This window comes from Microbacterium sp. AC035, from assembly GCF_979258485.1.
Genome location: NZ_OZ409858.1, coordinates 2654936 through 2764179, shown reverse-complemented (window position 1 = coordinate 2764179; position 109244 = coordinate 2654936). Strand labels below are relative to the sequence as shown.

At 68.3% G+C, this 109244-nt stretch carries 112 protein-coding genes and 1 pseudogene (2 of these 113 running past the window's edge); 53 read left to right on the top strand and 60 right to left on the bottom strand.

Annotation, left to right across the window (positions count from 1 at the left end):
• Both rpsR and rplI read left to right on the top strand, forming a co-directional pair.
• On the top strand, positions 1-4 hold the final stretch of the coding sequence (gene rpsR, locus ACZ0AA_RS13345) for a 30S ribosomal protein S18 (protein WP_042541518.1). Its footprint begins 251 nt before the window's first position; 4 of the gene's 255 nt are visible here — the last part of the coding sequence; its start codon lies off the left edge, out of view; the stop codon is at positions 2-4.
• An 11-nt stretch (positions 5-15) separates the two neighbouring features.
• Positions 16-468 carry a 50S ribosomal protein L9 gene (gene rplI, locus ACZ0AA_RS13340; RefSeq protein ID WP_400863496.1) on the top strand — a complete coding sequence of 151 codons (453 nt, stop codon included), beginning with the start codon at positions 16-18 and terminating at the stop codon, positions 466-468.
• 87 nt (positions 469-555) lie between these two features.
• Here the strand turns inward: rplI and ACZ0AA_RS13335 are convergent, their stop codons facing one another.
• From ACZ0AA_RS13335 to ACZ0AA_RS13310, 6 genes are all read right to left on the bottom strand, one after another.
• Positions 556-1047, bottom strand: coding sequence for a hypothetical protein (locus ACZ0AA_RS13335; RefSeq protein ID WP_400863502.1), 492 nt, complete (start codon positions 1045-1047; stop codon positions 556-558).
• Complete coding sequence (locus ACZ0AA_RS13330; protein WP_400863504.1) at positions 1044-1334, bottom strand: WXG100 family type VII secretion target; 291 nt, start codon at positions 1332-1334, stop codon at positions 1044-1046. Before ACZ0AA_RS13330 ends, ACZ0AA_RS13335 begins: the two co-directional genes overlap by 4 nt.
• Positions 1334-1750, bottom strand: coding sequence for a hypothetical protein (locus ACZ0AA_RS13325; RefSeq protein WP_400863506.1), 417 nt, complete (start codon positions 1748-1750; stop codon positions 1334-1336). Before ACZ0AA_RS13325 ends, ACZ0AA_RS13330 begins: the two co-directional genes overlap by 1 nt.
• Positions 1747-2952, bottom strand: coding sequence for a hypothetical protein (locus tag ACZ0AA_RS13320; protein ID WP_400863509.1), 1206 nt, complete (start codon positions 2950-2952; stop codon positions 1747-1749). The genes ACZ0AA_RS13325 and ACZ0AA_RS13320 overlap by 4 nt, the downstream gene beginning before the upstream one ends.
• A 233-nt stretch (positions 2953-3185) precedes the next feature.
• Complete coding sequence (locus ACZ0AA_RS13315) at positions 3186-4652, bottom strand: chaplin family protein (RefSeq protein WP_400863512.1); 1467 nt, start codon at positions 4650-4652, stop codon at positions 3186-3188.
• Positions 4653-4761: 109 nt separating this feature from the next.
• The gene (locus ACZ0AA_RS13310) at positions 4762-5907 is read right to left on the bottom strand and encodes a hypothetical protein (protein ID WP_400863514.1); all 1146 of its coding nucleotides are present in this window, start codon (positions 5905-5907) and stop codon (positions 4762-4764) included.
• A gap of 554 nt (positions 5908-6461) precedes the next feature.
• Between ACZ0AA_RS13310 and dnaB the strand changes: the two genes are divergently transcribed.
• From dnaB to ACZ0AA_RS13295, 3 genes and pseudogenes are all read left to right on the top strand, one after another.
• Positions 6462-7835 (top strand): replicative DNA helicase, encoded by a 1374-nt coding sequence (gene dnaB, locus ACZ0AA_RS13305; RefSeq protein WP_042541564.1) that lies wholly within the window; start codon positions 6462-6464, stop codon positions 7833-7835.
• Between the two features lie 58 nt (positions 7836-7893).
• A complete protein-coding gene (locus ACZ0AA_RS13300) occupies positions 7894-8088 on the top strand; it encodes a three-helix bundle dimerization domain-containing protein (RefSeq protein ID WP_400863517.1) in 195 nt (64 codons plus the stop codon).
• A gap of 41 nt (positions 8089-8129) precedes the next feature.
• Positions 8130-8468, top strand: a pseudogene (locus ACZ0AA_RS13295) (DnaB-like helicase C-terminal domain-containing protein); the annotation flags it as partial.
• Positions 8469-8609: 141 nt separating this feature from the next.
• Here ACZ0AA_RS13295 and ACZ0AA_RS13290 read toward each other — a convergent pair.
• The gene (locus tag ACZ0AA_RS13290; RefSeq protein WP_463513199.1) at positions 8610-11384 is read right to left on the bottom strand and encodes an NACHT domain-containing protein; all 2775 of its coding nucleotides are present in this window, start codon (positions 11382-11384) and stop codon (positions 8610-8612) included.
• Positions 11384-11509, bottom strand: coding sequence for a hypothetical protein (locus ACZ0AA_RS13285; protein WP_400863526.1), 126 nt, complete (start codon positions 11507-11509; stop codon positions 11384-11386). The genes ACZ0AA_RS13290 and ACZ0AA_RS13285 overlap by 1 nt, the downstream gene beginning before the upstream one ends.
• A gap of 272 nt (positions 11510-11781) precedes the next feature.
• On the opposite strand from ACZ0AA_RS13285, the gene ACZ0AA_RS13280 reads away from it, so the two are divergent.
• Entirely contained in the window at positions 11782-12333 is a 552-nt protein-coding gene (locus ACZ0AA_RS13280; protein WP_400863528.1) for a pyridoxamine 5'-phosphate oxidase family protein, read from the top strand.
• A gap of 193 nt (positions 12334-12526) precedes the next feature.
• On the opposite strand, the gene ACZ0AA_RS13275 is transcribed toward ACZ0AA_RS13280, so the two are convergent.
• From ACZ0AA_RS13275 to ACZ0AA_RS13265, 3 genes are all read right to left on the bottom strand, one after another.
• Positions 12527-15118, bottom strand: a complete 2592-nt coding sequence (locus ACZ0AA_RS13275; RefSeq protein ID WP_400863530.1) for a helix-turn-helix transcriptional regulator — start codon at positions 15116-15118, stop codon at positions 12527-12529.
• A 726-nt stretch (positions 15119-15844) separates the two neighbouring features.
• Positions 15845-16630: a DNA/RNA non-specific endonuclease gene (locus tag ACZ0AA_RS13270; RefSeq protein WP_400863532.1), complete on the bottom strand. Its 786-nt coding sequence runs from the start codon at positions 16628-16630 to the stop codon at positions 15845-15847.
• Between the two features lie 99 nt (positions 16631-16729).
• Positions 16730-17626 carry an SDR family oxidoreductase gene (locus ACZ0AA_RS13265; protein WP_400863538.1) on the bottom strand — a complete coding sequence of 299 codons (897 nt, stop codon included), beginning with the start codon at positions 17624-17626 and terminating at the stop codon, positions 16730-16732.
• A 254-nt stretch (positions 17627-17880) separates the two neighbouring features.
• Between ACZ0AA_RS13265 and ACZ0AA_RS13260 the strand changes: the two genes are divergently transcribed.
• Complete coding sequence (locus ACZ0AA_RS13260) at positions 17881-18438, top strand: dihydrofolate reductase family protein (RefSeq protein WP_400863541.1); 558 nt, start codon at positions 17881-17883, stop codon at positions 18436-18438.
• Positions 18439-18460: 22 nt separating this feature from the next.
• On the opposite strand, the gene ACZ0AA_RS13255 is transcribed toward ACZ0AA_RS13260, so the two are convergent.
• Positions 18461-18688 (bottom strand): RNA-binding S4 domain-containing protein, encoded by a 228-nt coding sequence (locus ACZ0AA_RS13255; protein WP_201470604.1) that lies wholly within the window; start codon positions 18686-18688, stop codon positions 18461-18463.
• A gap of 24 nt (positions 18689-18712) precedes the next feature.
• Entirely contained in the window at positions 18713-19864 is a 1152-nt protein-coding gene (locus ACZ0AA_RS13250) for an ROK family protein (RefSeq protein WP_400863544.1), read from the bottom strand.
• Between the two features lie 124 nt (positions 19865-19988).
• On the opposite strand from ACZ0AA_RS13250, the gene ACZ0AA_RS13245 reads away from it, so the two are divergent.
• The 7 genes from ACZ0AA_RS13245 to ACZ0AA_RS13215 are packed head-to-tail and all read left to right on the top strand — an operon-like array spanning position 19989 to position 28486.
• The gene (locus tag ACZ0AA_RS13245) at positions 19989-21377 is read left to right on the top strand and encodes an ABC transporter substrate-binding protein (protein ID WP_400863547.1); all 1389 of its coding nucleotides are present in this window, start codon (positions 19989-19991) and stop codon (positions 21375-21377) included.
• Positions 21374-22402: a carbohydrate ABC transporter permease gene (locus tag ACZ0AA_RS13240; protein WP_400863550.1), complete on the top strand. Its 1029-nt coding sequence runs from the start codon at positions 21374-21376 to the stop codon at positions 22400-22402. Before ACZ0AA_RS13245 ends, ACZ0AA_RS13240 begins: the two co-directional genes overlap by 4 nt.
• Positions 22399-23316 carry a carbohydrate ABC transporter permease gene (locus tag ACZ0AA_RS13235; protein ID WP_463513198.1) on the top strand — a complete coding sequence of 306 codons (918 nt, stop codon included), beginning with the start codon at positions 22399-22401 and terminating at the stop codon, positions 23314-23316. Before ACZ0AA_RS13240 ends, ACZ0AA_RS13235 begins: the two co-directional genes overlap by 4 nt.
• Before the next feature lie 25 nt (positions 23317-23341).
• Positions 23342-24400, top strand: a complete 1059-nt coding sequence (locus ACZ0AA_RS13230) for a zinc-dependent alcohol dehydrogenase (RefSeq protein ID WP_463513197.1) — start codon at positions 23342-23344, stop codon at positions 24398-24400.
• Entirely contained in the window at positions 24397-25494 is a 1098-nt protein-coding gene (locus ACZ0AA_RS13225) for a Gfo/Idh/MocA family protein (protein WP_463513196.1), read from the top strand. Before ACZ0AA_RS13230 ends, ACZ0AA_RS13225 begins: the two co-directional genes overlap by 4 nt.
• The gene (locus ACZ0AA_RS13220) at positions 25491-26792 is read left to right on the top strand and encodes a glycoside hydrolase family 36 protein (protein ID WP_400863561.1); all 1302 of its coding nucleotides are present in this window, start codon (positions 25491-25493) and stop codon (positions 26790-26792) included. Before ACZ0AA_RS13225 ends, ACZ0AA_RS13220 begins: the two co-directional genes overlap by 4 nt.
• Positions 26789-28486 (top strand): sugar phosphorylase, encoded by a 1698-nt coding sequence (locus ACZ0AA_RS13215; RefSeq protein WP_463513195.1) that lies wholly within the window; start codon positions 26789-26791, stop codon positions 28484-28486. Before ACZ0AA_RS13220 ends, ACZ0AA_RS13215 begins: the two co-directional genes overlap by 4 nt.
• Positions 28487-28523: 37 nt before the next feature.
• Here ACZ0AA_RS13215 and ACZ0AA_RS13210 read toward each other — a convergent pair whose 3' ends face one another.
• From ACZ0AA_RS13210 to ACZ0AA_RS13190, 5 genes are all read right to left on the bottom strand, one after another.
• On the bottom strand, positions 28524-28826 hold the full coding sequence (locus tag ACZ0AA_RS13210) for a hypothetical protein (RefSeq protein ID WP_463513194.1): 303 nt from the start codon (positions 28824-28826) through the stop codon (positions 28524-28526).
• Between the two features lie 162 nt (positions 28827-28988).
• A complete protein-coding gene (locus ACZ0AA_RS13205) occupies positions 28989-29828 on the bottom strand; it encodes a PepSY domain-containing protein (RefSeq protein WP_463513193.1) in 840 nt (279 codons plus the stop codon).
• A gap of 310 nt (positions 29829-30138) precedes the next feature.
• Positions 30139-31410 carry a glutaminase gene (locus ACZ0AA_RS13200; RefSeq protein WP_400863568.1) on the bottom strand — a complete coding sequence of 424 codons (1272 nt, stop codon included), beginning with the start codon at positions 31408-31410 and terminating at the stop codon, positions 30139-30141.
• Positions 31411-31475: 65 nt separating this feature from the next.
• Positions 31476-32807 carry a sensor histidine kinase gene (locus ACZ0AA_RS13195; protein ID WP_463513192.1) on the bottom strand — a complete coding sequence of 444 codons (1332 nt, stop codon included), beginning with the start codon at positions 32805-32807 and terminating at the stop codon, positions 31476-31478.
• Entirely contained in the window at positions 32800-33477 is a 678-nt protein-coding gene (locus ACZ0AA_RS13190) for a response regulator transcription factor (protein WP_400863574.1), read from the bottom strand. The genes ACZ0AA_RS13195 and ACZ0AA_RS13190 overlap by 8 nt, the downstream gene beginning before the upstream one ends.
• Before the next feature lie 197 nt (positions 33478-33674).
• Between ACZ0AA_RS13190 and ACZ0AA_RS13185 the strand changes: the two genes are divergently transcribed.
• Positions 33675-34172, top strand: coding sequence for a hypothetical protein (locus tag ACZ0AA_RS13185; RefSeq protein ID WP_463513191.1), 498 nt, complete (start codon positions 33675-33677; stop codon positions 34170-34172).
• A 95-nt stretch (positions 34173-34267) separates the two neighbouring features.
• Here ACZ0AA_RS13185 and ACZ0AA_RS13180 read toward each other — a convergent pair whose 3' ends face one another.
• The 3 genes from ACZ0AA_RS13180 to ACZ0AA_RS13170 form a co-directional block, all read right to left on the bottom strand.
• Positions 34268-34474, bottom strand: coding sequence for a CDGSH iron-sulfur domain-containing protein (locus tag ACZ0AA_RS13180; protein ID WP_463513190.1), 207 nt, complete (start codon positions 34472-34474; stop codon positions 34268-34270).
• Positions 34471-35511, bottom strand: a complete 1041-nt coding sequence (locus ACZ0AA_RS13175) for an iron-containing redox enzyme family protein (protein WP_463513189.1) — start codon at positions 35509-35511, stop codon at positions 34471-34473. The genes ACZ0AA_RS13180 and ACZ0AA_RS13175 overlap by 4 nt, the downstream gene beginning before the upstream one ends.
• Before the next feature lie 111 nt (positions 35512-35622).
• Entirely contained in the window at positions 35623-36072 is a 450-nt protein-coding gene (locus ACZ0AA_RS13170) for a carboxymuconolactone decarboxylase family protein (protein ID WP_400863584.1), read from the bottom strand.
• 96 nt (positions 36073-36168) lie between these two features.
• Here ACZ0AA_RS13170 and ACZ0AA_RS13165 point away from each other — a divergent pair, with 96 nt between their 5' ends.
• Positions 36169-36348 (top strand): hypothetical protein, encoded by a 180-nt coding sequence (locus ACZ0AA_RS13165; protein WP_140038472.1) that lies wholly within the window; start codon positions 36169-36171, stop codon positions 36346-36348.
• Between the two features lie 36 nt (positions 36349-36384).
• Here the strand turns inward: ACZ0AA_RS13165 and ACZ0AA_RS13160 are convergent, their stop codons facing one another.
• The 4 genes from ACZ0AA_RS13160 to ACZ0AA_RS13145 form a co-directional block, all read right to left on the bottom strand.
• Positions 36385-37770: an LLM class flavin-dependent oxidoreductase gene (locus tag ACZ0AA_RS13160; protein ID WP_463513188.1), complete on the bottom strand. Its 1386-nt coding sequence runs from the start codon at positions 37768-37770 to the stop codon at positions 36385-36387.
• Positions 37771-37861: 91 nt separating this feature from the next.
• Positions 37862-39313: an ArnT family glycosyltransferase gene (locus ACZ0AA_RS13155; protein WP_400863590.1), complete on the bottom strand. Its 1452-nt coding sequence runs from the start codon at positions 39311-39313 to the stop codon at positions 37862-37864.
• 65 nt (positions 39314-39378) lie between these two features.
• Positions 39379-40110, bottom strand: a complete 732-nt coding sequence (pnuC, locus tag ACZ0AA_RS13150; protein WP_400863593.1) for a nicotinamide riboside transporter PnuC — start codon at positions 40108-40110, stop codon at positions 39379-39381.
• Entirely contained in the window at positions 40107-40634 is a 528-nt protein-coding gene (locus ACZ0AA_RS13145; protein WP_400863596.1) for a GNAT family N-acetyltransferase, read from the bottom strand. Before ACZ0AA_RS13145 ends, pnuC begins: the two co-directional genes overlap by 4 nt.
• 82 nt (positions 40635-40716) lie before the next feature.
• Here ACZ0AA_RS13145 and ACZ0AA_RS13140 point away from each other — a divergent pair, with 82 nt between their 5' ends.
• Positions 40717-41682: a serine hydrolase domain-containing protein gene (locus ACZ0AA_RS13140; protein WP_463513187.1), complete on the top strand. Its 966-nt coding sequence runs from the start codon at positions 40717-40719 to the stop codon at positions 41680-41682.
• 17 nt (positions 41683-41699) lie between these two features.
• Here ACZ0AA_RS13140 and sigJ read toward each other — a convergent pair whose 3' ends face one another.
• Entirely contained in the window at positions 41700-42626 is a 927-nt protein-coding gene (gene sigJ / locus ACZ0AA_RS13135; RefSeq protein WP_463513186.1) for an RNA polymerase sigma factor SigJ, read from the bottom strand.
• 245 nt (positions 42627-42871) lie between these two features.
• On the opposite strand from sigJ, the gene ACZ0AA_RS13130 reads away from it, so the two are divergent.
• Both ACZ0AA_RS13130 and ACZ0AA_RS13125 read left to right on the top strand, forming a co-directional pair.
• The gene (locus ACZ0AA_RS13130; protein WP_400863605.1) at positions 42872-43633 is read left to right on the top strand and encodes an SDR family oxidoreductase; all 762 of its coding nucleotides are present in this window, start codon (positions 42872-42874) and stop codon (positions 43631-43633) included.
• Positions 43634-43692: 59 nt separating this feature from the next.
• Entirely contained in the window at positions 43693-45042 is a 1350-nt protein-coding gene (locus tag ACZ0AA_RS13125) for an HNH endonuclease (protein WP_400863608.1), read from the top strand.
• A 22-nt stretch (positions 45043-45064) separates the two neighbouring features.
• Here the strand turns inward: ACZ0AA_RS13125 and ACZ0AA_RS13120 are convergent, their stop codons facing one another.
• Positions 45065-45982 carry a DUF808 domain-containing protein gene (locus tag ACZ0AA_RS13120; RefSeq protein WP_400863611.1) on the bottom strand — a complete coding sequence of 306 codons (918 nt, stop codon included), beginning with the start codon at positions 45980-45982 and terminating at the stop codon, positions 45065-45067.
• Positions 45983-46133: 151 nt separating this feature from the next.
• Between ACZ0AA_RS13120 and msrB the strand changes: the two genes are divergently transcribed.
• Positions 46134-46604, top strand: coding sequence for a peptide-methionine (R)-S-oxide reductase MsrB (gene msrB, locus ACZ0AA_RS13115; protein WP_400863614.1), 471 nt, complete (start codon positions 46134-46136; stop codon positions 46602-46604).
• Positions 46601-47146 carry a peptide-methionine (S)-S-oxide reductase MsrA gene (msrA, locus tag ACZ0AA_RS13110; protein WP_400863616.1) on the top strand — a complete coding sequence of 182 codons (546 nt, stop codon included), beginning with the start codon at positions 46601-46603 and terminating at the stop codon, positions 47144-47146. The genes msrB and msrA overlap by 4 nt, the downstream gene beginning before the upstream one ends.
• Before the next feature lie 6 nt (positions 47147-47152).
• On the opposite strand, the gene ACZ0AA_RS13105 is transcribed toward msrA, so the two are convergent.
• From ACZ0AA_RS13105 to ACZ0AA_RS13095, 3 genes are all read right to left on the bottom strand, one after another.
• Complete coding sequence (locus tag ACZ0AA_RS13105; RefSeq protein WP_400863619.1) at positions 47153-47962, bottom strand: alpha/beta fold hydrolase; 810 nt, start codon at positions 47960-47962, stop codon at positions 47153-47155.
• Positions 47963-48045: 83 nt separating this feature from the next.
• Positions 48046-49497, bottom strand: a complete 1452-nt coding sequence (locus tag ACZ0AA_RS13100) for a catalase (RefSeq protein WP_400863621.1) — start codon at positions 49495-49497, stop codon at positions 48046-48048.
• A gap of 64 nt (positions 49498-49561) precedes the next feature.
• A complete protein-coding gene (locus tag ACZ0AA_RS13095) occupies positions 49562-49984 on the bottom strand; it encodes a Fur family transcriptional regulator (protein WP_341955827.1) in 423 nt (140 codons plus the stop codon).
• Between the two features lie 93 nt (positions 49985-50077).
• Between ACZ0AA_RS13095 and ACZ0AA_RS13090 the strand changes: the two genes are divergently transcribed.
• Entirely contained in the window at positions 50078-50608 is a 531-nt protein-coding gene (locus ACZ0AA_RS13090) for a hypothetical protein (RefSeq protein WP_400863624.1), read from the top strand.
• 30 nt (positions 50609-50638) lie between these two features.
• On the opposite strand, the gene ACZ0AA_RS13085 is transcribed toward ACZ0AA_RS13090, so the two are convergent.
• From ACZ0AA_RS13085 to cycA, 11 genes are all read right to left on the bottom strand, one after another.
• Positions 50639-51304: a histidine phosphatase family protein gene (locus ACZ0AA_RS13085; RefSeq protein WP_400863627.1), complete on the bottom strand. Its 666-nt coding sequence runs from the start codon at positions 51302-51304 to the stop codon at positions 50639-50641.
• A 32-nt stretch (positions 51305-51336) separates the two neighbouring features.
• Positions 51337-53397: a hypothetical protein gene (locus ACZ0AA_RS13080; RefSeq protein ID WP_463513185.1), complete on the bottom strand. Its 2061-nt coding sequence runs from the start codon at positions 53395-53397 to the stop codon at positions 51337-51339.
• 4 nt (positions 53398-53401) lie between these two features.
• On the bottom strand, positions 53402-54385 hold the full coding sequence (locus tag ACZ0AA_RS13075; RefSeq protein WP_463513184.1) for a glycoside hydrolase family 130 protein: 984 nt from the start codon (positions 54383-54385) through the stop codon (positions 53402-53404).
• Positions 54386-54418: 33 nt separating this feature from the next.
• The gene (locus ACZ0AA_RS13070; protein ID WP_463513183.1) at positions 54419-55264 is read right to left on the bottom strand and encodes a carbohydrate ABC transporter permease; all 846 of its coding nucleotides are present in this window, start codon (positions 55262-55264) and stop codon (positions 54419-54421) included.
• On the bottom strand, positions 55261-56226 hold the full coding sequence (locus ACZ0AA_RS13065; protein WP_082297923.1) for a carbohydrate ABC transporter permease: 966 nt from the start codon (positions 56224-56226) through the stop codon (positions 55261-55263). The genes ACZ0AA_RS13070 and ACZ0AA_RS13065 overlap by 4 nt, the downstream gene beginning before the upstream one ends.
• A 10-nt stretch (positions 56227-56236) precedes the next feature.
• A complete protein-coding gene (locus tag ACZ0AA_RS13060; protein WP_463513182.1) occupies positions 56237-57505 on the bottom strand; it encodes an extracellular solute-binding protein in 1269 nt (422 codons plus the stop codon).
• A 35-nt stretch (positions 57506-57540) separates the two neighbouring features.
• Positions 57541-58533: a LacI family DNA-binding transcriptional regulator gene (locus ACZ0AA_RS13055; RefSeq protein ID WP_463513181.1), complete on the bottom strand. Its 993-nt coding sequence runs from the start codon at positions 58531-58533 to the stop codon at positions 57541-57543.
• 157 nt (positions 58534-58690) lie between these two features.
• On the bottom strand, positions 58691-59620 hold the full coding sequence (locus ACZ0AA_RS13050) for a J domain-containing protein (RefSeq protein ID WP_463513180.1): 930 nt from the start codon (positions 59618-59620) through the stop codon (positions 58691-58693).
• 74 nt (positions 59621-59694) lie between these two features.
• Positions 59695-60348 carry a YigZ family protein gene (locus ACZ0AA_RS13045; protein ID WP_463513179.1) on the bottom strand — a complete coding sequence of 218 codons (654 nt, stop codon included), beginning with the start codon at positions 60346-60348 and terminating at the stop codon, positions 59695-59697.
• Between the two features lie 31 nt (positions 60349-60379).
• On the bottom strand, positions 60380-61366 hold the full coding sequence (locus ACZ0AA_RS13040) for an aldo/keto reductase (RefSeq protein ID WP_463513178.1): 987 nt from the start codon (positions 61364-61366) through the stop codon (positions 60380-60382).
• Between the two features lie 85 nt (positions 61367-61451).
• Entirely contained in the window at positions 61452-62912 is a 1461-nt protein-coding gene (gene cycA, locus ACZ0AA_RS13035; protein WP_463513177.1) for a D-serine/D-alanine/glycine transporter, read from the bottom strand.
• A 146-nt stretch (positions 62913-63058) separates the two neighbouring features.
• Between cycA and ACZ0AA_RS13030 the strand changes: the two genes are divergently transcribed.
• Both ACZ0AA_RS13030 and ACZ0AA_RS13025 read left to right on the top strand, forming a co-directional pair.
• Positions 63059-64537 carry an MATE family efflux transporter gene (locus tag ACZ0AA_RS13030; RefSeq protein ID WP_463513176.1) on the top strand — a complete coding sequence of 493 codons (1479 nt, stop codon included), beginning with the start codon at positions 63059-63061 and terminating at the stop codon, positions 64535-64537.
• A 119-nt stretch (positions 64538-64656) separates the two neighbouring features.
• Positions 64657-65049, top strand: a complete 393-nt coding sequence (locus ACZ0AA_RS13025; protein WP_400863653.1) for a hypothetical protein — start codon at positions 64657-64659, stop codon at positions 65047-65049.
• A 7-nt stretch (positions 65050-65056) separates the two neighbouring features.
• Here the strand turns inward: ACZ0AA_RS13025 and ACZ0AA_RS13020 are convergent, their stop codons facing one another.
• Both ACZ0AA_RS13020 and ACZ0AA_RS13015 read right to left on the bottom strand, forming a co-directional pair.
• The gene (locus ACZ0AA_RS13020; RefSeq protein ID WP_463513175.1) at positions 65057-66766 is read right to left on the bottom strand and encodes an AMP-binding protein; all 1710 of its coding nucleotides are present in this window, start codon (positions 66764-66766) and stop codon (positions 65057-65059) included.
• 49 nt (positions 66767-66815) lie between these two features.
• The gene (locus tag ACZ0AA_RS13015; RefSeq protein WP_463513174.1) at positions 66816-67292 is read right to left on the bottom strand and encodes an Lrp/AsnC family transcriptional regulator; all 477 of its coding nucleotides are present in this window, start codon (positions 67290-67292) and stop codon (positions 66816-66818) included.
• A gap of 105 nt (positions 67293-67397) precedes the next feature.
• Here ACZ0AA_RS13015 and ACZ0AA_RS13010 point away from each other — a divergent pair, with 105 nt between their 5' ends.
• On the top strand, positions 67398-68627 hold the full coding sequence (locus ACZ0AA_RS13010; RefSeq protein ID WP_463513173.1) for a trans-sulfuration enzyme family protein: 1230 nt from the start codon (positions 67398-67400) through the stop codon (positions 68625-68627).
• Here ACZ0AA_RS13010 and ACZ0AA_RS13005 read toward each other — a convergent pair.
• The gene (locus tag ACZ0AA_RS13005; protein WP_463513172.1) at positions 68624-69091 is read right to left on the bottom strand and encodes an acyl-CoA thioesterase; all 468 of its coding nucleotides are present in this window, start codon (positions 69089-69091) and stop codon (positions 68624-68626) included. The two genes, ACZ0AA_RS13010 and ACZ0AA_RS13005, sit on opposite strands and share 4 nt — an antisense overlap.
• A gap of 126 nt (positions 69092-69217) precedes the next feature.
• Between ACZ0AA_RS13005 and ACZ0AA_RS13000 the strand changes: the two genes are divergently transcribed.
• Together ACZ0AA_RS13000 and ACZ0AA_RS12995 are read left to right on the top strand one after the other, a co-directional pair.
• Positions 69218-69832 (top strand): ClpP family protease, encoded by a 615-nt coding sequence (locus ACZ0AA_RS13000; protein ID WP_463513171.1) that lies wholly within the window; start codon positions 69218-69220, stop codon positions 69830-69832.
• Positions 69829-70422 carry a ClpP family protease gene (locus ACZ0AA_RS12995; protein ID WP_400863669.1) on the top strand — a complete coding sequence of 198 codons (594 nt, stop codon included), beginning with the start codon at positions 69829-69831 and terminating at the stop codon, positions 70420-70422. Before ACZ0AA_RS13000 ends, ACZ0AA_RS12995 begins: the two co-directional genes overlap by 4 nt.
• A 132-nt stretch (positions 70423-70554) precedes the next feature.
• On the opposite strand, the gene ACZ0AA_RS12990 is transcribed toward ACZ0AA_RS12995, so the two are convergent.
• Both ACZ0AA_RS12990 and ACZ0AA_RS12985 read right to left on the bottom strand, forming a co-directional pair.
• Entirely contained in the window at positions 70555-70920 is a 366-nt protein-coding gene (locus tag ACZ0AA_RS12990) for a helix-turn-helix domain-containing protein (RefSeq protein ID WP_400863672.1), read from the bottom strand.
• Between the two features lie 65 nt (positions 70921-70985).
• Positions 70986-71876: a helix-turn-helix transcriptional regulator gene (locus tag ACZ0AA_RS12985; protein ID WP_463513170.1), complete on the bottom strand. Its 891-nt coding sequence runs from the start codon at positions 71874-71876 to the stop codon at positions 70986-70988.
• Between the two features lie 92 nt (positions 71877-71968).
• Between ACZ0AA_RS12985 and ACZ0AA_RS12980 the strand changes: the two genes are divergently transcribed.
• On the top strand, positions 71969-72841 hold the full coding sequence (locus tag ACZ0AA_RS12980) for an aldo/keto reductase (RefSeq protein WP_463513845.1): 873 nt from the start codon (positions 71969-71971) through the stop codon (positions 72839-72841).
• A 32-nt stretch (positions 72842-72873) separates the two neighbouring features.
• Here the strand turns inward: ACZ0AA_RS12980 and ACZ0AA_RS12975 are convergent, their stop codons facing one another.
• From ACZ0AA_RS12975 to ACZ0AA_RS12965, 3 genes are read right to left on the bottom strand one after another with little or no spacing between them, the layout of a single operon-like run.
• Positions 72874-73347 (bottom strand): MarR family winged helix-turn-helix transcriptional regulator, encoded by a 474-nt coding sequence (locus tag ACZ0AA_RS12975; RefSeq protein WP_463513844.1) that lies wholly within the window; start codon positions 73345-73347, stop codon positions 72874-72876.
• A 14-nt stretch (positions 73348-73361) separates the two neighbouring features.
• Complete coding sequence (locus ACZ0AA_RS12970) at positions 73362-74021, bottom strand: GTP cyclohydrolase II (RefSeq protein WP_400863678.1); 660 nt, start codon at positions 74019-74021, stop codon at positions 73362-73364.
• Between the two features lie 43 nt (positions 74022-74064).
• A complete protein-coding gene (locus ACZ0AA_RS12965; RefSeq protein ID WP_463513169.1) occupies positions 74065-74952 on the bottom strand; it encodes a DMT family transporter in 888 nt (295 codons plus the stop codon).
• Between the two features lie 135 nt (positions 74953-75087).
• Here ACZ0AA_RS12965 and ACZ0AA_RS12960 point away from each other — a divergent pair, with 135 nt between their 5' ends.
• The gene (locus ACZ0AA_RS12960; protein ID WP_463513168.1) at positions 75088-75924 is read left to right on the top strand and encodes a sulfurtransferase; all 837 of its coding nucleotides are present in this window, start codon (positions 75088-75090) and stop codon (positions 75922-75924) included.
• Between the two features lie 18 nt (positions 75925-75942).
• Here ACZ0AA_RS12960 and ACZ0AA_RS12955 read toward each other — a convergent pair whose 3' ends face one another.
• A complete protein-coding gene (locus ACZ0AA_RS12955; RefSeq protein WP_463513167.1) occupies positions 75943-76851 on the bottom strand; it encodes a hypothetical protein in 909 nt (302 codons plus the stop codon).
• A 304-nt stretch (positions 76852-77155) separates the two neighbouring features.
• Here ACZ0AA_RS12955 and ACZ0AA_RS12950 point away from each other — a divergent pair, with 304 nt between their 5' ends.
• The 3 genes from ACZ0AA_RS12950 (at position 77156) to ACZ0AA_RS12940 (ending at position 79653) form a co-directional block, all read left to right on the top strand.
• Positions 77156-77806 carry an acyl-CoA synthetase gene (locus ACZ0AA_RS12950; protein WP_400863690.1) on the top strand — a complete coding sequence of 217 codons (651 nt, stop codon included), beginning with the start codon at positions 77156-77158 and terminating at the stop codon, positions 77804-77806.
• Positions 77803-78156 carry a hypothetical protein gene (locus ACZ0AA_RS12945; RefSeq protein ID WP_463513166.1) on the top strand — a complete coding sequence of 118 codons (354 nt, stop codon included), beginning with the start codon at positions 77803-77805 and terminating at the stop codon, positions 78154-78156. Before ACZ0AA_RS12950 ends, ACZ0AA_RS12945 begins: the two co-directional genes overlap by 4 nt.
• Positions 78157-78219: 63 nt before the next feature.
• Positions 78220-79653, top strand: coding sequence for an MFS transporter (locus ACZ0AA_RS12940; protein ID WP_463513165.1), 1434 nt, complete (start codon positions 78220-78222; stop codon positions 79651-79653).
• Between the two features lie 34 nt (positions 79654-79687).
• Here ACZ0AA_RS12940 and ACZ0AA_RS12935 read toward each other — a convergent pair whose 3' ends face one another.
• From ACZ0AA_RS12935 to ACZ0AA_RS12925, 3 genes are read right to left on the bottom strand one after another with little or no spacing between them, the layout of a single operon-like run.
• Complete coding sequence (locus ACZ0AA_RS12935) at positions 79688-79978, bottom strand: DivIVA domain-containing protein (protein ID WP_463513164.1); 291 nt, start codon at positions 79976-79978, stop codon at positions 79688-79690.
• Positions 79975-81357 carry an adenylosuccinate lyase gene (purB, locus tag ACZ0AA_RS12930; protein ID WP_463513843.1) on the bottom strand — a complete coding sequence of 461 codons (1383 nt, stop codon included), beginning with the start codon at positions 81355-81357 and terminating at the stop codon, positions 79975-79977. Before purB ends, ACZ0AA_RS12935 begins: the two co-directional genes overlap by 4 nt.
• Positions 81354-81830: a low molecular weight protein-tyrosine-phosphatase gene (locus ACZ0AA_RS12925; RefSeq protein ID WP_400864736.1), complete on the bottom strand. Its 477-nt coding sequence runs from the start codon at positions 81828-81830 to the stop codon at positions 81354-81356. Before ACZ0AA_RS12925 ends, purB begins: the two co-directional genes overlap by 4 nt.
• Positions 81831-82060: 230 nt before the next feature.
• On the opposite strand from ACZ0AA_RS12925, the gene ACZ0AA_RS12920 reads away from it, so the two are divergent.
• Entirely contained in the window at positions 82061-82324 is a 264-nt protein-coding gene (locus tag ACZ0AA_RS12920; RefSeq protein ID WP_400863699.1) for a hypothetical protein, read from the top strand.
• Positions 82321-83598, top strand: a complete 1278-nt coding sequence (locus ACZ0AA_RS12915; protein ID WP_463513163.1) for a hypothetical protein — start codon at positions 82321-82323, stop codon at positions 83596-83598. Before ACZ0AA_RS12920 ends, ACZ0AA_RS12915 begins: the two co-directional genes overlap by 4 nt.
• A 31-nt stretch (positions 83599-83629) precedes the next feature.
• Here the strand turns inward: ACZ0AA_RS12915 and ACZ0AA_RS12910 are convergent, their stop codons facing one another.
• The 3 genes from ACZ0AA_RS12910 to ACZ0AA_RS12900 are packed head-to-tail and all read right to left on the bottom strand — an operon-like array spanning position 83630 to position 84663.
• Complete coding sequence (locus ACZ0AA_RS12910; protein ID WP_463513162.1) at positions 83630-84034, bottom strand: phage holin family protein; 405 nt, start codon at positions 84032-84034, stop codon at positions 83630-83632.
• 56 nt (positions 84035-84090) lie between these two features.
• Positions 84091-84453 carry a type II toxin-antitoxin system death-on-curing family toxin gene (locus ACZ0AA_RS12905; protein WP_463513161.1) on the bottom strand — a complete coding sequence of 121 codons (363 nt, stop codon included), beginning with the start codon at positions 84451-84453 and terminating at the stop codon, positions 84091-84093.
• Between the two features lie 3 nt (positions 84454-84456).
• A complete protein-coding gene (locus ACZ0AA_RS12900; protein ID WP_463513160.1) occupies positions 84457-84663 on the bottom strand; it encodes a ribbon-helix-helix protein, CopG family in 207 nt (68 codons plus the stop codon).
• Positions 84664-84727: 64 nt separating this feature from the next.
• Between ACZ0AA_RS12900 and ACZ0AA_RS12895 the strand changes: the two genes are divergently transcribed.
• The 4 genes from ACZ0AA_RS12895 (at position 84728) to ACZ0AA_RS12880 (ending at position 89387) form a co-directional block, all read left to right on the top strand.
• Complete coding sequence (locus ACZ0AA_RS12895) at positions 84728-85795, top strand: histidinol-phosphate transaminase (protein WP_463513159.1); 1068 nt, start codon at positions 84728-84730, stop codon at positions 85793-85795.
• A 96-nt stretch (positions 85796-85891) separates the two neighbouring features.
• Positions 85892-87019 carry a pyruvate dehydrogenase (acetyl-transferring) E1 component subunit alpha gene (pdhA, locus tag ACZ0AA_RS12890; protein WP_463513158.1) on the top strand — a complete coding sequence of 376 codons (1128 nt, stop codon included), beginning with the start codon at positions 85892-85894 and terminating at the stop codon, positions 87017-87019.
• 11 nt (positions 87020-87030) lie between these two features.
• Positions 87031-87996 carry an alpha-ketoacid dehydrogenase subunit beta gene (locus ACZ0AA_RS12885; protein ID WP_463513842.1) on the top strand — a complete coding sequence of 322 codons (966 nt, stop codon included), beginning with the start codon at positions 87031-87033 and terminating at the stop codon, positions 87994-87996.
• A gap of 35 nt (positions 87997-88031) precedes the next feature.
• Positions 88032-89387, top strand: coding sequence for a dihydrolipoamide acetyltransferase family protein (locus ACZ0AA_RS12880; protein WP_463513157.1), 1356 nt, complete (start codon positions 88032-88034; stop codon positions 89385-89387).
• Between the two features lie 98 nt (positions 89388-89485).
• Here ACZ0AA_RS12880 and ACZ0AA_RS12875 read toward each other — a convergent pair whose 3' ends face one another.
• A complete protein-coding gene (locus tag ACZ0AA_RS12875) occupies positions 89486-90625 on the bottom strand; it encodes a zinc-binding alcohol dehydrogenase family protein (RefSeq protein ID WP_463513156.1) in 1140 nt (379 codons plus the stop codon).
• A gap of 78 nt (positions 90626-90703) precedes the next feature.
• Here ACZ0AA_RS12875 and ACZ0AA_RS12870 point away from each other — a divergent pair, with 78 nt between their 5' ends.
• Positions 90704-91267 carry a TetR/AcrR family transcriptional regulator gene (locus tag ACZ0AA_RS12870; RefSeq protein ID WP_463513155.1) on the top strand — a complete coding sequence of 188 codons (564 nt, stop codon included), beginning with the start codon at positions 90704-90706 and terminating at the stop codon, positions 91265-91267.
• Positions 91268-91361: 94 nt separating this feature from the next.
• Here ACZ0AA_RS12870 and ACZ0AA_RS12865 read toward each other — a convergent pair whose 3' ends face one another.
• Positions 91362-91901 (bottom strand): 2'-5' RNA ligase family protein, encoded by a 540-nt coding sequence (locus tag ACZ0AA_RS12865; protein WP_463513154.1) that lies wholly within the window; start codon positions 91899-91901, stop codon positions 91362-91364.
• Between the two features lie 5 nt (positions 91902-91906).
• Positions 91907-93127 (bottom strand): ROK family protein, encoded by a 1221-nt coding sequence (locus ACZ0AA_RS12860; RefSeq protein WP_463513153.1) that lies wholly within the window; start codon positions 93125-93127, stop codon positions 91907-91909.
• Between the two features lie 101 nt (positions 93128-93228).
• Between ACZ0AA_RS12860 and ACZ0AA_RS12855 the strand changes: the two genes are divergently transcribed.
• The 12 genes from ACZ0AA_RS12855 to ACZ0AA_RS12800 all read left to right on the top strand — a co-directional run bounded on the left by ACZ0AA_RS12855 (position 93229) and on the right by ACZ0AA_RS12800 (position 105912).
• Positions 93229-94572 carry an ABC transporter substrate-binding protein gene (locus tag ACZ0AA_RS12855; RefSeq protein ID WP_400863735.1) on the top strand — a complete coding sequence of 448 codons (1344 nt, stop codon included), beginning with the start codon at positions 93229-93231 and terminating at the stop codon, positions 94570-94572.
• Positions 94569-95552 (top strand): carbohydrate ABC transporter permease, encoded by a 984-nt coding sequence (locus ACZ0AA_RS12850; protein WP_463513152.1) that lies wholly within the window; start codon positions 94569-94571, stop codon positions 95550-95552. Before ACZ0AA_RS12855 ends, ACZ0AA_RS12850 begins: the two co-directional genes overlap by 4 nt.
• On the top strand, positions 95552-96430 hold the full coding sequence (locus ACZ0AA_RS12845) for a carbohydrate ABC transporter permease (RefSeq protein WP_400863740.1): 879 nt from the start codon (positions 95552-95554) through the stop codon (positions 96428-96430). The genes ACZ0AA_RS12850 and ACZ0AA_RS12845 overlap by 1 nt, the downstream gene beginning before the upstream one ends.
• Positions 96431-96492: 62 nt before the next feature.
• On the top strand, positions 96493-98172 hold the full coding sequence (locus tag ACZ0AA_RS12840; RefSeq protein ID WP_463513151.1) for a glycoside hydrolase family 13 protein: 1680 nt from the start codon (positions 96493-96495) through the stop codon (positions 98170-98172).
• A 175-nt stretch (positions 98173-98347) separates the two neighbouring features.
• Positions 98348-99340, top strand: a complete 993-nt coding sequence (locus ACZ0AA_RS12835) for a metal ABC transporter solute-binding protein, Zn/Mn family (RefSeq protein ID WP_463513150.1) — start codon at positions 98348-98350, stop codon at positions 99338-99340.
• Complete coding sequence (locus ACZ0AA_RS12830; protein WP_463513149.1) at positions 99337-100185, top strand: metal ABC transporter ATP-binding protein; 849 nt, start codon at positions 99337-99339, stop codon at positions 100183-100185. Before ACZ0AA_RS12835 ends, ACZ0AA_RS12830 begins: the two co-directional genes overlap by 4 nt.
• Positions 100182-101060 carry a metal ABC transporter permease gene (locus tag ACZ0AA_RS12825; protein ID WP_463513148.1) on the top strand — a complete coding sequence of 293 codons (879 nt, stop codon included), beginning with the start codon at positions 100182-100184 and terminating at the stop codon, positions 101058-101060. The genes ACZ0AA_RS12830 and ACZ0AA_RS12825 overlap by 4 nt, the downstream gene beginning before the upstream one ends.
• Positions 101061-101104: 44 nt before the next feature.
• Entirely contained in the window at positions 101105-101521 is a 417-nt protein-coding gene (locus ACZ0AA_RS12820; RefSeq protein WP_042540517.1) for a Fur family transcriptional regulator, read from the top strand.
• The gene (locus ACZ0AA_RS12815) at positions 101518-102552 is read left to right on the top strand and encodes a permease (protein WP_463513147.1); all 1035 of its coding nucleotides are present in this window, start codon (positions 101518-101520) and stop codon (positions 102550-102552) included. The genes ACZ0AA_RS12820 and ACZ0AA_RS12815 overlap by 4 nt, the downstream gene beginning before the upstream one ends.
• Before the next feature lie 22 nt (positions 102553-102574).
• Positions 102575-103339: a TIGR03943 family putative permease subunit gene (locus ACZ0AA_RS12810; protein ID WP_463513146.1), complete on the top strand. Its 765-nt coding sequence runs from the start codon at positions 102575-102577 to the stop codon at positions 103337-103339.
• Entirely contained in the window at positions 103329-105212 is a 1884-nt protein-coding gene (locus ACZ0AA_RS12805; protein ID WP_463513145.1) for a hypothetical protein, read from the top strand. Before ACZ0AA_RS12810 ends, ACZ0AA_RS12805 begins: the two co-directional genes overlap by 11 nt.
• Before the next feature lie 4 nt (positions 105213-105216).
• Positions 105217-105912 (top strand): DNA-3-methyladenine glycosylase, encoded by a 696-nt coding sequence (locus tag ACZ0AA_RS12800; RefSeq protein WP_463513144.1) that lies wholly within the window; start codon positions 105217-105219, stop codon positions 105910-105912.
• Between the two features lie 7 nt (positions 105913-105919).
• On the opposite strand, the gene ACZ0AA_RS12795 is transcribed toward ACZ0AA_RS12800, so the two are convergent.
• Positions 105920-106930 (bottom strand): LacI family DNA-binding transcriptional regulator, encoded by a 1011-nt coding sequence (locus ACZ0AA_RS12795; RefSeq protein ID WP_463513143.1) that lies wholly within the window; start codon positions 106928-106930, stop codon positions 105920-105922.
• A 140-nt stretch (positions 106931-107070) separates the two neighbouring features.
• Here ACZ0AA_RS12795 and ACZ0AA_RS12790 point away from each other — a divergent pair, with 140 nt between their 5' ends.
• The gene (locus tag ACZ0AA_RS12790; RefSeq protein ID WP_463513142.1) at positions 107071-109080 is read left to right on the top strand and encodes a beta-galactosidase; all 2010 of its coding nucleotides are present in this window, start codon (positions 107071-107073) and stop codon (positions 109078-109080) included.
• A protein-coding gene (locus ACZ0AA_RS12785; RefSeq protein ID WP_042540527.1) for a carbohydrate ABC transporter permease crosses the window boundary here: on the top strand, positions 109077-109244 show its start. Its footprint extends 762 nt past the window's final position; the window shows 168 of its 930 coding nt (coding positions 1-168); its start codon is at positions 109077-109079; the stop codon falls past the right edge of the window. The genes ACZ0AA_RS12790 and ACZ0AA_RS12785 overlap by 4 nt, the downstream gene beginning before the upstream one ends.

Sequence of the window (109244 nt, the reverse complement as noted above, 5' to 3'; positions counted from 1 at the left end):
GTAAGGGGTAACGAGATGGCAAAGCTGATTCTCACGAACGAGGTCGCCGGGCTTGGTAGCGCTGGTGACGTGGTCGAGGTCAAGAACGGGTTCGCCCGCAACTACCTCATCCCCAAGGGCTTCGCTACGGCGTGGACCCGCGGTGGCGAAAAGCAGGTCGCTTCGATCCAGGCTGCTCGTCAGGCGCGCGCGATCCACGACCGCGACGAGGCCGTGGCACTGAAGAACTCCCTCGAGGCCACCAAGGTGCGCCTGGCCGTCAAGGCCGGCAACGAGGGTCGCCTCTTCGGTTCGGTCAAGACCGATCACATCGCGGATGCTGTTGCAGCCGCGGGTCTCGGCTCGATCGACAAGCGCAAGGTGCACATCCCGTCGGCGATCAAGACGACCGGTGAGCACGAGGCCACGGTTCGTCTTCACGACGACGTGACCGCAGTCATCACGCTGCAGGTCGTCGCCGCCAAGTAAGGCGCGACGCTCTCGAACGCCCCCTGTCCTTCGGGACAGGGGGCGTTCTGCGTGAGCGGCCGGCCGAGATCGTTCTGGTGACGTCGGCTAGCGGGTGAGTCCGAGCTCAGCGGCGCGTCGGGGATTCGCCGGCAGCGTCTGATCGACGTCGACGGACCGTGACCACCCTTCGTCCTCGACCGGGACGCCGCGGGAGACGAGAGCGCCCACGGCGTCGTCGACCCCGTCCACGAAATCTCCTCCGACGTGGGATCCGGCGACGAGCGAGACGATCACGCGGCTGAAGTGCGCGTCGACCGCGCCGATCCAGGTGACGGCCACGCCTCGGGCAGACAGCGGACCGAGCCTGGTCGTGAAGGTGGAGAGTCCGCTGCCGCCGATCAGGACATCACCGACAACCGATCCGCGTCTGTAGACCCGCTGCACTCCCGCCTCGGCACCCGGCGTCTCTGCACGGAAATGGGCGGCCTGCAGCGCGCGATCGACCTCGACCAGGGCGACATCGGCCGCATCAGCCGGAATGCGAAACGTCCGTGCGCCGTTGACCGCCCACCGCAGACGGCGCGGATCCTCAGTCACCGCGGCCACCCCTGAGCGAGCGACCGTTCGAGGTCGCGCAGCCCCGTCGACCATTCGTCCGCCAGCTCGCCGGCGGCCTTCGCGATGGCGGCGAGCTCGATCATCTGGCTCGTCCACCGGCGATGCGCTGCGGCATAGGCCGACTGGGCTTCACCACTCCAGCGGTGGGAGAGGTCGTCGGACATGGACTCCAACCGGGCGAGTGCCGCGCTGATCTGCGCGCTGCCCGAGGAGATCTCCGCCGCCAGGGCAGTGATCTGCGTGGGCTCGGCCTTGAGGACTGCCATCAGATCCGCCTCTCACGTGCCGCCATGTCGCGCAGCATCGCATCGATGCGTGCACCGCGTTCGGTCGTCTCCGCGTGCAGAGCACGCAGTTCTGCTCCGGGATCACGCGGATCGCCCGGTGCGGTGCGTCGCAGGGCTTCGACGAGCGCTTCCGACTGTCGGGCTCCGGTCTCCCTCACGAAGGCGGCCTCGACCGAGTCGTCTTCCCCCGAGAGCACGGCTTCGCGCGTCGTGAGGTTCAGATCGATCCGGCCCTGCAGCACCTGCCATTCGCGGCCCAGCGCTCCCGCGCGTGCCTGCGCGGCGAAGGCCTCGTCCGCGTCTTCCGCCTCCCCGGGAGGGAAGAGCGCATCGAGCTCCGATCGGACTGCGGCGAGTCGCTCCCGCCACGCAGCAGGGTCGTTCGCAGAGATCATGCGTACTTCCTCGTGGTGTGAAGGAGGACCTGAGCGAGATCCTCGAGTCGGAGAAGGTTCTCCGCCAACTGGGCGCGGGCCGACACGACGCTCTCGATCACGTCGTAGATGATGTTGATGATGGAGTAGATCAGGCGGATGACTCCGAAGATCTTGGTTGCGGCGAGAGCGCCCTCTGCGGCGGCGACGATCCACCCGGCGATGGGGACGGTCGCTTCCACCGCCATGCGAAGGAGCGTCTGCGAGAGCTGGTTGATCGCGAAGCCGATGGTCGCCGCCGCGGTCTTCGACGCCAGGACCAGCTGGCCGACGAGACCGGCGACGGTATCGGCCACGCTTCCCAGTCCGAAGGCCCCGAGTCCGATCGCCGTCATCCCGCCCTGATAGGCGGTCCCGGCATCGCCCTCCCAGAAGGTGGCCGTCTCGGCGAGGCCGGCGCCGTTGTCGGAGATCGCGCGCATCGCCTCCCCGACATGGGTCCACGCCTGCTGCACCTCCTCGATGCCCGTCCAGTCTCCGGCGAACGGCTTCATGATGACGTCCTCGAGCAGGCTCATGCCGATGAGCTGCTCGATGAGCCAGTCGACACCGCCCAGGATCGGCCCGGCGCCCCAGCGCATGTTCTCGATCTCGCTCTTCGTGGCGTTCGGGGCGACCAGCCACGACGACGCATCCGATCGCTCGCTCACCGAACCGGCTCCCGTCCATCCGTCGATGCGGGAGGTCGCGTTCTCGTAGAGGTCGGTGACGCCGTCCGACAGTGTTCCCGGTGTCTCGACGATCTCCACGAGGAGATTGGATTCCGGTGCGCCGTGGTCGGCATCCGCCGCAGAACCGGCTGCGCCGAGCGTGGGCGAGGACGACAGAGGGCTCTGATACGGAGGCAGGCTCAGGCCGATCTGCTGCATCAGCTGCTGCGCGGCCTGATGGGCCTGCTGTTCATGAGCTTCGTACGAGCGCGCGGCATCGTCGACCCGATCGGCCGCCAGCGCGCAGACCTGCCCGAATGTCTCCGCCGCCTGCACCCCGAGCATCGCGACCATCAGCGAGACACCGGTGAACGGAAGCATGACGATTCCTGTGTCCGATGGCGTGAGTATGCCGTAGCGCTGGATGTAGTCGGCGACCGCTCGAGTGTGCGTGTCCTGCTGCCTCCGCAGCACCTGCGACGCGAGCGCCATTTGACCGTAATCGACCTGCATGATGACCTCCCCCCAGAGATTCTAGGCGTATCGTGCCCGGCCGATCCGCAGCGCTTTCCCTCGGATTCCGGGCACGACGGATGCCCCGCGCTGGGGACGCGGAGCATCCGTGAGTTGTGCGGCATCGCAGACGCGGGCAGGGCTGGGGACCCTGCTCAAGGCATCACGGGATCCGCACACCGACGGTGACGCATCTCCTCCCCCGAGGATGACGTCACCGCCGGGGTCTGCGGCTAGGCCGTCGTGGGGCGACGGCGCAGCACCCCTGCTCCGAGAAGCAGCAGCAGCGCGGCGAGGACTGCGAAGCCGAGCGAGGTGGAGTCACCGGTGGCAGCGAGTCCCTCTGCCGGCGCGGATGCCGTCACGGCAGCGCCGCGTGCGACAGAGGCCGCGGGCTCGGTCGTGCCGGCGTCGGTGCCGGTTCCCGCCACTGCGCCGGGACTCGTGCCGGGATTGAATCCGGGGTCAGTTCCGGGGTCGATTCCAGGGTTCGTGCCCGGGTCGGTTCCGGGGTCGGTTCCCGGGTTCGTGCCCGGGTCGGTTCCAGGGTCCGTCCCGGGGTCGGTCCCAGGGTCCGTGCCGGGGTCGGCGCCGGGGTCGGTTCCCGGGTCCGTGCCCGGATCGGCCGCAGGCACCGTCGCCGTGCTCTCCCCGATCACGGAGATGGCGTTGCCGCCGACCGTGATCGGAAGGGTCACGGGCGCCGTGACCTGGGTGCCGCCGAGGATTCCGTCGTCACCGGTGGTGGTGCTGCCGGTGGTCGGGGTTCCCCCGGTGGTTCCGGTCGAGCCGGTTCCGCTCGTCGACTCGCTGTCTCCGATCACGGAGATCGCGTTGCCGGCGGCGGTGATCGGAGCGGTCACGGGCGCGGTGACCTGGGTGCCGCCGAGGATTCCGTCGTCACCGGTGGTGGTGCTGCCGGGGCTAGGGCTTCCCGTGGTGGGTGAGGTGGTGCCGGTGTCGCCGGCGCTCTCGCTGTCTCCGATGACGGAGATCGCGTTGCCGCCGATGGTGACCGGTGCGGTGACGGGTGCGGTGACCTGGGTGCCGCTTCCGATGCCGTCGTCGCCAGAGGTGGACGGCTCCGCGGATCCGGCTGCGCTGTCGCTCGCGGGCGCCGGTGCTGCGGCATCCTGTCCGAGGGTCTCGCTGTCGCCGAGTACTGCGACGGAGTTGCCCGACACGGTGACCGGAGCGTCGACCTGAATCAGAGCCTGGGTGCCCGACAGCAGACCGTCATCGCCGTTCGTCGTGATCGCCGGAGCGGGGGCGGGGGCCGGTGCCTGGGGAGCCTCGGCCGGCGCCGCCGACTCGCTGGACGAGTCGCCGAGCACGGTGATCGCGTTGCCGGTCACCGTGACGGGCACGACGACGTCCACGACGGCCTGGGTGCCGGACGCCGTGCCGGATTCGCCGCTCGTGGTGGGGGCCGGTGCGGGCGCTGGTGCCGGCGCGGGTGCCGGGGCCGGTGCGGGCGCTGATGCCGGTGCCGGTGCCTGCTGCGCGGAAGAATCTCCGAGCAGTGAGACGGCGTTGTCGACGATCGTGACGGGCGCCGTGATCGCGGTATCCGCCTGGGTGCCCGAGAGCAGACCGTCTTCTCCTGAGGTGTCTGCCGCGTTGGCGGCTGTTGCGCCGAGCAGGGTGATCCCGCCGGCGAGAAGCGTGCCCCACAGGGCCCGCTTGATGTATGTACGCATGATGTTCTTCTCCTGACTGGAGTTGGGTGTGTCTGGATGGGTGCACGCGAAGAGCATGTGCGCGCGCAGCACGGCATCTGTCGTTCACGAGGAACGACCGGACAACCCGTCAGTCAGGAGAGACGTCGGTGTCGGCGACCTGAGACGTCGGCAGGACGTCGTCGGGTGCACCGGGAGTGCGCTCCACAGCACGGAACGCAACAAGACCCGCGTCGCTGAGGTGCGCGGGAGAGAGTGAGGAGGCTCCGCTCGAACCGGCGGAGGAAGAGGGAGCCGCGGGAGCACCCGAGGGCGGTGACGAAGGTGAGTGCCGGTCATCGGATGCCGGCGCAGACGTGGCGGGCACAGCGATGGGTGCTGCCGGCTGGAGGCCGGATGCTGCCGGGTCGACGGGCTGAAGGCGCGCGACCGCAGGGGAGTGGAGGCCTGTTCGTGCATCGGCTGCCGCAGAGATCGCTCCTGCAGGGCTGAAGCCGAGCGGGATCGCTCCGACGGGATCGGAGTCCGGCTCGGATGCGGCAATGCCTGGCCGAGTGGGCGTGACGCCCGGAACAATCGGCGGCACGGTGTTGTCGATGACCCCGCCGACGATCGGTGTCGTCCTATCGACGACTCCGACGACCACGTCGATCACCGCGGGCACTCCGAGATCGTCGGTCACAGCTCCGACGATCGGCAGCCCTGCGATCAGGTCCGTCACGGGTGTCACGATCGGCGCCACCGGGGATCCGTCGACCAGATCGGTCACAGGAGTGGCGACGGCCTCGGTGGTGTCGGCGACGATGTCGACGATCGGCGACGTCGCCGGGCCGACGACCGGAACCTGCGCGATCGTCTCCGCGACGTGTTCCACGGTCGGCTGAGCCACCTGCTGCACCGGCTCGACGACCTGCGCGACGGCCGGCTCGACGACCTGCGCGACGACCGGCTCGACGACCTGCGCGACGGCGGGCTCGACGACGTGGGTGACGACCGGCTCGACCACCTGGGTGACTGCCGGGGCCACGACCTGGGTGACGACGGGTGCGACCGGCACCACGATCGGCGAGGTCGCTGCCGTCACGGTGTCTTCGACCGATTCGACCGTCTCGCTCACGACGGAGGAGACGCCGTCGAGCAGCGAATCGTTCGAGCCGTCGTCCGCGCTCGCAGACGCCCCTCCAGTCAAGATCGTGATCGCAGCCCACGCGACCGCGCCCAGGCCACCCCAGAGGGCGACAGCCGGTAGGCCGCGCCGGGTTTCCTGAGCGTTCACGTCGACTTCCCTCCCCCGAGAGCCATCGTTCGTCGTCGACGCACACCGCGTCGATTGCCGGTGACGATACTCCCGGTATATCGCGATGTCTAGAGGGTTCCGCTCGAAAACGATGACATCTCGCCCACATTTCGGAGGGTTGCGCAGTGTGACGCGCCCGGTTGAATCTCGGCTTGACTTTCCCCAGGTTGTACACATCCCGACTCGGATTCGATGAACCTTCAAGGCCCGGTTGAAGCACGTTCTCATCCACAGGGTGGGGAAACTCTAAATGCCAGTTCAGAAGCAAAAATAGAAGTCGGTATCCAGGTAGTCCACCGAGTTATCCACATGCGTTCTGCACAGACTCTCCGGACTTGTTCGCACTCTTTCCACAAAGTTATCCACAGGGCGTGTTGCGACCGAAAACCCCCGCTCGTAGCGTGGTGCAGCGACCCGATGTCGGAAGTGCCTGGTTTGCTGTGCGAACGGTCCTTCTCGAGCTGAATCGCATCGAGTGACCGACGCAGTCGGCACCGAGCACACCGGAAGAACGTCGCATCGAAGGGAGCAGCGTGTCGATCGCCGACATCTCAGAGGAGCGCCTCGGGGGCAAGCGCCCACCAGAGCGCACGCCCCCGCACGACACGCTCGCCGAACAGAGCGCGCTGGGCGGAATGCTCCTCTCGAAGGATGCTGTCGCCGATGTGATCGAGACGCTCAAGGGCGCCGACTTCTACATCCCCAAGCATGAGCTCATCTTCGAGGCGATCCTGTCGCTCTACTCGCACGGCGAGCCGACCGACGTCGTCGCCGTCACCGACGAGCTCATCAAGACGGGCGAGCTGAGCCGTGCCGGCGGAGCCGACTATCTGCACACGCTCACCTCGATCGTCCCCACTGCGGCGAACGCCGGCTATTACGCGGGCATCGTGTCGGAGCGTGCCATCCTGCGCCGTCTCGTGGACGCGGGGACCCGCATCGTGCAGCTCGGTTACGACGGGCAGGGCGACGCGACCGACATCGTCAACAACGCGCAGGCCGAGATCTACTCGATCACCGGCTCTGAGACCGCGGAAGACTATGTGCCGCTGCAGATCGCCGTCGACGCCGCGCTCGAGGAGATCGAGGCCGCCAGCGGCCGCGACGGATCGATGACCGGCGTTCCGACAGGCTTCAAAGAGCTCGACGAGCTGACCAACGGCCTTCACGGCGGGCAGATGATCGTCGTCGCCGCGCGTCCTGCGATGGGTAAGTCGACGCTCGCGCTCGACTTCGCCCGCTCGGCATCCATCGGTCACAACATCCCCTCCGTCTTCTTCTCGCTCGAGATGGGCAAGAGCGAGATCGCCATGCGTCTGCTGAGCGCCGAGGGGCAGATCCCGCTGCAGAACATGCGAAAGGGAAACCTCGACCCCCGGGACTGGACCACCGTCGCCGCCACACGAGGACGCATCAACGATGCTCCCCTCTACATCGATGACAGCCCGAACATGACGCTCGTCGAGATCCGCGCGAAGTGCCGTCGACTCAAGCAGCGCGAGGGGCTGCGGATGGTCATCATCGACTACCTGCAGCTGATGACGTCGGGCAAGCGCGTCGAGTCGCGTCAGCAGGAGGTCTCGGAGTTCTCCCGAAGCCTCAAGCTCATCGCCAAGGAGCTGCAGGTTCCCGTCATCGCACTGTCGCAACTGAACCGTGGTCCCGAGCAGCGCACCGACAAGAAGCCCGCGATCAGCGACCTGCGCGAGTCCGGTTCGATCGAGCAGGACGCCGACATGGTGATCCTGCTGCACCGCGACTCGGTCTACGACAAGGACGTGCGTCCGGGTGAGGCCGACCTGATCGTGGCCAAGCACCGTAACGGCCCGACGGCGACCATCACCGTGGCCTTCCAGGGTCACTACTCGCGCTTCATGGACATGGCCCCGGGCGGCGACTTCAACTGAGCATCGCAACCCACGCTCAGCTCTAGTGTGAGCAGGGCGTTCGTCATACGATGCTGCTGTGGCGACAAACATCGACCCTCAAGAGATCGTGAAGCAAGTCACCAACCGACTGGCCGAGCGCTATCCCGACGTCGAGAATGAGCACATCTCGTCGCTCGCCGTCGAGGAACTCGGGAAGATCTCGAACAGCAAAGTCACCGACTATCTCACCGTGCTCACCGAACGGGCCGTCCGTAGTCGACTAGCGAAGTAGTCCTGTCCGGCAACGGGCTCGCGCACCTGAGCCTTCGGTTTGCTCCGCTCTACATCGATGACAGCCCGAACATGACGCTCGTCGAGATCCGCGCGAAGTGCCGTCGACTCAAGCAGCGCGAGGGGCTGCGGATGGTCATCATCGACTACCTGCAGCTGATGACGTCGGGCAAGCGTGTCGAGTCGCGTCAGCAGGAGGTCTCGGAGTTCTCCCGAAGCCTCAAGCTCATCGCCAAGGAGCTGCAGGTTCCCGTCATCGCACTGTCGCAACTGAACCGTGGTCCCGAGCAGCGCACCGACAAGAAGCCCGCGATCAGCGACCTGCGCGAGTCCGGTTCGATCGAGCAGGACGCCGACATGGTGATCCTGCTGCACCGCGACTACGACTGAGGTGTAGGGACTAGTTGGAAATTTCCGTTTCGCAGATGAAATATCCACGGTGTTCCCACGTGGATATTTCGGTCGAGCGACCGGCGAGAACGCGAGTCGACTCTCGGTTCCGACAAACGATCCAGGACAGCGTCAACGGAGCATAGGGCGTGCGCCGTGTGCGAGCTTCACCCTCTGCAAGTCGTCCCAGATCCATTCAAGTGCGATCTCGGTCGCGGGGCGTGGATGGGATGTAAGATCCAGGACGCGATGGACGACCGATCGGTGTCCGAAGGGAGCGAGGTTCGATATCGAACCTCGCTCGGCAAGGCTCATGAAATAGTCGTGCTCAGCATCAGGGTCGTCGAGCGGTCCGAAACTTGACCGAGCAACAACCAGCGACCTCCGATTGCTTGAGAATCGGGCCGAGTCGCCGAATCGTGTCGATTCCGCTTCGACGACAGAGAGCGGCACCACGCTCATAGTTAGCGAGGGGGAACCGCTTAGGCCATCGGTATGATCCCCGGGGTCTACGGCGGCCACCACTCCGAATTGACCCGGCGTGGCCGTACCCATCGACCAGTCGAAGTCTAGGAAAGCCGCGCTGCGGGCTTCATCATATGCGGTGCACGCTTGCCCGTACGCTTCCGCTACGAAGCGCAGCAGCTGGGCGTCGGAGTACACGCTCCACACCCACCCTGTCTGGGGGTCCTGGTCGGGCGCAGGCACGGAGCGAAAGAGGAATGGGTCGGGGAGGCTCCTAAGCCATGAGGCGAGGTCCACCAAATCCGCTCCATCAAGAAGTTCCCGGTTTAGGGAAAATTGAGTATCGCGTGGATCATCCACTCCTGCGAGAAGGGCGTCTACAGCCGTCGCGATGGTCAGTCGATCGAGCGGTTTGAACATAAACGATTGATCGTTGGCGATGACCCGTGCGAGACGGTATCGAGACTCGTTGTGCCAGATACCGCCGACAGGTCCCAATCTGTAGGTTGATTCGAGCGCCTTCGCCATTCCTTTCGCAACGCGATCCTGTTGGCGCGCCCAGGGCCACTCATGGCCTTGAATCGCTCCGCCTTCCTCATACACGGTCCACGTGCCATCGTGAGGAACTTTCAAGTTACCGTCAAGGTACGTCACGGTGTCAGTCGTCGGCGCGATGCTGTCCCAGACAGTGCCGACAGTGCCACCATGAACCGATATGCGAAGAGAGATCGGCTGACCCGGGTGTCTAACTGGGAACAACTTGGCGGCTAAGACACCGGTGGCATTGATCCACATTCGCGTGGCGTGGAGGATCCGCGCACCGGCTGTGGAGGGGTCGACAAACTGATTTGCCTTCCTGTTAGGCCAGCCGCGGGCAGACGAGACTTGTTCGAGAACCCAGGCAGCGGCACCCGGGTTGGCTTGCAGGATGGTCTGAGCGAATGCGTCGAATGCATCTGCGGTGGGCGCCGACAGCCCAGCTATCGACATCGACCAGCGCCATCGGTCGAAAGAACTTGGACCGGATATTGCCTCGGTCAAGAGCCCATCCTGAGACAGCAAGGCTTGTGCAGCGAACCACTGCTGGAAGATGGGCAAGGTGAACTCAGCGCAACTGTCTGAACCCGTGATGAGGCGGGTCGTCCGAATCTTCTGACGCTCCTGAAACGTAAGACTGTCCGAGGTCCCACCGTTTGTGACGAGCGCTACTGCGGCCTGGACCAGGAGCTGATACAGCTCGGAGTCTTGTACTGATACCGAAGCAGACGAAGGCATCGCGAGGGCTAGTTCGACCAGCCGTCGAACGAGGTCAGCCTGGCTAGAGGGGCGTGCCCCCTCTGCGAGCAGAACTCCCGCCCCGATCGCGAAGAATGGCCGCCTCACCGATTCGATGAGCATCGGATTCCAGTCCCAGGTTGCATGGCTCGTGCCAGATACCGCCTCGATCAGTAGGCGAGCTTGATCCGCAGTCACTCCGTCCCACGGCTGCTGCTCATCTGATTTGGGAAGCACGCCATGCCGGGACGTAAGAAGCGCGACCGACTGGGCGTTTGTCTCGACGAACACTCCCACGCGTTCTACGATCCGAGCTGCGACCTGACCGTCAACCTCGTCGAGCCCGTCGACTACAATTGCGCAGGGTTCATCGAGCTTCGCGTGATGAGACAGGCTCTCATCAAGAGGTCGGTGGCCCAGATCGCTAGCGTGGAGCCACACGGGTACTGAGAGTGACGAACCGCCCTCATAGTCGCCGATGCGTTGGCGGATCCAAGCCTCCGCCAACTCTGACTTGCCAGCGCCGAACGAGCCGACGACAATCAAGAGATTTCCAGGCTTGATTACGGGGGTGTTCGAGTTGAGGAGGTCTAGTGCATTGGTGACGCGGTCCTCCGAGACGCCGAGCGCAGCCAGTCTGCGCCGACGCCGCGCCGATGACTCAGTCAAGAGCAATGCGCCACGATCTTCGCGGCTGAGAAGCGGTCGTCCTGAAGCCTTCTGAGCCACATGCCCAAGTAGCTCGTCATGACGAGCCTGCGCCCATGTTTCTTGCAATAGCGCCGCGTCTCCGGGCTCTGAAAGGGCCACGGCGGCAAGATACGTCGCCTGGACAAGCATGAGTGCAACCGAGTGCCGGTCGTCCCGCACGGACCAGGACTTGTCACCCGACAGTGCCTCATCGAGAGTGACGGTCAGCTCTGCACCCGCTTCGCCAATCGGTCTCCGGAGATCTCTTCCCGCCACGCCCTTCAGCCACGCTCGGTAGCGCTTGGCCGGAAATGTGGACCCAGTCTGTCGTCTTACGTCACGGGCAACTCGCCATCGCCATGTCCACGACTTCGCGAGCTTCAGCCCGATCGCGGCGGCGAGCCGTCCCACAGCCGCCGGGGCAGCCTTCCCAGCGGCGGTAAATCCGGAAGCGATGAGTGGTTCGAGCCCGCTCATCAGTAGTACTCCTTGCATGCCTTTTGCTGCGTCGCACCACAGAACGATGAGGCCAGGACGGTCTTGCCGCTGCCGCTCTCTCCGAAGACAGCGATCTGCTGTTCGCTCTTCCGGTTCTTCGCCATACGTGAAACCTACCGTGTCTGGCGTACCCTCCGAGCGAGCCTCGAGATGGACAAATCGCTTGCCGCCAACTGCCGCCGAACGTGGACATTTCATCTGATCGGGGCCAGGAACCGTCGCGTCCGCGCGGACATATCTGAGCGGTTCCTGCACCCGAGTCGGTCGGTCCCCGGTCTCCGCGTGCTCGATGAGTGTGCCGTCTGCGGCGGACCGGCGAAGCAGTCCCTCGCCGCCGGGGCGACGGACGCGGACGCCGCAGGGGTAGCCTTCGATCGTGGCCAAAGTCTTCGATTCCATCGACCAGAACCTGACGCAGTGGATCGAGAAGCAACCCCTGTGGTTCGTGGCGACAGCGCCCCTCGGGGCGGAGGGACACGTCAACATGTCGCCCCGCGGCCATGACTCGTTCTCGGTTCTCGACGAGCATCGGGTCGGCTGGGTCGACTACACCGGCAGCGGCATCGAGACGATCGCGCACATCCGGGAGAACGGCCGCGTGTGTCTCATGTTCACCTCGGTCGACATCCGTCCCCGCATCGTTCGGCTGCATGGTCGGGGCGAGGTCTTCCTGCCTGGACAGCCCGGCTTCGACGAGGTGGCCTCGCGGCATCCTGAGCACCCGAGCACCAGAGCCGTCATCACGGTGAACGTCACGCGCATCAGCGACTCGTGCGGATGGGGTGTGCCGGTCATGGAGGTGAAGGGCGAACGCGACCTGCTGCGCCTTCAGGCGGAGAAGAAGGGCGAGGACGGCATGGCCGAGTACCGCGCCTCCCGCAACGCACTGAGTATCGACGGCCTGCCGGGATTTCCCACAGAACTCTGAGCCGGGAGAGGACGGGACGCCCCCACCACGGGGGAGGCGGCAGAAAGGGCGCCCCATCCGATGCCGTCAATGGGCGGCACCCCAGCTGTCGCGTTACAGCGCGACAGAGCTGTGACGCAAGCGTGACACCACCGACCTCAGCGCACAAGCCCTATTGTCGACCGGTATGCCGCCGATCGGTGCCGGTCGCCGATCAGTTCAGCGCTTCGGCGTGACGGCGCAGCTCCCTGCGGTTCGAGACGTCGAGCTTGCGCATGATCCGGTGCATGTGGCTCTCGACCGTGCGCACACTCAGCACGAGCCGGGAGGCGATCTCGGCGTTGGCGAGCCCGCCCGCGGCGAGGCGCCCCACCTCCTTCTCGCGGTCAGTGAGGGTGACGGCCGTCGCTCCGAACCGTGCGAGGTCGTAGTGTTTCCCGGGGTGACGCGCACGGATCTGTTCCTCGCGTTCGACGGCATTCCGCTGTCCGGACTCGTCTCCGCTCTCTGCGAACCAGGCCCGCGCGAAGCGGCAGGCGGAGAGAGCCGTGCCGGCGAGCCCGCGAACGTCCAGTTCATCTGCGACGTCGAGCATCGCCTGAGGGTCGCGCTGCACCAGGGCGCTCACGAACACAGCGTGCGCGGCCAATCCCGCCGCCTCCGGGAGTTCCTTCGCATGTGCCATCGCGACGGCCAGTCGGGCCTGCGTCGGGTCGAGCTCGACTGCCGAGAGCTCGGCGGTGAGCCCCGCGACCCGTGCTCCACGATTCCAGAGAGCGTTGCCGGACCGTGCGAGCAGTTCCGCTGCCTTCTCGCTGCTCCCGTCGAACGCGAGCAGCTGCACTTGGGGCCACGCCCCGCTCTGCCCGGGCAGGGGGCCGTCTTCAGCGCCGAGCTGCTCCAGGTCGGCGGCCAGCCGCTCACCGGTCGCCACCTGCCCCCGCCGGATCGCGACCACGGCGGCCACCGCGAGCAGCGAGAGCTGCACTCCCGGAGGTAGAGGCGAGGGCTCTCCTGCAGAGAAGATCACCTCGAGCAGCTCGTCGACGGCGGCATGATCCCCTGCTGCCAGATGGCACACGGACGCGGCGGTGCCGAAGGCCCGAACCGCGTCGATGTCGAGGTATCCGTGGGCCTCATCGAATCCGCGTTGCAGCACGTCGAGAGCTGCGTCGGGGTCGCCCTGACCGAAGAGCGCCATTCCGAGGAGCACCCGGGGCGTGTGCCTCTGCTCTTCATTGTCGAGAGCCTCGATGAGACCGAAGACGCGCAACGCATCGGAGAAACGACCGAGGCTGACCAGCACGCTCATCTGAGTCTCGAACATGGCCAGCTTCACCGTCACCGGCAGCTCGTCGGAGACCTCGAGCCGATTGCCGAAGTCGGCGGGCACCGTGTCGAGGTTCCCGAGCAGCTGCACCTCTGCTGCCCTCAGCATCCCGGCATGGGTCCCCACGGTCGGAGCGGCTTCCTGCAACTGCACGACGGCCCCGTTCAGGTCGTCGTCGACGTAGGCGGTCCACTCGGCCTTGAGCGCGGCGAACTCGGCGCGACTGGCGTCGTCGCCTGTGCGGGCGGCAGGAGACGAGAGGACCTCGGCGATCACGTCTCGCACCTTCGCCGTGTGCGTGTGCATGAGTGCGCGGATGTAACGCACGGCGCTCGCGGCGGTCGGGTTGGCCTCCCACTCGGCGGCCGTGACGATGCGGCGTGCGCGGGCGCGCTCCTGCAGCAGCCTGACGAACAGGGCGTCCTGACCACCCGCCGCGGTCGGGGACGACTGCTGGTCGGTGAGAACCGACCACACCGACTCCGGGGTGCTCAGCTGACGGACGATCTGACTCGTGAGTCGGGTGCGTCGCGCTGTCAGCGGCTCATGCCGGAAGAACTCGACCAACAGGGGCGGCATCACGGCGACGAGCTGACGGTCGCCGCTGGGGATGAAGGTGATCATCCGTCGCTCCTCGAGCAGCTCGAGGGTGCTCCAGTCGACGAGCTGACTCGCCGTGTCGATATCGGCGACCCCGACGATCGCGATGATCTCGAGCGCGTCGCGAGTCGCATCGTCGAGGCTCTCGAGGTGGGCCTCCAGCACCGCTCGAAGCCCACTGCTCCACAGGTCGCGCGTCGCCGTCCACTCGCCGCCGCGCAGGACGAGCCGCTGCTCGCGGACGGTCGCGTCCACCAGGCTCAGGGCGAGGCCGATGTTTCCACCCGACTTCGCGAACACCCGGCTCATCGTGCTCGCTTCGATCGGGTGCGCGAGATACGTCTCGAGCGCCGTCTCGAGCTCTTCGAATCGCAGCGGAGTCATGTCGATCACATACGAGGGCTCGAGAGTCGACGCGGGGAGCCCGCTCGGAGTGTGCCTGGCACGAAGGCCCTGCAGGCGCGAGAGGACGATCGGAACCCCGTACTCGCGTCGCACCGACTCCGAGACGCCCCATGACGACTCGTCGAGGTCGTCCCAGTCGTCGAGGAACAGCACCGAGCGGGACGCGCGGAGCGCCTGGCGCAGCGAGTCGGCCGTCTCGTGGAGGTTCGGTCCCGGCCGCTGCCCCGGGGTGGCGCCGATCCCGGCGAGGTGCAGCGCGGCGAGAGGATGCTGGCGCAGTGAAGCGATCCCACGCACGGAGACGACCGTCCACTCGTCCTGCTCGACCCTGGCGCGCAGCGCTGTGAGGAATGCGCTGCGACCGGAACCGCGGCTGCCGACGACATCGACGCTGACACCCGCCTGAATGAGGTCCACTGCTGCAGCGAGACTCTCTTCGCGACCGACCACCATGAGATCCCGCTTCCTCACGCGCTGTTCCTCTGCAAAACGTACACTCCAGGACCCGAGACGGGATAGACACAATGGCGAGCCGACGCTGCTGCTCCTCACAGAGAGCCTTCCGCACGACCGAGCGGATGCTGCCTCGAATGCGGCATGGTACGCGGACCGACCGAGCAGCTTGCGTACCGCTCGGTGATGATCCGCGGGATGAGAGGCGCAGGGCAGTAGCGGGGTCGTGAGTACTGAGCATGATCGTCTCGGACCCTGCAGGCGCCCCCGTTCGGGCTACGCAACGGCGACGGGCGGCCACTGAGATCCGCGCGGACCACTGCTGAACCGCTGGGAGACAGCCATTGATTTCTCACGGCTGCAGGCAACCCCTGCGTGACCGCAAGTGCTGTATGCAGCGCCGTGCCGTCTTCCGCCACTCGAGCATGTGGTGCTGAAGAACGCGGCGTAGCATCCTCGTCAGCGAGTGCGCCGCACACGGCACTACTGCGTCGGTCGCTCCGCGCCACTGAAAGGTCAGGGATCGGCACCGAAGACCGCCGCTGCGGCTCGGAATCCGGCCCGATCTCCGGGCGCGGGCACGCGGTGCGAGAGATTGTTGGAGGGTTCGATCACCCAGTCGGATCACCGCGGATCATCCGCGCGAACGCCGCCACAGAGTCGCATTCCTCCCCGATCGCGACTTCTTCCTCCCCGGATCGTGGCGGCGTTCATCCATTCGCTCACGGCTCGACGGCTAGACGGCTAGAGCATGATGTCGGATGCGGAGGCGAGCGGCCGCCACTCCGTCGATCGGGCGCTGCGCTGGGCGAGCACGTCGGCGTCGAGCAACGGCCCCACGTCGAGCCCCGTGGCTCGAGCGATCTCGGCGATCGGCACCTGGAACGTGCGGAAGGCACCCAATGGCGGCGCGGCGAGCAGGCCGTCGGAGGTGTCGACGAGTTCGGACTGGTCGAGCACGAACGCGGTGGCGGACAGGCCCTCGTCCCCCTGCCACGCCGCGATCTTCCAGAACCGGACGGGGATGCGGATGCCGCGATACGGCGGGTCATCGTCGCCCAGCACAGGAGCGGTGAAGACCGAGAGGCGCTGATCGGTCGCCTCGGCATACTCGATCACGTGGTCTTCGAGCCCGAGCCAGAGTTCTTTCGACTGATTGAAGCCGGCTGCCTGCGGGGCGGCGTTCGTGTAGAAGAACGTCGCCTCGGTGGCCGATCTGGCATCGTCGACATCGCCCCAGCCGGGGTCGCGACGCCGCACGAGGTGGCCGCGGTCGAGGTCGTTGCGCGCGTACACCTCGGGCCCGGTCTGCAGGCCGGCGTCGACCCGGGGATCGAGCCGCCACTCGCCGGTGCGGGGCAGCTCGCGGAGCAGCGCTCCGTCGATGTTCACGCCGGTCACCGCAGCCAGCCGCCGGGCGGCGTCCAGCAGTACGGAGAAACGCGGATACGTCAGTTCTGTCGCATCCTGCGCCGGCCGGGGGAGGGGAACCCGTGTCGGGAGGAAGTCGGGGTCGTATCCGTCTGGCATACCGCCATATTGCCTCGTTCCACCGACATCTCCCAGGGCTGCCGAAAGCGGAACGCCCCCTCCCGATCGATTCGGGAGGGGGCGTTCGCGATCAGCGACTCACGGGGTGGGCATGCCGCCGTTGACGTTGAGCGTCTCGCCCGCGACGTAGCTCGACTCGGCCGAGGCGAGGAACACGTAGGCGGGTGCCAGTTCGGCGGGCTGTCCCATGCGGCCGAGAGGCGTGTCCTCCCCGAACTCCGGGAGCTTCTCCTGCGGCTGTCCGTCGCTCGGCTGCAGCGGCGTCCAGATCGGGCCCGGAGCCACGGCGTTCACGCGGATGCCCTTCGGTGCGAGCTGCTCGGCGAGGCCCTTGGTGAACGCGTTGATCGTGGCCTTGGTCGACGCGTAGTCGACGAGGATTCCCGACGGGGAGTACGCCTGGATCGACGTGGTGTTGATGATCGTCGAACCGGCCGGGAGGTGCGGCAGCGCCGCCTTCGTGATCCAGAACATCGCGTAGACGTTCGTCTTGAAGGTGTCGTCGAACTGCTCGTCCGTGATGTCGGTCAGAGACTCCTGGTAGACCTGCTTGCCGCCGTTGTTGACGAGGATGTCGAGACCGCCGAGAGCCCCGACCGCCTCTGCGACGAGAGTGCGGCAGTACTCGGGATCCCGCAGATCGCCGGGGATCTGCGCCACGGTCGCGCCTGCATCGCGAAGGATGCCGGCGATGCGCGCAGCATCCTCTTCCTCTTCTGGCAGGTACGAGAGCGCCACATCTGCGCCTTCGCGAGCGAAGGCGATCGCGGTCGCCGCACCGATGCCCGAGTCGCCGCCGGTGATGAGAGCCTTGCGACCGGTGAGACGGCCGGTGCCACGGTAGCTCTCCTCGCCCAGGTCGGCCTTCGGTGCGAGATCGGCGTCGAGTCCGGGTTCTGGCATGTGCTGCTTCTCGGGCTCGATGTCGGAATACAGCTCGGCCGGGTTGACGAAGGTGTACTGGTCGCGAGACATGATGTGTCCTCTCGGTCGTCGGTCTGGGGTATGTCCCCAGCCTGCGCCGAGGCGGAGATGTGGGCCAGCGCCTTGCGTCTCGGCAGTCAGGTCGCTAGTGCGAGTCTCGGGACTGACCGAGGTCGCGTGAGGAGGAGATCTCCGGGTAGGGAGGAGAGATGCGCGGAATTCCTCCTCCCGAACGGGTGATCTCCTCCCGAGAGGGCGAGGCGAAGGGGTCGACCAGCCCCGGGCGCCCGGAGTAGCCTCGCCGCATGGCCCGACTCGTCTACTCCATGATCACGTCACTCGACGGGTACGTCAGCGGGCCCCATGGAGGGTTCGACTGGGCGCTCGATGAAGAGCTGCACGACTTCATCAACCGGCAGTTCGCCGATGTCGGCACGTATCTGTACGGCCGACGCATGTACGAGACGATGGTCTATTGGGAGACTGCCCACCTCGAGCCCGATCAGCCGCAGGTCGGCATCGACTACGCACGGGTCTGGCAGGCGGCCGACAAGGTCGTCTTCTCGAAGACTCTCACCGAGGTGTCGAGCGAGCGCACGCGGCTCGAGCGGACCTTCGACCCTGAGACGATCGAACGGTGGAAGGCCGAGTCCGACAGAGACCTCACGGTCGACGGGCCGACGCTTGCGGCCGAGGCGATCCGCGCGGGCCTGGTCGACGAGTTCGGTCTGTTCATCGGCCCCGGGATCGTCGGCGGCGGCAAGCCGTTCTTCCCCGGCGATGTGCACGTCGATCTCGAACTGCTCGACGATCGGCGCTTCAGCAGCGGGGTGATGTTCCTCCGCTACGCGACGCGGCGATGACCGCGGCAGGCGGCGGGCGGCGTCAGGGGCGCACGCGGACGGTGCGGCCCTCGAAGGTGACCAGGTCGCCGTCGTGCAGCTGACGGCCTCGGCGACGATCGACCTCATCGTTGACCTTCACGAACCCGTCGATCACGACCTCCTTGGCGTTGCCGCCTGAGTCGAGCAGACCCGAGTACTTCAGGAACTGCCCGAGGCGGATCATCTCGCCGCCGATGGAGACATCGTCGATACGGCCGGAATTCGTCATGACTCCGATGGTATCCGGCTCCGCTCAGCCGCGAGCGAGCGCCGCGTTGACCGCCGACGCCGAGTACTCCCGCTCGACGACCATCGCGGCGAGGCCCACGGCCGTCGCCCTCTCGCCCAGTGTCGACTGGCTGATGCTCAGGTGCCGGGTGGCGCGGGGGAGCGAGCGGGGGTAGAGGGTCTCGCGCACGCCGGCCAGCAATGGCGGCGACGCCAGCATCCCGCCGAGCACGACTTCGGACGGATTGAGGAGCGAGACGACCGTCGCGACGACCTCGCCGATCACTCGACCGGCTGCCTGAGTGAGGCGTGCCGCATCGGGGTCGCCGTCGGCGAGGTAGGTGCCGACGTCGGATGCCGATGAGGCGGGCTTGCCGAGCTCGGAGAGAGCTCTGGCGACGGCGCGGCCGGATGCCGCTGCGGCGAGGCACCCGTGTGCGCCGCACTGGCACAGGAGGTCGTCGTGCCCGGCGATCTTCACATGACCGATGTCGCCCGCACCTCCATCGGCGCCGCGGTAGGCCCTGCCGCCCAGCACGATGCCCGTGCCGATTCCGGACGACACCTTGATGAAGCACAGCGACCGCGAGTCGGGATGTGCGGCGCGCTGCTCGCCGAGGGCGGCGGCATCGGCGTCATTCGAGACGAGCACCGGGACTCCGAGTGCGTCGTGCAGATGATCGGGGATCGGATAGGCGTCCCATCCGGGCATGATCGGGGGCTGGGAAGGGCGCTCGGTATCGGGATCGACCGGACCGGGGATGCTGAGCGCGATCGCCGCCACGTCCTCCCGCTTGATGCCGGCACGCGACAGGAGCCGCTTCGCATGCTCGGCGATCGCGTTGAGGGTGACGTCGGGCCCGTCGGCGACGGCGACCTCGATGCGGTCCTCCGCGGTCACGCGACCGGCCAGGTCGGTCAGGGCCACGGTGGTGTGCGTGGTGTCGACGTTGGCGGCGATGATGTGTGCGTGCGCGGTGTTGAACTCGAGGCGCCGCGATGGTCGACCAGATGTGACCTTCTCGGTTCCCGACTCGATGATGAGCCCTGCATCGAGCAACGCGTCGATGCGCGTGGCGACGGTCATCCGTGACATTCCGGTCACATCGAGCACGTCGCCGCGCGTGACCGCACGGCGCTCTCTGATGAGATCGAGGACTTCACCGGGACCGGACATCGAACCTCCTGACGACGAGTTCAGCTTAATGCTTGACAGCTAGGCGACTTATGTCTAGCGTTTAGTCTTAATGGGAGTCGCCCCGACGGCTCTGTCCTGCATTTCCAGCGCAAGGAGGCGCATAGTGAATACCCGTGCGACAGCAGCAGCAATGGCCGCGGTGTGCGTGACGGCGCTCGCCCTCACCGGATGCACGAGTTCCGGAGACGACGAGGGCGGCGATGCCGGCATCACCTTCTGGCTGCAGGAGGACCTCCCCGATCGGGTGGCGGCGACGCAGGAGATCGTCGACGCGTTCACCGAGGAGACCGGCATCGAGGTCGAGGTCGTCTCGGTCGCCGAAGACCAGTTCGCCCAGCTCATCACCTCGTCTGCCGCAGCAGGTGACCTGCCGGACGTGATCGGCGGCATCTCGCTGCCTCAGGTGCGCACGCTGTCTGCCAATGAGTTCGTCGACACGGATGCGGTGGCGGCGACGATCGACGCGCTCGACGCCACGACGTTCTCCGAGAACGCGCTCGCGCTGACCTCCGACGGCGACACCAGCCTGGCGATCCCGAGCGAATCGTGGACCCAGATGCTCTTCTACCGCACCGATCTCTTCGAGGCCGCGGGCCTGGACGCCCCCGACTCCTACGAGTCGATCCTCGAAGCGGCGAAGACCCTCGACTCGCCGGAGATCGCCGGCTTCGTCGGCGCCACTGCCCCGGGAGACGCCTTCACGGAGCAGACCTTCGAGCAGATCGCGCTCGGCAACGGATGCGAGCTCGTGAACGAAGACGGCGACGTCGAACTCGACTCCGACGCCTGCGTGGGCGCGTTCGAGTTCTACGGCGAGCTGACCGGAGACTATTCGGTGCCGGGTGCGCAGGACGTCGATACGACCCGCGCGACGTACTTCGCCGGAGACGCCGCCATGTTCATCTGGTCGAGCTTCGTGCTCGACGAGCTGGCGGGCCTGCGTGAGGATGCCAAGCCGTCGTGCCCCGAATGCCTCGCAGACCCGGCCTTCCTCGCAGCCAACACCGGCGTGGTCACCTCGATCGCCGGACCCGATGCCGACGCCGCGGCGCAGTTCGGCGAGATCACCTCGTGGACGATCACCGAGGGTGCGAACACCGACGCCTCGCAGTCGTTCGTCGAGTACATGATGAGCGACGGCTACGAGCCCTGGATCGCCATCGCCCCCGAGGGCAAGGTACCCGTCCGCACCGGGACACCCGAAGAGCCGACGCGCTTCTCCGACATGTGGGCCACGCTGCCCGCCGGTGTAGACACCAAGGCGCCGTTGTCCGACTTCTACACGCCTGAGGTTCTCGAGGCCGTCGCCTCCGGTCCCGAGGATCTCGCTCGCTGGGGCATCACCCAGGGACAGGGCTCGCTGCTCGGCGCGCTGCAGGGCGAGCTCCCCGTAGCGACGGCGGTGAGCGACGTCGCCCAGGGCGGGGACCCGACGGACGCCGCCTCGACCGCCGCGGAGACCGTGCGCTCGATCGCAGAGTCGCTGAAGTGAGCAGAGTCGTCGAGGGATCCGGGCTCGGGGCACCGAGCCCCGAGCCCGGCACCACCCCGCGCAGAACGAGCGTGGCCGCGAAGCCGCGGCGCGGCTCGAGGCACACCCGGGAGGAGAACCGCGCCGGGCTCCTGCTCATCTCGCCGACGTTCGTCATCATCCTGGTGGCCGTGGTCCTCCCGATCATCTGGGCGATCTCCCTCGCTTTCCAGGACGTCCGCCTGATCAACATCCGCGGCACCGGCATCATCGGCGACTACACCCTCGACAACTTCATCGACGTCTTGACGTCACCCGGGTTCTTCAGCGCGCTGTGGACCACGATCGTCTACGCCGTGTGCGGCACCGCGCTGGCGATCGGCATCGGCCTCGCCGCGGCTCTCGCCCTGCGCAAGCCGTTCCGCGGACGCGGTCTCGTGCGTGCGTCGCTGCTGCTGCCGTACGTCGCCCCTGTCGTCGCCGCCACGTTCGTATGGTCGACCATGCTCAATCCCCAGTTCGGCATCGTCAACTGGTTCGGCACCACTGTGCTCGGATGGGAGGAGCCGATCGCGTTCCTCTCAGACCGCGCCCTGCCCGTGAGCATCTTCGGCTGGCAGGTGGAGCTGCCCATGGCGCTCATCACCGTCATCCTGTTCGAGGCCTGGCGCTCGTTCCCGTTCGCCTTCCTGTTCCTCACTGCACGCCTCGAGGCGGTGCCCGGCGTGCTCGATGAGGCCGCCAGGGTCGATGGCGCGACGCCCACGCAGCGCTTCCGGCACATCCTCCTTCCCCAGCTGCTTCCGACGATCGCCGTTCTCTGCGTGCTGCGGTTCATCTGGACGTTCAACAACTTCGACGACATCTACCTGCTCACCGGTGGCGGAGCCGGCACCGAGGTCGTCTCGGTGCGGGTGTTCGACCTGCTCACGGCTCGCGGTGACATCGGCGCCGCGGCGGCTCAGGCCCTGGTTCTCGCGGCGATTCTGGCCGTGCTCGTCGGTGTCTATCTCAAGATCTTCGGCCGACAGGAGGAGCAGGCATGAGCGCTTCGACCGACGCCGCCACCGGAACCAGGCGCGCGAAGAGCGGATTCGACCGCGATCGATTCGAGAACGGGCTGTTCGGCATCCTGCGACCGATCGTGATCGTGCTGCTGGTGCTCGCTGCCGTCGTGCCGTTCTACTACATGGTGCTCCTGAGCTTCAGGTCACTCGACTCGCTGCTGCAGAACCCCGGCGCCCTGTGGATCACGATCGAGGAGCTCGACTTCTCGACCTACCTCGACGTCCTCGCACCCGTCGACGCCGGGGGGCAGGGCTTCATCGTCTTCATGCGCAACTCGCTGCTGGTCGCGCTCGCGACCGTGGTGCTGACGCTCCTGGTGTCGATCCCCGGCTCGTACGCCGTCAGCAGGCTGGCGTTCTTCGGACGCCGACAGGTCTCCGGACTGTTCCTGGCTGTGTACTTCTTCCCCGCGATCCTGCTGGCGGTGCCGCTGTTCGTGTTCTTCACCCAGATCGGCCTGCGCGGGTCCCTCGTCGGACTCCTGATCGTCTACGTGTCGCAGGTTGCGGCGGTGTCGATCTACACGCTGCGCAACTACTTCGCGACGATCCCTGTGTCGCTCGAGGAGGCTGCGGCGCTCGACGGCTGCACCCGGTTCCAGATCATGCGCAGAGTCAGCATCCCGCTCGCCATGCCCGCGATCGTCTCGAACGGCCTGTTCATCTTCATGATCGCGTGGAACGAGTTCCTCTTCGCGCTGCTGTTCCTCGTCGAGAAGCGCGATTCGTGGACGGTCTCGCTCGGCCTCTCGCAGCTCTCCGGGAGCATCGAGGTCCCCACCACGGTGCTCATGGCCGGATCCGTGATCCTCACCCTGCCCATCATCCTTCTCTTCTTCGCCTCCGAGCGGCTCCTCGTCGGAGGCCTCACCGCCGGTGCGGAGAAGGGCTGAGTCCCCGCTGGAAAGAAGGCCCCCCGTGCCCCACGTCGTGCAGTTCTCCGCCGTCCGAGAGGTCGAGCTGGTCGAGATCGCGCCGCAGCCGCTCACACCCGGAAGCGTGCGGATCTCCACCTGGTACTCGGGCATCTCGGCCGGCACCGAGCTCACCGCCTACCGCGGAACCAACCCGTATCTCACCTCCACGTGGGACTCCGACCGGCGGCTCTTCGTACCGGGCGAGCCCAGCTTCGGCTACCCGGTCTCGGGCTGGGGATACTCCGAGGTCGGCGAGGTGACCGAGGTCGCGGACGACGTGAGCGGAGTGCGGGCCGGAGACGTGGTGCACGGCATCTGGGGGCACCGCAGTGACGCCGTCGTCCCGGCGTCCACGGTCGCGGGACGCCTTGTTCCTGACGGGGCCGACCCTGTGCTCGGCACGTTCGCCCGCGTCGGGGCCATCGCGCTGAACGCCGTCCTCGCTGCCGACGTGCGGCTCGGCGAGCAGGTCGCTGTGTTCGGCCAGGGCGTGATCGGGCTTCTCGCGACACGCCTCGGCACCCTCGCGGGTGGTCGCGTCACCGCCGTGGACACACTCTCGACCCGCCTGGCCATGGCCGAGGTGTTCGGCGCGATCCACACGGTCGACGCACTGCGCCCCGGCGGCGCGGGCGCACTGATCCGAGAGCTCACGGGCGGCGGCGCCGACAGCGCGATCGAGCTGTCCGGCACCGATCGGGCCCTGCACGAGGCGATCAGGTGCGTGGTGACGGAGGGTCTCGTCGCGGCTTCCGGCTTCTACCAGGGCGGTGCAGCCCACCTCCGACTGGGGGAGGAGTTCCACCACAATCGGGTGCGGATCGTCGCCAGCCAGATCTCGGGAGTGCCCGTCGCACTCGGCGGCCGATGGGACCAGTCTCGCCTCGTGCGAACGGTCATGTCGCTCATCTTCGACGGATCGGTGGATGCGGCGGCCCTCGTCTCCGACATCGTGCCCGCGACCGACGTCGCCGGCGTCTTCGAGCGACTCGACGAGGGCGACCCCGCGATCCTGCAGGCCGTGCTCCGTTTCGACGCCGCGCCCGAGCGAGTCCTGTGAACGGCATCCCCGACCATCGTCCGCGCTTCCCGGAGCGGCGTCGCGCGATCGGCATCATCGGTGCAGGCGCCATCGCCCGCAGCGCGCACCTCCCGGCATACCGCACCTGGGGCCTTCCGGTCGTGGCCGTCGCCTCGCGCACGCGCGCCGCCGCGGAGGCGCTCGCCGCAGACTTCGAGGTCGGAACCGTGCACGCGTCGGTCGACGCTCTGCTCGCCGACCCGCGCGTCGAGGTGGTGGATCTGGCGACCGGGCCGACCGGTCGCGTCGAGCTGATCGCCGCCGCGGTGGCGGCGGGAAAGCACGTCCTCGCACAGAAGCCTCTGATCAGCGACCCCGCCGATCTGCCGCGCCTGCTCGAGGTGCTCGCCGACGCGCGCTCCCGCGGGATCCGCGTGGCGGTGAATCAGAACGCGCGGTGGGCTCCGGCGTGGCGTCTCGCCTCGCTGCTGATCCGCGAGGGTCGGATCGGAGACGTGGTCGGTGTGACGCATCTGCACGACAAACCTCTTCCTCCGCTGGTCGGCACGTCGTTCGACGATGTGCCGCACATGCTCCTGAATGACTACCTCGTGCACTGGCTCGACATCACCCGCTGCTGGCTCGAGGGCGCCCGAGTCGTCGAGATCGCCGCACGCGACCACCGCGTGCCCGATCAGCCGTCGGCCGCCAGGAATCCCTGGGGTGCCGACGTGCGGATGCAGACCTCAACGGGGGCGAGCGCGTCGATCCGCATCGTCGGCAGCGCCCGCACCGACGCCGGAGGATGCCCCTTCTGGATCCACGGCACGCGCGGAACCCTCCGCGGCAGCATCCTGCTCGGATCCGACCGGCTGGTGCTGGAGACCGACGGAGAGAGCACCGAGTTCGCCCTCGACGGTCAGTGGTTCACCGACGGCTTCGCCGGTGCGATGGGCGAGCTGCAGTGCGCGATCGATGAGGGGCGGGAGCCCGAGAACTCCGCCGACCACGTCGTGGCGACGGTGCGCGCCACCTTCGCCGCCGTCGAATCCGCCGAACTCGGCGGGGCACCCGTGCGCCCGCACGATCTCGAACTGACGACAGCCCTCACCGGGCGGAGTGGAGCACAGTGACCGTCCTCGATGAGATCCCTGTCGGGCCTGGTGCCCGGGTGTACGCGGAGGGCTGGCAGAGTTGGAGTCCGACCACCTGGCAGGCGCAGGGCGACACGATCCACCGGCCCCAAGAGCCGTGGCAGCACGCCATGCGCTTCCGTCCGGGGGTCGAAGTGGCGACGGATGCCGCGCAGGGCGAGGGTCTTCTCGTGGTCGATCCGGGCGACGGCGCTCCCGCTCGCGTCTTCGGCACGCTCGACGCCCGCTGCGAGGTTCCGACACTGCGCGCCCGCCGGCATGGCGACCGGGTGATCGTGGACGCGGTCGGCGATGTCGCCGATGTCTCGTCCTGGACTGCGGATGAGGGCGGTGACGGCGCGGGCCTCGCTGCGCTCGCCGCGTTCGGCGAGCGATTCGGCGCAGCCGCCGGTGCCAGGACCGCCGCTCGGTCACCTCGCGTGTGGTGCACCTGGTACGAGTACTTCGAAGAGGTGCAGGACGCAGACGTGTTCGAGAACCTCCGAGCGATCGACGATCGGGGGCTCGACGTCGACGTGGTGCAGATCGACGACGGCTGGAGCCTGGGCACCGGCGAGTGGACAGCGCCCCACCCGCGATTCGGGTCTCTCCCGGCCGCGGTCGACGCGATTCGCGAGAGCGGGCGCCGCGCGGGCATCTGGGCCGCGCCGTTCTCGGTCGGCGCCCGCTCGACCGTCGCCCGGGAGCACCCGGACTGGCTCGTGGGCGATGCGGGGCGCAACTGGGGCGACGATCTCCGTGGCCTCGACCTGACGCATCCGGGCGTGCGCGAGTACCTCGCGCGGGTGTTCGCCGACATCCGCGATCTCGGGATCGATTACGTCAAGCTCGACTTCCTCTACTCCGGCGCGATCCCGGGGGCGCGTTGGGATGCGGAGGCCACGCCGATCTCGGCGTACCGCTCCGGGCTCGAACTGATCCGAGACACGCTCGGCGACGACGCCTTCCTCCTGGGCTGCGGTGCACCGATCCTGCCGAGCGTCGGGCTCGTCGACGCGATGCGGGTGTCGGGCGACACCTTCCACGAGGGCGGAGAAGACGGCTCGCAGGGTCTCCGAGGGCGGATGTCGCTCGAAGCGAGGTCATGGCAGCACGGTCGTTTCTGGGTGAACGACCCCGACTGCCTGGTCGCGCGACCCGAATTCGTCCTCAGGGAGGAGTGGGCCGACGTGGTTCTCGATGCTCCGGGAATCCGCGGGTTCTCTGATCGCATAGAGGGTCTCGATGCCCGCGGCATGCAGATCGTCCGCGAGCTTCTGAAGGAGTCGGTGGCATGAGGACCATGGTTCAGCTCGAGCAGCGCCTGACTCCTCTCGTCGAGCAGCTCTACCCGGATGCCGCACCCGAGGTGGTCGCCGCCCTGCTCGATCTCGCCGAGACCTGGCGTGATCGACTGTCGCCGGCGGCGAAGGCGCGACCGGATGAGAGCACCGCCTACCTGATCACCTACGGCGACTCCTTCCGCAGGGCCGGCGAAGCGCCGCTCCGCACTCTCGCGGGAGTGCTGAGGGAGCACATCGGCGACGTCATCAGCGACGTGCACCTGCTGCCCATCTACCCGTGGACCTCGGATGACGGCTTCGGAGTGCTCGACCACCGGGAGGTGAACCCGGCGCTGGGCACGTGGCACGATGTCGCCGATCTGCGCGAGGAGTACGCCCTCGCCCTGGACTTCGTCGCCAACCACATCTCGAGCTCATCGCACTGGTTCCAGCGCTGGCTGGATCGGGACGAGCGATACGCCGGATACTTCCTCGACCCGGGCCCCGACTTCGATGTCTCGCACGTCGTGCGACCGCGGACCACCCCTCTCGTGCACGAGTACAGGCGACCGGACGGCTCGACGGCCCGGGCGTGGACGACCTTCGGGCCTGACCAGGTCGACGTCGATCCGAGCACTCCCGCGGTCTTGCTGGAGCTCACCGACATCCTCCTCGGATACCTCGCTCACGGAGCGACGACCGTGCGCCTCGACGCGATCGGCTACCTGTGGAAGCAGTCGGGCACCAGCTGCATCCATCTGACGCAGACCCACGTGATCATCCGCATCTGGCGTGCGCTCGTCGACGAACTGGCGCCGGGCACGATGCTGCTCACGGAGACCAACGTGCCCCATTCCGACAACATCACCTACTTCGGCGACGGAGGTGACGAGGCGAACATGGTCTACCAGTTCGCCTTGCCCCCGCTGGTGCTGCATGCGTTCGTGACAGGCCGGGCGACCGCTCTCGCAGAGTGGGCCAGCCGTGTGGGGCCGGTGAGCGGGACCGCGACCTGGTTCAACTTCTTGGCCAGCCATGACGGAATCGGGCTGCGCCCGACAGAGGGACTGCTCACCGACGGTGATCGCGCACTGCTCGTGGACCGCACGCTCGCCCGGGGCGGCCGGGTGTCGATGGCGCGTCGCCCTGACGGCACTGAAGGCGTCTACGAGCTCAACACCAACTACCTCGAGGCGCTGGTCGACCCTCAGGATGCCGACCCGGACGCCTCGGCTGTCGTGCGCGGCCTGGCCGCCCACGCAATCCTGCTGTCCGTGGTGGGGGTGCCTGCGATCTACCACCACTCGCTGTTCGGCTCCGAGCAGGATCACGCGGGGGTGCAGGAGAGCGACATAGCCAGACGCATCAACCGCGAGGTGCTCGACGCCGACCGCCTGCGCGACGAGCTGAAGGTTTCGGATCGCAGATCGGGCATGCTCGACGGGGTGCGGGCGATGCTCTCCGTGCGCCGGAGAACCCCCGCGTTCTCGCCGTTCGCGTCGCAGCAGGTCGAATCGCTGGATGATCGAGTGCTCGTGATCCACAGGGCGGCGGGCACACGCGACGAGGTGACCGCGGTGGTGAACGTCAGCGATTCGACGGTCGACCTGCCCTCGCTGAGTGGCATCGATCTGCTCACCGGGGCGCTTCACGAGGGACTTCGCATCGCACCGTTCGGCTACGTCTGGCTCGCCTCGACTCCGGATTGATCAGCGTCGATCCGCGCGACCGAGTGCGGCGACGCGGTCAGCCGAGCGCGCGCTGGATCCGTTCGCTGAGCCGATCTGCGGCCTTCGAGGTCGTCCGCCGACGTGTCGGCGACTGCAGAGCGATCCTCACGTCCGACCCGCCCGAGGTCATCGGGGTCGCGACGACCCTCACATCGGCCGGCCCCTCGAACAGCGTCCGTCGTGTGCTGAACGCCACGGAACGCTGATCGGAGACTCGCCACTCGACGTGCTTCAGCTCCGTCGTGAGCTGCTGCAGCACCCGCACGACGGAGTCCGCCCGCGCGGGGGTGTAGAAGTACGTGTGCACCGTGACCGGCATGGAATCCCCTGACGACAGCATCTTCGGTCTGCGATCGAGACCGTACCCACCTAGAGAGACCGCGCGGTGAACGGATCATGATGCGAAAGCACCGAACCCGTCTGAAATGCGTCGAGCCGCCGACCCCGTGGGGGCGGCGGCTCGAGGAACGACGCTGGTCGCTCAGTCGTCGATGTCGGTGCCGACGACGGCGTAGTCGGCGCTGAAGTCGATGTCGATCGAGCGGCGGTCGCTCGTGAGCACCGACGCGTCGTAGGGGCTGACGTCGTCGTTGTCGGCGTCGAGGTCGGTGATCATGCCGTCGGCCTCAGCCAGTGCCGCGTCGACGAGGGCGCGGATGGCCGCCTCGTCGAGGGTGTGCGTGGGGGCCGTGTCGTCGTCGTCCTGCTCGGTGGAGATCACGGCGGCGGTCAAGTCCGCATCCACCCGCACCTCGGTCTCGCTGCCGTTCGCCGCGGTCAGCTGCACCTCCCAGGTGCCGTCGCGCTTCGCGTCGATCGAGGTGACATCTCCGTCGGCTGCGCCGCGAGCGGCATCCGCGATCTCCACGAGCTCGTCGGCCGAGTCGGTGCCGATCCCGGCCACGGGGCCGCCGCCCTGAGGTGCGCTCTGCTGGTCGCCGTCATCGCTGTCGTCCCGGTCGTCGCCGGGCTGTCCGCCATTGTCGGTGTCGTCTCCGCGCGGGCCGTCCGAGACCGAGGGGCGGTCGTCGTCGTCACCGAGATCGTCGCCGATCGCAGCGCCGATGGCGACGCCACCGCCGGCGAGAACCAGCGCGGCCGCGATTCCGCCGCCGATCAGCAGTGCGCGCTTGCGTCCGGGCTTCGCCGGGGCTGCGGGAGCGGCTGCCGGAGCGCCCGGGTCAGCGGCGAGCGGTGCGACGGGCACGGTCTCGGCGTCATGGGCCGGCGTCGGCGCAGGGGGTGCGGGGGGCGCCGGCGGAGTCGAGTTCGCGGACGGGTTCTCGGGCGTCTGGTCGGGGGTCGGGTTCTTGTCGTTCATGTCTCGATGCTCTCGCGACAGTGCTGAAGCCACCCTGAAGCGTCCTGAAGGCCCCTTCAGGAAAGGACTGCGGTCGTCAGCCGCGCACCGCGCTCGCCACGTCGGCGTCCACCTACCGCCTGCAGGACCCGGGCACGGATGCAGGACGAAAACCCTTGTCTGGTCCTGCATCCGTGCTTCGGTCCTGCAGACGGCCGGGACAGGGGGAGTATCCGCGGGAATCGGTCCTGCAGACGGCCGGGACAGGGGGAGTATCCGCCGGAATCGGTCCTGCAAACAGGATCGGGGCAGGAAGACGGCGACCGCCGGGTCAGCCGCGCACCGCGCTCGCCACGTCGGAGAAGGATGCGGGCACATACCCGCCGTGCGCCTGCTCGCCGTGCACGAGCTCGCCCGACCCGGTCTCGGCACTGCCGAGCACACCCCACGGGTCGACGATCCGCACGTCGTGACCGTCGAGGTGCAGGCGACGGACGCCCTCGAGCAGCATCCGCTTGGCGATGTCGTTGGCCCGTTGCACGCGGTCGAGGTCGACGATCACAGGTTCCTCGCCGGCAGGTTCCTCGGCGAAGCCGCGCAGCACGCGCTCCGCCTCCATGAAGTGCAGGTCGCCCGCGATCTCGTGCACGGTCGCACCGTCATGCTCGACCCGCCGCGACACCGAGCGGGCGGTGTCGGTCGAGGTCATCAGGTGCAGGCCGAGGTCGTGGTTCATCCGCTCGAACATGCGCACGCCGCGCGTGCTGTTGCCGTGCGGGTCGAGGCGCGGCGAGAACACGGCGATGCCGACCTGCCCCGGCAGCACGCCCATCAGGCCTCCGGCCACGCCGCTCTTGGCGGGGATCCCGACCGAGGTCAGCCAGTCGCCCGCCGAGTCGTACATGCCGCAGGTCGTCATGACGCTGAGCACCTGCCGGTTGATGGCCGGGTCGATCACCTGGTCGCCGTCGGGCGTGCGGCCCCCGGCGGCGAGCACCGACCCCATGCGGGCGAGGTCGCGCACCGTGACCGACACCGAGCACTGCCGTGTGTATCCACGCACGACGTCGGCGGGGTCGGCGTCGAGGGTGCCGACCGTGCGCAGCATGTAGGCGAGGGCCATGTTGCGGTCGGCGGCCGACAGCTCGGACTCGAACACGTCCTCGGCGATCGAGAGTTCGCGTCCGGCGAGACGGCTGTAGAGGTCGAGGATGCGCTCGACGCGGTCATCGGCCTTCTCGCCCCGCACGAGAGCGTGCGAGGCGAGGGCGCCCGCGTTGATCATCGGGTTGCGCGGCCGACCGGTCTCGCGCTCGAGCGAGATCTCGTTGAAGGCGTCGCCGGACGGCTCGACGTCGATGTGCTCGAGCACCGTCTCGAGACCCTGATCGGCGATCGCGAGCGCGTAGGTGAACGGCTTCGAGATCGACTGGATCGTGAACTCCACGTCCGCATCCCCGGCGACATAGACCTCCCCGTCGAGCGTCGCGACGGCGATGGCGAGGCGGTCGGGATCGGCATGCGCGAGCTCGGGGATGTACGAGGCGACCTCACCCGCATCCTCTCCGCACGACTCGAGCAGCACGTCAAGGTAGTCGATCATGGGGGTCTGCATATCCACCATGCTCGCATGCGGCGATGCACTGCTCTCGCGGGATCGCGTCCGGGTCAGGCTGACAGGGGCAGAGTCACCACGAACCGCGCGCCGCCCCAGCGGGAGCTGTCGACCGACACGGTTCCGCCGGTGGCCGCCGCGATGCCCTGCACGATCGCGAGGCCGAGACCGCTGCCGCCGGCATCCCGACTGCGCGCCTCGTCGAGCCGCACGAAGCGCTCGAAGATGCGATCGCGCTCGTCGGCCGGCACGCCGGAGCCGTCGTCCTCGACGGTCACGAACACCCACGAGTCCTGCGGAATGACGCTGATCGCGACCCGTGCTGCACTGTGTCGCGCAGCGTTGTCGGCGAGATTGCGCAGCAGCTGACCCAGCAGGCGCGGATCGCCCTCGACGCGCGCTGCACGGATGCCGGAGCCGTCGACCTCGATGCCCCGCGAGCGCAGTCGACGCACCTCACCCAGGGCGAGGTCGTCGAGGTCGATCGCCTCGTCATGCGTGCCGCCGCCCTCGTCGAGCCGGGCGAGCAGAAGCAGCGACTCGACGATGCCCTGCAGCCGCAGACCCTCGTCCGAGACGACCTCTGCGAGCTCGCCGATGCTCGTCGTGGCCGGATGCGCCTGCGCGAGCTCGGCGTGCTGGCGGATCGTCGCGAGCGGTGACCGCAGCTCGTGCGACGCATCCGAGACGAAGCGGCGCTGAGCCGTGGCAGACGCGTCGAGGCGATCGAGCATCCGGTTCATGGTGGTCGCGAGCGCCGCGATCTCGTCGGACGACGGCGGCACCTCGACCCGCCTGTGCAGATGCTCGGCGGTGATGCCGTCGACCTCCTGACGGATGCGGGTCACCGGCCGGAGTGCACGCCCGACGACGAGCCAGGTGGTGATGGCGACGAGCAGCAGCAGCAGCGGCACGGCCACGGTCAGTAGCACGGCGACGGTCGACAGCGTCTCGACCCCGTCTTCGATCGACACCGCCAGCACGAGGGTCTCGTCGTCGTCGAGATCGTCCGAGACGACGAGCATGGGCTCGCCGCCGATCGTCATGGTGCCGGCGTGGTCGGAGAGAGGGAGTGCGGTGGAGCCGAGCTCGTCGCGGGCGTCCTCGCTGGCGGCCTTGACCGCGCCGTCCTCGCCGATGATCTGCACGATCTCGTCGTCGAGCGAGTCGACGCCGCGCTCGCCGCCGGGTCCGCCTCCGGGGCCGTCGAATCGCCCGGCGAGCTCGTCGAGCCTCTGCTCCGCCGCGCGCTCGGCGCCGGCGTGGATGCTGGAGCTCAGGATGCCGTAGAACGAGAACGCCCCGATGAGCAGCGCGACGGCCACGACGAGAGTCGCGCCGAGAGTCGTGCGGCCGCGTACCGACCGCCATCCGCGACTAGCCACCGTCTGCCGCCAATCGATAGCCGGCACCGCGGATCGTCTCGATCGCCTCGCGACCGAAGGGCTTGTCGAGCTTGCGGCGCAGGTGCCCGACGTACACCTCGACGATGTTCGGGTCGCCGTCGAAGTCGTCGTCCCAGACCCCCTCGATCAGGGCGCGCTTCGACAGCACCTGACCGCGGTGTCGCATCAGGTGCTCGAGCACGGCGAACTCGCGGGCCGTCAGCGTGATCTGGGTCTCGCCGCGCCAGACGTGGTGCGACGACGGATCGAGCTTCAGGTCTCCGGCTTCGAGGACCGCGGGGCGTGCGACCGCGCCACGACGCACCAGAGCGCGGATGCGGGCGACGAGGATCGCGAACGAGAACGGCTTCGTCACATAGTCGTCGGCCCCTGTCTCGAGGGCTTCGACCTGATCCCACTCGCCGTCCTTCGCGGTGAGCATGAGCACAGGCGTCCAGTTCTCCTCGGCGCGCAACGCCTCGCAGACCTTCCAGCCGCTCATCCCGGGCATCATCAGGTCGAGCACGATCGCGTCGTACCGGGTCTCGCGCGCACGCCAGAGCCCGTCGACGCCGTTGTTCGCCACGTCGACCGCGAAGCCCTCGGCCTCGAGTCCCCGGCGTACGGCGTCGGCCAATCGCACCTCGTCGTCAACCACCAGGATCCGCATTCCTCCAGTGTGGCGGGCGCACGCTGAATCCGCGCTGAAGCGGGGTCGTCGCGCCTCATCGCCGCATCCGGCCTGCACCCCGGGGCGTTGGCGCGGTGAGCGGAGGCGCACGCGGATTGATCATTGGCCGCTGAGCTCTCGTGTGGTTGCATGAGGGAATGACCGGAATCCGGGGGGACAGGTCGAGAGGTGCACGGGTGCTTCTCGTCGTTGCGACGACCATGATGCTCGCAGGGTGCGCGACGGCCACCGCCGGCCCGCCTGGCGCATCGCCGTCTGCATCCCCGAGTCCCACTCCCACCGCAGCGTGCCCGGTGATCGAAGGCGTCGATCTGCCTCCGGACTGCGCGCCCTACGACCCCGACCACGCGATGGCGCAGAACGAGCGCTACCGCGATCGCGTCGACCTCTCGGAGGAGAGCCGAGCCGCCGCCGAGACACCGGCAAACGATATCCGCACCGGGCTCGAGACGCTCCGCACCTCAGGAGACCTGTCTGTCGATGCGGTGGAGGAGGTGTTCGCCGACGCGGGCCTCACCGGCGTCCAGACGCTGGGCGACGAGCGCGCGGTGGCCTTCGGTGCAGCTGCTCCTGAAGGCGGATGCATCTTCGGCGAGGTCTCGGCCGACGTCCTCACGGTCGAGATCGGCGGCGTCATCATGGACGGCGGCTGCCTGCCGGCAGTCGGGCACTGACCGACCCGCACCGCCCACGGCGCCCGGCGCCGCCCACGACGCCCGGCACCGACCACGACGCCCGGCACCGACCACGACGCACCGACTCGCCGAGGTCAGGAATCCGTGCGGAAGCCTGCGGCCTTGTGCGTGCCGTCGCAGAACGGCTTGATCGTCGAGAGGCCGCAGCGGCAGAGCGCGACTGTGCGGCGCTTCACCTCGATCGGCTCGCCGTCGGAGGTCTCGAGCACCGCCGCGCCGCGCACCAGCAGCGGACCGTCGGGGTAGGCCGTGATCGTGACAGCATCCTCCGAGGCGCTCATCGGGCGTCCCGCTCTCGCAGCGAGGTCTCTCCGCGGGTCCAGGAGTCGAGCATGTGACCGGCCGCCCAGCCGTCGACCGTCAGGCACGCAGCGGCGCCGAACATGATGTCGGACAGCAGGTCGGGCCGGTCCTCGGCCAGCCCGCCTGCGAGGTCGCGCGCGGCGATCTGCTCGTGCACGGCATCCGCCTCGACGTGCTCGTCGAAGTAGTCGGTGACGTCCTCGGTGAAGCCGAGGCGTCGCAGGCCATCGGCGTACAGGCGGTTGGGGATCGACGAGGTCATCTCGAACGCGGCGAGGTGTCCGACGATCGCTCCGACGAGACGCCGGTTGAGGCCGAACATCGACATCATGTTGAGGGACGCGAGCGTGATCGCCGGCACGTCGTCGACGTAGGCGCCGTAGCTGTCGTCGAGGCCCGCGCCACGCATCGCCCTGGCGAAGATCGTCGCGTGCACGCGGTCGGGACGCCCTCCGCCGTATTCATCGGACTGGATCTCGACGAGCGCCGCCTTGGGACGACCGGTCAGACGGGGGATGGCCCACGAGTGCGGGTCTGCCTCGCGCAGCGTGTAGATCGAGCGCTGCATGAAGAACTCGTGCATCTGCTCGTCGGTCGCCTTCTTCGCGACGTAGCGCGACAGGCTCGGCCCCGTGTCGGCCTCGGCGAGGGCGAAGAGGGCTCGTCCGACGGCATCCACGGTCGGTTCCGGCAGCTCGGGGGTCGGCACGGTCGCCCGCAGTGCGCGCTCGAAGACCTGCTCGAGGAGCGCTCGGGTGGCGACCAGGCCCGGATCCCACTCGAGGGTCGGATCGAGCTCCGGCAGCGATCCGTACGACGAGGCGTACAGCACGAAGAGTGCGAGCTGGATGTCGTCGTCGCTCACGACGTCGTCACTGGTGGCGAGTGCGGCCTCGGCCCGGGCGCCGAGGTCGTCGATCTCGTCTCCGGTCAGTCGACGCATGATGCCGTCGCTGAGCGGGCCACGGGCGGCGATGCCGAGAAGGGCGGACGGAGTGATGGCCGGTGCAGACATGCTCGCAGTCTCGCCCCCGATCCGCCGCCCGAGAAGGGACTTGACGCCGACGCATCCGATGCGGAAGGGCGGATGCCGCGGCATCCGCCCTCTCCGTGTGATGCCGCCGGATCAGGCGTGCACGGGGTACTGACTGCTGATCGCGATGCGGTTCCAGCTGTTGATGACGACCGTGAGCCAGGTCACGGCCGCGATCTGCTTCTCGGTCAGCACCCCCTCGACGGCGACCCCTCGGTCGGCGAGGCGTCCGTGGTCGCCGATCATCGTCACGTTCTCCGCGATCTGCAGGGCCGCCTGCTCCTCGGCCGAGAAGTACTGCGATTCCCACCACCCGGCGAGCACCGCCAGCCGGTCGGCGGTCTCTCCGGCCTTGACCGCATCTGCGCAGTGCATCTTGAGGCAGAAGGCGCAGCCGTTGAGCTGCGATGCGCGCACCTTGACGAGTTCGACGAGCAGCGGCGAGAGTCCGGCATCCGCCCCTGCCTCTGCGGCTCTTCCGGCGAACTCCAGCATCGCCTGGTACGGGGCTGCGTAGATCTTGCCGATGTTCACGTGCGACACGTCGTCTCCTTCACTGATGGGCGCGGTTGCGCCTCCTCAGTACTGACGTCGCAGCCTCCGGATCTGTGACGTCGCCGCGCCGCCTAGGCTGGAACCATGAACAAGAACTCGCTCTGGACCATCGTCGGCGTCATCCTCGCCGTGGTGATCGCCTGGTGGATCGTCAGCGCGCTGTTCTCGATCCTGTGGTTCATCGCGAAGCTCGCGATCGTCGCCGTCGTCGCGGTCGTGGTGTTCCTCGTGCTGCGCGGGATGTTCAGCTCGAAGGCCGACTGAGGGGCCCGCCGCCGCTGATCACGCGCGCGCCGCTGATCAGGCGACCGGGGCGTTCGCTCCGATCCGGTATCGCGCGGCGCGATGCGTGTCCTGCACACGGTCGCCCTTGCCCTGCAGCTTGTTGCGCAGCGTGCCCGGCGTGTACTCGTTCGGATAGACGCCGCGCTCACGGAGCACCGGGATGACGTGCTCGATCACGTCCTGCCAGGTGCCGGGGGTGACCGCGTAGGCGAGGTTGAACCCGTCGATGTCGGTCTCCTCGACCCAGGACTGCAGCTCGTCGGCGATCTCGACGCCCGAGCCCACGATGGTGGGGCCGAGGCCGCCGATCGCGTTGTGGCGGCCGAAGTCGCCGACGGTCCACTCGCGCCCCAGATCGGCCTCCTCCTTCAGGTGCTGCAGCACTGACTGGATCGCGTTCGACTCGACGTTGCCGACCGGCTCGTCCTCGGCGTACTGCGACAGGTCGACGCCCATCCAGCCCGACATGAAGGTCAGCGCGCCCTCGGGGCTCGCATACGACAGGTACTCGGCGTGCTTCGCCGCGGCATCCGCGCTGGTGGCCCCCGTGATCACGGTGAGCAGCGTGTAGATCTTCGCGTCGTAGCGGTCGCGCCCGGCATCCTCGAGCGCATCGCGGATGCGCTTGACCGTGCCGGCGAGCACCTCTTTCGAGGGCGCGGCGACGAAGATCGCCTCGGCGTTCTCCGACGCGAAGCGCACGCCGCGCGGGCTGGCGCCGGCCTGGTAGATCACGGGCGTTCGCTGCGGCGAAGGCTCGGAGATGTGGATGCCGGGAACGCTGAAGTGCTTGCCCTCGTGGCCGATCGGGTGCACCTTCGACGGGTCGGTGAAGATGCCGCGCTCACGGTCCTCGACGACCGCGTCGTCTTCCCACGATCCCTCCCACAGCTTGTAGAGCACCTCGACGTACTCGTCGGCGTGGTCGTAGCGGTCGTCGTGCGCGAGCTGATCCTGCTGGCCCATGTTGCGCGCGGCGCTGGGGAGGTAGCCGGTCACGACGTTCCATCCGACGCGTCCGTTGGTCAGGTGGTCGAGGGTGCTCAGTCGACGGGCGAACGGGTACGGATGCTCGAACGCGGTGCCCGCGGTGATGCCGAATCCGAGGTGCTCGGTGACGGCGGCCATCGCACTCACGAGCAGGATCGGGTCGTTGACCGGCACCTGTGCGCCGTTGCGGATCGCCGCCTCGTTCGTGCCGCCGTAGACGTCATAGGTGCCGAGCACGTCGGCGATGAAGATGCCGTCGAAGGTCGCGCTCTCGAGCAGCTTCGCGAGGTCCGTCCAGTACGAGATGGTGTTGTACCGACGCGAGCGGTCGTCCGGATGCCGCCACAGACCGGACGACTGGTGGGCGACGCAGTTCATGTCGAAGGCGTTGAAGCGGATCTGGCGAGTCATGGGGACTAGCAAAACTCCTGGGCCGCGCTGAGGCCAGCCTCCGCGACACGTGCCGACACATTCGGGCAGCGAGTCGGCAGACGGATGCTGCTCAGTCGAGGTGTCGGAACTGCGGCCACAGCTCGACCCACGACGCCACCGGGTCCGTGCACACGCGGATCGGCACACCCTGCTCCTCGTTCTCGACCCCGACGCCGTTCTCGAGCACGCCGACGACGGTGCAGGTCTCGAAGTGCGCCTCGAGTGCGGGGCCGAAGTCGCCGACGACCACGACTGTCGTGGCATCCCGCGGAGGAGGGCCCGCGTCCCAGAGCGCGTTGTGTCCGCTCGTGATCGGTGGCAGATCGACCCCGAACCGGTCGAGCGCGCCCGCTTCGCCATAGTTCGCGGTGATGATCGCATCCGCCTCCGAGTCTCCGACCGCGGTCTCGATCTGCTCGACGTAGCGTTCCCACCCCACCTGATCGGCAGAGCTCGCGTTGACCGCCGCCAGGCCGCTCGCGCCGAAGGCCTCGACCGGGAGGAGGGGGAGCGACGTCAGCGCGCATCCGATGCTGTTGATGGCGATCGCCGCGAAGAGAAGCGCGCGCCGTCCGCGCGTGCGGGCCCAGTCGGCGACAGGGGCCGACCCGATCGCCACCAGCACCGAGAGCACGCCGAACGTGTAGTAGAACTGCGCCCCCGCAGCGAAGACGAAGACGACCATCACGGCGAAAGTGACCGAGATCCAGCGGATCGGCCGCCATTCGGGTCGACGGAAGAGCGAGATCAGTGCGACCACCCACCAGATCGCGAGCACCGGCCCGACCATGAGGATCAAGAACGGCCACATCATGATCCGCACCTCGTCGGCGTTGTTCTCGCCGAGGGCAGCTCCCATGGCGAGCTGTGGCCAGCCGTCGAGCGACTGGTAGAGGATGCTGGGCAGGGCGAGCATCGCGCACAGCGCCACGGCACCCCATAACCAGCCCGACCGGAACCACCGCCGAGGACCGAACACCGCGAGCCCGGTGGCGATGCCGATGAGCAACGCGACCACGAGCAGCTTGTTGAGAGCGCTGATGCCGACGATCGCGCCGACGGCGAGCCACCAGCGGCCGTCGTCGCGGAGCGTCGCTCGGAGTGCGAACAGCAGCGCAGCAGGCCAGATGACCAGGTCGAGGCTGGCGGTCAGGAGCACATGGCCGAAGGCGAGCGTCATCGAGGCCCCGGCCATGCCCCAGGCGGTCAGCGCCTGTGCGAGCCGTCCACCGCCCACCTCTCGCGTGATCAGTGTGAGGATCACGACGGATGCGATGGCGAAGAGGCCGCTCATGATGCGGCCGGCCACCACGGTGTCGCCGAAGATCGCCGCCGCCGCGGTGGCGATCAGGGGAGTCAGCGGAGGCTGATCGACATAGCCCCACGCGGGGTCGAGCATCCGGAAGTACAGCTCGTCGCGGTGGTAGCCGTATGCGGTCGCCGTGACGGCGAGCACGAGCGCCAGCGCGACCATCGCCGCCACCACCGGAGTGACAGCGAACCGCGACCGCTCGATCGGCATGCGCCCACCGTAGTCCCGTAGTGACCGGTGTGCCCGTCCGGTGTCCTCGTCGGTCGAGTCCCGGATCAGTCCCGCTCGCCGTCCACGGTCTTCATCGTGGAGGTGATGGGCCGCGGATCGGGCATGATCGTGTCGACCTGGGGTTTCTCGTTCGCCTGTGCTCGGCACCAGACCACGAACCCGACCGCGGTGAAGACGCCGTAGAACACGTACATGAATCCGGTGGCGTAGAAGCCCGAGCTGAACAGCAGCGGAACGCCCACCACGTCTACGGCGATCCAGATGAGCCAGAACTCGGTCCACCCCTTGGCCATGCCGTAGGTGGCGAGCAGCGATCCGACGAAGGTCCACGCGTCGGCCCACACCGGCTCCCACGAGCCGAGGGCTCGGAACAGCGGGGTCAGCGCGATCGTGCCGATCACCATCACCAGCACCAGGCCGATTCGGGCGCTGTTCGGCGCCCATCGCGGGGTCACCCGCCCGCCGTTCGAGGCCGCCTGACGCCACCGCACCCAGCCGTAGATCGCCACGATGATGAACATGACCTGACGGCCGGCCTGCCCGAGCAGATGCGGGAGCTCGTGGTCGGGGTTGAGGATGGACCCGAGGAAGACCGTGAGCAGCAGCAGGTTGCCGACGATGCCGACGGGCCACGCCCAGATCTTGCGCTGCATGCCGCCGAGAGCGCTGGCGAGGCCGAACGCGTTGCCCACCACTTCGCGGATCAGCAGCACCTGACCGCCTGGCAGCACCCACTGCGAGTTGAAGGCGTCTGCGAGCCAGAGAAGGGCGTTCATCGGATCTCGTCGGGGAACGGGCGCTCGTCGAGAACCAGCTGCAGGAAGGTGAGGTCGAGCCAGCGGTCGAACTTGGCGCCGACCTGCGGCATCCGCCCGACCTGCATGAAGTCGAGGCGCTTGTGCATGATGATCGACCCGGTGTTGCTGCTCTCGATCGCCGCGACCATGACGTGCTTGCCGAGGCTGCGGGCTCGGTGGATGAGCTCGATCATCAGGGCCTTGCCGATGCCTCGGCCGCGCTGACCGTCGCGCACATAGACCGAGTGCTCGACCGTGTGGCGGTAGCCGCTGTGCGGGCGCCAGTCGCCGAACGTCGCGTAACCCAGTACGCCGGTGTCATCGACCGCGACGAGCACCGGGTAGCCGCGGCCGGTGCGCTCCGCGAGCCAGCCGGCGCGATCCTCGACGGTGACCGCCTCTTCGTTCCAGATGGCGGTGGTGTTCAGCACCGCGTCGTTGTGGATCGCCGTGATCGCTTCGAGGTCGGCGGTCTCGGCATCCCGGATCTGGTGGTCGCTCATCGGGGTCTCCTGCATCTGCGCTCGGGTGCGCACTGGACGACGGTAGCAGGATGCCGGGGTGGGGATGCGGGAGACTGGCGTCATGTCTCTCGCTGAAGCGGTTCGCGACCGCATCGTCCGTGCGATCGACGACGAGCAGCTGGGTGCATACGGACTTCATGTGCTCGTCGGTCACGAATCAGCCCGGCATCGCTGGCGCAGCGACGATCGGGTGAACCTGTATTCGGTGTCCAAGGGGGTGAGCGCACTCGCGGCGGGGATCGCCATCGACGAGGGCGTCCTGTCGCTCGATACCCGAGCCGTCGATGTCCTGGCGGTGCCCGAGCGCGGCGCTGGTGTCGAACGGGTGACGCTCCGGCATCTCCTCACGATGACGAGCGGGATCGATTTCGAGTGGTTCGGCGACCAGGAGGTGCCTTGGCCCGACCTCGCCGTCGAGATGCTCTCTCGCCCGAGCCGAGGTGCGGGGGAGCGCTTTCAGTACTCGGATGCCAGCACCTACGTCGCCATGAGAAGGCTCGGGGCTGCCGTCGGCGATGTGCGGGAGTGGCTGATGCCCCGACTGTTCCAGCCGCTCGGCATCCACAATCCGCAATGGTTGAGATGTCCGCTCGGATGGATCGTGGGCGGAAGCGGGCTGGAGCTCCGCACCGAGGAACTGGCTCGGATCGGGCGCGTGCTTCGTGATGGGGGCCGGTTCGGGGAGCAGTCCATCGTGTCGGAGCGCTGGATCGATCGGATGCATTCCGAGTGGGTCTCGTCGGGGGCGGGCGGCCTCTACTCCTCCTATGGCCTCGCCGCCTGGCGTGGGCCGCACAACGGCTGGCGTCTGGACGGGCGGTATGGACAGTACGTCTTCATCGACGATGCTGCGGATGCGGTCGTCACGATCACGGCGCATGAGGAGAAGAGCGATCAGCGGCTCGTCGAGATCGCGGCTGACGCCGTCGCCGAAGCGCTGTCAGGCGACGGGTTGTCGGGCGATGGTGTGTCGGGCGATGGGTTGTCGGGCGATGGTGTGTCGGGCGACGCTGGCTCGAGCCGCTGACAGCTGAACCTCGGCGCTCACTCCGCCGGTCGCTGCGGCGTGGTATTCCAGTAGCTGAGCTTCGCGGGCGAGAGCACGATCCAGAGCTGGGTGATCGCACCCGCCTCGACATGCAGGTTCATGACCGAGTGCACCTTCTCTCCGTCGCGGAACACCAGGCCGAGACCGTCGCCGAGCTGCCACTCCTCGGCGGTGAAATGCGGGTTCTTGGCTGCGATCCCGAGCAGGAAGCGCGCGACGTTGTCGGCGCCGCTCACGACGTTGCGTGCTGCGCTGACCACGCCGCCTCCGTCGCTGCGCAGTTCGACCTCGGGTGCCAGGAACTTCAGCAGCGGGGCGACTTCGCCCGTGCGCGTCGCCTGCTGGAAGGCACGCACCACGCGGTCATGCTCGGCGCGGGGCACGGCGGTCGCCCGGTTCTCGCGCACGTGACGACGAGCGGATGCCGCGAGCTGCCGCACTGCGGCAGAGGAACGGCCCACGGCCTCGGCGATCTCGTCGAACGGCACGGCGAAGACGTCGTGCAGCACGAAGGCCACGCGCTCAGCCGGAGTCATCGCCTCGAGCACGACGAGCAGCGCGGTCGAGACATCGTCGTCGAGAGTGACGCGATCGAGGGGATCCTCGGGTGTGGATGCCGTGCGCGATCCGATCGCGCCCGAGAAGAGCTCGGCCGGAACGGGCTCCGGCAGCCACGGCCCGACGTACTGCTCTCTCCTGCGCCGAGCGGAACCCAGAAGATCGAGGGCGACGCGTCCTGCGACGGTGGTGAGCCAGCCTGGCGGGTTCGCGATCGCCTCGCGCTCGGCCTCGGTGAGCCGGTACCAGCGCAGGTACGTCTCCTGCACGACATCCTCAGCATCCGCCAGCGTGCCGGTCATCCGATAGCCGAGGGCGAGCAGGCGGCGACGCTCGCGGAAGACGTCGTCCAGGTCGTCATCCATGGGGATCTCCTCCGGGTGGTGCGTTCGCGAGGTCGGGCGCGAGGTGTTGCGCTGGTGATGTTGTGCTGGTGGTGGGCTCATGGTGTTGTGCTCGTGGTGTCGTGCCCTCGCAGGATATGACGACGCAGGGCTGCGAGGTGTGAGGCCTCACATTCCCGGGCGCCGTCTCGTCATCTCTTTCAGACGGTGGGCGGTGGGCGCACGCGGGGTGCGCATGCGCGCCGCCGGAGTGGAGAGGGAGTCGCATGAGGATCGCAGTCGCAGGGGGCACGGGAGTGGTGGGTCGGTATGCCGTCGAGGCGGCGCGGGATGCGGGCCACGACGTTGTCGTGCTCTCGCGTTCGGCCGGCGCTGACGTGATCACCGGTGCCGGACTCGCCGACGCGCTGCAGGGTGTGGATGCTGTCGTCGACGTCACGAACACGACCACCCTGTCGGCCGCGAAGGCGATCGGGTTCTTCGAGACGGCGACCAGGAACCTGCTCGCCGCAGAGCACGCCGCTGGTGTCGGGCATCATGTCGCGCTGTCGATCGTGGGGATCGACGGGATCGACTCCTCCTACTACGCGGGCAAGCTCGCGCAGGAGCGCGCGGTGGCTGCGGGCTCGGTGCCGTTCACCATCGCTCGGGCGGCGCAGTTCCACGAGTTCGCGGGACAGCTGCTGTCGGGGATGTCCGGGCCCGTGGCGGTCATGCCGAAGCTGCTGATGCGCCCCGTGGCGGCGCGCGAGGTCGGTGCGCATCTGGTGCGTGTCGCCTCGGGTGCGGCAGTGGGGCGTGCGCGCGATCTGGTCGGGCCGCGTGATGAGGTTCTCGTGGATGTGGCGAGGCGACAGCTGGCTTTCGACGGGGTGCGGCGGCGGGTGCTGGGGGTGCGGTTGCCCGGCGCGTACGGGAAAGGGCTCGCGTCGGGGTCGCTGCGCGGCGGGGCCGATGCTCTGCAGGGGGAGGTCACGTTCGACGAGTGGCTGGGCAGTGAGGATCACGCCCGTGGGGAGCAGGCATAGCCATCGATCGTATGGCGGCATACCGACCGAGATTCGAACATATCTTCTAAACTGGAGACATGCCGAATCCCCGTCTGTCTCCGATCCTCGCGGCCGTCGAGCGCCTCGGCGACGCATGGGCGGATGCCGAGAGAGGCTGCGATCTGTCTCGCCGCGAACTGCTCGATGCGCACCGTGCGGTGAGCCAGGCGCAGCGCTGCCTCGACGGGCTCCACGCAGAACTCGCCGCCGCGATCGCGCACGAATCACGACCGGAACTGGGCTCGGACGGGCTCGCGAAACAGCAGGGCTACCGGAGCGCGGCGACGATGATCGCAGCGACGACCGGCGGGGCGCCGGGAGACGCGAAGCGCCTCATCACGGTCGGTCAGGCTGCAGCGTCGCGCACCGACCTGCTGGGCGAGGTGCTGCCCGCGAAGTATCCCGTGTTGGCGGCAGCGCTCGCCGCGGGGGACATCTCTGTGGCTGCTGCGGCGCTCATCGTCAGCCTGCTCGAGCGTATCCGGCTCAAGGTGGGGTCGGCCCGGGTCGAAGAGGCCGAGCGTCTGCTCGTCGACCGGGCGGCAGGCATGTCCCTCGGCGACGTCGGCAAGCTGGTGTCCCGTGCCGAAGCCTGGCTCGACCCCGACGGCATCGCACCCAAAGAGCGCGAGGCTCGCGACCGTCGTTCCCTGACGATGTTCGAGCGCGATGGTTCGCTTCACCTCGTCCTGCAGACCGACATCGCATCGGGGGCGCCGATCAAGGCCGCGATCCAGGCATATGTGGCGGCTTCGTTTCAGTCGCGGATCACCGCGACAGACCCCGACGCGCCGGATGCCGATCGCCGTTCGGTCGCGATGATCCAGGCCGATGCGCTGACCGCCATCTGCGAGCACGCGATCGCCTGCGACAACGGCGGTATGCCTGCATCGGGTGCGACCGTGGTGGTGCGCGTGAACCTCGATCAGCTCACCTCAGGCGAGGGCAGCGCGACGATCGACGGCAGCGACCAGCCCGTAAGCGTCAGCACCTGCCGTCGGATGGCCGCGGGTGGCGGCATCATCCCCGTGGTCCTCGGATCAGTGGGGGAGATCCTGGACTGGGGCCGAGAGAAGCGGCTCTTCACTCGCGCACAGCGATTGGCGCTCGTCGAGCGAGACGGCGGATGCGTGATGTGCGGTCTCCCGCCGCAGATGACGAAGGCGCATCACATCAGGTGGTGGCAGCGAGACACCGGACCCACCGACCTGAACAACGGCGTGCTGCTGTGCGAGTCGTGTCACCACCGCATCCACGACAACGGGTGGGATATCCGCATCGACGGGGTCGGTCGCGCCGCGCGAGTGTGGCTCATCCCACCTCGGAGCATCGATCTCGAGAGGACGCCGCGCCTCGGAGGCAGGGCGCGCTATGACATCGCGGCCTGAGGCCGGTTCTGCAGCGCCCGTGTCAGACGTGCACGTCGGCGGGCGATTCCTCGCCCTCGTGGAAGTTCGGCTTCTTGCCGATCAGGCGACCGATTCCCAGGATGATCCCGACGATGATCAGGCCGGCGATCAGGCCGGCGATGGCCGAGAACAGGGTGTCGCCGATCCAGACGATGACCCCGCCGAGAGGCTCAAGAGCATGCTCGATGCCGTGCAGGATGTCGGCGCCGAAGTGCACCCCCACCTCACCGAGGTTCACGAGCAGCAGATGCCCACCGACCCACAACATCGCGACGGTGCCGAGGATGCTGATGAAGCGGAAGACCGCCGGCATCGATCGCACGATTCGCATGCCGGTGTGGCGCACGCGCTTCGAGGGGTTCTTCGCCATCTTCAGGCCGATGTCATCGATCTTCACGAGCAGCGCCACGGCGCCGTAGACGACGCCGGTCATGAGCAGCGCGATCACGGCGAGGATGGCGAGGGTGGTCCAGATGTCGAGACCGGCCTCGAGGTTCGCCAGCGAGATCAGCATGATCTCGGTCGACAGGATCAGGTCGGTCCGCACGGCACCCCAGACGAGCTTGTTCTCGTTGCGGTCGCTCTCGTCGGCGTGACCATGCTGCACACCGAACCACTCGAGCACCTTCTCGGCGCCCTCGAAGCAGAGGTACGCGCCACCCAGGATCAGCAGGTACGGCAGCACCCACGGCGCGAACGCTGTGAGAAGCAGTGCGATCGGAATGATGATCACGAACTTGTTGGCGAGAGATCCCAGAGCGATCTTCGCGACCACCGGCAGCTCGCGTGCGGGCGTGATGCCCTGAACGTACTGCGGGGTCACCGCGGCATCGTCGATCACGACGCCCGCGGCTTTCGCCGAGGCCTTCATCGCCGCGCTGAGGATGTCATCGACGACGGCGAGCAGTCCAACCGACATGTGCGTCTCCCTGTTGTGTATGTAGCGGAGCAACTCTATCGACTGCGCACAAACTCACAGCCCGCTCACAGTCCTGCGGGACCAAAACCGGCGTCCCCCTGGTTCTTCTCTATGACGCTGCAGCCAGCCGCGTCGGACAAGGAGTCAGATCATGTCGAACGAGTACAGCAAGACCCCCGGGGCCGTCAGCGACCTCACGCACCTGCAGTACGAGGTGACGCAGGAGGACGCCACCGAGCCGCCATTCCGCAACGCGTACTGGAACACCCACGACGACGGCATCTACGTCGACGTCGTCTCGGGCCAGCCGCTGTTCGCATCGACCGACAAGTTCGACAGCGGCACCGGATGGCCGAGCTTCACCAAGCCCATCGAAGCCGATGCCGTGACCACGCGCACCGACCGCAAGCTCTGGATGAAGCGCACCGAGGCGCGATCCACCGGCGCCGACAGCCACCTCGGGCACGTCTTCGACGACGGACCCCGCGACGCCGGCGGGCTCCGATACTGCATGAACTCGGCCGCCCTGCGGTTCATCCCGGCTGACAGCCTGGAAGATGAGGGGTACGGTCGCTACCGTCACCTCTTCCCCACCACCCCCACCTCTGAGGAGCAGTCATGACCGACAACGGAACCATCACCCGCACCCCCGGAGCTGAGACCGCCGTGCTCGCCGGCGGCTGCTTCTGGGGCATGGAAGACCTCATCCGCCGCCAGCCGGGCGTGCTCGACACGCGTGTCGGCTACACCGGTGGGCAGAACGACCACGCCACCTATCGCAATCACCCGGGTCACGCCGAGGCGGTCGAGATCGTCTTCGACCCCACCAAGACGACCTATCGCGACATCCTCGCGTTCTTCTTCCAGATCCACGACCCGTCGACCAAGGACCGTCAGGGCAACGACATCGGCTCGAGCTACCGCTCGGCGATCTTCCCGCTCAGCCCCGAACAGGAGGCCGTCGCGCGCGACACCATCGCCGACGTCGACGCCTCAGGCCTGTGGCCGGGCAAGGCCGTGACCACGATCGAGCCCGCGGGCCCCTTCTGGCAGGCCGAAGAGGAGCACCAGGATTACCTGATCAAGTACCCGAACGGCTACACCTGCCACTTCCCGCGCGCGGGATGGGTGCTGCCGAAGCGCGAGCAGAGCGCGACGGTCTGACCGGGTTCAGCTCTCCGACAGGAATGCCAACGCGGCTTCCTTGAAGGCGCGAGATCCCGGGGCGTTGAAGTGGTTGCGTTCCGGGATCTCGAAGAACCGCCCCTGTGGGGCAGCAGATGCCAGGGCCCGTGAGCCCTCGATGATCGCGTCCTTCGACCCTGTCGCGAACAGGATCGGGCTCGCCGGGGCGTTCGACGGATCGGGGTCGATCGTCCGTGACGACCGCATCCCCTCGGCCAGCGCCACCAGCGCGCCGAGGTCGTTGCCGGGCACGCGCTCGGTCAGTGTGATGTAGTTCTGCGTCGTCGGATCCGACACGGGCGTGCCGTCCGCCAGGTATGCGCGCACCTGATCGAGATCGAGCCGGGCGAGAGGGATGCCGTCGGGCACCCCGCCGAGCACGGCACGGCCGATCCGGTGCGGCAGGTCACGCACGACCTCCCAGCCGACCCGTGCTCCGAGCGAGTATCCGATGTACACGGCTTCGTCGACCAGGTACGTGTCCATGACCGTCTCGACATCGGTGGCCAGCGTGCGGATGCCATAGGCGTCGGCCTGATGCGGCTTCTCACTGAGGCCATGGCCGCGCTGGTCGAGCGCGAGCACCCGATACCCGGACTTGGTGAGCTCGCGGACCCACCCCGTGAGCACCCAGGTGTCACGGGCGCTCGACGCGAAACCGTGCACGATCACCGCCACCGGGGCGTCGAACTCGCCCCACGTGTACGTCGCGAGGCGAGTGCCATCGGCGGCATGCACCTGTTGCGGTTCGGGCATCTGGGTCAGGTCGGAGAGGGGAACAGCCACGGCATCCATTGTGCTCCCCTGATGAAGCCTGGATACGCCGAGACCCACCGGCCCCGAGGGGACGGTGGGTCTCGGTCGTCAGCGGATGCGACTCAGAAGCGAGCGCGCAGGGCGTCGCCGAGCGAGGCGTCGACGTTCGTCCAGTACTGGAAGAACCGCTCGCGGATCGCGTCGATCGTGATGCCCTGACCCTGGCCGGTCAGCGTCTCGAGGAAGCGCGCGCGCTGCTCGTCGTCGAAGACCGTGCGGTAGAGCGTGCCCGCCTGACCGAAGTCGTCGTCGTCGAGGTGCAGGGTCGCCGCGGCACGGATCAGCTCGCCATCCGACTCCCAGCTCGCCTCGATACCCGCGGCCGGGTCGGCCGTCGGGCCACCGGCAGGACCGTACGAGTTCGGCGTGTAGACGCGGTGCTCGGCCGGGTTGAACTTGTACTGCATCTGGCCCTCGTGCATGTAGTTGCGCACCTCGGCCGCGTGCGGCTGGTTGACCGGCAGCTGGTTGTAGTTCGCTCCGATGCGGTACCGCTGGGCGTCCGAGTAGGCGAACACGCGAGCCATGAGCATCTTGTCCGGCGAGATGCCGGTGCCGGGAACCTGGTTGCCGGGCGAGAAGGCGGCCTGCTCGATCTCGGCGAAGAAGTTCTGCGGGTTGCGGTCGAGCGTGAACGTGCCGACCTTGATGCGCGGGTAGTCCTTCTTCGACCAGGTCTTCGTCAGGTCGAACGGGTTGAAGCGGTAGGTCTTGCCCTCTTCGTAGGGCATGACCTGCACGTAGACATCCCACGAGGGGGCGTCGCCGCTCGCGATCGCGTCGAACAGGTCGCGACGGTAGTAGTCGGCATCCGACCCTGCGAGCTTCTCGGCCTCGTCGGCGCTCATCGCCTCGACGCCCTGCTTCGACAGGAAGTGATACTGCACCCAGAAGCGCTCGCCTGCGGCGTTGACCCACTGGTAGGTGTGCGAGCCGTAGCCGTTCATGTGGCGCCAGCTGCGCGGCAGGCCGCGGTCTCCCATCAGGTACGTGACCTGGTGGGCGGACTCGGGGGAGAGGGTCCAGAAGTCCCACTGCATGTCGGCGTCGCGCAGACCCGAGTCGCCGAGACGCTTCTGCGAGTGGATGAAGTCGGGGAACTTCATGGCGTCGCGCAGGAAGAAGGTCGGGGTGTTGTTGCCGACGATGTCGAGGTTGCCCTCGGGCGTGTAGAAGCGCAGCGCGAAGCCGCGCACGTCGCGCCAGGTGTCGGGCGAACCCTGCTCGCCGGCGACCGACGAGAAGCGCAGCAGCGTCTCGCTCTGAGCGCCGGGCTGGAAGGCCGCGGCGCGAGTGTACGCCGACACGTCCTCGGTGACGGTGAAGGTTCCGAAGGCCCCGCCGCCCTTGGCGTGGGGGTTGCGCTCCGGCACGCGCTCGCGGTTGAACGACGCGAGCTTCTCGACGAGGTAGCGGTCGTGCAGGACGGTGGGGCCGTCTGCTCCGACGGTGAGCGAGTGCGCGTCGCTCGCGACGGGAGTACCCGTCTGGGTGGTGGTCGATGGGTCGGTCATGTTCTTCTCCTTCTGCGCACAGGCACGACGATCACCCCGGGTGCCCGGGATCGGACGTCGGATGCTACTGCGCGGCGTTCTGGCAACTGGGGCACAGGCCCCAGAAGGTCACTTCGGCTGTCTGGACGGTGAATCCCCCCGCCGAAGACGGGGTGAGGCACGGCGCTTCGCCGACGACGCAGTCCACATCGCCGATGGCGCCGCACTGGGTGCACACGATGTGGTGATGGTTGTCGTCGATGCGCCGTTCGTAGAGCGCCGCGGAGCCTGCCGGTTCGATCCGACGGAGCAGGCCCGCCGTCGTCAGGTCCGCGAGGATGTTGTGCACCGACTGGATCGACGTCGTCGGCAGCACTTCGGACACGGCGCGGAAGACCCGCTCCGCATCCGTGTGGGCCATGGATTCCAGTGCCTCGAGAACGGCGACGCGGCCCGCGGTCGCGCGCAGCCCGGCACCGCGAAGTGCCGAGTCGAGTTCTGTCTCCATGCCTCGACTCTACCGTTTATTTTGAGTAACTCAAAAGAATTGCGTGTCGGCCGCGCGGGTTGCATCCTGCACACGCGCACGTAGCGTGAAGGGATGTCTACGAGAAGAGCGGTGACAGTGGGACTGATCCTGATGGCGGGCGTCGCGCTCGCCGGATGCAGTGACGAACCCTCAGGGTCGGGCAAGGGATCCCCGTCGCCCTCCGCCTCGGCGTCGAGCCCCGCGTCGACCGCGACTCCGGACGCCAGTTCCGATGAAGCGCTGCTCCCCGTGCCTGTCGACGAGATCGCCGACTGGGCGAAGACAGCTGTCCCTGGCCCGGACGCCGACGGGTACATCTTCGGCTTCTCCGGATGGATGAGCGAGAACAGCTCCGCCAACGACGTGACGACCTTCACGTCACTCGCGCCGGGGTCGTACCAGGCTCAGTTCGCCTGCAGGGGGGACGGCACCATCACGCTCACGACCAGCGAACTGGACGAGGAATCTCCGTCGGAGCCGATCGTGTGCGCCGACGAGACGATCGCCTTCGACGTCACGACCGCTCGCACCGGAGTGCGATTCGAGCTCGCTCTCGAGGGCGCGCCCACCGTCCACGCGCTGTCGCTCGTCGCGACGCCCTGAGCACGCGGCCGTCTGGAGCCACTGACGCGGTCAGGACTCCGAGGGCACGAGGGGCAGCTCGAGCCCGTAGTTCCACGTCAGGATCGCCGGCTGCTCGCGGTAGAAGCTCAGCACCGACACCGATCCGGCATCCAGCGTGATCTGCGCGCCGAAGCGCGGAGCGAGCCGCAGGTAGACCGCGGTGAGGATGCGGAGGAAGTGGCCGTGCGCGACCAGCGCCACATCGCCCTCGGCGAGTGCGGGCAGGACTCGGGTGAGCACGCGGGATGCGCGGGCCGCGACCTCCTCGACGGTCTCGCCCGGCGTCGCACCGCGGATCACTCCGTGGGTGAACGCGCTCCAGTCGTAGCCGAGCTCCTCGCGGATGTCCTTCGTCGTGCGACCCTCGTATCCGCCGTAGTCCCACTCGACGAGCAGCGGATCGACCTCGGCGTGGAGTCCGGCGAGCTCGGCCGTGCGCCGGGCGCGTTCGAGGGGCGAGCACAGCACGAGCGAGAAGTCGTAGTCCGCGACCAGCTGTCCGGCGCCGCGGGCGAGGTCCTCGCCCCGCGCCGTGAGCGGGATGTCCGTGAGACCCGTGTGCAGGCCGGCCCTCGACCACTCGGTCTCGCCGTGCCGCAGCAGCACGAGCTTTCCCGAGGGGTTGTCGGGCGCGGGGCGGTCGGGCAGCTGGTCGTACAGGGGGAGCGCAGGCACACCGCAACCGTAGTCCGACGTCGGGGGCCCGGTCACCGGGTGATCGTGAATCCTCCGCCGCGCACCCGCACCTTCCCGCTGCCCACGGCCTGGCCGCGCTGCGATCCGTCTGCCTCGTAGGCCCGTCCGGAGCCTGGTGCGAGCGCAGCGACCCACTGATCCCGGCGGGTCCCGTTCGCATAGAGCACCGCCGCGCCGGAGGTCGTCGAGTACACCGCGTTCGCGACGGCCGGCTGGATCACCAGAGCATCGAGCCGCAGGTCGCCGGTGCTCGTGCAGCGCACGGTCACGGTCTCGGCGGGCAGGTCGCCACCGAGCAGCTGCGGCACCAGCATCCCGTCAGCCTCGGTGAGGCCACGATCGCCGGTGCCACCCGCGGGCGTGCGAGTGCTCCACACACGCCGGCGGCCGCGGAACACCTCCCACACCGCTTCGCCCGCATCTGCCGCCTGTCTCCAGACGAGACCATGCAGGATGCCGGAGGCCTCGGTCACGTCGAACTCGACGGATTCGCCCGAGGGAACCCGCACGTACGCGCCACCCGAGAGGTTGCCCTCGCCGATCCACGCGCCGCCCTCGGGGCGCACGACCACGCAGCCCGCCGAGAGCCGAGCGTTCTCGGCATCGATCACCCGCAGCCCCGAGAACGACGACAGTCCGGTGATCGACGTCGCGATCCGGGCGATGTCCCGGTTCGCATCGAGCAGCAGCATCGTGAGGAGACCGTGGATCGTCGATTCCGCACCGGAGTTGCGATTCACCCGTCCGTCGGTCTCGACGCCGTCAAACGTCACGCCGGTGGCGGGGTCGTAGACCGGGATGCCTGCGGTGTTCGCGCCGAAGAACCACCCGGCGGCGAGGCCCGCGAGCACGCGCAGCCCTTCACCGCCGACGGATGCCGCCTGCACTGCCGCCGCGACGCGACCATGCGCGCCGTACGCGATCTGGGCCTCGGCCGGTAGCGGCGCCCACGCGTTGTGCGGTCCGCCTGAGGCGAGCACCTGCGGGGTGAAGGTGCCGGCATCCGCGATGGCCGCGGCCTTCCACTCTCGATGTCGCAGCAGCGCACCGGCGCGAGCGAGAGCCTCGGGTGCGGCTGCACCCCACGCGTGCCAGAACCCGAGCGAACCGGTCCACGGCAGCACGGCACCGAACGGCCAGCCCTTCGCGGGATCGGTGGCCATCGCCGCCACCCCTTCGCCATATGTCTGCAGGGCCGCGCGACTCCGTGCGTCTCCTGCTTCGGTCGCGGCGGCGAGTCCGAGCATGGCCTCGGCCGTGGCATCCGCGCCGCCGGCGATCAACCAGGCGGGCAGGTCGCGTCCGTCGCTGCGCACCCACTGCCCGGCGCGCGACAGCGACTCGCGACCGAGCGCATCGAGAGCCAGATGCAGCCGCGAGAGCAGGAAGGCCGCGAACTCCGCATCCTCCCGGCGGAACGCGGCATAGCCCTCGCCGAACGCCCACACCGTGCGCGCCAGCCAATACGACTCGGCGGAGTCCGACGGGTCAGGCAGCTCGACGGGGATCGCACTCGGGTTCAGCGTGCCGTCCTCCTGCTGCCACAGCACCACACGGCCGGCATTCGGACCGCTCGTCGTCTGCAAGAAGGCCAGCGACCGCAGCACATCCCGCGCCTCGTCACGGCTCTGCACGTCGCCCGTCGCCTTCCACGCGCGCAGGAACACGATCGCGGCTCGCGCGATGTCATCCGCGTTGTAGGCACCCTGCGTCCAGTACCCGGTCACGGCGTCGCGCGTGCCGCCACCCACCGGGCGGAATCCTCCCGCGCCGTCGGTGTCGGCATACGTCCACGGCGCGAGCACGCGCGGTGACGCCTCGATGCCGAACGTGGTGTGCGTGGCGCTCGCCACGACGGGCACCTCCGCGAGCAGAAAGCGCAGGTGTGCGAGGTTCGTGAGTCGCGCACCGGCACCCGCGCCCGCACCGACACCCAGGCCCGAGGGCAGAGACCCGAGAGGCAGACCGGCAGTGGATGCCGAGGCGTGAGCTCCGGCCGGATCGAGCGGGAGCAGTGCGAGTGCGGAGGTCGTAGCGGCAGCGGTCAGGAACGTGCGACGCGAGATGCCCATGTCATCACTCCTCGCCGGCATCTCGCAGTGCACGACCCCACGGCTGGGCGGGGTCGTGGATGGCGACGGCCAGCGTCGTGTCGGACTGCCCGTAGTACGCGAACCATCTGTCCTGGAACTTCACGAGTCCTTCGACGAAGGTCACGTTCGACACCAGACCGTGCATGTCCTCGAAGGTCTGAGGCCGCAGCCACGGCTCCTGCAGGCGCGCGATGACCTTCGTCGGCTCATCGGGGTCGATCGCGATCTGCCCGCAGCGGTAGTCGACGTCGACCGAGCCGTCGTCGTGCACGACCCGGGTCGCCCCGTTCGTGAGGAACACGAGAAGGCCGTTGTCGGCGAGCACGGGCGAGGTGCCGATCTCGACGAGCGCCTCATCCCAGGTGCCGGGAGTCGGCGAGTACATCGGCTCGGTGTCGGGGGTGCCCGGCGTCCAGTGGATGAGGTCGTCGCTGGTCGCCCAGTAGATCGCGCCCTCACCGAAGTACATCCACCATTTGCCGTGCATCATCGTGGGCACGATGACCCCGGCCTTCGACCAGTTGAATCCGCGTGGGTCCATGGTCTTGAACGTGTCGAAGTCGTCGAACAGCGGGCCGTGCTTGGTCCAGGTGCGCAGGTCGGTCGAGGTGGCGAGACACAGCTGGGCGCTCCGCCGATCCCACCCCGTGTAGGTGAGGTAGTAGGTGCCGTCGATCAGCGCGATGCGTGGATCCTCGCATCCGAACCGCTCGTAGTCCTCGGAGGGGGAGAGGATCGGAGCGTCCTCCCTGGTGAAGTTCAGGCCGTCGCTCGATCGAGCGATGCCGATGTGCGACACGATGTCGTCTGCGTGCGCGCGGTAGAGCAGCACGACCTCGTCGCCGTCGACGAGCGCGGCCGGGTTGTAGAGGTTGGCCGACTCCCAGCTGTCGCCTTTCGGGCGCAGGATGGGGTTGCCCTCGTAGGGGACGAACGGGCCGAGGGGGAAGGATGCTCCGGTGAACATGGGGGTCCTTTCGGGATTCTGGGGAGGGAGCGACTAGCCCTTGACGGCCGCGCCGAGGTCGGTGGCTCGGAAGAAGCGCTGGAAGACGATGAACAGGATCACCACGGGGAACGCCAGTGCCGTGGCACCCGCGAGGATCGCGCCGTTGGGGTTCGCCGTCGACTGCGCGACGTTCGAGATGTAGTTGGCGAGAGACACGGCGAGCGGCTGCAGCGACGCGTCCTTCGTGATGAGGAACGGCCAGAGGAACTCGTTCCACGGGCCGATGAAGGTGACCAGCACGACGGTCACGAGCACCGGCTTGATCAGCGGGATCGCGACGGAGGTCAGCAGTCGGATCTCGCCGGCGCCGTCGATGCGCGCGGCCTCGAAGATCTCCACAGGCAGCGCCTTGAAGAACTGCACGAAGATGAACACCGCCGTCGTGTTGATGAGGAACGGCAGGATCATGCCCATGTACGAGTCGCCGAGCCCGTAGTTGCGGGTGATCTGCACGTAGAGCGGGATCATCAGCAGCTGGAAGGGCACCATCTGCACGAGCAGCATGAGCACCCAGATGACGCCTCGGCCGCGGAAGTCGAGTCGCGCGATCGCATACCCGGCGAGCAGGCCGAACACCACGGTGCCCAGCAGCACTCCGGCTGTGAAGATCAGCGAATTGAGCAGGGAGCCCGCGAGGTCGATGCGGGAGTCGATCGCGACGAAGTTGTCGACCGTCCATCCGCTCGTCGGGAAGAGCTCGTTCGGCGAGTTCGTCGGGTTCTCCTGGAACGCGCCGACCAGCATGAAGTAGAACGGGAAGGCGAAGCCGATGGCCGCGACCGTGAGCAGGATCAGACTCAGGATGCGGGGCAGTGAACGCTGGCGTCTCATGGTCATCGCTCCCTGGTTGCGCGGTTGGCGGCGAGCGACAGCATGCCGACCAGGATCACGAGGATCATGCCGATCGCTGCCGCGGTGTCGGGATTCTGCTGCTGGATGCCCAGCTGATAGATCAGCAGCACGGGTGTCGAGGAGGCGCCGTCGGGGCCGCCGCCGTTCGTCAGCAGGTACGGCTCGGTGAAGAGGTTGGCACCGGTGATGATCGACAGGATCAGCACGAGCGTGGTGGCGCTGCGCACGCCGGGCACGGTGACGTTCCAGAAGCGCGAGAAGGCTCCGGCGCCGTCGGTCTCGGCCGATTCGTAGAGCTCTTTCGGAACGTTCTGCAGCGCTGCGAGGTACAGCAGGATGTAGAACCCCAGCTGCTTCCAGGTCACATACAGAGCGATCATCGGCATTGCGAGGCCGCTGTTCACCAGCCACGACGGATCGGGGGCGAGCGGCCCGAGGATGGTGTTGATCAGGCCGTTGCCGGAGAACAGCAGCATCCAGACTCCGACGAGCGAGACGCTGGCCGTCAGGTACGGCACGTAGAACGCCACCCGGTAGGCGGCGACCCAGCGGATGCCGGTGTTCAGCGCTGCCGCGAGCACGAGCGAGAGCACGGCGGTGAGCGGCACGTTGATGACGAGGAAGATCAGGGTGTTGCGGAACGAACCGAGCACTCTCGGGTCGGTGAGCACGGTCACGAAGTTGTCGAAGCCCACGAACGGTCGCTCGACCTCGACGTTGGGGGCGGTGAAGAAGTAGTCGTGGAAGGCGATGTAGACCGCGAATCCCAGCGGGAACGCGAAGATCGCCAGCACGAAGACCAGGTACGGCAGGGCGAACAGGCCGCCGATCGGTTGCGCACCCAGGAGTCGGGTGCGCAACCGCGCCCTCGGTGGCCGGCCCGCGGACGGGGCCGGGGCTGCAGTGCCCCCGGCCACGTCCGCGACGGCGTCGTCTCGGAGCGTCATGACGGGCTCATCACTCGGCGACGAGGTCGTCGATCTTCGTCGTGGCGTTCTTCAGGAAGTCGTCGACCGACTCCTTGCCGAAGATCACGGCGGCGGAGTACTCGTCGCGGAACGCCTGCCAGGCCTCCACGGAGTTCGGGATGCTGGGCACATCGGCCGTCGCCTCGGCCTGCTCGGCGAACGCCACGTAGTTCGGGTTCGCGTCGAAGTAGTCGGAGTAGGTCTCGGTGAGGTCGGTGCGCATCGGCATCTGGCCGGTCGCCTCGAGCAGCTGGCCGTCGCTCTCGACGCTCGTCGAGAACTTCAGGAACTCCCACGCGGTGCCCTGGTTCTCGCACGCGGTGAACATCGACACGCTCTTCGAGTCGGCGAAGGTGGTCGGGTTCTCGCGGCCGTCGCTCGTCGGCACGGGCATGAACCCGACGTCCACGGTCTCGGCGTACGACGGGATGGCCCACGGACCGGCGAGCTGCATCGCGGTCGTGCCGGCCGACATCGCGTCATCGGTCGAGGCCTCGTTGGGCGAGAGCTTCTCGTCGTAGAAGGTCTTCCAGAACTCGGCGACCTCGCGCCCGGCATCCGAGTCGACCGTCGCCTTGCCGTCTTCGACCAGCATCGTGCCGTCTGTCTCGGCGAGGTAGAGCGGGTAGAAGTCGAACCACGGCTGGTAGAACTCGCTCGTCGGCGCCGGCCAGATCGCGCTCTGCACCCCGGATTCGACGATCGCCCGCGAGCCGGCGAGGAAGTCGTCGTACGACGCCATCTGGGGGTCTTCGGGGTCGATGCCTGCGGCCTCGAAGAGCGCCTTGTTGTACATGACCATCACCGGGTTCGACTTCCACGGCAGCTGGTAGAAGCTGCCGTCGGTCGCATACGACTCGACGTCGCCGCCGCGCTCGCTGATGTAGTCGCTGCCGCCCTCCATCGTGTTGAGGTCGACGAGGCCACCCTGCTTGACCCAGCCCGACACGGCGGCCGGAGCCACGTTGTAGACGAGGCACGGGGCGGTGCCGGCGGTGATGGCCGCGGTGATCGCCTCTTCCGACGATGAGCCGGCGGGGATCTCCTGGGCGTTGACCTTCTCGTCGGGGTGCTCGGCGTTCCAGGCGTCGACGACGGCGGTGCCCCAGGCGACCTCCTGCTCGTTGTTCGACAGCCAGATGTCGATGGAGCCGGTGCCTTCGGCCGAGGCGTCGCCGCCTCCGCCTCCGCTCGAGCATCCGGTGGCGACGAGCGCGACGGCTCCCAAGAGCGCTGCTGCGCGGATCTTCTTCTTCATGTTGTCCTCCTTGACGCGATGGTTCGGGTGATCGTCTAGCGGGCTGTGCTCTCCCGGAAGTGCACGACGTTGCAGTCAACGACCTCTGTGCGCGGCTCGGCGCCGAGGATGTCGGCCTGCAGCAGGCGGGCGGCCGCGCGACCTCGCGCGGCCGGGCCCGACGAGACGCTCGTGAGTGCGGGGGAGAGGTGAGCCGACAGGTGGTCGTCATCGAAGCCGGCGATCGCGAGATCGCGGGGGATGCTGAGGCCGCTCGACCGTGCGAACGACAGCCCGGCGATCGCCATGGTGTCGTTCGAATACAGGATGGCCGTCGGGCGATCGGGCAGCGCGAGCAGCTCGGCGGTGCGCGCTCGTCCGCTGGCGGCGGTGAAGTCGCCCTCGCGCAGCAGGGTGTCGCCACCGACGGCGTCGATGTAGGCGTCAGCGCGCACTCGCGAGTGCACGTAGTCGAGCGGTCCTGAGACGTGGGCGATGCGTTCGTGCCCCTCGGCGCGCAGGCGGGCGATGATCTCGCGCACGGGTGCGTCGTCGTCGGTGCGCACGCACGAGAACCGAGTCGGCTGCTCGTAGGCGCCGACCAGGACCGACGGCAGGTCGAGTTCTTCGAGCAGCGGCACGCGCCAGTCCTCGTTGCGCAGATCGAGCAGCAGGGCGCCATCGGCCCGGCCGTGGCTGAGCGACCGATACGCCCGCTCTTCGGCCGCCCGATCGGGAACGACCTGCAGGATCAGGGCCGTCTCGGTCTCGGCAAGCACCGATTCGACGCCCGCGATGAACGCGGGGAAGAACGAGTCGTTGGCGATGACCTCGGGGTCGCGGGCCAGCACCACGGCGATCGCATTGGCCTTCTGCGTGGCCAGTGCGCGGGCGCTCTGGCTCGGCACCCAGTTCAGCTTCTCTGCGGCCGCGAGCACTTTGGCCCTGGTGTCGTCGGAGATGGGCCGCTTGCCGCTCATCGCATGCGAGACGGTGGCCTTGGTGACGCCGGCCTCGCGGGCGACGTCGGCGATCGTCGTGCGGCTCATGCCACCTCCTCGTGGAATGTCGATGGGTCTGCAGCCGCGTCAGGCGGTTTAACCGGTTTGACGACTGCGGGTGATGCGAGTGTAAACCGGTTTGACGATGCGGGTCAAGAGGTTCGGCTCGACGGCATCCGAGGTCGAGATGCCGCGCTGTCCCGAGTCAGACGAAGGTGACCGTCTGCTGCAGCCGTGTGCGCACGTCGAACAGCTCGTTGCCGCCGATCGCGCGTGCGCCGGGGACTCCCTGGCGCAGCACCATCGAGAGCGCGCTGCTCCGCACGACGACGACGGGAACGCCGCGGCTGCTGCCCAACGGCGTGACGGCCTGGGCCAGATCGTCGTCGGGGAGCACCAGGATGAGTCCGCCGAACTTCACGCGGGCGGCCTTGGCGACGGTGCGCATGCGCGCGAGAGCCGCGGTGACGGGTGCGCGGGTGCCGAGGCTCGGGCCGGTGATCTCGCCTCGCCGGAAGCCCACCACTCCGCCGAAGTCCTCCGACATGATGCCGTAGAGGCCGGACGGGCTGAGCACGACATGGTCGAGCTTGTCGTCGGCATCCGCTCCTGTGGCTACGTCGTGCCACACGGTGAAGCCCATGCCGAGCGCGCTCACCGTGCGGGCGGTCGCCTCTTCGGCGAGGGCATCGGCGAGCAGGCGTCGAAGGTCGCGCGGGGCCGAGCGCACGAGCGCGGGATCGTAGGGGTCGGGCACCTCGACGCCACGGCCCGCCCACTCGCGGATGAGCATCAGGTAGCGCTCGCGGCGCCACCCACCGGGATGCCCGTACGAGCGAGCGCGAGGGCGCGTATCCGTCCTCGTCGCGGTCTGCGGGCGCCAGCCGTTCCACTCCGGTTCGGCGGGGATGCCGGGGTGCGCACCGGAGCGGCGGTCATAGGCGGCGCGGCCCTCGGGCGTGCCGATCAGATCCCACGCGCGCTGCACCTGGATGAACACCGCGGAGTCTCCGCCGGTGTCCGGGTGGGTCTGGCGCAGCCGAAGGCGATACGCGCGCCGCAGCTCACCGTCGTCGACCGACGGGTCCACACCGAGGATCTCGTAGGCAGAAGCCGAGAGCGGGCTGTCGAACATCGCTCTCCTTCCGAGATCGCGGCATCCAGAATATCCGGATGCTGTTGTGGATCAGCCGGGGGTGCCTGCCGGGGTCAGGCCGGCACGTCGACGATGCGCTCGACGCCGATCACCGGCGCGACGGAACCGGCGGATGCAGCGGCGAGGTCATCGGCGAGGCGGGCGAGCTCATCCCCGGGCACCCACAGCTCGAGCGTCGCCACCGCGGCATAGCGGGGCTCGCCGAGAGTCGCGCCATGGTGGCCCGCCCAGTCGCGGAGGAGGTTGTCGAAACGACCGGCATCAGCGTGCGCGACGTCGATCGTCACCTGTGTGAGCGACTGCCGGTGCACGAGGGCGGCATGATCGAGAGCCTCGGACACCGCCGAGGAGTAAGCGCGCACGAGTCCGCCGGCGCCGAGCTTCACGCCGCCGAAGTAGCGGGTGACGACAGCCACGACGTCGGTCAGCTCCCGCCGACGCAGCACCTCGAGCATCGGCACTCCCGCGGTGCCCGAGGGTTCGCCGTCATCAGACGACCGCGCCTGATCGCCGAGCAGCCCGGTGACCATCGCGCTGCAGTTGTGTCGCGCATCCCACCACTTCTTGCGCAGGCGGGAGATCACGGCGTCCGCGTCGTCGACCGAGCCGACGGGTTCGACCGTCGCGATGAACCGCGACTTCTTGATGACGATCTCGTGCTCCACAGGGGCGGCGATCGTGGCCGGGTAGCTGCGGGGCGGAGTCATCCGCCTCAGACTACCCAGCGCCGACGCCTGCTCAACGGTCCACGAACGACATCTGCTGCGGGTTGTACCGGTCTCCCTGCACGCCGACACGCTGGGCGAGCTGATCGAGATCGGCGACCTCGTCGGCCGACAGTGCCACAGCGGTCGCACCTGCGTTCTCGGCGATGCGAGAGGTGCGGCGGGTTCCGGGGATCGGCACGATCCACGGTTCCCGGGCGAGCAGCCAGGCGAGGGCGATCTGACCGGGCGAGGCGTCCTTCGCTGCGGCGAGCGAGGCGACATGAGCGACCAGGGCCTCATTGGCGGCGCGGTTCTCTTCGCTGAAACGCGGGATCGTGCCGCGGATGTCGCCCTCCGCGAATGAGGTGCTGCGGTCGACGGTTCCGGTGAGGAAGCCTTTGCCGAGCGGGCTGAACGGCACGAACCCGATGCCGAGTTCGCCGAGCACCGGCAGCACCTCTGCCTCAGGGTCGCGGGTCCACAGCGAGTACTCGCTCTGCAGCGCCGTGACCGGCTGCACCGCGTGCGCGCGGCGGATGGTCGACGCCGAGGCTTCTGACAGCCCGAAGTGCCGCACCTTGCCCTCGGCGATGAGCTCTGCCACTGTGCCGGCGACGTCTTCGATCGGCACGTCCGGGTCGACACGGTGCGGGTAGAAGAGGTCGATCACGTCGGTGCGCAGGCGCCGGAGCGACTCCTCGGCGACGCGACGGATCTGCTCTGGCCGGCTGTCGAGTCCGACGCTCTTGCCGTCTTCGATGCGCCAGCCGAACTTCGTCGCGATGACGACCTGGTCGCGGATCGGCTCCAGAGCCTCGCCGACCAGCTCCTCGTTCACATAGGGGCCGTAGACCTCCGCGGTGTCGAAGAAGGTGACGCCGAGGTCGAGGGCCGACCTCAGCACGCCGATCATCTCGTCGCGGGTGCCCGGGTTCGGCCCGTAGCTCTGCGACATTCCCATGCAGCCGAGACCGACTGCCGAGACCTCGAGGCCCTGTCCGAGTGTGCGAGTGTGCATCAGATGTCCTTTCGTCAGGCCCGACGCTACGCGCGCCGGCGACGATGAGGGAGGGGCTGTCGGAACCCCTCTCAGTCGACTCGGGCTACTCGGCCGCCTCGTCTCGCAGGTACGCGATGTGCGCCGCGTGGCGGCTCAGGTGATTCTGCGACCTGCGCACGAACAGCCAGGCGACGAGCAGCAGCACGAACCAGATCGGCGTCACGAGCAGCGCGGTGAGGGTGTCGGGCTGCGTCGTGAGCGCCCAGAGGATGAACACGAAGAACGCGAGCACCACGTAGACCATGAAGATGCCGCCCGGCATCCGGAACTTCGACGCTGCCACCTTCTCCGGCCGCCGACGGCGGTAGACGAGGTAGCTGCACAGGAAGATCGTCCACACGAACATGAAGCACACGGCCGAGACCGTGGTCACCATGTCGAAGGCGGTGCCGATGTCCTTGCCCGCGTAGAGCAGCACGACGCCCGAGAGCAGCAGGATGCACGACAGGAACAGTGCGTTCTGCGGCACTCGGCGCTTCGACAGGCGGCCGAAGAGTCGGGGCGCATCGCCGTCCTGCGCGAGCCCGAACACCATACGCGAGGTGGAGTAGATGCCCGAGTTGGCGCTCGACATGGCCGAGGTCAGCACGACCAGGTTCACGACGGTCGCGGCGATGCCGAGACCCGCGAGGGCGAACATCGCGATGAACGGGCTCTCGCCCGCGACGTACTCGGTCCACGGGGTGACAGCCATCAGGATGATGAGCGCGCCCACGTAGAAGAGCAGGATGCGGATCGGGATCGCGTTGATGGCCTTGGGCAGGTTCTTCTCGGGGTCCTTGGTCTCGGCCGCGGCGGTGCCGACGAGCTCGACGCCGACGAACGCGAACACGGCGATCTGGAATCCGGCGACGAAGCCCATGAAGCCATGGGGGAACATGCCGCCGTGGTCCCACAGGTTGCTGAAGCTGGCGGTTCCCGCATCGTGCTGGAAGCCCGTGAAGATCATCACGAGACCCGTGACGATGAGCGCGACGATCGCGATGATCTTGATGAGCGCGAACCAGAACTCCATCTCGCCGAAGGCGGCGACGGTGGGCAGGTTGAGTGCGAGCAGGATGACGATCACGAGGACGCCCGGGATCCACAACGGGATGCCGGGGATCAGCGCATCCGAGTATCCGGCGATCGCGATCACGTCGGCGACACCGGTGACGACCCAGCAGAACCAGTAGGTCCACCCGGTGAAGAAGCCGGCCCACGGGCCGAGCAGGTCGCTCGCGAAGTCGCTGAACGACTTGTACTTGAGGTTCGAGAGCAGCAGCTCGCCCATCGCCCGCATGACGAAGAACAGCATGAAGCCGATGATCATGTAGACGAAGATGACCGAGGGGCCGGCGACCGAGATCGTCTTGCCGCTGCCCATGAACAGGCCTGTGCCGATCGCTCCGCCGATCGCGAGCAGCTGGATGTGGCGGTTGCTCAGAGCCCTCTTCAGGTGCTGGTCGTCGCCGTCGACGGTGCCGTCCTCTCCGACGGATCCCCGTGTTCTCTCTGTCGTCATCGCTCGAACCTCCGGTGTCGGGTGCCGCGTCCCGCTGCGGCATCCTTCCGACCGTAATGGCCGATCGGGGATGGCAGCTAACCGAATCGATTCGATATCCTGGTTCGACCCCCGATCATCCCCCAGTTCTGCGAGCCGCTCCCATCATGGCCACCTCTCTCACCACGGGCCGCCCGTGGCGTGTCATCCTGTCGTTCTCGATCCCCCTGCTGCTCGGCAACGTCGTGCAGCAGATGTACCAGTTCGCCGATGCCGTCGTCGTCGGCCGGCATCTCGGCGTCGAATCCCTCGCCGCGGTCGGCGCGACCGGCAGCCTGCTGTTCCTGCTGATCGGCTTCGCCTGGGGCCTGACCAGCGGTTTCGCGATTCCGATCGCGCAGGCGTTCGGCGCGGGCGACGGCGCGGCAGTGCGCCGTTCGGTCGCGACGGGCGTGATCCTGACCGGCATCACGAGCGTGGTGCTCACGATCGTCGCGCCGCTGATCGCCGCGCCCACGCTCGCCCTGCTGCAGACGCCGGCCGAGCTCATGCCGGAGGCGACGGTCTTCACGCAGATCAGCTTCATCGGCGCCAGCGCGACGATGTTCTTCAACTACCTCTCCGCGATCATCCGCGCGATCGGCGACTCGCGTACGCCGCTGATCTTCCTCACGGTGTCGTGTGCGCTCAATGTCGGCCTCGTGGTCCTCATGGTCGGACCGCTCGACTGGGGCGTGGGCGGCGCGGCGCTCGCGACCGTCGTGGCCCAGGCCGTATCGGTCGCGCTGTGCCTCGAGTTCGTGCGCCGCCGACTGCCGATGCTGCACCTGCGTCGTGCCGACTGGCGCATCACCCGCGACGACTTCAGGGAGCACCTGCGTCTCGGGCTGCCGATGGGGTTCCAGGCGTCGATCATCGCGATCGGCACGCTCGTCGTTCAGGTGGCGCTCAACACGCTCGGCTCCGAGGCCGTCGCCGCCTACACGACGGCGTCGCGCGTCGACGGTCTCGCCGTGGCGTTCCTCTCGTCGCTCGGCCTTGCCTCGTCGATGTACACGGCGCAGAACCTGGGAGGGCGTCGCCCCGACCGCATCCGCCGCGGTGTCGTCGAGGGCACCTGGATGGCGATCGCCGCCGGCATCGCGCTCGGTGTCGTCATCATCGCGTTCGGCGCGCCCCTGGTGCGGCTGTTCGTCGGCGACGGTGCCGCCGCGGATGACGTCGTCGAACTCGCGCACCTCATGCTGATCATCAACGGATGCGGCTACTGGGCGCTCGGCGTGCTGTTCGTGCTGCGCGGTGCGCTGCAGGGCCTCGGGTACACCCTCGTGCCGACGGTCACCGGTGTGATCGAGCTGGTGATGCGCGTGGGCGCCGCCATCGTGCTCGGCGCGATGATCGGCTTCGAGGGCGTCGCGCTCAGCAACCCTCTCGCCTGGCTCGGTGCGATCGTGCTGCTGGTGCCGGCCTATGTGCGCGCTCACCGGTCGCTCGCCCGCATGCCCATCGACCCGATCGAGGCCACCGAGACCTCGGCGATGGCGATCATCGGGCCTACCGACGGCTCGATGGTCGTCGATGCGGTCGTCACCCAGCCGGTGCGGGTGGTGAAGACGTCGCGTTTCGCGCGGTTGACGCGCCGCTGAACAGCTCGTCACGGTTGCAGAACATCATCCTTGAGATGGATGCCCGGCATGCCGACACTTCGTAATGTTGGTCATGCGGAGATTCCGCGGACCGGGGGGTCGTGATGACATCGTCAAGGGTGGCAAGCGAACTGGCATCGATTCTGGTGCCGATCGGAGTGGCGGGGGCCGTGCTCGCAGCGCTGTGCGCGCTGGTCGCAGGAGTCGCGATCATGCGCGGAGCGGCTGGTCTCGCCGGCGGAGCGGTGGGCCTGTGGATTCCGAGCGCGATGCTCAGCTCCACGGCGTCGTTCGCCAATCAGTGGACGCCGCTGCTGGTGTCCGGCATCGTGCTCGTCGCGATGCTGGTGATCGGAGGCGTCGTGCGAGGGATCGTCAACGCCGGTGAGCCGGCACGTGAATCCGCCCGAGCCGCACGCGTTCAGGCGCTCATCGATGCGCCGGAGCCTATTGCCGTGCCGCGCGGTGCGAAAGCGCCGAGCACGGGCAGCCAGCCCGCACTCGCAGGCTGAGGCCCGGTCACCGGTAGTCGCGGTCGCGGTGCTGTCCGGCCTCATCACCCGAGGTCACGCGGTCGGCCTCTCTGGCGCGCAGCTCGACGCGGCGGATCTTTCCCGAGATCGTCTTGGGCAGCTCGGGAACGAACTCGATGATCCGCACCCACAGGTGCGACGACAGCCGGTCGTGGGCGTACGCGAAGATCGATCGGGCGGCGTCTGCTTCGGCGTCGACCGCGTCAGGGCGCAGGCACACGTAGGCCTTCGGAACCGAGAGTCGGGTGGGGTCGGGACTCGGGATCACCGCCGCCTCGATCACGAGGTCGTGCTCCAGCAGCACCGACTCGAGCTCGAACGGCGAGATCTTGTAGTCGGAGGCTTTGAACACATCGTCTGCGCGCCCGATGTACGTGAGATACCCGTCGGCATCCCGCTGAGCGATGTCACCGGTGTGGTGATAGCCGCCGACGCGGGACTCGGCGGTCTTGACCGGGTCGTCGTAGTATCCGGCCATGAGTCCGACCGGAGGGTCGGCGAGGTCGAGCGCGATCTCGCCCTCGTGCTCGGCGATCTCTCCGGTGGCGGGGTCGAGCAGCACGACGGGATATCCCGGCAGCGGGCGCCCCATGGATCCGACCTTGACGACCTGACCGGGGGAGTTGCCGACGCAGGCCGTCATCTCGGTCTGGCCGAAGCCGTCGCGGATCGTGCCGCCCCAGGCCTCGCGGACCCGGTCGATGACCTCGGGGTTCAGTGGCTCGCCGGCTCCGACCAGTTCGCGCGGCGGGTGGGTGAGTCGCGCGAGGTCGGCCTGGATCAGCATCCGCCACACCGTGGGCGGCGCGCAGAACGTCGAGACGTGGTGCGTGTCCATGACCTGCATCAGGGTGTTCGCGTCGAACCGGTCGTAGTTGTAGACGAACACCGTGGCCTCGGCGAGGAACGGCGAGTAGAAGCTCGACCAGGCGTGCTTCGCCCACCCGGGAGACGAGATGTTGAGATGCACGTCATCGGGTCGCACACCCAGCCACCACATGGTCGACAGGTGTCCGATCGGATACGAGACGTGCGTGTGCTGCACGAGCTTCGGGCGATTGGTCGTGCCACTGGTGAAGTAGAGCAGGGCCGTGTCGTCGGCGGGTGTCGCGGCATCCGGCACGAATGTCGTCGGCGCGTCGGCCGAGTCGTCGAAGCGCGTCCACTCGGAGGGGATTCCGTCGCCCACCCCGATGCGCAGCACGTCGGCGTCGATGTCGGCGATGCGCTCGGAGAGGCTGCCGAGCGTGACGATCGCGCGGGCCCGACCGTGCTCGACGCGATAGGCCAGATCGGATGCCGAGAGCAGGGTCGAGGTCGGGATCGACACCGCGCCGACCTTGGTGATGGCGAGCATCACCTCCCACAGCTCGATGGTGTTGCCGAGCATCACGATGACGTGGTCGCCTCGTCGGATGCCGAGACCGGTCAGCCAGGCCGCGACCTGGTCCGAGCGGGCCGACAGCTGGCCGTACGTCCATGATTCGAGGCTGAGGTCGGCCGAGACGATCTGCACGGCCGGGCGGTCGGGCGTCTCGGCGGCGACGACGTCGAACCACTCGAGCGCGAAGTTGAACTCGGTCGGCGTCGGCCAGACGAACCCTTCGCGCGCCGCGGCGTAGTCCGTCGCATTCGCGAACAGGAAGTCGCGCATCTCTCTGATCGCGGTCGTGGCTGCGGTGGCGCTGCGGCTCATTCTGGGCTCCCTTGCTCGGCAGACGTGTCCATCCTCGCCCACGATCCGCTCAGCGCGCGAGCAGGCCCGCACCGTCGCGGAGCTCGAACACCAGCTGCGTCTCGGTGCCGCGCACGACGGGGTGGATCGTGATGTGCTCCAGCACGATGTCACGCAGGGCGGTGGCATCCTGGACGGCGACGTGGACGAGGAAGTCGTCGACGCCCGCGACGTGGAACACCTGCAGCACCCTCGGGATGCTCGCGAGCGCGTCGAAGAGCGCGGTGACCTTGGGGCCCGTGTGATTCGCGAGGCGCACCTTGATGATCGCCTGGAGAGGCAGACCGAGAGCCGCCCCGTCGACCCGGATGCGGGTGTCGCGGATGATCCCGCGCTCGCGCAGGGCGCGCACGCGATGGGCGCATGTCGACTCCGCGAGACCGAGTCCGTGCGCGAGCGCCTTGTTCGTGACCTCGGCGTCGCGGGTGAGCACGGCGAGGATCTCGAGATCGACCTCGTCGAGTGGTGCTTTCGCCAATGCCCGCACCTCCTCGCGGTCGTCCTGTTGCTCAGAATATCGAGAACGGCCCAGAATGCGACGGATGCTGTCGAACTTCTGCGCATCGATCGCGATTCGGGCAACGTGGCAGGCATGACTGCACCGTTGCATCCAGACACCGTCGCCGTGCACAGCGGGCGTTCCGACCTCGAGGCGCTCGGAGTCCACGCGCTGCCGATCGACCTGTCGACGACCAACCCGCTGCCTGACATCGAGCGCGGAGGCGACTCGTACGAGGCGATGGCGACGGGTGGCCGCCCGCCCGCAGACGGCAGCATGGTCTACGCGCGACTCTGGAACCCCACCGTGGCGCGGTTCGAAGATGCCCTCGCCGAGCTCGAGCACGCCGAGGCCGCGGTCGCCTTCGCATCGGGCATGGCGGCGATGACAGCGGTGATCCTCGCGCACGGCCCCGCGGCGGGCAAGAACCACGTGGTCGCGGTGCGACCGCTCTACGGCGGCACGGATCACCTGCTCGGCTCCGGTCTGCTGGGCGTGGAGACGACGTACTGCCACCCCGCCGAGGTCGCCGCGTCCATCCGCTCCGACACGGGACTCGTGGTGGTCGAGACCCCCGCCAACCCGACCCTCGACATCGCCGACATCGCTGCGGTGGTGGCGCAGGCGGGAGGCGTGCCGGTGGTCGTCGACAACACCTTCGCCACGCCCGTGCTGCAGAACCCCATCGACCACGGCGCGGTCATGTCGCTGCACAGTGCCACGAAGTACCTCGGCGGGCACGGCGATGTGATCGCGGGCGTGGTGGCCTGCGACGAGCAGACCGCAGAGGCGCTCCGCCGGGTGAGAGCCGTGACGGGCGGTCTGCTGCACCCGCTCGGCGCGTACCTGCTGCACCGTGGACTCACGACCCTTCCGGTGCGCATGCGGGCGCAGCAGGAGAGCGCTCGTCGTATCGTGCAGTGGCTGATCGACCGACCGGAGATCGCCGAGGTCTTCTACCCCGGGCTCGACGACGACCCCGAGGGCATCATCGAGCGTCAGATGCGGGGCACCGGCGCCATGATCGCGATGCGTATGCAGGGTGGGTATGCCGCGGCATCCGCTGTGACCTCGTCGACGACGCTGTTCACGCACGCCGTGTCGCTGGGCGGCGTCGATTCGCTGATCCAGCATCCGGCCGCGCTCACTCACCGACCCGTGCCCGCAGAGGCGCGCCCTGATGCAGATGTGCTGCGACTGTCGATCGGTCTCGAGAACGTCGACGACCTCATCGCCGACCTCGCGGAGGCGTTCGCTGCGCTGTCGCGGGCAGGAACGCCCGTCGCCGCGATGACGTCGGCTGAGCGACTGACCAGACCCTAGGGCAGCCGGATCGTGCCGGTGGCGATGCGCTCCGTCGGCATCCGATCGCGGTTGTAGGTGATCTCCTTGTACCCGTGCGGGGTGGGCAGGCCGTCTTCGTCGAGGCTCACGAACACGATCTTCTCGATCGTGAGGATGCGCTTGCGGGTGATCATGTTGCGGGCGACCGCCCGCATGGTCAGGGACGTGGTGCCGAAGTGGGGCGCCTGCAGGCCGATCTCGATCAGGTCGCCCTGCACGGCCGAGGCCTCGAAGTTGATCTCCGAGATGTGCTTGGTCACCGCGCGGTAGTTGCCCAGCTGCACGATCGCGTAGATCGCCGCCTCCTCGTCGATCCACTTCAGCAGGCTGCCGCCGAACAGCGATCCGTTCGCGTTGAGGTCTTCCGGCTTCACCCACTTGCGGGTGCGGAAGTTGATGCCGTCTTCGGACCACTGCCACTCGGGTGTCTGCTGTTTCGCCATGCTTCGAGGGTAGAAGCCCCGTGAGTCGGGGGTGTTACACGAGCGTGCCGGCTCGATCTGCTGTGGGCTGATCTGCCTCGAGCGGATACCCGCCCGCGGTGGATGGAGGCGGCGGATGCTGGGGCCATGAGTGAAGAGACCCCCATCCCGCGATTCGGAGCCGAGGCCAGACGGGCCCTGTTCCACGAGCGCGTCCTCGTGCTCGACGGTGCCCTCGACGACGACAACGGCACGCTGCTCATGACGCAGCTGCTGAGCCTGTCGGCGGAGGATCCGACGACCGACATCGCCCTCTGGATCCACTCGCCCGGCGGCTCCGTGCCGTCGATGCTCGCGATCCGCGACCTCATGACGCTGGTGCCGAACGACGTGTCGACCCTCGCGCTCGGACTCGCGTGCAGCGCCGGGCAGTTCCTGCTCTCTGCCGGTGCGAAGGGCAAGCGCAGAGCGCTGCCGCACGCCCGCATCCTCATGCATCAGGGCTCTGCCGGGATCGGCGGTTCCGCGGGCGAGCTCGAGACGCAGGCCGACGACCTCCGGCACATGCGCGACACGGTCCTCGGACTCATCGCCGCCGACACCGGTCAGCCCGTGGAGCGCATCTTCGAGGATTCGCTGCACGACCGCTGGTACACCGCCGAACAGGCGAAGGATTACGGGTTCATCGACGAGATCGTCGACTCGCTCGTCGATCTCATGCCCCGGCGACGTGCCCGCGTCGGACTGGGGGCGGGCGCATGAGCGGCTACACGATCCCGAACGTCATCGCGCAGCATCCGCGGGGAGAACGGGTGATGGACGTGTACTCGCATCTGCTCGCCGAGCGGGTCATCTATCTCGGCACCGGCATCGACGCGGGAGTCGCCAATGCGCTGATCGCTCAGCTGCTGCACCTCGACGCCGACAGCCAGGACGCGGGCGTGCAGTTCTACATCAACAGCGAAGGCGGCGACCCGGGGGCGGCGCTGGCGATCTACGACACGATGCAGCACATCCGCCCCGCCGTCGCTACGACGTGCGTCGGCCAGGCGATCGGGCCGGCGGCGCTGCTCGTCGCGGCCGGATCGCCGGGTCAGCGAGCCGCGCTCGCCCATGCCCGTATCGTGCTGCATCAGCCCGCCGGGCAGTCCCGAGGGGCGATCCCCGATCTGATCCTCGCGGCGGACGAGGTCGTGCGGGTGCGGGCGGACATGGAGTCGATCCTCGCCCGGCACAGCGGTCGCTCGCTGAGCGAGCTGCGCGCAGACACCGATCGGGATCGCGTCTTCACGGCATCCGCCGCCCTGGAGTACGGACTGATAGACACCGTGCTGGGGGAGCGGGCCGTCTGACTGCACGGGTTCGTCTGCGGGTCCTTGTACGTCTGCAGGACCGGGGCACGGATGCGGGATTGTTCGGCCGTTCTGGTCCTGCATCCGTGCCGGGGTCCTGCAGATGGACAGACCGACGGAAGAGGGGCCCTGTCAGGCGGCGAGGGCGAAGGCCCCGCGAGTGACAGACACCGCAGCGGATGCCGGAGCCGCCGCGGCCTGACGCAGCTCGGCGGCCACGGCGCTCGTCAGCTCGACGAGCGAGGTGTCGAGGGCTCCGGCGATCGCAGCGATCATCTCGCTCGACGGTTCCTTGAGTCCTCGTTCGACCTCCGAGAGATACTGCGGCGAGACCCCGGCGTTGTCCGCGGTCTCGGTCAGCGTCTCGTCGCGGGCATGTCGTCGGCGACGCAGCTGATCGCCCAGCATGTGGCGCCACAGCGGTTCCGGGTCGAACGGCCGCGGACGGGCGGGACGAGCCGGACGAGGTGCACGGGAGAACGGGACGAGGTCGGCCATGCCTCACGATAATCCGCCGTCAGGGCGGGGTTCGAGCGGTTCTGCTCAGAGCAGAACCGTCGTGCTCAGGCTTCGGTGCGCTCCGACGTCACGGTCTCCGACGCGGCGACGGCCGCATCCGTCGCCGCCCAGCTCGCCAGCATCCGCAGCTTCTCCTCCGACGCAGACCCGGGCTCCGCCGTGTACGTCGACATCTGCAGGCCCGGGTCGGCAGGCAGCTCGAACGCCTCGTAGGTCAGTTCCATCTCGCCGACGACGGGGTGGTTGATGCGCTTGACACCGCTGCGGTGGAATCGCACGTTGTGCGCGGCCCACAGGGTGCGGAATCGCTCACTGCGGGTCGACAGCTCGCCCACGAGATCGGTGAGCTTGCGGTCGTACGGGTTTCGTCCGGCCTCACCGCGCATCGCGGCGACGAGCTCCTGGGTGTTGCGCTCCCACTCGGGATAGAACTCCTGGGCGGCCGGGTCGAGGAAGGCGAATCGAGCGCTGTTCGGCACCGGTGTGGTGAAGAGCGGCGCGTAGAGAGCACGGCCCAGCGCATTGGCGGCGAGGTAGTCGAAGTAGTTGTTGCGCACGATCGCCGGCGCTTCGGTCATCGCGTCGAGCAGGCGCAGGATGCTGGGGCGCAGCACCTCGACCTTCTTGCGAGGCTTGCGGGCGACGGGCGACGCGTTCGCCGCACGAGCGAGGTCGAACAGGTGGGCGGTCTCGGCTTCGTCCAGCTGCAGGGCGCGGGCGAGCGAATCGAGCACGCTGTCGGAGACGCCGGACAGATCGCCTCGCTCGAGACGCGTGTAGTAGTCGACGCTGACGCCGGCGAGCAGCGACACCTCTTCTCGGCGCAGTCCCGGCACCCGGCGGTTGCCGCCGAATGCGGGGAGGCCCGCCTGGTCTGGGGTGATGCGTGCGCGCCTGGTGGAGAGGAACTCGCGCACCTCGCTGCGGGTGTCCATGGCTTCGACGGTACGCCCCCTCTGCCCTCGGAGGGAGGTACTGGTGGGCACTCCCTCACCATTTCACCCACGCGCACACTGGAGATATGACCATGAACATCACACTCAACAACGGCATCGAGATGCCCGCCCTCGGCTTCGGCGTCTTCCAGGCCGCTCCGGAAGAGACCGTCGATGCCGTCAGCACAGCCCTCGAGACGGGCTACCGCCTGATCGACACCGCCGCCGCGTATGGAAACGAGCGCGAGGTCGGCGAGGCGATCCGCCGCACCGGCATCCCGCGCGACGAGATCTTCGTCGAGACCAAGGTCTGGATCAGCGACTTCGGCTATGACGAGACGCTGCACGCGTTCGAGAAGTCGACCGGCAAGCTCGGGGTCGACCAGCTCGACCTGCTGATCCTGCACCAGGCTCTGCCCACCCGCTTCGACCTCACTCTCGGCGCCTACACAGCACTCGAGACCCTGCTCGCCGACGGTCGGGTGCGCGCGATCGGCGTCAGCAACTTCATGGTCGAGCACCTCGAGAAGCTGGCAGCCGAGACGAGCATCGTGCCCTCGCTCAACCAGATCGAGGTGCACCCGTACTTCCAGCAGCGCGAGGTGCAGCAGGCGGATGCCGCAGCCGGCATCGTCACGCAGGCGTGGTCGCCCATCGGCGGCATCACGGCGTACCGCCCGAACGGCGCATCCGTCTTCGACGACGAGACCCTCACGGCCATCGCCGCCGAGCACGGCAAGTCGCCGGCACAGGTGATGCTGCGCTGGCATCTGCAGCAGGGCCGATCCGCGCTGCCGAAGTCGGTGCGCCCCGCCCGCATCGCCGAGAACTTCGACGTGTTCGACTTCGAGCTCACGGCCGACCAGCTCGGTGCGATCGACGCCCTCGACACGGGTGTGCGACGCGGCCCCGAGCCCGAGGAGGTCACGCTCGAGACCTTCGGCCGGGAGATCCCCGAAGCATGACCAGGATCGCACCGCGAAGGTGCTGATCGGCCCTAGAGCGCGGCGGCGACTCCGGGGAGCAGCTTGGTGAGGATCGTGCCGAGCTGCTCCCGCTCGTCGGCGGTGAGCGGATCGAGGATCAGCTGGCGGATCTGCGCCACGTGAACGGGCGCCGCGGCGCGGAGCAGCTCCCGGCCGGCATCCGTCAGCGCAGCCGTCAGGGTGCGCTTGTCAGTGCTGCACGAAGTGCGCGTCACCCAGCCGCGTTCTTCGAGCGAGTCGATCGCGTGGCTGAGGCGTGAGCGGCTGAGCCCGGCGATCTGCGCCAGCTCGGTCATCGGGATCGCCCGATCGCCCTGCCCGGCCAGCGTCACGAGGATCGCGTAGTGCGAGTGCTTGAGTCCCGTCTCGGCCTTCAGAGTGCGGTCGAGCAGCTGAGGCAGCAGCTGAACGAAGCGGATGGTCGGCAGCCACGTCTGCATCTCGGCGTCGTCGAGGCGCCGGTCCGTGACCTCACGCGCGGTCATCACGCCAGTGCTCATCACGCGGCAGACAGGTCGAGCGTATGCGAGGTGTGGTCGCGCTTGGCCTCGAGGTAGCGGTGGTTCGCGTCCGACAGGTGCACGCCGGTGCGCACCTGCTCGGTGACGCGGATGCCGAGCGCCTCGAGCTGCGCCGCCTTGTCGGGGTTGTTGCTCAGCAGACGGATGCTGTCGACGCCGAGCGTCTGCAGCATCTGCGCCGCGATCGTGTAGTCGCGCTCGTCCTCACCGCGACCGAGAGCGACATTCGCCTCATACGTGTCGAGCCCGGCATCCTGCAGCGCGTAGGCGTCGAGCTTGGCGTAGAGGCCGATGCCCCGCCCCTCCTGCCGCAGGTAGAGAAGGAAACCGCCCTCGTCGGCGATGCGCTCGACGGCCTCGCGCAGCTGCGGTCCGCAATCGCAGCGCTCCGATCCGAACACGTCACCCGTGAGGCACTCGCTGTGCGGTCGCACGAGAGGGGCATCCCCGCCGTCCGACGCCCGGTCCATGGCGGCCCTCCAGTCGCCGAGGCCGAGCAGCAGGTGCTCGCGGCCGTCGATCAGACCGTCGAACGTGACGACATCCGCGGTGGTGGAGAATCCGTCGGCGAAGCGCATCGGCACGCGCACCCGCGTCCGCTCGGTGGCGACCGGAACGACGGTTGAAGTTTCAATCATGTGGGGTGCAACGCGCCCACGTCACCGATATTCCCGTTGTCTGCTACTCGGACGGGCGGCGGCGGACGAGTTTGAGTTCACTGGCCAGGATGCCGAGCACGACGAGCGCTCCGCCGATCAGCGCGGCGACGGGCAGGCGCTCGCCGGCGATGCGCCCGATCACGGCGGCCCAGACCGGCTCGCCCGCGTAGATGATCGTGGCCCGGGTCGGCGAGACCGACTTCTGGGCCCAGTTCATCGTGAGCTGGATGATGCAGCTCGCCGCCCCGAGTCCGACCGCGCAGCCGACCCAGATCCAGGAGAACTCGGGCAGTCCCTCTCCGACCACCGGCATGGTCAGAATGCCGAGGAGTCCCGCGGTGAGGAGCTGGACGATGGTGATCCGGCCGAGGTCGATCCTGCCGGCGAAGACGCTGATCAGGATGATCTCCGCTGCGATCGGCAGCGTGCTGATGAGCGTCAGGATCTCGCCGGATTCGAGGGTGAGCGCGAAGGCGTCGGGGCCGGCGATGAACAGCAGCCCCAGGAACGCGAGAGCGGCTCCCACGAACGCCATGGCCGGTGGTCGCTTGCGGAACACGGCCCACTGCGCGAGCGGCACGAGCGGAATGTACATCGCCGTGATGAAGGCCGAGGTGCTCGAGTCGATGGTCTGCAGTCCGACGGTCTGCAGTCCGTATCCCATATAGATCATCACGCCGATCGCGACGCCGGCGCCGATGTCGCGCCAGCGGATGCCACGCAGCGCCCGGCGGAAGATGACGATGCTGATCAGCCGGGCGATCAGGAACCGGATGCCGACGAAGAACCACGGGCCCGAGTGCTGCATCGCCCAGTGCACGAGCAGGAACGTGCTGCCCCACACCGCGGTCACCGCGATGAGGGCGGCCTCCTGCCGACGCAGGCCCATGAAGCGGAATCGAGTGGACATGCTGTCCTTTCTCGACGCGGCCTGGTCGAGCCTAGCGCCGCGCGCGCCCGCGTTTCGAATCGCCCGAACAGCCCGATATGTCGACGGAATACGGCCAGGTGCGTGATTCGAAGGGCGTCTCGATAGCCTCGCCTCATGAGCAATTTCGTGAGCGCCGTCGAACTGGATGACCTGCTGAAGTCCGAGACTCCCGTCCGCGTGATCGACGTGCGGTGGCGACTCGATCGGCCGGACGGCCGTGCCGACTATCTCGCAGGGCACATTCCCGGGGCGGTCTTCGTGCCGCTCGCGACCGAGCTGGCCACTCACGGAGAGCCGTCGGAGGGCCGTCATCCGCTGCCCTCCACCCAGACAGTTCAGGACGCCGCGCGTCGATGGGGTGTCAATCAGGGCGACATCGTCGTCGCGTACGACGATGCGAAGGGACTCAGTGCATCTCGCGCCTGGTGGCTGCTGCGCCAGGGCGGCGTCGATGTGCGCGTGCTCGACGGCGGCATCCGCGCGTGGACGGCCGCGGGCCTCCCGGTCGCTGACGACGATGTGCAGGCGGCGCCGGGCGATGTGGTCCTCGACGAGATCGGCGGCGATGCGATCTCGATCGACGAGGCCGCCTCGTTCGCCGACGGAGGCGTGCTGCTCGATGTGCGCGCTCCCGATCGCTATCGCGGAGAGCACGAGCCCCTGGATCCCATTGCGGGTCACATCCCCGGAGCGCTCAACGTCCCGATGGCCGCTCATCTCGATGTCGAGGGCAGGATCCTCGACATGCACACCCTCCAGGCGACCTTCGCGGCCGTCGGGGTGACCGAGGGCACACCCGTCGCGGCCTACTGCGGCTCGGGCATCACCGCAGCGCACACCGCTCTGGTCCTCGACGAGATCGGCATCGAGGCGAAGGTCTTCCCCGGCTCGTGGAGCCAGTGGTCGAACACTCCCGGCCGCCCTGTCGCCGTCGGCGATCAGCCGGGCTGAGCGGTCAGAGGGCCGAGATCAGCGCCCGTCCGAGTAGCTCCAGGCGACGCCGAGCAGTCCTGGGCCGAACGCCCGTCGCACCTGGTGCACGGAGTTGCGGCCCTCGAGCGACAGCTCGGTGAGCTTCGAGCCGTCAGGGGTCTCGACGCGCTCCTCGATGCGATCGGGCAGCGCGTCGGGGTGGAACCGCGTCCAGACCAGCAGTTCCCTCGTCTGCCTGGCGACGGCGTGACCCGTCTCCCGCTGCGGGGGGTAGTCGGGCGGGTAGGCGACCGACCACTCCACCATGCACGTGCTGGGCGCCGTCAGCGGCACGTCGAGCTCGAACAGCACGCCGTGCACCTCGCCGTTCGGGTGCGAGTACCGCGCGGCGATCCGGCCTCCGGCCACGGCCTCGATGATGGGCGCGGGCGTGCTGATGCCCGGGGTCATCTCGAGGAACGGGATCGATGCGACCGTTCCGACGGTCGACTGCACGATGCTGCGCGTGATCGAGTACGACACGTTGCCCGCGGCATCCACATCCGTCACCGAGTGCGTCGTGAGCTCACGCGATGTGTCGGGGTATTCGGCGCCGAGTGCGGCGAACGCGTCTTTGACGGCCTCCTCGAGTTCGCGCTCATCGAGCGGAAACAGATTGGGTCCGAGGGGACCGGTGCGATTCGTGGTGCCGAGCAGCGCCGTGAGAGAACCGGGCTCGAGATGGAGCAGTTGCTCGATGTCGCCGAGGGCGGCCATCGACTGCGCGCCTTCCGGGCGACGCGCTCCGGAGCGCCAGTAGCTGAGCGTCGCCATCGACACGCTGTTGCCGCGAGCGCGCAGCTGCTCGTGCAGTCGGGCGAGAGTCAATCCACGCGCATTGATCGCGTCTCGGAAGGACGCCGCAAATACATCGGCATATCGGCGAATGCCACTTTCCATGCTCATCACAGCACCCCCTCCGGTATGTGAAGAATCGCGTTCTAGAGTGAGCTTACGACCACACTGGCATCGCGTAGGGGACGAGGTGCTATTTCTGGGGTCTATCGGCTGAGCAGTCGTGAGCAGGGTGCCCGACCTCGCGACCACTCGGCCTGACGCAGTGTCGCCCCCGTCGCTGCGTTCTGTCGCGGGGCCTGATGATCGATCTGGGGAGATCCATCGGGCCCCGCGAACACCTCTCCGGTGTCGGCGCCCACTCAGCGCCCCCGCGTAGACTGGGGGTAACACCCCCGGAGGATTCTCGATCTTCATGTCTGCCCCTGCCCGCGCGTTCACCGTGCGTCACCTTCAGCTGCTGCGCGCGCTCTTCGCCGCCGCCGCAGCCGTGATGATCACCTTCTCGCCCGATCACTCGGCGGCCGTCGGTCTCTCCGTCTTCAGCGGGTTCGTGCTCACGACCGGTCTCGTGATGATCGTCGCCGCCTGGCTCGTCTATCCGGCCGGTCAGCGCTGGCCCTCCGTCGTCTTCGCACTGCTCAGCTTCGCCGCCGGAATGACCGCAGGCGTGCCCGCATGGCGAACCGAGGACCTCTTCTTCGTCGTCGTGATCGCCTGGTCGGTGACGACCGGAATCCTCGAACTCGTCGTCGGGCTGCGTGCGCGCAGAGCAGGAGAGCCGAACGCACGCGATTCGATCACCCTCGGGGTGTTCGGGCTGCTGCTGGCCGTGCTGCTGATCGCGATCCCTGCGGGCTTCGTGCAGCCCTACGCGATCGACGGCGCGGGTGCATTCGAACTCACCGGCATCATCCTCGGCGTCGGCATGTTCGGCGGATACGCGGCGGTCGTCGCCGTCTTCCTCGGCATCGCCGGGCTCACGCCGAAGAGAGCAGATGCCGTCGCCGAGGGTCGCGTGACCGAGAACGACCCGGCCCCCGCCGGGCACGGAGGAGAGCGATGAGCGACGAGAAGCCCACCCGGCGCGACATCCTGCGCCCTCTGCACCTGCTGGGCATCGCTGCCGCGTGCGGCATCTTCGCCGCGATCGTCACGCTCGTGTCGACCGGTGCGTTCACCGCCCGCGTCAACAATGCGATCTCGAGCGGCACGTACGAGGGCCTGACCCCGATCGCGCTCGGACTCGTCGTCGGCGGTGGCGCGTTCATCGTGACGCTGCTGTTCCTGGCGATGCTGATCCTCGTGGTCGATCCCGCCGAGGTCACCAAGACGGTCGATCGCCCTGTGCTCTTCGACCCCGAGGCGGCAGACGAACCGGACTCCGACAAGCCGGGCCGCACGTCCTCGTCCTGACGTGATCCTGGACTTCTCGGATCCGACCGGAATAGTCCAGGGCGTCGACGGCTTGACCCTGAAGTGACTGCCTCGATCGACCGCGCCTCCATCGGACTCAGGTCGGAACGCGGCCCGGTGCTCGGAGCGCTCATGCTCGCCACCGGCCTGATCGCGATCGACGCGACGATCCTCGCGACTGCCGTTCCCAGCATCGTCCGCGACCTCGGCAGCTATCAGCAGTTCCCCTGGCTGTTCTCCGTCTACCTGCTCGCTCAGGCGGTCAGCGTGCCGATCTACTCGCGGTTCGCCGACACCGTCGGACGCAAGCCGATCATCCTGCTCGGAATCGCGCTGTTCCTGCTCGGCTCCGTGCTCTCGGGCTTCGCCTGGAGCATGACGTCCCTGATCATCTTCCGCATCATCCAGGGCCTCGGCGCAGGTGCCGTGGCACCCATGTCGATGACGATCGTCGGGGACATCTACACGGTCGCCGAGCGCGCGAAGGTGCAGGGATACATCGCATCGGTCTGGGCGATCTCGTCGGTCGTCGGGCCCGCCCTCGGCGGCATCTTCGCCCAGCTCGACGCATGGCGGTGGATCTTCTGGGTCAACATCCCGCTGTGTCTGATCGCAGGATGGATGCTGCTGCGGCGGTATCACGAGGAGAAGCAGACGCAGCGTCATCGCATCGACTATGCCGGGGCGGTGCTGCTGACCGTCGGACTCACGGGCCTGATCCTGGGAATGCTCGAGGGAGGCAACGCCTGGGCATGGCTCTCGATCCCCAGCGCCGTCTGCTTCGGGCTGGGTGCGGCCGCGCTCGTGGCTTTCGGACTCGTCGAGCGTCGTGCCGCCGAGCCGATCGTCGACCTGCGCCTGGCCGCGAGGCCGCTCATCCTCACGACGACCATCGTCTCGCTCGGCATCGGCGCCCTGATGACCGGGGTCACGAGCTTCGCGCCCGCCTACCTCGAGGGCTCCATCGGCATCGCTCCACTGCTGTCGGGGCTGGCGGTCGCGGCGCTCACCCTCGGCTGGCCGCTCGCCGCGGCGAACGCGGGCCGGCTGTATATGCGGATCGGATTCCGGCGCACGGCGCTCACCGGCATGTCGATCACGGCTGTCGCGGCTGTCGCTCTTGCGCTGGTGTCGCCCTGGCCCAATCCGTTCTCGATCGCGGCGGTGGCTTTCGTGCTCGGCTTCGGCCTGGGATGGAGCGCCGCCCCGACGCTGATCGCGGCTCAGGCATCGGTCGGATGGGGTGAGCGCGGTGCCGTCACCGGCATGAACGCTTTCGCCAGGTCGGCCGGCAGCGCGCTCGGAGTAGCGGTGTTCGGCGCGATCTCGAACTCGGTCATCGCGCAGGGCGCGGGGCCGGATGATCCGGCGACCATCATCTCGGCATCCGTCTGGGTGTTCATCGCCGCCGCAGTGGTGGCCGTGCTGACGCTGATCGCTGCGGCGTTCATGCCCCGAGACCCCGCCGGCGCGCACTCCGCGGAGCCGCGCCCGTAGCACCTCCGCACCGTCGCGCTCGGCGTGGACCCCGTCAGGCTTCGGCGTCGCGCAGGCGGGTGGCGATGCGATCGAGCAGGTCGTCGACAGCATCCGCGTCGTACCCGGGAGTGAACGCCCCCGCAGGCTTGAACTGGCGGAGGATCACGTCGTCGGAGCGCACGGTCGCGGCTTCTGTGTGACCGTGCTCCCAGGCCTGCAACGTCGCGCTGCACCTGTCGAGAAACACATCGACGTCGTCGACGCGGTAACGGGAACCGAGACGCCGCTCGGGGAGACTCGCGGCCACCACCTCCGCGCTGGTGATGGCGGACTCAGCCGTCACTTCGCGAGCTGCTCGGCGATGCCGGTGTACGACGCGGGGGTGAGTGCGAGCAGACGCTGCTTGGCGGCATCCCCGATCTTGAGCCCATCGACGAAGGCCGCCAGATCCGCGGCGCCGACGCGGTGCCCACGGGTGAGCTCCTTGAGCAGCGCGTAGGGGTCGGTGATCGACGAGCGGCCGGCGACGACCTCGGCGCGGATGACGGTCTGGATCGCCTCGGCGAGAACCTCCCAGTTCACGTCGAGGTCGGCGAGCAGCACGTCGCGAGAGAGCGAGATGGCGTTGAGACCGCGGCGCAGGTTGTCGATCGCGAGCAGCGAGTGTCCGAACGCGACGCCGATGTTGCGCTGCGTGGTCGAGTCGGTGAGGTCGCGCTGCAGGCGGCTGGTGACGAGGGTCTGGCCGAGGGATGCGAGCAGCGCCCCCGAGATCTCCAGGTTCGCCTCGGCGTTCTCGAACCGGATCGGGTTGATCTTGTGCGGCATCGTCGAGGATCCGGTCGCACCGGCGACGGGGATCTGCGCGAAGTAGCCGAGCGAGATGTAGGTCCAGATGTCGGTCGCGAGGTTGTGCAGGATCCCGCCCGCGTGACGCACCCGGTCGTAGAGCTCGACCTGCCAGTCGTGCGATTCGATCTGCGTGGTCAGCAGGTTGAAGCCGAGGCCCAGGCCCTCGATGTACTCGCGGGAGATGGTGGGCCAGTCGGCGTCGGGGTCGGCCGCGATGTGCGCAGACCAGGTGCCCGTCGCACCCGAGAACTTGGCGAGGTAGTCGGATGCCGCGATCTGCGCGCGCACGCGCTCGAGACGCCATGCGAAGACGGCGAGCTCCTTGCCCATGGTCGACGGGGTGGCCGGCTGGCCGTGGGTGCGCGAGAGCATCGCGGCATCCGCGTGCTCGGCGGCCAGCTCGCGGAGCTTGGCGATCACGACGTCGAGACCCGGGAGCCAGACCTCTTCGACCGCGCGCTTCACGGTGAGCGCGTACGAGGCCGAGTTGATGTCCTCGCTCGTGCAGGCGAAGTGGGTGAGCTCGGCGATCGAGTCGAGGCCCAGGGTCGAGAGGCGGTCGCGAACCAGGTACTCGATGGCCTTCACGTCGTGCTGGGTGACGGCTTCCTTCTCGGCGAGCCAGTCGATCTCGGCCTGTCCGAAGTCGCGGTAGAGGGCGCGCAGGCGCTCCTTGTCGGCATCCGACAGCGGGCTCGTCTCGAAGAGCGAGCGGTCGGTGAGGGCGATCAGCCATTCCACCTCGACCTCGACCCTGGCGCGGTTCAGACCCGCCTCCGAGAGGAAGTCGGCGAGGCCTGTGACGGCGCTGCGATAGCGACCGTCGAGGGGGCTCAGGGGCTGGGGCGGGAGCGAAGGCTGGAAAGTCAGGGGAGTCCTCCTGATCGGGCCCCGGGAGTGCGGGGCGTGCGGGGCTGGCGGAGAGCCGGCTCGAGCTGGCGGAACAGCCCGCGAGTCGCGGTCTCAATCATACCGAGCACCGAATCGAACATCTCAGCGCCGGCGTAGTAGGGGTCGGGCACGTCCTGGCTCCGGGCATCGGGGTCGAACGCGAGCAGCAGGGTGACCTTGCCCTCTTCGTCTTCGTCGTGCGCCCATTCGCGCAGGATGCGTTCGTGCGTGCGGTCGAGCGCCACGACCAGGTCGTTCTCCGAGAAGGAGGCGAAGGTGAACTGCTTCGCGCGATGTTGCGAGCCGTCGTAGCCGCGGCGGGCGAGCGAATCGAGCGTGCGATGATCGGCCCGTTCGCCGAGATGCCAATCACCGGTGCCCGCGCTGCGCGAGACGATCTTCGAGCCGAGGCCCTGTCGCTCCGCGAGATCGCGGAACACCACCTCTGCCATCGGAGAGCGGCAGATGTTCCCCGTGCACACGAAGATCACGCGGAAGGGATCCGGGGATGTCACCGTCCTATTCTGCCGGTCGGAGGCCGATCGCGCGATGCCGGGGATCCCGGGCCGGGCGTGACGCACCCGTTCTGCACGATGGTCGCGCTGACGCGAACTCCCCACGATGCCTGCGAACGCGGGCCTCCGGCGCTCGGCGCTCGGCGCCGATCACGGATGCTGGGCGCATGTACTCCTTTGCACTCGCGCAGTCCGGTGCGGCTGAGACCGCGTGGGCGAAAGCCCAGGTCCTGGCCGCGATCCGCAGCGCCGTCGACGCGCTCGACGGCGCCCGCGCATCGCTCGCTCTCCTCGCCCCCGACACCGACTGGCACTCCGATGGAGTGCGTGCGATGCAGGACTCTCTCGAGGAGCTTCGGCATGCCAGTCGCGTCGAAGCCTCCGAGATGCGCAGCCGAGAGTCCGAGGCCGAGCGGATCGACGTCTCATGACCGGGCTCACGATCGATCATGGCGGAGCGATCTCGGTCGACCCCGACGTGCTGCGCGACGTCGCCAGACGCATCGACGACGTCGCATCGCGCTACGACGATGCGCGCTCCGCGATCCTGCGCGCGCATCGGATCATCGTCGACACCCCGGGGTTCACCGCTTGCGTCGACACCGTCGGGCTGTGGGCATCGGGTCAGCACGTGGCTCGCCTGCACTCGGAATGCCAGGAGACCGCCGGCTCCACCCTGCTCATGGCCGATGCCTACGAGTACGTCGAGTTGCGAGCCGAGGCCGAGATGCTCGCGCAGACCGATCCGAGCACGGCGCAGCGCCTCACACTGCGGGCTGATCGCCTTGCCGCGTCGGATGAGAGAGTCTCCGCGCTGGCTGACGAGCTCATCGCCCAGTGGCGCGCCAGACGTTTCGAAGGCCTCACGGGCAACATCGTGACGCCCGCCCTGTATGACCAGGTCTTCTGGACCGCGGCACTCGTGGGGGTGTTCTCGGGGTTCGGCAAGGTGCTCCCCGGCGAGAGGCTGCAGGGCAAGGCCGACCCCGTCTCGGTCTCGCCGGTGAAGACGACGTCGCCCCAGGGCGCGCCGTCGGGCGTGGCGGGGGCCTTCGGACGCATGGCGGCCACAGCGGGGGCGCAGGTCGCCGTCGAGAAGTACTCCTTCGCCGACGGCACCACGAAGTTCGTCGCCTATCTCGAGGGAACGCAGAGCGTCGGATGGGGAGGGAAGCAGCCGTGGGACTCGAAGTCCAATCTCGAGCTGTACTCAGGGAAGGCATCAGCGTCGTATCAGGCGACTCTCGAGGCTCTCAGAGCGGCGGGCGCCGAGCCCGGCGACGAGGTCGACGTCGTCGCGCACTCCCAGTCGGGGATGATCGCCGCGCACCTCGCGATGGAGAGCGAGTTCGACGTGCAGATGCAGGTCACGGCGGGGAGCCCGGTCGAACCGACCCTCGACGACGATCAGACCATCATCCAGTTCCGGCACCGCGATGATCCCGTCCCCGCGCTGGCCGGAGGCGGGTCACCCGAGGGCACCGGATCAGTCGACAGCGTCGTCGTCTCGGCCCAGGGAAACCCAGGCGACACCATTGAGGACTTCGTGGTCGACGCGCACCACCTCGACACGTACATCGAGACCGCGAAGGCGGCTGATGCCTCGAGCGATCCCCGGATCGACGCGGTGGACGAGTTCTGGAGAGAACTCGACGCCGCCGAGGTGATCGAGCGCACCGAGTATCAGGCGGAGCGCGTCGAGTGACCTATGCGCGGGCGATGCGCGGGGCCACCCGTCAGTCGCGGCGCTGCTTCTTGCTCTGCGGGCGCAGGATGAAGCCGAAGACGCCGTTGATCAGCGAGATGATGAGCGCGGCCAGCACGCCCCACCAGAAGCTGCCGACCGTGAGACCCCAGCCGAAGCCGCTCGTGATCCAGGCGGTGAGCCACAGCAGGAAGCCGTTGATCACGAACCCGATGAGGCCCAGCGTGAGGATGTACAGCGGGAACGCGACGATCTTCACGACGGTCCCGATGAAGGTGTTCACGAGCGCGAAGATCGCGGCGACCGCGAGCAGGGTCAGCACCAGCTGCAGGGTCTCGCCCGGCGCGAACGCCTTGATCTGCACCTGCAGCGCGGGGATCAGCGTCACGACCCACAGGGCGAACGCGTTGACGACGACTCGGATGATGAAGCGCATAGTCCGACCAGTCTTCCATGCGCTCCGCGGGAAGTCAGTCCGACATCGCTCGCTCGCTATCGAATGTGTGCTCTGAGCACGGCGGCGATCTCGTCGAGATCGATCCGACTCTGCGAGACGTCGAGCACGAAGTCGAACGCCTCGTCGTTGCTGAAGGTCAACTCGTATCCGTTGAGGCGGATGAAGATGAAGGTCACGTACAGCGAGAGTCGCTTGTTCCCATCGAAGAGAGAGTGATTCTGAGCGACTGAGCTGATGAGCGCCGCGGCCTTGGCCTCGAAAGACGGATAGGCATCTGCTCCGAACATGCTGGCTGCGGGACGAGCGAGTGCGGAGAACAGCAGCCCTTCGTCGCGCACGCGAAGGCCGAGTTTCGTGATCAGGGCGAGCGCCTGCTCCGGCTCGACATACTCGGTCACGGATCAGGCGTCTTCGAGCCGCGTGAGAGTGTCCGCATATCGTTCGGCCACCTCGTCGGCGATCGAGAGGACGCGCTCCGTCTTCGTCTCGGTGTTCGCGAATCTGGTCGCCGCCTCGATCAGGATCGCGTGCTTCGAGGTGTGCCGTGAGCGCGCGATCTCGTCGAGCCGCGCGTCGAGTTCTTGCGGGAGTCGCACCGTCATCGCCATACCAAAATGGTACTACCGCCTCGGGATCGGTGCCAGAGGGGCTGTGGAATCTAGACTCATCCTTGTGACCGACCCGATCCTGCCGCGCATCCGCCCCGCCATCGCCGCCCTGGCGCCGTACCGACAGGGCAAGCAGGCGGGCCCCGACGCCTACAAGCTGTCGAGCAACGAGAACCCGTTCGAGCCGCTTCCCTCGGTCGCCGCGGCGCTGCAGCACACGACGCCGATCAACCGCTACCCGGACGCCACGGCCGGCCGGCTGCGCGAACGTCTGGGGATTCGCTACGCCGTCGCTCCCGAGCAGGTGCACGTCGCCGCGGGCAGCGTCTCGATCCTCCATCAGCTGATCCTCGCCACCGCATCGGTCGGCGATGAGGTCGTCTATGCGTGGCGCTCGTTCGAGGCCTACCCGAGTCTGCCGCTCGTCGCCGGTGCGACCGGGGTGCAGGTGCCTCTCACCGCCGACTCCCGCCACGACCTCGATGCGATGGCCGATGCCGTCACCGAGCGCACCCGCGCGGTCATCCTTTGCACGCCGAACAACCCGACCGGGCCGATCATCACGAGCGACGAGTTCGCGACGTTCGTCGAGCGGGTCCCCGCCGACGTGCTGATCGTCCTCGACGAGGCCTACGCCGAGTTCGTCACCGCCCCCGGTGCGGTCGACGGCCTCGCCGAGCGGGTCTTCGAACGGCATCCGAATGTCGTGGTGCTGCGCACCTTCTCGAAGGCCTACGGGCTCGCCGGGCTGCGCATCGGATACGCGATCGGCAACGAGAAGGTCCTCGACGCCGCGCGCACCACCGGCATCCCGCTCTCCGTGACCTCGGCGGCCGAGAACGCCGCCATCGCGAGCCTCGATGCCGAGTCGGAGCTGCTGGAGCGTGTCGCAGTGATCGTCGAGCGCCGCACCCGCCTGGTCGAGGGCCTGCGCAGGCAGGGCTGGAGCGTTCCTGACAGCCAGGCCAACTTCATCTGGCTGCCCACCGGCGAGCGCACGGTCGACGTCGCCGCGGCCTTCGCGTCCGCCGACCTCATCGTGCGCCCGTTCCCGGGCGACGGCATCCGCATCTCGGTCGGTGAAGAAGCATCCGTCGATCGCGTTCTCGAGGTCGCCGCGACCCAGCTCTGACCCGCGGCGGGCGGGCTGTTCTCCGGTTTCCCGGCAGTTACGAGGACGTCCTAGGTATGCGTGCCCGAGCATGCGCACGGCGGTAGCGTGGCATTCGTGACCCCGTCAGAGACTGAACTCGTCCGCGTCCTGGATCAGGACGGCCGCTTCACGCCGAGTCCGGCTGCAGAGCAGTATCTGTCGTTGATCGAGGCGATCAGCGACGCCGAGCTCGAGCAGTTCTACCGCGACATGGTGGTCATCCGCGCCATCGACACCCAGGCGACCAACCTGCAGCGTCAGGGCCAGCTCGCGCTGTGGCCGCCGAGCCGCGGCCAGGAGGCCGCCCAGGTCGGATCGGCCCGCGCAGCCCGCGCGCAGGACACGCTCTTCCCCTCGTATCGCGAGCACGCCGTCACCCGCATCCGCGGAGTCGACCCGGTCGACATCATCAAGCTGATGCGCGGCGTCTCGCACGGCGGCTGGGACCCGACGGACCCGAAGAACGGCAACACCCGTCTCTACACTCTCGTGCTCGGCTCGCAGGTCCTGCACGCGGCCGGATACGCGATGGGGCTGAACTTCGACGGCCGGTCCGGCACCGGCGACGTCGACAAGGACGAAGCCGTCATCGTCTACTACGGCGACGGCGCATCGAGCCAGGGCGACGTGCACGAGGCGATGGTGTTCGCCGCGAGCTACCAGGCTCCCACCGTGTTCTTCCTGCAGAACAACCACTGGGCGATCTCCGTGCCCGTCGCGACGCAGTCGCGGGTGCCGCTCGTCGAGCGCAGCGCCGGCTACGGCATCCCCAGCGTCCGCGTCGACGGCAACGACGTCCTCGCCAGCTACGCCGTCTCGCGAGTGGCCCTCGACGAGGCCCGCAGCGGCAAGGGCCCTCGCGCGATCGAAGCGGTGACCTACCGCCTCGGAGCGCACACCACCAGCGACGACCCCACGAAGTATCGCGGCTCGGACGAAGAGCAGTCGTGGGCACAGCGCGACCCGATCGATCGCATGCGGGCGTTCCTCGAGAACAGGGGAGCAGCAGGACAGTTCTTCGCCGATGTGGATGCCGAGGCGGCCGACGCCGCCGAGGATCTGCGCTCACGCAGCGTCGAGCTCGGATCGCCCACCGCAGACCTGATGTTCGACCACGTGTACAGCGACCCGCATCCGCTCATCGCGGAGCAGAAGGCCTGGCACGGGCGATACGAAGCGTCATTCGAAGGAGACAGCAAGTGACCCTCGAGACGATGCCCCTCAGCAAGGCGCTCAACTCCGGCCTGCGCCGGGCCATGGAAGACGACTCCAAGGTCCTGCTCATGGGCGAGGACATCGGAAAGCTCGGTGGCGTGTTCCGCGTGACCGAGCACCTGCAGCGCGATTTCGGCGACCGACGAGTGCTCGACACTCCCCTCGCGGAGTCGGGGATCGTCGGCACGGCGATCGGGCTCGCGATGACCGGGTTCCGCCCGGTGATCGAGATCCAGTTCGACGGCTTCGTGTTCCCCGCGTTCGACCAGATCACGACCCAACTGGCCAAGCTCACCAACCGACACGAGGGCAAGCTGAGCCTGCCGATCGTCATCCGCATCCCCTATGGCGGACACATCGGCGCCGTCGAGCACCACCAGGAGAGCCCGGAGGCGTACTTCGCGCACACTCCGGGGCTGCGGGTGGTCTCGCCCTCGACCCCGAACGATGCGTACTGGATGATCCAGGAGGCGATCGCGTCGAACGACCCGGTGATCTTCATGGAGCCCAAGAGCCGCTACTGGCAGAAGGGCGAGGTCGAGCTCGACGCGTCGGCTGCCCCGCTGCACTCGTCCCGCGTCGTGCGCACGGGCTCAGACGTCACCCTCGTCGGACACGGCGCCATGGTCACGACGCTGCTGCAGGCCGCGGCGCTGGCCGAGGCCGAGGGCACCAGCTGCGAGGTCGTCGACGTGCGTTCGCTGTCGCCGGTCGACTACGAGCCGATCCTGAGTTCGGTGCGCAAGACCGGACGCATGGTCTATGCGCAGGAGGCGCAGGGCTTCGTCAGCATCGGCAGCGAGATCGCCGCCACCGTCATGGAGCGCGCCTTCTATGCACTCGAGGCCCCGGTGCTGCGGGTCTCGGGGTACGACACCCCGTTCCCGCCTGCGAAGCTCGAGGGCACCTACCTCCCTGATGCCGACCGCATCCTCGAGGCCGTCGATCGCTCGCTGGCCTACTGATCTCACCTGATCTCACCGTTCCGGAAGGACCGAACATGAGCACGCAGAACTTCAACCTCCCCGACGTGGGGGAGGGCCTGACCGAGGCCGAGATCGTGGCGTGGAAGGTCGCGCCGGGTGACACCGTCGCCATCAACGACGTCATCTGCGAGATCGAGACGGCCAAGTCGCTCGTCGAGCTGCCCTCGCCGCACGCGGGAGTCGTCGGCGAGCTGCTCGCCGCCGAGGGCGCGACCGTCGAGGTCGGTTCGCCGATCATCACGTTCGTGACGGATGCTCGGGACGACGCCGGACCCGGCAAGATCGCCACCGCAGAAGCGCCCGCTCCCGAAGAGGGCGGCGGCTCGGTGCTCGTCGGCTACGGCACGGGCGGCGGTGCCACCTCGCGGCGCAAGCGTCCGGCCGAGCGCCCGGTGCGCTCGTCGGTCGGTGTCATCGCGAAGCCGCCGATCCGCAAGCTCGCCCGCGACCTGGGGGTCGATCTCACGACGGTCACACCGACCGGCGCAGACGGCGAGGTGACCCGCGACGACGTCATGACCCATGCCTCGCAGGCCAGCGTGTTCCGCAACATCGAGACTCCCGAGTGGGGTGCCGTGCGCGAGGAGACCGTGCCCGCGCCGCAGAGCGCCCCGGGCGGCCTCGCTCGCGGGCTGTCGGCTGCCGCGGCATCCTCTGCGGCGTCCGACGACCGCACCGAGTCGATCCCCGTCAAGGGCGTGCGCAAGGCGACCTCGTCGGCGATGGTGCAGAGCGCCTACTCCGCCCCGCACGTCACCGTGTGGAAGGAGATCGACGCGAGCCGCACGATGGAGCTCGTCAAGCGGCTCAAGGCATCGCCCGACTACGCAGACATCCGCGTCTCGCCGCTCCTGATCATGGCTCGTGCCGTGATCTGGGCCGCTCGTCGTACCCCGATGGTGAACGCCGCGTGGATCGAGACCGAGGGCGGCGCCGAGATCGCCGTGCGCCACTACGTGAACCTCGGCATCGCCGCGGCGACTCCCCGCGGCCTGCTCGTGCCCAACATCAAGGACGCCCAGGACCTCAGCATGAAGGACCTCGCCCGCGCCCTCAACCGACTGACGCTCACGGCGCGCGAGGGCAAGACGAGTCCCGCCGACCAGCAGGGCGGCACGATCACGATCACCAACATCGGTGTCTTCGGGATGGATGCCGGCACGCCGATCATCAACCCCGGCGAGGCGGGCATCGTGGCCATGGGCACGATCAGCCAGAAGCCGTGGGTCGTCGACGGCGAGGTGCGCCCCCGTTGGGTCACCACGGTCGCAGGATCGTTCGACCACCGCGTGATCGACGGCGATGGCATGAGCCGCTTCATCGCCGACGTGGCATCCGTGCTCGAGGAGCCCGCACTGCTCGTGGAGTGATGCTGTGAGTCACTGCTGACGGTGGACTTTCCCGCAGGGAGCCCCGCGTGCGCGGGGATCCCTGCGGCCGACCCATGGGGGAGCGCTCACCAGTACCGCTACGACTCCGTCTGTGTCGGGTCGAGGGTGATGACGAGCTTCTGAGCGGATACGCCGCGACGCAGTGTGTCGATCGCTCCTTGCACCGCGGGAAGGCCGTTCCCCGCGATCCGTGCGTCCGGGTAGGGCGTATGTCTCCCCGAGGCGAGAGCGACGGGGAGATACTTCTGCCAGATCGCCGGTCCGACGGGAGAGGCCGCGATGGCGCTTCCCCAGATGAACGAGGCCCGGATGCCGTGGATGCGGCTTCGCAGCTGCAGAAGCGCCGTTCGTGTTCCGAGGCGCAGGAAGAGTCGCATGCGAGTCAGCGAGAGGCCGCGTCGGCGGGGCTGATCGTAGAACGACACCGGCGGGCTCGCCATCGAGATCCTCGTGGCGCCGGTCGCGCGCGCGATCCTCAGGCACGGCTCCGCCGACCCCACGGCGACCGCCAGGATTCCCGCCACGACCGAGCCCTTCACGGCTTCGATGATCCGGTCGACGGCCTCCGGGTCGCGGTAGTCGAACGCCGCCTCCGCCCCCAGCTGCATCATCCGCTCGTGGTTGCCGGCTGACGCCGTCGTGATCACGCGGTACCCCGCCGCTCGGGCGAGCTGGATGGCGTTGCCTCCGACGGCGGTCGCGCCGCCCCACACCACGACGACCTCGTCGCGGGGCTCCGAAGCGCCGAGGGTGGAGAAGTCCAGCCCGAGCTGATCGGTCTCGAACAGGCCGGCTGCGGCGGTGGACACAGCCAGGGGGAGTACCGCGGCGTCTCCGAAGGCCATCGTCTCGGGCAGAGCGGCAGCGAGGCTCGCGTCGACGGCGACGTAGCTCTGGAAGCCGCTCTCGGATACGGCATCCCTGCCCTTCTCCAAGCCCATCGCGTATGCCACGACGCGATCGCCCACTGCGAAATCGGTCACGTCGGCGCCGGTCTCGACGACGACGCCTGCGATGTCCTCGCCGAGGACCACGGGGTACCGCAGCCACCCGTACATGACCGTGCCGTTCGACTGGATGATCGCGTCCAGGGGGTTCACGGCCACCGCCCGCGTCTCGACCAGCAGCTGACCCGGCCCGGGTGTCGGCATCGGCGCGTCCCGGACGGTCAGGTCGGCGTAGGGGGCGTCGATCCACGCAGCCGTGTTGTCTCGCATTCTGATCCGTTCCTCACATTTGATGACATCTCGTGTCGTTACAGCTCACCTTACGGCACGTCGTGTCATCATGGATGCATGCCCAGATGGTCCCCCGATGCCGCGCTGCGGCTCGAAGCTGCGGCGATGCTCCTGTTCGAACGCCAGGGATACGCGGGAACGGCGGTTCCGCAGATCGCCGCGGAGGCAGGGCTGACGACGCGGACGTTCTTCCGTCACTTCTCCGACAAGCGCGACGTCCTGTTCCTCAGAGACCGCGAGTTCCCTCAGGCTGTGCGCGAGTTCATCGAGTCCGTCCCGCCGGAGAGCGGCGGGGCCGCTACGGTGCGGGCGGGCCTCTCGGCCGCGTGCCGCGAGCTTCAGGGCTGGCGTCGGACCATCGCGCGTCGGCGCGCCATCATCCGCAGCGAGCCCGCGTTGCACGAGCGCGAGCTTCTGCAGAGTCATCACCTCGGTCGTGCCATCGAAGAGTCGCTGCGCGGTCGCGGCATCGATCCCCGGCGGTCGCACACGCTGGCGGCTCTCGCCGTGACGTGCTTCGACCTCGCGATGGTCCGATGGCTGGAAGGGCCCGCCGAACTCCTGCTGGATGATGCCCTGACCGCCGCGTGGAATGACGTGCGCGACTGTCTCGAAAGCTGATGGCAAGGCCCTGCAGGATGCCGCCGCGCGCGTGCGACGCGACTCGTTCCCCTCACCTCATTGGGGCTGACGCCGATCCGTGAGGGTCGCCCGACTACGCCTGACGCAGCTCCGCGAGGGTCGTGATCTGCGCGGCGCCGGGGTCCCAGTGCCGCACGCAGTGCGCGCGAGCGTGGATGTCGAGGCCGACGAGATCCAGCGCCTGCGCGAGGTCCGCGACCCGCAACCGGCGGGCGAGCGCGACGTGCGGCATCCACTCACCCGGTGCGGTGTGCGGGGCATCCGCGCCCGGCCCGACAGCGGCGAGGATCGTCTCGCGAAGGCCGATCAGCTCTGGACTGGGCACGATGCTGCGGGCCAGCACGCGACGCTCCCCGGAGCCGAAGAGCAGGGGAGCACCGAGCGTGATCGGGAACGAACGGATGCCGGCGAGGACATCCTGGCCGGGCGGTGGCAGGTCGACGCGCGCGACCAGTGTGATGTGAGGGCGGTTGCTCGCCGACGTGTGCCCCGCGAGGCTCGACAGGCCGCGCGCGGCGAGAGCATCCCACTCGGCCCGGATCGCGGCTTCAGCAGCCGGGTCGAGGAGCAGTTCGATCGCCGAGGGGGATCGGTGGAGCTCCGGTTCTCGCACGGGTCTCAGCTGACCGCGCTGAGGCGCCGCTCCGCGAGCAGCGGCACGGCCACCTCGCGGGCGGCACGGCGCGCCGTCGCGACGGCGCCGATCGACACGACCTCGGCGCCGAGCGTCGAGGCGAGGATCTCGGGTGCCGGCAGATGCAGCTGGGTCGGCAGCACCTCGCGTGCGGCCGTGAGCACGGGGGCGATGCTCTCGGCGACCCCGCCGCAGACGATCACGCGCGCCGGGTCGTACATGCTGCCCAGCACGCCGACGACTCGAGCGAGGGTCGCGCCCACGCGCGCGGTCGCGAGCAGCGCATCGGCATCGCCGGCGGACGCGGCGGTCAGCACGACGCGAGGGTCGACGCGGTCCTCGCGCGCGAGCCGACCGATCGCGGATTCCGACGAGATCTCTCCGCTCTCGACGCCCGCGCGCACCTGGTCCTGCAGCGCGTAGCGCAGGCCGAAGGCCGACCCGACCCCGATGATGTGGTCGAACACCACGCCCTCGCCGACTCCGCCGTGCGCACCGTGCAGCACATGGCCGTCGACGACGACACCACCGCCGAACCGTTCGCTCGCGAGCAGGGCGACATAGTCACGGCATCCGACCGCAGCCCCCGTCGAGCCCTCGGCGATCGCGGCGAGCTGAGCGTCGTTCTTGATCTCGACGACGGGTGCCCAGTCGGCCAGAGCCCCGGCGAGTCCCGGATTCGTGCGCTCCCAGAAGCCCTCGGGGTGCGGGGGTGAGATGCCTGCGCGGTTGACGGGAGCGGCCACTCCGACGCAGATCGCGAGGATCGTGTCTCGCGGGACTCCTGCTTCGTCGACCGCGAGCTGCATCTGCCCGAGGATCGTCGCGCGCCGGGCGGCTGCGGACTGGGTCGGGTCGAGATCTGTGCGGTGGTGCACGAGGGTGCGCTCGAGCGGGTCCGAGATCGTGACAGCGAGGTGGGTGTCTCCGGCATCCACCCCGACGACGACGCCGAGGTCGGATGCCAGCACGAAGCGCCGCGCGGGGCGCCCTGCGCGGTAGCTGCCGGCGACGCGGGCGTTCGGGAGCTCACGCAGAACCCCGGCGTCGACGAGAGTGTCGATGCCGTCGATCGCGGTGGAGCGGGTCAGCGAGGTGCTCGCCATCGCCTCGGTGGCGGTGAACTCCCCGGCCGCCCACGCGAAGTCGAGGATTGCGCCGACGCTGGCTCGCCCGGTGCCCAGACCTGCAGAGACTTCTGTCACGGGCCTTGACCTCACTCTCGTCCAGATGAGAGAGTACCGTTCATCGAAGTAAATTCGCTCACTAGATTTAGTCTGCGTATCTACCGGACGAAAGGACAACGGTGTCTGTGAAACCACCACGCCCGGCCCGGCTCGTCGCCGGAGCTGCCGCGCTCGCCCTGGTCGGCGCCGCGCTGACCGGCTGCTCGACAGCCGGCGGGACCGAGACCATCCGCTTCACGTTCAGCAAACGTGAGGCGATCGAGTTCATGACCGAGCTCGTCGCGCAGTACAACTCCTCGCAGGACAAGGTGCGCGTCGAGATCGACACCTCGGGAGTCGACGTCGTCTCGGCCAGCTTCGTGCGGGGCAACCCGCCCGACATCATGCTCGCCAACTACAACTACGAGATCGCCCGGTTCGTGCAGCGCTGCGCGCTCACCGATCTCTCGGAGACGGAGGCGGCGTCGACCATCCGCGACGACCTGCAGCCGCTCATGGAGCAGTACGGCTCGTGCGAGGGCCGCACGAGCGCATTGCCGTACTCGGTGATGGGGGCCTCGGTCATCTACAACAGGGAGATCTTCGAGCAGCAGGGGCTCGAGGTCCCGCAGACCTGGGACGAGCTCCTCGCGGTGTGCGACCAGCTCAAGGAAGCGGGCATCGACCCGTTCTACGCCACCTTCAAGGACGACTGGACGGTCGCTCAGGGCTGGTACGACTACACCGCCGGCGGTTCGGTCGACGTGATCGACTTCTTCGACACCCTCGCCGAAGAGGGCACTGAAGTCGGGCCCGACTCGGAGGTCTCGTTCGAGAACGACTTCGCGGAGCCCATGGACCGCATGATGACCCTGGTGAAGAACTACACCAACGCGGATGCCGCGAGCCGAGGCTACGGCGACGGCAACCTCGCCTTCGGCAAGGGCGAGGCCGCGATGTACCTGCAGGGACCGTGGGCCTTCAGCGAGATCGAGAAGACCGCGCCCGACCTCGAACTCGGCACCTTCCCGCTGCCGATGACCGACGACCCCGCCGACCTCGGTGTGCGCGTCAACATGGACCTCGCAGCGATGATCCCCGAGGGATCGCAGCACCAGGAGGCCGCACGCGACTTCCTGGAGTACCTGTTCCTGCCCGAGCACATCGAGGAGTACAACGCCTCGCAGCTCGGCTTCACCCCGACGGACGATGCTCCGGCTCCCGACGACCCGCGGGTCGAGGGCATGGTCGAGTACTACGACAACGGGCAGATCTACCAGGGCCCCTCGGTGCTCGTGCCCCGCACCCTTCCGGTCTTCAACTACGCGCAGGCGATGGTGCTCGGCGCGTCCACCACCTCCACGTTGCGCACCATGGATGCCGACTGGGCCAGGATCGCATTCCGCGCTCCCATCCCGTCGACCCAGGACAACGCCTCCGGCGAGGATTCAGCATCCGGCGAGACAGAGGAGTCCACGCCATGACGAACACCGCTCTGCCCAATCCCGCGGCGACTCCCGCCGCATCGAACATCACCAAGCCGAACACTCCGACGACCGACACGACGGCGATCGTCACAGGAGGCACCCGCAAGCTGGGGCGCCGCGCTCGCAAGGTCGAGCCGATCTACTACCTGTTCCTGCTGCCGACCCTCGTGATCTTCACGCTCGCGATCACGGTGCCCGGCGTCATGGGCATCTTCTTCAGCTTCACCGACTCCATCGGCATCGGCGAGTGGAGCTTCAACGGGCTGACGAACTACATCGCGATGTTCAGCGACCCGGCCATCCTGCAGAGCTACCTGTTCACGTTCGGCTTCTCGATCGCCACGGTGATCGTCGTGAATGTGGTCGCCTTCATGCTCGCGGTCGGGCTCACGTCCCGCATCCGCTTCAAGACGGGGCTCCGCACGATCTTCGTGATCCCGATGGTGATCTCGGGCATCATCATCGCCTACGTCTTCAACTTCCTGTTCTCCAACTCCATCCCGGCGGCGGGCGCGGCCACCGGCATCCCGTGGCTGTCCACCAGCCTTCTCGCGAACCCCGATCTCGCCTGGGTCGCGATCGTGATCGTGACCGCATGGCAGGCGGTTCCCGGCACGCTGCTGATCTACATCGCAGGTCTGCTCTCGGTGCCGGGCGAGGTCTATGAGGCGGCGAGCATCGACGGCGCGAACAAGAGGCAGCAGCTGTTGCGCATCACGCTTCCGCTCGTCGCGGGGTACGTGGTGATCAACGTGATCCTCGGCTTCAAGGGCTTCCTGAACGCCTACGACATCATCGTCGGACTCACCAACGGCGGACCCGGCACCTCCACCCGCAGCGTCGCGATGACGATCATCGCGGGCTTCAACGGCGGCGACTACGCCTACCAGATGGCCAACGCGACGATCTTCTTCATCGTCGCCGTGCTCATCTCCCTGCTGCAGCTCTCGCTGACCCGCGGAAGGAACGCACTCTGATGTCGACGCAGACACTCACCACCATCCCCACCACGGGCAAGAAGCCGCGCGTCCGCATGGAGCGCGTCAACTGGTCGGGCACGATCATCCTGATCCTCTGCGCCGTGACCGTGCTGCTGCCGCTCTACGTGACGATCTCGATGGCCTTCAAGACCACCGGTCAGGCTGTCGACGGCAACGCCTTCTCGCTGCCGGCTCCGTTCAGCATCGACGGGTTCGTCGAGGCGTGGAACCTCACGAAGTTCCCGGTCGGCGCCGGCATCTCCCTGCTGGTCACGGCCGGAACGGTCATCGCGACCATCGTGCTCGCCGCGTTCGCCTCGTACGCGATCGTCCGCAACTGGGACCACCGCCTGTTCCGCTACTCGTTCTTCTACCTGCTGGCTGCGATGTTCATCCCGTTCCCGGTGGTCGCACTGCCGCAGATCCAGTTGACCGGGTGGGTGGGACTCGACAACCCGTTCGGCGTGATCATCCTCGCGACGATGTTCCAGCTGAGCTTCAGCGTGCTGCTGTTCACCGCGTTCCTTCGGTCGATCCCGATCGAGCTCGAAGAGAGCGCCCGCATCGACGGCGCCACCACGTGGCAGACGTTCTGGCAGCTCATCTTCCCGCTGCTGGCACCCATGAGCGCCACGGTCGGGATCTTCGCGTTCCTGTACGCGTGGAACGACTTCATGATGCCGTCGCTGATCATCTCGGACCCGGCCATGCAGACGCTGCCTGTGCGGCAGAACCTCTTCCAGACCCAGTTCAGCAACAACTACAACGTGTCGTTCGCCTCGTACCTGATGGCGATGGCCCCGGCGATCCTGGCATACCTGTTCACGCAGCGCTTCGTCATGGAAGGCGTCACGCAGGGCGCCGTCAAGGGCTGATGCGCGACACGCGCTGACACGTCACACACCGCAGACCGCAACACGAAGGAGCAATACCCCTCATGACCGATGCGCTTCTCACCGAGACCCGCGACGACACGACGGCAGCATGGTGGCGGCAGGCCGCCGTGTATCAGATCTACCCCCGCAGCTTCGCGGATGCGAACGGAGACGGACTCGGCGACATCCCGGGCATCGTCTCGCGGGCCGACTACCTGCGTGACCTCGGCATCGATGCCGTGTGGCTCAGCCCGTTCTATCCGTCGGCGCTGGCCGACGGAGGGTATGACGTCGCCGACTATCGCAACGTCGACCCGCGCCTGGGCACGCTCGAGGACTTCGACGAGATGGTCGCCGCTCTGCACGAGCGCGGCATCCGCGTGGTCGTCGACATCGTGCCGAACCACTCGTCGGATCTGCACGAGTGGTTCCAGGAGGCGCTCGCCGCAGGTCGCGGTTCGGCGGCTCGCGAGCGGTACATCTTCCGCGAAGGTTCGGGCGAAGACGGCTCCGAGCCCCCGACCGACTGGACCGCCGCGTTCGGCGGCTCGGCCTGGGAGCGGGTCGATGACGGGCAGTGGTTCCTGCACAGCTTCGCCCCAGAGCAGCCCGACCTCAACTGGGATCACCCCGAGGTGCGCGAGGACTTCTTGAAGACCCTGCGCTTCTGGTCGGATCGCGGGGTCGACGGCTTCCGCATCGATGTCGCGCACATGCTCACGAAGGATCTGGCCGAGCCGCTGCCGAGCACCGCCGAGCTCGAACTGCTGCCGCACGACGGAAACCACCCACTGCACGACCGCGACGACGTGCACGAGGTGTACGCCGAGTGGCGCCGGGTCTTCAATGAATACGACCCGCCCCGCACGGCCGTCGCCGAGGCGTGGGTCAGCACGCCCGAGCGTCGGGCGAAGTACGCGTCGGCCGAGGGCCTCGGACAGGCGTTCAACTTCGACCTGCTCGTCGCGGATTTCGACGCGACGCAGTTCCGCACGATCATCACCGACAACCTCGCGCAGTCGGAGGCGACGGGTTCGTCGACCACGTGGGTGCTGTCGAACCACGACGTGACGCGTCACGCGACGCGATACGGGCTCGCTCCGCTGGCCGGTCGCACGGGAGTCAAGCAGGGCGTCGAGTGGGTCGCCGAGGGTGGGCCGGAGGATCAGCTCGACCGCGAGGCCGGACTGCGTCGGGCGCACGCTGCCACGCTGCTGCTGCTCGGCCTGCCCGGCAGCACCTACCTCTATCAGGGCGAGGAGCTGGGGCTGCACGAGGTCGCCGAGGTCGCGCCCGAGCAGCGTCAGGACCCGGCGTTCTTCCGCGGTGCCGTCTTCGACGGTCTGGGACGGGACGGATGCCGCGTGCCGCTGCCGTGGACGGCATCCGGTCCGTCGTTCGGATTCGGATCGGGCGATGCTCATCTGCCTCAGCCCGAGTGGTTCGCGGAGTACGCGGTCGATGTCGAGGAGGGCGACCCCTCGTCGACGCTCGCGCTCTATCGCGAGGCGCTGCGCCTGCGCCACGAACTGCAGACGGAGGAGAGCCTGGAGTGGATCGAGACCGGGCGTCCGGATGTGCTGCGCTTCGCCCGCCCGAACGGCTGGCAGATCGTGACGAACTTCGGTTCAGAGCCGTTCGACCTCGGAGTGGATGCCGCAGACGTCGTGCTCGGCACGGTCGTCGACAGCGCCGTTCCCGGCGACTCGACCGTGTGGATCGCGCCGGGCCTGATCGGCTGAGTCGGTCGCACCGAGTCGGGTGCACTGAGCCGTTCGCAGGAAGAAAGTGCGGATGCAGGACGAGAACACGGTTTCTCGTCCTGCATCCGTGCTTCGGTCCTGCAGACGGGCGCGAACGGCACCCCAACTCCCCGCCAATTTGATAATGGTTCTCATTAGCGTTTAGAGTGAGAGCATGAAGAAGCCGCTCGTCGCCCTCGCCATCGCATCCGTCGCCGCACTCTCGCTCGCCGGATGCTCCACCACTCCCGCAGCGGGAGAGGGCGGCGGCGGCGCGGTCACGGTCGCCGCGAGCACCAACGTCTACGGTTCGCTCGCAGAGCAGATCGGCGGCGACCGCGTCGACGTGACATCGATCATCACCTCGGCGACCCAGGACCCGCACTCGTACGAGGCCTCGGCCCGCGACCGCCTGACCGTGCAGAAGGCCGACCTCGTGATCGAGAACGGCGGCGGCTACGACGGCTTCATCGACACCCTGCTGCAGGACGCCGAGGACGTGCACGTGGTCAGCGCCGTCGAGTTCTCGCACGACTTCCCCGGCAACGAGGGCCACGAGCACTCGGATGACGAGGCTGAGGCGGAGCACGACCACGACCATGCCGAAGGTGAAGAGGGTCATGAGGGCCACAACCACATCGAGGGCTTCAACGAGCACGTCTGGTTCGACCCGCACACGATGATCCACGTCGTCGAGGCGATCGCCGACGAGCTCGCCACCATCGACCCCGACGGTGAGGCGGAGTTCACCGCCAACGCCGAGGAGATCGTCGCCGACCTCGAGGGCTTCGAGGCCGACCTCGAGACGCTCAAGACGGATGCCGCCGGTGCGAACGTGATCATCACCGAGCCGCTGCCCGGATACCTCGCCGCAGCCGCCGGGCTCACCGACGTCACTCCCGAGGGCTTCGCGGAGGCGGTCGAGGAGGGCAGCGACGTCGCCCCCGCCACACTGCTCGACACCCTCAACGTCGTCGAAGGCGGCGATTTGGCGGCCGTGCTCACGAACGCGCAGACCGGCGGAGCCGAGACGCAGCGCGTCGAGGACGCCGCGACGGATGCCGGCATCCCGCTCGTCGCCTTCACTGAGCTGCTGCCCGAAGGATCGTCGTACTCTGAGTGGATGAGTGACGCGATCCAGAGCCTCGCCGACGCGCTGCAGTCGTGAGAGCCGCCGCCGACGCGCGGGCAGGAGCCGAGAAGTCGAACCCGGTGCTCGAGGTGCGCGGAGCCGCCCTCCAGCGCGGTGACCGGGAGCTGTGGTCGGGGTTGAACCTCACGGTCGACCCCGGCGAGTTCATCGCCGTGCTCGGTCCGTCTGGATCGGGAAAGACGACGCTGCTGCGCAGCATCCTGGGCCTGCAGCCTCTGTCGGCCGGCGAGATCAGCGTCGCGGGCGAACCGGTGCGCAAGGGCAATCCGCGCATCGGATACATCCCGCAGCAGCGGTCGCTCGCCCCCGACACGAGCATGCGTGCCCGCGATCTCGTCGCTCTGGGCGTGCAGGGCAGCCGTTTCGGCTTCCCTGTTCCGCACCGCGGCGACAAGGCCAAGGTCGACCAGCTGCTGGCCTCGGTCGGAGCCGCCCACTACGCCGAGCGCCGCGTCGGCCTGCTCTCGGGCGGAGAGCAGCAGCGGCTGCGGGTGGGCCAGGCCCTCGCCGACGAGCCGGATCTGCTGCTGTGCGACGAGCCGCTGTCGAACCTCGACCTCGCGAACCAGGTCGCCATCACGGACATCATCGACCGTCAGCGCCGCGATCGCCGTGCCGCCGTGCTGTTCGTGACGCACGACATCAACCCGATCCTCGGCCGTGTCGACCGCATCCTCTACATCGCGGGCGGTCGGTTCGTGCTCGGCACCCCCGAAGAGGTGCTGCAGACGCGCGTGCTCACCGAGCTCTACGGCACCCCGGTGTTCGTGCTCCGGGCGGGCGACCGGCTGGTCGTCGTCGGAGTGCCGGATGCCGAGCCCCACCACGAGCACGACCACGATCACGGAGGTGCCGCATGAACGTCATCACCGGCATCGTCCAGGCCGTCGACTGGAGCGACGTCTTCTCGTTCCAGGATTACGGCGAGCTCGTCGCCCTGCTCGCGAACTCGATCATCGCCGGAGCGGTGCTCGGGATCGTCGGCGGACTCATCGGCGTCTTCGTGATGCAGCGCGACCTCGCATTCGCCGTGCACGGGGTCAGCGAGCTCTCTTTCGCGGGTGCTGCCGCGGCGCTGCTGTTCGGCGGCAGCGTGGTGGTCGGCTCGCTCGGCGGCGCACTCGTCGCGGCGATCCTGATCGGCATCCTCGGGGCCAAGGCCCGCGACCGCAACTCGATCGTCGGCGTGCTGATGCCGTTCGGCCTCGGCCTCGGCATCCTGTTCCTCTCGCTCTACGACGGCCGCAGCGCCAACCGCTTCAGTCTGCTCACCGGGCAGATCGTCTCTGTGTCGAGCCCCGACCTCGGCTGGCTGCTCGGCATCAGCATCGTCGTGCTGCTCGGGCTGCTGCTCATGTGGAACCCGTTGCGCTTCGACTCGCTCGACCCCGAGTCGGCCGCCGCCCGCGGCGTGCCCACGCGTGCCGTGAGCCTGCTGTTCATGGTGCTGCTCGGGCTGATCGTCGCGGTCAGCGTGCACATCATCGGTGCGCTGCTCGTGATGGCGTTGCTCGTGACTCCTGCGGCCGCTGCGATGCGCGTCTCCGCCGGGCCGGTCGCGGTGCCGCTGCTCGCTGCGCTGTTCGGTTTCGTGTCGGCGGTCGGCGGCATCCTGCTCGCACTCGCGGGCACGCTGCCGGTGAGCCCGTACATCACGACGCTGTCGTTCACGATCTATGTCGTGTGCTGGATCATCCAGCGTGCCCGCGGCGGTGTGCGACGAGTGCGGGCCTGACCTTCCCAGGGCCCGGCAAGGGGGGCGCGCCTAGAATCGTGGGTATGGCTCAGCGGAACACCTGGCAGCGCGATCGCGTGCGCGAAGCCCTCGCCGACGCGCGAGGGTTCGTCAGCGCGCAGAACCTGCATGCCTCGCTGCGTGACGACAACACCGGTATCGGCCTCGCGACGGTCTATCGCGCGCTGGCCGGGCTCGCAGCCGCGGGCGATGCCGACTCGCTGCAGAGCCCCGAGGGCGAGGCGCTCTACCGCGCCTGCACGACCCAGGGCCACCACCATCACCTGATCTGCCGCAACTGCGGACTCACGGTCGAGATCGAGGCGACGGACGTCGAGCAGTGGGCGCACCGCACCGCCGCTCTGCACGGTTTCACGGATGCCGCGCACGTCGTCGACATCTTCGGGCTGTGCGCCTCGTGCACCAACAAGCGCGATGCCGAAGAGGCAGCGAACGCGTGACCACCCAGGCCGCTCCACGGACGGTGCAGTCGCACCGTCCCACCCGATCGCCGCGCTCGCCGTGGATCGGGGTGGCCCTCGGCGCCGCGATCGTGGCCGCGCTCTTCCTGGTCGACCGGTTCCTGCCGACGCTCTTCACCGCGAGTCTTCCGAGCAGAGCCCAGGACGGCCTGACCCTCGCGCTGAGCGTGCTCATCGAGGCACTGCCGTTCGTGGTCCTCGGCGTGCTGCTCTCGATCGTCGTGCAGGTGTGGCTGCCCGCCGACGTCATCCACCGCTGGCTGCCGAAGCGCGCATGGGCCCGCCGTGCCGTGCTGTCGCTGCTGGGCATGCTGATCCCCGTGTGCGAGTGCGGCAACGTGCCGTTCGCCCGCGGTCTGATGATGCGTGGACTCGCGCCGGCCGAGGCGCTGACCTTCCTGATCGCGGCGCCGATCGTGAATCCGATCGTGATCCTCACCACGCACGCGGCGTTCGGCTTCGACGACGGCATCCTGGTCGCCCGTCTCATCGGCGGCTACCTGATCGCCAACCTGATCGGCTGGATCTACAGCCGCCACCCCTCGCCCGACTCTCTGCTCACGCAGCGCTTCATCGACACCTGCGACCGCGTCACCCACGAGCACGGCACGCCGATGCGCCGCAGCCTCACCCAGTTCCTCGTCGAGCTGCGCGCGGTCATGCCCGCGCTGGTGATCGGCTCGGCGCTCGCCGGAGCCGTGCAGGTGCTGATCCCGCGCGAGGTGCTGCTGGCCATCGGCTCGAACCCGGTGCTGTCGATCCTCGCGATGATGGCGCTCGCGATGACCGTCGCGATCTGCTCGAACGTCGACGCGTTCTTCGCGCTCTCGTTCGCCTCGACGTTCTCGTCGGGCGCCCTCGTGGCGTTCCTGCTCGTCGGCCCGCTGGTCGACGTCAAGATGCTCGCGCTGATGCGCACGACCTTCACCACCCGCACCCTCGTCGGCATCGTCGGCGTGGTCGTGTTCGCCGCCTTCGCGATCGGGATCGGGGTGAACGTCTTTGTCTGAGCACTCCTCGCAGGCGCCGCAGGTGCCTTCGCGCGCCCGTGCCCTCGGCACCCGCTGGCTGGGCATCGGCCTCGCCACCGTCATCTCGGTCGTCACTCTCGGACTCGGTCTGACCGGACGACTGAACCTCTACATCAGTCCCGAATCGGTGTGGTTCGCGTGCGCCGCCGCCGTCGTGACCCTCGCGGGCGCGATCTGGTCGTGCACGCTGCCGCTCGGCGAAGAGGGCGATCACGGCCACGACCATGGTGAGAGCCACGAGGCGGATGCCGCGGCTTCGCCCCGCCGCTCTCTCGCCCTCGCCGGCACCGTGACCGGCGGAGTCGTGGCGTCCGGCGTCGTGATCGCCGCACTCGTGCTGCCTCCCGCGTCGCTGTCGGTCGAACTCGCGATGTCGCGTGTGGGCGAGCAGACCGCCCTGTTCGCGGGTGCCGACGACGTGACCCTCGGAGTCGCCGACACCGCGACCTTCGGCGTGGGCGACTGGGCGAGCGTGTTCTCGACGGCGACCAACACCGCGGCCTACGACGGCAAGACGGTCACGTTGACCGGCTTCGTCACCCCGACGGATGCCGACGGCGTGAACCTCACGCGCCTGGTCATCACGCACTGCGTGATCGATGCCCAGCCGGCGACCCTGCCGGTGACGATCGACGCCGGAGAGTTCGACACCGGCCAGTGGGTCGAGGTCGAGGGCACGGTCAAGGCGGATGCCGACGGATCGCTGCACGTCGAACCGACGACGGTCACGGCCATCGACGAGCCTCAGGACCCGTATGAGTACTGACGACGAGCGCCCCGACGAGCCGGTGGTGCCACGCACCCGCGCCGAGCTGCGTGCCGCGCGCGAGGCTGAGGCTGCGGCCGCGTCTCCCTCGCCGAGCGAGGGTGGCGGAGCCGACCGAGACCACACGTCTCCCGCGACGGACCCGCGCATCGCCTCACCTGCGGTTCGCTCGACAGGCGGGGCATCACCCGCGGATCGCCCGACGGGTGATGTGCGTCCGACGCGTTCGACCTTCGTCCCGCCGGATGCCGACTCGACGACCACGTTCGCGGCTCACTCCTCGGCCGACTATGTGCCCCCTGCTCGTTCCACGACGGACGACGCGGCCCCCGCGCGCGAGAAACCGAGGGCCGACAAGAGGCCGAAGCGCGCGAAGCCGCCGAAGCCGGAGAAGACGCCGAAGCCCGCGAAGGCATCTGAGGCCGCAAAATCTCCGAAGCCCGAGAAGGCCGCGAAGACGCCGAAGCCCGCCAGTGCGCCGAAGTCCGAGAAGCCCGCGGCCTCGAGCGACCGTCGCTTCCTGCTGGCGCTCGGCGCCGTGCTCGGCATCCTGGTGCTCGTCGGCGCAGGACTCGGCGTCGTCAGCCTCACGCAGGGTCCGCGCATCACCGACGTGCAGGTGAATCCGACCGAGGCGATCGAGACCTCGGGCAGCCGCGTCATCCTCACGGCGAACCAGTCGCTGGCGGCGATCGACGAGTCGCAGGTCACAGTCGAACCGGCCGTGCCGTTCACGCTGGATGCGGCGGGGCGTGGCATCGGCATCCGCTTCACCGTTCCGCTCGACGACGACACCGAGTACACCGTGAACATCGCCGATGCGGTGGGCGCCGGAGGCGGCCCCCGCGACACGCTCTCGACGAGCTTCTCGACTCCGGCTTCGAACATCTTCCTGCTGCGCCGAGACGCCGACGGTGACGATCAGATCTTCCGCACCGACCTGACCGGCGAGCAGGCGCAGCCCGTCTTCGCGGCCGACAAGATCAACGACTTCCGCGCGACCTCATCGCAGCTCGTCGTCTCGGTCGAGGAGGACGAGGGCTCGAAGCTGCTCGTGATGGACCGCGACGGCAGGAATCCGCGCGAACTGACGCTGCCCGGCGTCGGGTATGTGGGCGCGATCCAGGTGTCCGACCGCGGCGGCCTGGTCGGCTACAGCTACTCCGACAAGAAGCTCACCGACACCGAGGGGCGGGCGAGCGTGCTCGTCACGCAGTCGCTCAGCGGCGATGACGAGCCTGTGGTCACCGAGGTCGGTGACAAGGAGGCGAACGTCTTCGTCTGGCAGTTCGTGCCCGACAGTGCGGCCATGCTCTTCATCGACTTCGACGGTGCGCTCTCGCTGGTCGATCGCACGACCGACGCCGGGGTGCAGTCCCTCGGACTCGCGACGACCATTCAGGGCATCTCGCGCGGCACCTACACGGCGATAGTCGAGCGACTCGACGGCTCGGTGGTCGAGCTGAACCTCACCGACGGCTCGGAGGTGCCGCTCGCGGCATCGACTCCCGACTACGGCTCCGCGATGACGATCACCCCATTCCCCGGCGGCACGCTGCGCCACGTCGTCTCGCGCGATGAGAGCGGGCTGCCCATCGGCCAGGCCGTCGTCCGCGTCGACGACGAGGGCGCGGCGACGCCCCTCGTCGAGGTCGATTCGACCGACTCGATCCTGCAGGCCTGCGCGTCGCCCAGCGGTCAGTACGCCGCGGTCGTGATCGCGCCGGATCTCGCCGACAACCCCTACGACCAGATGCGCCTGCCGCTGCCCGAGAACCTCGAGACGCACCTGCTCGACCTGCGCACGGGCGACGAGATCGTGGCCCTCACCGGCTTCGACGCCTCGTGGTGCCAGACGGCGCCGCAGTTCTGAGCCCATGCCGACGGATGCCCTGCACCGAGCGACCCGCGCCGAGCTGAGCGCGTTGCCGGTCGAGGTCGCGCCACTGCTGCTCGGCGCAGAGCTGCGGACGGTCGTCGCGGGTTCCGAGGTGCGCCTCCGGCTCACCGAGGTCGAGGCGTATCACGGCCAGGGCACCGGACCGGAGGCCGATCCGGGCTCTCACGCCCGCATGGGCCGCACCGCACGCAATGCGACGATGTGGGGCGAGCCGGGGCATCTGTACGTCTACCTGAGCCACGGCATCCACTCGTGCGTGAATGTGGTCTCGGGGTCGGAGGGTCAGGCCGGAGGAATCCTGCTGCGCGCGGGCGAGGTCGTGCACGGGGCGGATGCCGTCGCCGTGCGCCGTCGCGCGAACACCCCGCTGACGGCAACGGCACTGCGCGACCTCGCCAAGGGGCCCGGCAGATTCGGCCAGGCGGTGGGGCTGCGGCATCCGATCCACGACGGCATCGATGCGGTCACGGGTGAGGAGTTCGAGGGCGCCCGCGCGGAGCTGTGGCTGCGCGACGTGCCGGTCACCGACGTGGCGACCGGCCCGCGAGTGGGCGTGGCTGGCATCGCCGGCACCGAGGCGTTCCCGTGGCGTTTCTGGATCGCCGGCGACCCGACGGTCTCGCCGTTCCGCTGGGGGAGAGGCGCTCAGGCCGAGTCTCTCGGCCGCGCCTGAGCCCGGGTCAGGCCGAGTCTCTCCACACCACCGGCGTCGGCAGCATGATGCCCTCCCGCGGGCGCTGATCGTCGCGCAGCTGCGCGAGGACGGATGCCGCGGCTGCGGCACCCAGCCCTTCGGCCGGCTGATCGACGGTCGAGAGCAGGGGGGTGGTGCGCGTCGCCCAAGTGCTGTTGTCGAAGCCCACGACGCCCACGTCGTCGGGCACACGGCGTCCGGCTTCGCGGAGCGCCCACATCGCGCCGGCCGCGACGGCGTCTGACGCGGCGAACACGCCGTCGATGTCGGGCGCACGCTCGAGCAGACGCGTCATCGCCGCGGCGCCGTCGGCGTAGGAGTACAGCGGCACCTCTTCGACGAGGTCCGGATCGAAGGCTGCGCCCAGCGCATCGGTGAACCCTGCGAGGCGGTCGGTGCCCGAATCCCGGTCGAGCGCGGCGGCGATCATGCCGACCCGTGTGCGCCCGGTGGCGATGAGTCGGGAGGTCACGGCCTGCGCGGCGCCGCGGTTGTCGACGCCGACCCAGGCCGCGTCGACATCGGGCGGGTGACCGACGTAGGCGACGGGCAGATCCAGCCGCATGACGGCCTTGGTGATCGGATCCTGTGCTCGCGCCGAGACGATGACGGCCCCGTCGACGAACCCGCCGTTCAGGTATCGCGCGACGCGCTCGGTGTCGCGCACCGAGTCGACCACGAGGCAGACCATCTGGTAGTCCGCCTCCGACAGCGTCTCGTTGGTGCCGAGCATGATCGCGCCGATGTTGGGGTCTTCGAGGAACAGGGCGTGCGGCTCGTGCACGATGAACGCGATGGCCTGGGTGCGCTGACGAACGAGGTTCTGGGCCGCGGTGTTCGGCACGTAGCCGACCTCGCGGATAGCGTCTTCGATGGCGGTGCGCGCGGCATCCGACACGTACCCGCCGTTGATCACGCGACTGACGGTTCCCCTGGAGACCCCGGCCACGCGCGCCACGTCGTGCACGGTGCTGCGACGGCGGGCGGAAGTACTCATGATCGACAGCCTAGCGACCGCGACTTGACGGGATTCGCCACGTCGTGCGACGATGTGTGCACGTTCACAGAAATACCGATCGTCGTCTTCGTGACACGAACTGTGCACGTGCACACATGATCCGCAAAGGAGCGTCACCGATGGCCGCCGCTGTGTCCGACCGCATCGCCACCCTCTCCGCAGGGCGCGGCCTCGTCTTCGGATGCGACTACAACCCCGAGCAGTGGGACCGCAGCGTCTGGCCCGACGACGTGCGGCTCATGCAGCAGGCCGGCGTCGGACTCGTGGCGATCAACATCTTCGGCTGGTCGTCGATCAACCCCGCCGAGGGCGTGTGGGACTTCACCGCACTCGACGAGATCATCGCGCTGCTGCACGAGGGTGGCATCCGCATCAACCTCGGCACCGGCACCGCTTCTCCCGCGCCCTGGGTCACCGCGCAGCATCCCGAGATCCTCCCGGTCGGCCAGGACGGCACCGTCTTCCAGCAGGGCGGCCGCCAGGGCTACTGCCCGAGCTCGCCGATCTTCCGCGCCTACGCCGCCGAGGTCGTCACCCGCGTGGTCGAGCGCTACGGCGACCACCCCGCCGTGTCGCTCTGGCACGTGTCGAACGAGCTGGGCTGCCACAACGCGCTCTGCTACTGCGACACGAGCGCCGAGGCGTTCCGCGGCTGGCTGCGCGACCGCTACGACGACATCGACGCGCTGAACCGCGCGTGGGGCACGACGTTCTGGAGCCAGCGGTACAGCGACTTCGACGACGTGCGCGTGCCCGCCCAGGCCCTCTCGCTGCGCAACCCCGGTCAGATCCTCGACTTCCAGCGGTTCAGCTCCGACGAGCAGCTCGCTCTCTACCGCGCCGAAGCCGCGATCCTGCGTGAGCGCAGCGACGTGCCGGTGACGACCAACTTCATGGTCACCGCGCACATCCGCAACCTCGACTACTGGTCGTGGGCGGCCGACATGGATCTGATCGCCAACGACCACTACCTCGACCGCCGCCTCGACGACGCGCGGGGTGAGCTCTCGTTCGCCGCCGACCTCACCCGCGGCCTCGCGCAGGGCGCACCCTGGCTGCTCATGGAGACCTCGACCGGCGCGGTGAACTGGCAGCCGTACAACCTTGCCAAGGCCCCGGGCGAGATGCAGCGCAACATCGCCGCGCACATCGCCCGCGGCGCCGACGGCATCTGCTTCTTCCAGTGGCGCGCGTCGACCCAGGGCGCGGAGAAGTACCACACGGCCCTCGTGCCGCATGCGGGTGAGGACTCCGACCAGTGGCGCGAGGTCGTCGAGCTCGGCGGGCTGCTCGAGCGTCTCGGCGAGGTCGCGGGCACCCGCGTCGCCGCCGACGCCGCCCTGTTCTTCTCCTGGGACAGCTGGTGGGCCACCGAGAACGAGGGTCGGCCGAGCGAGGCGCTCACCTACCTCGGCCAGGTGCACGCCGCCCACGCGGCGCTGGCGGATGCCGGCATCACCACCGATGTCGTGCGCCCGGGCACAGAGCTCGACGACTACCGTCTGCTGATCGTGCCCGCACTGCACCTCGTCAGCGATGCGGATGCCGCGGCGATCGCCCGCGCGGTCGAGAACGGTGCCACGGCTCTCATCACCTTCTACAGCGGCATCGTCGACGAGCAAGACCGGGTGCGCACCGGCGGGTACCCCGGCGCGTTCCGCGAGCTGCTCGGCATCCGCTCGGAGGAGTTCGCACCGCTCCGCCCAGACGAGTCCGTCACCCTCAGCGACGGCACGACGGGCACGATCTGGAGCGAACGGCTCAAGACGACGGATGCCGAGGTCGTCGCCTCGTTCGTCGACGGCCCCGCCGCCGGCCGACCCGCGATCACGCGCCGCACGGCGGGCGAGGGCGAAGCCTGGTTCCTGGGCACGCAGCCCGCGCGCGAGGACTACCGCCGACTGGTGGCGCAGCTCGCCGCATCGGCGGGAGCAACCCCCACACCCGGCGCCGACCGCGACGTCGAGATCGTGCGCCGCACCGGCGACGCCGGCTCGTTCCTGTTCGTCATCAACCACGGATCGACCGATGTCGAGATCGCGGCCGCGGGCCACGACCTCGTCACCGACGCCCCCTCCACCGGACTCGTGCCGGCCGGGGCGGTCCGCATCATCAAGGAGGATGTATGACCACCACGCTCACCGCTCCGGCGGTCGCCTCAGCGCCTCGGGCGCCGGGCCGCCGCCGACGGATTCCGCACAAGGGCGCCATCGCGTTCCTCATCGTGCCCTTCGGCGTGCTTTTCGCGCTGTTCTACGTCGTGCCGATCGCCTACGCGTTCTGGCAGTCGCTG

What these genes read in the sequence shown, in the direction of transcription:
- rplI (WP_400863496.1), top strand. Translation starts at nt 16, where the DNA reads ATGGCAAAGCTGATTCTCACGAACGAGGTCGCCGGGCTTGGTAGCGCT.
- ACZ0AA_RS13330 (WP_400863504.1), bottom strand. Translation starts at nt 1,334, where the DNA reads ATGGCAGTCCTCAAGGCCGAGCCCACGCAGATCACTGCCCTGGCGGCG.
- ACZ0AA_RS13325 (WP_400863506.1), bottom strand. Translation starts at nt 1,750, where the DNA reads ATGATCTCTGCGAACGACCCTGCTGCGTGGCGGGAGCGACTCGCCGCA.
- ACZ0AA_RS13320 (WP_400863509.1), bottom strand. Translation starts at nt 2,952, where the DNA reads ATGCAGGTCGATTACGGTCAAATGGCGCTCGCGTCGCAGGTGCTGCGG.
- ACZ0AA_RS13315 (WP_400863512.1), bottom strand. Translation starts at nt 4,652, where the DNA reads ATGCGTACATACATCAAGCGGGCCCTGTGGGGCACGCTTCTCGCCGGC.
- ACZ0AA_RS13290 (WP_463513199.1), bottom strand. Translation starts at nt 11,384, where the DNA reads ATGAGCGGGCTCGAACCACTCATCGCTTCCGGATTTACCGCCGCTGGG.
- ACZ0AA_RS13285 (WP_400863526.1), bottom strand. Translation starts at nt 11,509, where the DNA reads ATGGCGAAGAACCGGAAGAGCGAACAGCAGATCGCTGTCTTCGGAGAG.
- ACZ0AA_RS13270 (WP_400863532.1), bottom strand. Translation starts at nt 16,630, where the DNA reads ATGCCAGACGGATACGACCCCGACTTCCTCCCGACACGGGTTCCCCTC.
- ACZ0AA_RS13265 (WP_400863538.1), bottom strand. Translation starts at nt 17,626, where the DNA reads ATGTCTCGCGACCAGTACACCTTCGTCAACCCGGCCGAGCTGTATTCC.
- ACZ0AA_RS13260 (WP_400863541.1), top strand. Translation starts at nt 17,881, where the DNA reads ATGGCCCGACTCGTCTACTCCATGATCACGTCACTCGACGGGTACGTC.
- ACZ0AA_RS13255 (WP_201470604.1), bottom strand. Translation starts at nt 18,688, where the DNA reads ATGACGAATTCCGGCCGTATCGACGATGTCTCCATCGGCGGCGAGATG.
- ACZ0AA_RS13250 (WP_400863544.1), bottom strand. Translation starts at nt 19,864, where the DNA reads ATGTCCGGTCCCGGTGAAGTCCTCGATCTCATCAGAGAGCGCCGTGCG.
- ACZ0AA_RS13235 (WP_463513198.1), top strand. Translation starts at nt 22,399, where the DNA reads ATGAGCGCTTCGACCGACGCCGCCACCGGAACCAGGCGCGCGAAGAGC.
- ACZ0AA_RS13215 (WP_463513195.1), top strand. Translation starts at nt 26,789, where the DNA reads ATGAGGACCATGGTTCAGCTCGAGCAGCGCCTGACTCCTCTCGTCGAG.
- ACZ0AA_RS13210 (WP_463513194.1), bottom strand. Translation starts at nt 28,826, where the DNA reads ATGCCGGTCACGGTGCACACGTACTTCTACACCCCCGCGCGGGCGGAC.
- ACZ0AA_RS13205 (WP_463513193.1), bottom strand. Translation starts at nt 29,828, where the DNA reads ATGAACGACAAGAACCCGACCCCCGACCAGACGCCCGAGAACCCGTCC.
- ACZ0AA_RS13200 (WP_400863568.1), bottom strand. Translation starts at nt 31,410, where the DNA reads ATGATCGACTACCTTGACGTGCTGCTCGAGTCGTGCGGAGAGGATGCG.
- ACZ0AA_RS13190 (WP_400863574.1), bottom strand. Translation starts at nt 33,477, where the DNA reads ATGCGGATCCTGGTGGTTGACGACGAGGTGCGATTGGCCGACGCCGTA.
- ACZ0AA_RS13180 (WP_463513190.1), bottom strand. Translation starts at nt 34,474, where the DNA reads ATGAGCGCCTCGGAGGATGCTGTCACGATCACGGCCTACCCCGACGGT.
- ACZ0AA_RS13175 (WP_463513189.1), bottom strand. Translation starts at nt 35,511, where the DNA reads ATGTCTGCACCGGCCATCACTCCGTCCGCCCTTCTCGGCATCGCCGCC.
- ACZ0AA_RS13165 (WP_140038472.1), top strand. Translation starts at nt 36,169, where the DNA reads ATGAACAAGAACTCGCTCTGGACCATCGTCGGCGTCATCCTCGCCGTG.
- ACZ0AA_RS13160 (WP_463513188.1), bottom strand. Translation starts at nt 37,770, where the DNA reads ATGACTCGCCAGATCCGCTTCAACGCCTTCGACATGAACTGCGTCGCC.
- ACZ0AA_RS13155 (WP_400863590.1), bottom strand. Translation starts at nt 39,313, where the DNA reads ATGCCGATCGAGCGGTCGCGGTTCGCTGTCACTCCGGTGGTGGCGGCG.
- pnuC (WP_400863593.1), bottom strand. Translation starts at nt 40,110, where the DNA reads ATGAACGCCCTTCTCTGGCTCGCAGACGCCTTCAACTCGCAGTGGGTG.
- ACZ0AA_RS13145 (WP_400863596.1), bottom strand. Translation starts at nt 40,634, where the DNA reads ATGAGCGACCACCAGATCCGGGATGCCGAGACCGCCGACCTCGAAGCG.
- ACZ0AA_RS13140 (WP_463513187.1), top strand. Translation starts at nt 40,717, where the DNA reads ATGTCTCTCGCTGAAGCGGTTCGCGACCGCATCGTCCGTGCGATCGAC.
- sigJ (WP_463513186.1), bottom strand. Translation starts at nt 42,626, where the DNA reads ATGGATGACGACCTGGACGACGTCTTCCGCGAGCGTCGCCGCCTGCTC.
- ACZ0AA_RS13130 (WP_400863605.1), top strand. Translation starts at nt 42,872, where the DNA reads ATGAGGATCGCAGTCGCAGGGGGCACGGGAGTGGTGGGTCGGTATGCC.
- ACZ0AA_RS13125 (WP_400863608.1), top strand. Translation starts at nt 43,693, where the DNA reads ATGCCGAATCCCCGTCTGTCTCCGATCCTCGCGGCCGTCGAGCGCCTC.
- ACZ0AA_RS13120 (WP_400863611.1), bottom strand. Translation starts at nt 45,982, where the DNA reads ATGTCGGTTGGACTGCTCGCCGTCGTCGATGACATCCTCAGCGCGGCG.
- msrB (WP_400863614.1), top strand. Translation starts at nt 46,134, where the DNA reads ATGTCGAACGAGTACAGCAAGACCCCCGGGGCCGTCAGCGACCTCACG.
- msrA (WP_400863616.1), top strand. Translation starts at nt 46,601, where the DNA reads ATGACCGACAACGGAACCATCACCCGCACCCCCGGAGCTGAGACCGCC.
- ACZ0AA_RS13105 (WP_400863619.1), bottom strand. Translation starts at nt 47,962, where the DNA reads ATGGATGCCGTGGCTGTTCCCCTCTCCGACCTGACCCAGATGCCCGAA.
- ACZ0AA_RS13100 (WP_400863621.1), bottom strand. Translation starts at nt 49,497, where the DNA reads ATGACCGACCCATCGACCACCACCCAGACGGGTACTCCCGTCGCGAGC.
- ACZ0AA_RS13095 (WP_341955827.1), bottom strand. Translation starts at nt 49,984, where the DNA reads ATGGAGACAGAACTCGACTCGGCACTTCGCGGTGCCGGGCTGCGCGCG.
- ACZ0AA_RS13090 (WP_400863624.1), top strand. Translation starts at nt 50,078, where the DNA reads ATGTCTACGAGAAGAGCGGTGACAGTGGGACTGATCCTGATGGCGGGC.
- ACZ0AA_RS13080 (WP_463513185.1), bottom strand. Translation starts at nt 53,397, where the DNA reads ATGGGCATCTCGCGTCGCACGTTCCTGACCGCTGCCGCTACGACCTCC.
- ACZ0AA_RS13075 (WP_463513184.1), bottom strand. Translation starts at nt 54,385, where the DNA reads ATGTTCACCGGAGCATCCTTCCCCCTCGGCCCGTTCGTCCCCTACGAG.
- ACZ0AA_RS13070 (WP_463513183.1), bottom strand. Translation starts at nt 55,264, where the DNA reads ATGACCATGAGACGCCAGCGTTCACTGCCCCGCATCCTGAGTCTGATC.
- ACZ0AA_RS13065 (WP_082297923.1), bottom strand. Translation starts at nt 56,226, where the DNA reads ATGACGCTCCGAGACGACGCCGTCGCGGACGTGGCCGGGGGCACTGCA.
- ACZ0AA_RS13060 (WP_463513182.1), bottom strand. Translation starts at nt 57,505, where the DNA reads ATGAAGAAGAAGATCCGCGCAGCAGCGCTCTTGGGAGCCGTCGCGCTC.
- ACZ0AA_RS13055 (WP_463513181.1), bottom strand. Translation starts at nt 58,533, where the DNA reads ATGAGCCGCACGACGATCGCCGACGTCGCCCGCGAGGCCGGCGTCACC.
- ACZ0AA_RS13050 (WP_463513180.1), bottom strand. Translation starts at nt 59,620, where the DNA reads ATGTTCGACAGCCCGCTCTCGGCTTCTGCCTACGAGATCCTCGGTGTG.
- ACZ0AA_RS13045 (WP_463513179.1), bottom strand. Translation starts at nt 60,348, where the DNA reads ATGACTCCGCCCCGCAGCTACCCGGCCACGATCGCCGCCCCTGTGGAG.
- ACZ0AA_RS13040 (WP_463513178.1), bottom strand. Translation starts at nt 61,366, where the DNA reads ATGCACACTCGCACACTCGGACAGGGCCTCGAGGTCTCGGCAGTCGGT.
- cycA (WP_463513177.1), bottom strand. Translation starts at nt 62,912, where the DNA reads ATGACGACAGAGAGAACACGGGGATCCGTCGGAGAGGACGGCACCGTC.
- ACZ0AA_RS13030 (WP_463513176.1), top strand. Translation starts at nt 63,059, where the DNA reads ATGGCCACCTCTCTCACCACGGGCCGCCCGTGGCGTGTCATCCTGTCG.
- ACZ0AA_RS13020 (WP_463513175.1), bottom strand. Translation starts at nt 66,766, where the DNA reads ATGAGCCGCAGCGCCACCGCAGCCACGACCGCGATCAGAGAGATGCGC.
- ACZ0AA_RS13010 (WP_463513173.1), top strand. Translation starts at nt 67,398, where the DNA reads ATGACTGCACCGTTGCATCCAGACACCGTCGCCGTGCACAGCGGGCGT.
- ACZ0AA_RS13005 (WP_463513172.1), bottom strand. Translation starts at nt 69,091, where the DNA reads ATGGCGAAACAGCAGACACCCGAGTGGCAGTGGTCCGAAGACGGCATC.
- ACZ0AA_RS13000 (WP_463513171.1), top strand. Translation starts at nt 69,218, where the DNA reads ATGAGTGAAGAGACCCCCATCCCGCGATTCGGAGCCGAGGCCAGACGG.
- ACZ0AA_RS12995 (WP_400863669.1), top strand. Translation starts at nt 69,829, where the DNA reads ATGAGCGGCTACACGATCCCGAACGTCATCGCGCAGCATCCGCGGGGA.
- ACZ0AA_RS12990 (WP_400863672.1), bottom strand. Translation starts at nt 70,920, where the DNA reads ATGGCCGACCTCGTCCCGTTCTCCCGTGCACCTCGTCCGGCTCGTCCC.
- ACZ0AA_RS12985 (WP_463513170.1), bottom strand. Translation starts at nt 71,876, where the DNA reads ATGGACACCCGCAGCGAGGTGCGCGAGTTCCTCTCCACCAGGCGCGCA.
- ACZ0AA_RS12980 (WP_463513845.1), top strand. Translation starts at nt 71,969, where the DNA reads ATGAACATCACACTCAACAACGGCATCGAGATGCCCGCCCTCGGCTTC.
- ACZ0AA_RS12975 (WP_463513844.1), bottom strand. Translation starts at nt 73,347, where the DNA reads ATGACCGCGCGTGAGGTCACGGACCGGCGCCTCGACGACGCCGAGATG.
- ACZ0AA_RS12970 (WP_400863678.1), bottom strand. Translation starts at nt 74,021, where the DNA reads ATGATTGAAACTTCAACCGTCGTTCCGGTCGCCACCGAGCGGACGCGG.
- ACZ0AA_RS12965 (WP_463513169.1), bottom strand. Translation starts at nt 74,952, where the DNA reads ATGTCCACTCGATTCCGCTTCATGGGCCTGCGTCGGCAGGAGGCCGCC.
- ACZ0AA_RS12960 (WP_463513168.1), top strand. Translation starts at nt 75,088, where the DNA reads ATGAGCAATTTCGTGAGCGCCGTCGAACTGGATGACCTGCTGAAGTCC.
- ACZ0AA_RS12955 (WP_463513167.1), bottom strand. Translation starts at nt 76,851, where the DNA reads ATGAGCATGGAAAGTGGCATTCGCCGATATGCCGATGTATTTGCGGCG.
- ACZ0AA_RS12950 (WP_400863690.1), top strand. Translation starts at nt 77,156, where the DNA reads ATGTCTGCCCCTGCCCGCGCGTTCACCGTGCGTCACCTTCAGCTGCTG.
- ACZ0AA_RS12945 (WP_463513166.1), top strand. Translation starts at nt 77,803, where the DNA reads ATGAGCGACGAGAAGCCCACCCGGCGCGACATCCTGCGCCCTCTGCAC.
- ACZ0AA_RS12925 (WP_400864736.1), bottom strand. Translation starts at nt 81,830, where the DNA reads ATGGCAGAGGTGGTGTTCCGCGATCTCGCGGAGCGACAGGGCCTCGGC.
- ACZ0AA_RS12920 (WP_400863699.1), top strand. Translation starts at nt 82,061, where the DNA reads ATGTACTCCTTTGCACTCGCGCAGTCCGGTGCGGCTGAGACCGCGTGG.
- ACZ0AA_RS12915 (WP_463513163.1), top strand. Translation starts at nt 82,321, where the DNA reads ATGACCGGGCTCACGATCGATCATGGCGGAGCGATCTCGGTCGACCCC.
- ACZ0AA_RS12910 (WP_463513162.1), bottom strand. Translation starts at nt 84,034, where the DNA reads ATGCGCTTCATCATCCGAGTCGTCGTCAACGCGTTCGCCCTGTGGGTC.
- ACZ0AA_RS12900 (WP_463513160.1), bottom strand. Translation starts at nt 84,663, where the DNA reads ATGGCGATGACGGTGCGACTCCCGCAAGAACTCGACGCGCGGCTCGAC.
- ACZ0AA_RS12885 (WP_463513842.1), top strand. Translation starts at nt 87,031, where the DNA reads ATGCCCCTCAGCAAGGCGCTCAACTCCGGCCTGCGCCGGGCCATGGAA.
- ACZ0AA_RS12880 (WP_463513157.1), top strand. Translation starts at nt 88,032, where the DNA reads ATGAGCACGCAGAACTTCAACCTCCCCGACGTGGGGGAGGGCCTGACC.
- ACZ0AA_RS12875 (WP_463513156.1), bottom strand. Translation starts at nt 90,625, where the DNA reads ATGCGAGACAACACGGCTGCGTGGATCGACGCCCCCTACGCCGACCTG.
- ACZ0AA_RS12870 (WP_463513155.1), top strand. Translation starts at nt 90,704, where the DNA reads ATGCCCAGATGGTCCCCCGATGCCGCGCTGCGGCTCGAAGCTGCGGCG.
- ACZ0AA_RS12850 (WP_463513152.1), top strand. Translation starts at nt 94,569, where the DNA reads ATGACGAACACCGCTCTGCCCAATCCCGCGGCGACTCCCGCCGCATCG.
- ACZ0AA_RS12845 (WP_400863740.1), top strand. Translation starts at nt 95,552, where the DNA reads ATGTCGACGCAGACACTCACCACCATCCCCACCACGGGCAAGAAGCCG.
- ACZ0AA_RS12840 (WP_463513151.1), top strand. Translation starts at nt 96,493, where the DNA reads ATGACCGATGCGCTTCTCACCGAGACCCGCGACGACACGACGGCAGCA.
- ACZ0AA_RS12835 (WP_463513150.1), top strand. Translation starts at nt 98,348, where the DNA reads ATGAAGAAGCCGCTCGTCGCCCTCGCCATCGCATCCGTCGCCGCACTC.
- ACZ0AA_RS12825 (WP_463513148.1), top strand. Translation starts at nt 100,182, where the DNA reads ATGAACGTCATCACCGGCATCGTCCAGGCCGTCGACTGGAGCGACGTC.
- ACZ0AA_RS12820 (WP_042540517.1), top strand. Translation starts at nt 101,105, where the DNA reads ATGGCTCAGCGGAACACCTGGCAGCGCGATCGCGTGCGCGAAGCCCTC.
- ACZ0AA_RS12805 (WP_463513145.1), top strand. Translation starts at nt 103,329, where the DNA reads ATGAGTACTGACGACGAGCGCCCCGACGAGCCGGTGGTGCCACGCACC.
- ACZ0AA_RS12800 (WP_463513144.1), top strand. Translation starts at nt 105,217, where the DNA reads ATGCCGACGGATGCCCTGCACCGAGCGACCCGCGCCGAGCTGAGCGCG.
- ACZ0AA_RS12795 (WP_463513143.1), bottom strand. Translation starts at nt 106,930, where the DNA reads ATGAGTACTTCCGCCCGCCGTCGCAGCACCGTGCACGACGTGGCGCGC.
- ACZ0AA_RS12790 (WP_463513142.1), top strand. Translation starts at nt 107,071, where the DNA reads ATGGCCGCCGCTGTGTCCGACCGCATCGCCACCCTCTCCGCAGGGCGC.